Annotated in this window: 106 protein-coding genes, 1 tRNA gene and 2 pseudogenes (2 of these 109 only partly in view); 65 read left to right on the forward strand and 44 right to left on the reverse strand. The window is 71.4% G+C overall.

Going from position 1 to position 112963, the window contains the following annotated elements:
* On the forward strand, window positions 1–592 hold the 3' portion of the coding sequence (locus tag QRX60_RS47190) for a hypothetical protein (RefSeq protein ID WP_285997975.1). The gene continues 62 nt to the left of window position 1, outside the view; only the last 592 of its 654 coding nucleotides appear in the window; its start codon lies off the left edge, out of view; it ends in the stop codon at window positions 590–592.
* A 4-nt stretch (window positions 593–596) separates the two neighbouring features.
* Here the strand turns inward: QRX60_RS47190 and QRX60_RS47195 are convergent, their stop codons facing one another.
* Window positions 597–1265 carry a response regulator gene (locus QRX60_RS47195; protein ID WP_285997976.1) on the reverse strand — a complete coding sequence of 223 codons (669 nt, stop codon included), beginning with the start codon at window positions 1263–1265 and terminating at the stop codon, window positions 597–599.
* The gene (locus QRX60_RS47200; protein WP_285997977.1) at window positions 1262–2836 is read right to left on the reverse strand and encodes a sensor histidine kinase; all 1575 of its coding nucleotides are present in this window, start codon (window positions 2834–2836) and stop codon (window positions 1262–1264) included. Before QRX60_RS47200 ends, QRX60_RS47195 begins: the two co-directional genes overlap by 4 nt.
* A gap of 158 nt (window positions 2837–2994) precedes the next feature.
* Here QRX60_RS47200 and QRX60_RS47205 point away from each other — a divergent pair, with 158 nt between their 5' ends.
* A complete protein-coding gene (locus QRX60_RS47205) occupies window positions 2995–4353 on the forward strand; it encodes a cation:dicarboxylate symporter family transporter (protein WP_285997978.1) in 1359 nt (452 codons plus the stop codon).
* A gap of 110 nt (window positions 4354–4463) precedes the next feature.
* On the opposite strand, the gene QRX60_RS47210 is transcribed toward QRX60_RS47205, so the two are convergent.
* Window positions 4464–4865: a winged helix-turn-helix transcriptional regulator gene (locus QRX60_RS47210; RefSeq protein WP_285997979.1), complete on the reverse strand. Its 402-nt coding sequence runs from the start codon at window positions 4863–4865 to the stop codon at window positions 4464–4466.
* 105 nt (window positions 4866–4970) lie between these two features.
* On the opposite strand from QRX60_RS47210, the gene QRX60_RS47215 reads away from it, so the two are divergent.
* On the forward strand, window positions 4971–6395 hold the full coding sequence (locus QRX60_RS47215) for an MFS transporter (RefSeq protein ID WP_285997980.1): 1425 nt from the start codon (window positions 4971–4973) through the stop codon (window positions 6393–6395).
* 106 nt (window positions 6396–6501) lie between these two features.
* Here the strand turns inward: QRX60_RS47215 and QRX60_RS47220 are convergent, their stop codons facing one another.
* The 4 genes from QRX60_RS47220 to QRX60_RS47235 form a co-directional block, all read right to left on the reverse strand.
* The gene (locus tag QRX60_RS47220; RefSeq protein WP_285997981.1) at window positions 6502–6945 is read right to left on the reverse strand and encodes an SRPBCC family protein; all 444 of its coding nucleotides are present in this window, start codon (window positions 6943–6945) and stop codon (window positions 6502–6504) included.
* 1 nt (window position 6946) lies between these two features.
* The gene (locus QRX60_RS47225) at window positions 6947–7666 is read right to left on the reverse strand and encodes an anti-sigma factor family protein (protein ID WP_285997982.1); all 720 of its coding nucleotides are present in this window, start codon (window positions 7664–7666) and stop codon (window positions 6947–6949) included.
* A complete protein-coding gene (locus tag QRX60_RS47230; RefSeq protein ID WP_286003842.1) occupies window positions 7663–8214 on the reverse strand; it encodes a sigma-70 family RNA polymerase sigma factor in 552 nt (183 codons plus the stop codon). Before QRX60_RS47230 ends, QRX60_RS47225 begins: the two co-directional genes overlap by 4 nt.
* A gap of 145 nt (window positions 8215–8359) precedes the next feature.
* Window positions 8360–8800, reverse strand: coding sequence for a COG4315 family predicted lipoprotein (locus tag QRX60_RS47235; RefSeq protein WP_285997983.1), 441 nt, complete (start codon window positions 8798–8800; stop codon window positions 8360–8362).
* A gap of 298 nt (window positions 8801–9098) precedes the next feature.
* Between QRX60_RS47235 and QRX60_RS47240 the strand changes: the two genes are divergently transcribed.
* On the forward strand, window positions 9099–9683 hold the full coding sequence (locus QRX60_RS47240) for a fibronectin type III domain-containing protein (RefSeq protein WP_285997984.1): 585 nt from the start codon (window positions 9099–9101) through the stop codon (window positions 9681–9683).
* 7 nt (window positions 9684–9690) lie between these two features.
* Here QRX60_RS47240 and uvrA read toward each other — a convergent pair whose 3' ends face one another.
* Window positions 9691–12552, reverse strand: coding sequence for an excinuclease ABC subunit UvrA (gene uvrA / locus QRX60_RS47245; RefSeq protein ID WP_285997985.1), 2862 nt, complete (start codon window positions 12550–12552; stop codon window positions 9691–9693).
* Window positions 12553–12629: 77 nt separating this feature from the next.
* On the reverse strand, window positions 12630–13835 hold the full coding sequence (locus QRX60_RS47250) for an acyltransferase family protein (protein ID WP_285997986.1): 1206 nt from the start codon (window positions 13833–13835) through the stop codon (window positions 12630–12632).
* 108 nt (window positions 13836–13943) lie between these two features.
* Between QRX60_RS47250 and QRX60_RS47255 the strand changes: the two genes are divergently transcribed.
* A complete protein-coding gene (locus tag QRX60_RS47255) occupies window positions 13944–14621 on the forward strand; it encodes an MBL fold metallo-hydrolase (protein WP_285997987.1) in 678 nt (225 codons plus the stop codon).
* Between the two features lie 93 nt (window positions 14622–14714).
* On the opposite strand, the gene QRX60_RS47260 is transcribed toward QRX60_RS47255, so the two are convergent.
* The 5 genes from QRX60_RS47260 to QRX60_RS47280 all read right to left on the reverse strand — a co-directional run bounded on the left by QRX60_RS47260 (window position 14715) and on the right by QRX60_RS47280 (window position 18285).
* Window positions 14715–15497 carry a DUF1684 domain-containing protein gene (locus tag QRX60_RS47260; RefSeq protein WP_285997988.1) on the reverse strand — a complete coding sequence of 261 codons (783 nt, stop codon included), beginning with the start codon at window positions 15495–15497 and terminating at the stop codon, window positions 14715–14717.
* A 20-nt stretch (window positions 15498–15517) separates the two neighbouring features.
* Window positions 15518–16123 (reverse strand): hypothetical protein, encoded by a 606-nt coding sequence (locus QRX60_RS47265; protein WP_285997989.1) that lies wholly within the window; start codon window positions 16121–16123, stop codon window positions 15518–15520.
* A gap of 4 nt (window positions 16124–16127) precedes the next feature.
* A complete protein-coding gene (locus QRX60_RS47270) occupies window positions 16128–17093 on the reverse strand; it encodes a hypothetical protein (RefSeq protein WP_285997990.1) in 966 nt (321 codons plus the stop codon).
* A gap of 204 nt (window positions 17094–17297) precedes the next feature.
* Window positions 17298–17465 (reverse strand): hypothetical protein, encoded by a 168-nt coding sequence (locus tag QRX60_RS47275; protein ID WP_285997991.1) that lies wholly within the window; start codon window positions 17463–17465, stop codon window positions 17298–17300.
* A 112-nt stretch (window positions 17466–17577) separates the two neighbouring features.
* Window positions 17578–18285 carry a Crp/Fnr family transcriptional regulator gene (locus QRX60_RS47280; protein ID WP_285997992.1) on the reverse strand — a complete coding sequence of 236 codons (708 nt, stop codon included), beginning with the start codon at window positions 18283–18285 and terminating at the stop codon, window positions 17578–17580.
* A 74-nt stretch (window positions 18286–18359) separates the two neighbouring features.
* Between QRX60_RS47280 and rnhA the strand changes: the two genes are divergently transcribed.
* The 6 genes from rnhA (at window position 18360) to QRX60_RS47310 (ending at window position 24915) form a co-directional block, all read left to right on the forward strand.
* Entirely contained in the window at window positions 18360–18821 is a 462-nt protein-coding gene (gene rnhA, locus QRX60_RS47285; protein WP_285997993.1) for a ribonuclease HI, read from the forward strand.
* 107 nt (window positions 18822–18928) lie between these two features.
* A complete protein-coding gene (locus QRX60_RS47290; protein ID WP_285997994.1) occupies window positions 18929–19576 on the forward strand; it encodes a hypothetical protein in 648 nt (215 codons plus the stop codon).
* 75 nt (window positions 19577–19651) lie between these two features.
* The gene (locus tag QRX60_RS47295; RefSeq protein WP_285997995.1) at window positions 19652–20032 is read left to right on the forward strand and encodes a YchJ family protein; all 381 of its coding nucleotides are present in this window, start codon (window positions 19652–19654) and stop codon (window positions 20030–20032) included.
* Window positions 20032–20427, forward strand: a complete 396-nt coding sequence (locus tag QRX60_RS47300; protein WP_285997996.1) for a hypothetical protein — start codon at window positions 20032–20034, stop codon at window positions 20425–20427. Before QRX60_RS47295 ends, QRX60_RS47300 begins: the two co-directional genes overlap by 1 nt.
* Window positions 20428–20476: 49 nt before the next feature.
* Window positions 20477–21787, forward strand: a complete 1311-nt coding sequence (locus tag QRX60_RS47305) for a hypothetical protein (protein WP_285997997.1) — start codon at window positions 20477–20479, stop codon at window positions 21785–21787.
* 50 nt (window positions 21788–21837) lie between these two features.
* Complete coding sequence (locus QRX60_RS47310) at window positions 21838–24915, forward strand: glycosyl hydrolase 2 galactose-binding domain-containing protein (protein ID WP_285997998.1); 3078 nt, start codon at window positions 21838–21840, stop codon at window positions 24913–24915.
* 61 nt (window positions 24916–24976) lie between these two features.
* On the opposite strand, the gene QRX60_RS47315 is transcribed toward QRX60_RS47310, so the two are convergent.
* Window positions 24977–26368 (reverse strand): carboxylesterase/lipase family protein, encoded by a 1392-nt coding sequence (locus QRX60_RS47315; RefSeq protein ID WP_285997999.1) that lies wholly within the window; start codon window positions 26366–26368, stop codon window positions 24977–24979.
* 79 nt (window positions 26369–26447) lie between these two features.
* Between QRX60_RS47315 and QRX60_RS47320 the strand changes: the two genes are divergently transcribed.
* The 3 genes from QRX60_RS47320 to QRX60_RS47330 are packed head-to-tail and all read left to right on the forward strand — an operon-like array spanning window position 26448 to window position 29469.
* The gene (locus tag QRX60_RS47320) at window positions 26448–26855 is read left to right on the forward strand and encodes a nuclear transport factor 2 family protein (protein WP_285998000.1); all 408 of its coding nucleotides are present in this window, start codon (window positions 26448–26450) and stop codon (window positions 26853–26855) included.
* A 33-nt stretch (window positions 26856–26888) separates the two neighbouring features.
* Window positions 26889–28772 carry a Na+/H+ antiporter gene (locus QRX60_RS47325; protein ID WP_285998001.1) on the forward strand — a complete coding sequence of 628 codons (1884 nt, stop codon included), beginning with the start codon at window positions 26889–26891 and terminating at the stop codon, window positions 28770–28772.
* Between the two features lie 10 nt (window positions 28773–28782).
* Window positions 28783–29469 (forward strand): histidine phosphatase family protein, encoded by a 687-nt coding sequence (locus QRX60_RS47330; RefSeq protein WP_285998002.1) that lies wholly within the window; start codon window positions 28783–28785, stop codon window positions 29467–29469.
* Here the strand turns inward: QRX60_RS47330 and QRX60_RS47335 are convergent.
* From QRX60_RS47335 to QRX60_RS47345, 3 genes are all read right to left on the reverse strand, one after another.
* Window positions 29453–30199, reverse strand: coding sequence for an ABC transporter permease (locus tag QRX60_RS47335; RefSeq protein ID WP_285998003.1), 747 nt, complete (start codon window positions 30197–30199; stop codon window positions 29453–29455). The two genes, QRX60_RS47330 and QRX60_RS47335, sit on opposite strands and share 17 nt — an antisense overlap.
* Before the next feature lie 22 nt (window positions 30200–30221).
* Window positions 30222–30695: an MmpS family transport accessory protein gene (locus QRX60_RS47340; RefSeq protein ID WP_285998004.1), complete on the reverse strand. Its 474-nt coding sequence runs from the start codon at window positions 30693–30695 to the stop codon at window positions 30222–30224.
* Window positions 30696–30816: 121 nt separating this feature from the next.
* Complete coding sequence (locus tag QRX60_RS47345; protein ID WP_285998005.1) at window positions 30817–31230, reverse strand: NUDIX hydrolase; 414 nt, start codon at window positions 31228–31230, stop codon at window positions 30817–30819.
* Window positions 31231–31240: 10 nt separating this feature from the next.
* Here QRX60_RS47345 and QRX60_RS47350 point away from each other — a divergent pair, with 10 nt between their 5' ends.
* From QRX60_RS47350 to QRX60_RS47365, 4 genes are all read left to right on the forward strand, one after another.
* On the forward strand, window positions 31241–32140 hold the full coding sequence (locus QRX60_RS47350) for a helix-turn-helix domain-containing protein (RefSeq protein WP_285998006.1): 900 nt from the start codon (window positions 31241–31243) through the stop codon (window positions 32138–32140).
* Between the two features lie 105 nt (window positions 32141–32245).
* Window positions 32246–33223, forward strand: coding sequence for a LacI family DNA-binding transcriptional regulator (locus QRX60_RS47355; protein WP_285998007.1), 978 nt, complete (start codon window positions 32246–32248; stop codon window positions 33221–33223).
* A 398-nt stretch (window positions 33224–33621) separates the two neighbouring features.
* Complete coding sequence (locus QRX60_RS47360) at window positions 33622–34203, forward strand: MerR family transcriptional regulator (RefSeq protein WP_285998008.1); 582 nt, start codon at window positions 33622–33624, stop codon at window positions 34201–34203.
* A gap of 51 nt (window positions 34204–34254) precedes the next feature.
* Complete coding sequence (locus QRX60_RS47365; protein ID WP_285998009.1) at window positions 34255–34911, forward strand: RES family NAD+ phosphorylase; 657 nt, start codon at window positions 34255–34257, stop codon at window positions 34909–34911.
* On the opposite strand, the gene QRX60_RS47370 is transcribed toward QRX60_RS47365, so the two are convergent.
* From QRX60_RS47370 to QRX60_RS47385, 4 genes are read right to left on the reverse strand one after another with little or no spacing between them, the layout of a single operon-like run.
* Window positions 34893–35072: a hypothetical protein gene (locus tag QRX60_RS47370; protein ID WP_285998010.1), complete on the reverse strand. Its 180-nt coding sequence runs from the start codon at window positions 35070–35072 to the stop codon at window positions 34893–34895. The genes QRX60_RS47365 and QRX60_RS47370 overlap by 19 nt on opposite strands.
* Before the next feature lie 57 nt (window positions 35073–35129).
* The gene (locus tag QRX60_RS47375) at window positions 35130–35474 is read right to left on the reverse strand and encodes a hypothetical protein (RefSeq protein ID WP_285998011.1); all 345 of its coding nucleotides are present in this window, start codon (window positions 35472–35474) and stop codon (window positions 35130–35132) included.
* A gap of 30 nt (window positions 35475–35504) precedes the next feature.
* Window positions 35505–37448, reverse strand: coding sequence for a S9 family peptidase (locus tag QRX60_RS47380; protein WP_285998012.1), 1944 nt, complete (start codon window positions 37446–37448; stop codon window positions 35505–35507).
* A gap of 52 nt (window positions 37449–37500) precedes the next feature.
* On the reverse strand, window positions 37501–38463 hold the full coding sequence (locus QRX60_RS47385; RefSeq protein WP_285998013.1) for a TerC family protein: 963 nt from the start codon (window positions 38461–38463) through the stop codon (window positions 37501–37503).
* 304 nt (window positions 38464–38767) lie between these two features.
* Between QRX60_RS47385 and QRX60_RS47390 the strand changes: the two genes are divergently transcribed.
* The 3 genes from QRX60_RS47390 (at window position 38768) to QRX60_RS47400 (ending at window position 43356) form a co-directional block, all read left to right on the forward strand.
* Window positions 38768–41632 (forward strand): alpha/beta fold hydrolase, encoded by a 2865-nt coding sequence (locus QRX60_RS47390; protein WP_285998014.1) that lies wholly within the window; start codon window positions 38768–38770, stop codon window positions 41630–41632.
* Window positions 41629–42558: an ABC transporter permease gene (locus tag QRX60_RS47395; protein WP_408630185.1), complete on the forward strand. Its 930-nt coding sequence runs from the start codon at window positions 41629–41631 to the stop codon at window positions 42556–42558. Before QRX60_RS47390 ends, QRX60_RS47395 begins: the two co-directional genes overlap by 4 nt.
* A 63-nt stretch (window positions 42559–42621) precedes the next feature.
* Window positions 42622–43356, forward strand: a complete 735-nt coding sequence (locus tag QRX60_RS47400) for an enoyl-CoA hydratase/isomerase family protein (protein ID WP_285998015.1) — start codon at window positions 42622–42624, stop codon at window positions 43354–43356.
* Between the two features lie 241 nt (window positions 43357–43597).
* On the opposite strand, the gene QRX60_RS47405 is transcribed toward QRX60_RS47400, so the two are convergent.
* Window positions 43598–44101: an SRPBCC family protein gene (locus QRX60_RS47405; protein WP_285998016.1), complete on the reverse strand. Its 504-nt coding sequence runs from the start codon at window positions 44099–44101 to the stop codon at window positions 43598–43600.
* Between the two features lie 223 nt (window positions 44102–44324).
* On the opposite strand from QRX60_RS47405, the gene QRX60_RS47410 reads away from it, so the two are divergent.
* Together QRX60_RS47410 and QRX60_RS47415 are read left to right on the forward strand one after the other, a co-directional pair.
* Window positions 44325–45719, forward strand: coding sequence for a S28 family serine protease (locus tag QRX60_RS47410; RefSeq protein WP_285998017.1), 1395 nt, complete (start codon window positions 44325–44327; stop codon window positions 45717–45719).
* Window positions 45720–45779: 60 nt separating this feature from the next.
* Entirely contained in the window at window positions 45780–46169 is a 390-nt protein-coding gene (locus QRX60_RS47415; RefSeq protein WP_285998018.1) for a VOC family protein, read from the forward strand.
* Here the strand turns inward: QRX60_RS47415 and QRX60_RS47420 are convergent.
* From QRX60_RS47420 to QRX60_RS47435, 4 genes are all read right to left on the reverse strand, one after another.
* Complete coding sequence (locus QRX60_RS47420; RefSeq protein WP_285998019.1) at window positions 46166–46513, reverse strand: MmcQ/YjbR family DNA-binding protein; 348 nt, start codon at window positions 46511–46513, stop codon at window positions 46166–46168. The genes QRX60_RS47415 and QRX60_RS47420 overlap by 4 nt on opposite strands.
* Before the next feature lie 179 nt (window positions 46514–46692).
* Window positions 46693–48849, reverse strand: a complete 2157-nt coding sequence (gene uvrB / locus QRX60_RS47425) for an excinuclease ABC subunit UvrB (RefSeq protein ID WP_285998020.1) — start codon at window positions 48847–48849, stop codon at window positions 46693–46695.
* Window positions 48850–48895: 46 nt separating this feature from the next.
* The gene (locus QRX60_RS47430) at window positions 48896–49507 is read right to left on the reverse strand and encodes a carboxymuconolactone decarboxylase family protein (RefSeq protein ID WP_285998021.1); all 612 of its coding nucleotides are present in this window, start codon (window positions 49505–49507) and stop codon (window positions 48896–48898) included.
* A gap of 12 nt (window positions 49508–49519) precedes the next feature.
* A complete protein-coding gene (locus tag QRX60_RS47435) occupies window positions 49520–50932 on the reverse strand; it encodes a DUF5685 family protein (RefSeq protein WP_285998022.1) in 1413 nt (470 codons plus the stop codon).
* 106 nt (window positions 50933–51038) lie between these two features.
* Here QRX60_RS47435 and QRX60_RS47440 point away from each other — a divergent pair, with 106 nt between their 5' ends.
* The 7 genes from QRX60_RS47440 (at window position 51039) to QRX60_RS47470 (ending at window position 58320) form a co-directional block, all read left to right on the forward strand.
* Window positions 51039–51557, forward strand: a complete 519-nt coding sequence (locus QRX60_RS47440) for a DUF402 domain-containing protein (RefSeq protein WP_285998023.1) — start codon at window positions 51039–51041, stop codon at window positions 51555–51557.
* Between the two features lie 117 nt (window positions 51558–51674).
* The gene (locus tag QRX60_RS47445; RefSeq protein ID WP_285998024.1) at window positions 51675–52580 is read left to right on the forward strand and encodes an ABC transporter ATP-binding protein; all 906 of its coding nucleotides are present in this window, start codon (window positions 51675–51677) and stop codon (window positions 52578–52580) included.
* Between the two features lie 10 nt (window positions 52581–52590).
* Window positions 52591–53334, forward strand: coding sequence for an ABC transporter permease (locus tag QRX60_RS47450; RefSeq protein ID WP_285998025.1), 744 nt, complete (start codon window positions 52591–52593; stop codon window positions 53332–53334).
* Window positions 53325–54830 (forward strand): glycosyltransferase family 39 protein, encoded by a 1506-nt coding sequence (locus tag QRX60_RS47455; protein WP_285998026.1) that lies wholly within the window; start codon window positions 53325–53327, stop codon window positions 54828–54830. The genes QRX60_RS47450 and QRX60_RS47455 overlap by 10 nt, the downstream gene beginning before the upstream one ends.
* A gap of 93 nt (window positions 54831–54923) precedes the next feature.
* Window positions 54924–56432, forward strand: a complete 1509-nt coding sequence (locus QRX60_RS47460; protein WP_285998027.1) for a glycosyltransferase family 39 protein — start codon at window positions 54924–54926, stop codon at window positions 56430–56432.
* Window positions 56429–57700, forward strand: a complete 1272-nt coding sequence (locus QRX60_RS47465; protein ID WP_285998028.1) for a sensor histidine kinase — start codon at window positions 56429–56431, stop codon at window positions 57698–57700. The genes QRX60_RS47460 and QRX60_RS47465 overlap by 4 nt, the downstream gene beginning before the upstream one ends.
* The gene (locus QRX60_RS47470; RefSeq protein ID WP_285998029.1) at window positions 57697–58320 is read left to right on the forward strand and encodes a response regulator; all 624 of its coding nucleotides are present in this window, start codon (window positions 57697–57699) and stop codon (window positions 58318–58320) included. The genes QRX60_RS47465 and QRX60_RS47470 overlap by 4 nt, the downstream gene beginning before the upstream one ends.
* Here QRX60_RS47470 and coaE read toward each other — a convergent pair.
* Window positions 58317–59501 carry a dephospho-CoA kinase gene (gene coaE, locus QRX60_RS47475; protein WP_285998030.1) on the reverse strand — a complete coding sequence of 395 codons (1185 nt, stop codon included), beginning with the start codon at window positions 59499–59501 and terminating at the stop codon, window positions 58317–58319. The two genes, QRX60_RS47470 and coaE, sit on opposite strands and share 4 nt — an antisense overlap.
* A 143-nt stretch (window positions 59502–59644) precedes the next feature.
* Between coaE and QRX60_RS47480 the strand changes: the two genes are divergently transcribed.
* Entirely contained in the window at window positions 59645–59878 is a 234-nt protein-coding gene (locus tag QRX60_RS47480; protein WP_285998031.1) for a hypothetical protein, read from the forward strand.
* A 149-nt stretch (window positions 59879–60027) separates the two neighbouring features.
* Entirely contained in the window at window positions 60028–60276 is a 249-nt protein-coding gene (locus QRX60_RS47485) for a hypothetical protein (RefSeq protein WP_285998032.1), read from the forward strand.
* 57 nt (window positions 60277–60333) lie between these two features.
* Here QRX60_RS47485 and QRX60_RS47490 read toward each other — a convergent pair whose 3' ends face one another.
* Together QRX60_RS47490 and QRX60_RS47495 are read right to left on the reverse strand one after the other, a co-directional pair.
* Window positions 60334–60780: an OsmC family protein gene (locus QRX60_RS47490; protein ID WP_285998033.1), complete on the reverse strand. Its 447-nt coding sequence runs from the start codon at window positions 60778–60780 to the stop codon at window positions 60334–60336.
* 5 nt (window positions 60781–60785) lie between these two features.
* The gene (locus QRX60_RS47495; protein ID WP_285998034.1) at window positions 60786–61406 is read right to left on the reverse strand and encodes an HD domain-containing protein; all 621 of its coding nucleotides are present in this window, start codon (window positions 61404–61406) and stop codon (window positions 60786–60788) included.
* A 180-nt stretch (window positions 61407–61586) separates the two neighbouring features.
* On the opposite strand from QRX60_RS47495, the gene QRX60_RS47500 reads away from it, so the two are divergent.
* Entirely contained in the window at window positions 61587–62201 is a 615-nt protein-coding gene (locus QRX60_RS47500; RefSeq protein WP_286003844.1) for a TetR/AcrR family transcriptional regulator, read from the forward strand.
* Window positions 62202–62618: 417 nt separating this feature from the next.
* On the opposite strand, the gene rpsA is transcribed toward QRX60_RS47500, so the two are convergent.
* On the reverse strand, window positions 62619–64118 hold the full coding sequence (rpsA, locus tag QRX60_RS47505; RefSeq protein ID WP_285998035.1) for a 30S ribosomal protein S1: 1500 nt from the start codon (window positions 64116–64118) through the stop codon (window positions 62619–62621).
* Window positions 64119–64420: 302 nt separating this feature from the next.
* Here rpsA and QRX60_RS47510 point away from each other — a divergent pair, with 302 nt between their 5' ends.
* The 6 genes from QRX60_RS47510 (at window position 64421) to QRX60_RS47535 (ending at window position 70398) form a co-directional block, all read left to right on the forward strand.
* On the forward strand, window positions 64421–65272 hold the full coding sequence (locus tag QRX60_RS47510; protein ID WP_285998036.1) for a class I SAM-dependent methyltransferase: 852 nt from the start codon (window positions 64421–64423) through the stop codon (window positions 65270–65272).
* On the forward strand, window positions 65269–66180 hold the full coding sequence (locus QRX60_RS47515; protein ID WP_285998037.1) for a GNAT family N-acetyltransferase: 912 nt from the start codon (window positions 65269–65271) through the stop codon (window positions 66178–66180). Before QRX60_RS47510 ends, QRX60_RS47515 begins: the two co-directional genes overlap by 4 nt.
* Window positions 66181–66200: 20 nt before the next feature.
* Entirely contained in the window at window positions 66201–67121 is a 921-nt protein-coding gene (locus tag QRX60_RS47520) for a GNAT family N-acetyltransferase (protein WP_285998038.1), read from the forward strand.
* Window positions 67122–67247: 126 nt separating this feature from the next.
* The gene (locus tag QRX60_RS47525) at window positions 67248–67937 is read left to right on the forward strand and encodes an ABC transporter ATP-binding protein (protein WP_285998039.1); all 690 of its coding nucleotides are present in this window, start codon (window positions 67248–67250) and stop codon (window positions 67935–67937) included.
* Window positions 67934–69829 (forward strand): YhgE/Pip domain-containing protein, encoded by a 1896-nt coding sequence (locus QRX60_RS47530; protein WP_285998040.1) that lies wholly within the window; start codon window positions 67934–67936, stop codon window positions 69827–69829. Before QRX60_RS47525 ends, QRX60_RS47530 begins: the two co-directional genes overlap by 4 nt.
* Window positions 69826–70398 carry a TetR/AcrR family transcriptional regulator gene (locus QRX60_RS47535; protein ID WP_285998041.1) on the forward strand — a complete coding sequence of 191 codons (573 nt, stop codon included), beginning with the start codon at window positions 69826–69828 and terminating at the stop codon, window positions 70396–70398. Before QRX60_RS47530 ends, QRX60_RS47535 begins: the two co-directional genes overlap by 4 nt.
* 111 nt (window positions 70399–70509) lie before the next feature.
* On the opposite strand, the gene QRX60_RS47540 is transcribed toward QRX60_RS47535, so the two are convergent.
* From QRX60_RS47540 to polA, 3 genes are all read right to left on the reverse strand, one after another.
* The gene (locus tag QRX60_RS47540; protein WP_285998042.1) at window positions 70510–72120 is read right to left on the reverse strand and encodes a trypsin-like peptidase domain-containing protein; all 1611 of its coding nucleotides are present in this window, start codon (window positions 72118–72120) and stop codon (window positions 70510–70512) included.
* Window positions 72121–72334: 214 nt separating this feature from the next.
* Window positions 72335–72868, reverse strand: a complete 534-nt coding sequence (locus QRX60_RS47545) for an EF-hand domain-containing protein (protein ID WP_285998043.1) — start codon at window positions 72866–72868, stop codon at window positions 72335–72337.
* 102 nt (window positions 72869–72970) lie between these two features.
* The gene (gene polA / locus QRX60_RS47550) at window positions 72971–75712 is read right to left on the reverse strand and encodes a DNA polymerase I (RefSeq protein ID WP_285998044.1); all 2742 of its coding nucleotides are present in this window, start codon (window positions 75710–75712) and stop codon (window positions 72971–72973) included.
* A gap of 62 nt (window positions 75713–75774) precedes the next feature.
* Between polA and QRX60_RS47555 the strand changes: the two genes are divergently transcribed.
* Complete coding sequence (locus QRX60_RS47555) at window positions 75775–76215, forward strand: PaaI family thioesterase (RefSeq protein ID WP_285998045.1); 441 nt, start codon at window positions 75775–75777, stop codon at window positions 76213–76215.
* A gap of 4 nt (window positions 76216–76219) precedes the next feature.
* Window positions 76220–77191, forward strand: a complete 972-nt coding sequence (locus QRX60_RS47560; protein WP_285998046.1) for a LysR family transcriptional regulator — start codon at window positions 76220–76222, stop codon at window positions 77189–77191.
* On the opposite strand, the gene QRX60_RS47565 is transcribed toward QRX60_RS47560, so the two are convergent.
* On the reverse strand, window positions 77157–77939 hold the full coding sequence (locus QRX60_RS47565; protein ID WP_285998047.1) for an alpha/beta hydrolase family protein: 783 nt from the start codon (window positions 77937–77939) through the stop codon (window positions 77157–77159). The two genes, QRX60_RS47560 and QRX60_RS47565, sit on opposite strands and share 35 nt — an antisense overlap.
* Before the next feature lie 561 nt (window positions 77940–78500).
* Here QRX60_RS47565 and QRX60_RS47570 point away from each other — a divergent pair.
* The 5 genes and pseudogenes from QRX60_RS47570 to QRX60_RS47590 all read left to right on the forward strand — a co-directional run bounded on the left by QRX60_RS47570 (window position 78501) and on the right by QRX60_RS47590 (window position 83324).
* Entirely contained in the window at window positions 78501–79655 is a 1155-nt protein-coding gene (locus QRX60_RS47570) for a branched-chain amino acid ABC transporter substrate-binding protein (RefSeq protein WP_285998048.1), read from the forward strand.
* A 110-nt stretch (window positions 79656–79765) separates the two neighbouring features.
* Entirely contained in the window at window positions 79766–80728 is a 963-nt protein-coding gene (locus QRX60_RS47575) for a branched-chain amino acid ABC transporter permease (RefSeq protein ID WP_285998049.1), read from the forward strand.
* The gene (locus QRX60_RS47580) at window positions 80725–81852 is read left to right on the forward strand and encodes a branched-chain amino acid ABC transporter permease (RefSeq protein WP_332845810.1); all 1128 of its coding nucleotides are present in this window, start codon (window positions 80725–80727) and stop codon (window positions 81850–81852) included. The genes QRX60_RS47575 and QRX60_RS47580 overlap by 4 nt, the downstream gene beginning before the upstream one ends.
* A complete protein-coding gene (locus tag QRX60_RS47585) occupies window positions 81849–82622 on the forward strand; it encodes an ABC transporter ATP-binding protein (RefSeq protein ID WP_285998051.1) in 774 nt (257 codons plus the stop codon). The genes QRX60_RS47580 and QRX60_RS47585 overlap by 4 nt, the downstream gene beginning before the upstream one ends.
* A pseudogene (locus tag QRX60_RS47590) lies at window positions 82612–83324 on the forward strand (ABC transporter ATP-binding protein). The gene QRX60_RS47585 and the pseudogene QRX60_RS47590 overlap by 11 nt, the downstream one beginning before the upstream one ends.
* A gap of 48 nt (window positions 83325–83372) precedes the next feature.
* Here QRX60_RS47590 and QRX60_RS47595 read toward each other — a convergent pair.
* Window positions 83373–83900, reverse strand: a complete 528-nt coding sequence (locus tag QRX60_RS47595) for a DUF4352 domain-containing protein (protein ID WP_285998052.1) — start codon at window positions 83898–83900, stop codon at window positions 83373–83375.
* A gap of 33 nt (window positions 83901–83933) precedes the next feature.
* On the reverse strand, window positions 83934–84548 hold the full coding sequence (locus QRX60_RS47600; RefSeq protein ID WP_285998053.1) for an ANTAR domain-containing response regulator: 615 nt from the start codon (window positions 84546–84548) through the stop codon (window positions 83934–83936).
* Between the two features lie 172 nt (window positions 84549–84720).
* Here QRX60_RS47600 and QRX60_RS47605 point away from each other — a divergent pair.
* Window positions 84721–84794 (forward strand) — tRNA-Leu (locus tag QRX60_RS47605).
* A gap of 225 nt (window positions 84795–85019) precedes the next feature.
* Here the strand turns inward: QRX60_RS47605 and QRX60_RS47610 are convergent.
* Window positions 85020–85562, reverse strand: coding sequence for a hypothetical protein (locus QRX60_RS47610; protein WP_285998054.1), 543 nt, complete (start codon window positions 85560–85562; stop codon window positions 85020–85022).
* A gap of 246 nt (window positions 85563–85808) precedes the next feature.
* Between QRX60_RS47610 and QRX60_RS47615 the strand changes: the two genes are divergently transcribed.
* Both QRX60_RS47615 and QRX60_RS47620 read left to right on the forward strand, forming a co-directional pair.
* On the forward strand, window positions 85809–87002 hold the full coding sequence (locus tag QRX60_RS47615) for a sensor histidine kinase (RefSeq protein WP_285998055.1): 1194 nt from the start codon (window positions 85809–85811) through the stop codon (window positions 87000–87002).
* On the forward strand, window positions 86999–87673 hold the full coding sequence (locus QRX60_RS47620; RefSeq protein ID WP_285998056.1) for a response regulator transcription factor: 675 nt from the start codon (window positions 86999–87001) through the stop codon (window positions 87671–87673). The genes QRX60_RS47615 and QRX60_RS47620 overlap by 4 nt, the downstream gene beginning before the upstream one ends.
* A gap of 220 nt (window positions 87674–87893) precedes the next feature.
* On the opposite strand, the gene QRX60_RS47625 is transcribed toward QRX60_RS47620, so the two are convergent.
* Window positions 87894–88718 (reverse strand): SDR family NAD(P)-dependent oxidoreductase, encoded by an 825-nt coding sequence (locus QRX60_RS47625; protein WP_285998057.1) that lies wholly within the window; start codon window positions 88716–88718, stop codon window positions 87894–87896.
* A 138-nt stretch (window positions 88719–88856) separates the two neighbouring features.
* Complete coding sequence (locus QRX60_RS47630; protein WP_285998058.1) at window positions 88857–90356, reverse strand: long-chain-fatty-acid--CoA ligase; 1500 nt, start codon at window positions 90354–90356, stop codon at window positions 88857–88859.
* 108 nt (window positions 90357–90464) lie between these two features.
* Here QRX60_RS47630 and QRX60_RS47635 point away from each other — a divergent pair, with 108 nt between their 5' ends.
* From QRX60_RS47635 to QRX60_RS47645, 3 genes are all read left to right on the forward strand, one after another.
* The gene (locus QRX60_RS47635) at window positions 90465–91157 is read left to right on the forward strand and encodes a TetR/AcrR family transcriptional regulator (protein WP_285998059.1); all 693 of its coding nucleotides are present in this window, start codon (window positions 90465–90467) and stop codon (window positions 91155–91157) included.
* Window positions 91158–91289: 132 nt separating this feature from the next.
* The gene (locus QRX60_RS47640; protein WP_285998060.1) at window positions 91290–92336 is read left to right on the forward strand and encodes a zinc-binding dehydrogenase; all 1047 of its coding nucleotides are present in this window, start codon (window positions 91290–91292) and stop codon (window positions 92334–92336) included.
* Window positions 92337–92384: 48 nt separating this feature from the next.
* Window positions 92385–93638, forward strand: coding sequence for a metal-dependent hydrolase family protein (locus QRX60_RS47645; protein WP_285998061.1), 1254 nt, complete (start codon window positions 92385–92387; stop codon window positions 93636–93638).
* Between the two features lie 278 nt (window positions 93639–93916).
* On the opposite strand, the gene QRX60_RS47650 is transcribed toward QRX60_RS47645, so the two are convergent.
* Window positions 93917–95095 carry an alpha-hydroxy-acid oxidizing protein gene (locus QRX60_RS47650; protein WP_285998062.1) on the reverse strand — a complete coding sequence of 393 codons (1179 nt, stop codon included), beginning with the start codon at window positions 95093–95095 and terminating at the stop codon, window positions 93917–93919.
* Between the two features lie 150 nt (window positions 95096–95245).
* On the opposite strand from QRX60_RS47650, the gene QRX60_RS47655 reads away from it, so the two are divergent.
* The 4 genes from QRX60_RS47655 to QRX60_RS47670 all read left to right on the forward strand — a co-directional run bounded on the left by QRX60_RS47655 (window position 95246) and on the right by QRX60_RS47670 (window position 98867).
* Window positions 95246–95656: a hypothetical protein gene (locus QRX60_RS47655; protein WP_285998063.1), complete on the forward strand. Its 411-nt coding sequence runs from the start codon at window positions 95246–95248 to the stop codon at window positions 95654–95656.
* Window positions 95657–95678: 22 nt separating this feature from the next.
* Window positions 95679–96329, forward strand: coding sequence for a chorismate mutase (locus tag QRX60_RS47660; RefSeq protein ID WP_285998064.1), 651 nt, complete (start codon window positions 95679–95681; stop codon window positions 96327–96329).
* An 83-nt stretch (window positions 96330–96412) separates the two neighbouring features.
* Window positions 96413–97609: a CaiB/BaiF CoA transferase family protein gene (locus tag QRX60_RS47665; RefSeq protein WP_285998065.1), complete on the forward strand. Its 1197-nt coding sequence runs from the start codon at window positions 96413–96415 to the stop codon at window positions 97607–97609.
* Window positions 97610–97697: 88 nt separating this feature from the next.
* Window positions 97698–98867 carry an acyl-CoA dehydrogenase family protein gene (locus QRX60_RS47670; RefSeq protein WP_286003845.1) on the forward strand — a complete coding sequence of 390 codons (1170 nt, stop codon included), beginning with the start codon at window positions 97698–97700 and terminating at the stop codon, window positions 98865–98867.
* A 265-nt stretch (window positions 98868–99132) separates the two neighbouring features.
* Here the strand turns inward: QRX60_RS47670 and QRX60_RS47675 are convergent, their stop codons facing one another.
* Together QRX60_RS47675 and QRX60_RS47680 are read right to left on the reverse strand one after the other, a co-directional pair.
* Complete coding sequence (locus tag QRX60_RS47675; protein WP_285998066.1) at window positions 99133–101496, reverse strand: penicillin acylase family protein; 2364 nt, start codon at window positions 101494–101496, stop codon at window positions 99133–99135.
* Between the two features lie 123 nt (window positions 101497–101619).
* Complete coding sequence (locus QRX60_RS47680; protein ID WP_285998067.1) at window positions 101620–102414, reverse strand: GntR family transcriptional regulator; 795 nt, start codon at window positions 102412–102414, stop codon at window positions 101620–101622.
* Window positions 102415–102538: 124 nt separating this feature from the next.
* Here QRX60_RS47680 and iolC point away from each other — a divergent pair, with 124 nt between their 5' ends.
* From iolC to QRX60_RS47710, 6 genes and pseudogenes are all read left to right on the forward strand, one after another.
* On the forward strand, window positions 102539–103486 hold the full coding sequence (gene iolC, locus QRX60_RS47685) for a 5-dehydro-2-deoxygluconokinase (protein ID WP_285998068.1): 948 nt from the start codon (window positions 102539–102541) through the stop codon (window positions 103484–103486).
* Window positions 103483–104352, forward strand: coding sequence for a Cgl0159 family (beta/alpha)8-fold protein (locus QRX60_RS47690; RefSeq protein ID WP_285998069.1), 870 nt, complete (start codon window positions 103483–103485; stop codon window positions 104350–104352). Before iolC ends, QRX60_RS47690 begins: the two co-directional genes overlap by 4 nt.
* Window positions 104349–105126 (forward strand): annotated as a pseudogene (gene iolB, locus QRX60_RS47695) (5-deoxy-glucuronate isomerase). The gene QRX60_RS47690 and the pseudogene iolB overlap by 4 nt, the downstream one beginning before the upstream one ends.
* Window positions 105123–106991 (forward strand): 3D-(3,5/4)-trihydroxycyclohexane-1,2-dione acylhydrolase (decyclizing), encoded by a 1869-nt coding sequence (iolD, locus tag QRX60_RS47700; RefSeq protein WP_285998070.1) that lies wholly within the window; start codon window positions 105123–105125, stop codon window positions 106989–106991. The pseudogene iolB and the gene iolD overlap by 4 nt, the downstream one beginning before the upstream one ends.
* A gap of 7 nt (window positions 106992–106998) precedes the next feature.
* Window positions 106999–108492 (forward strand): CoA-acylating methylmalonate-semialdehyde dehydrogenase, encoded by a 1494-nt coding sequence (locus QRX60_RS47705; protein ID WP_285998071.1) that lies wholly within the window; start codon window positions 106999–107001, stop codon window positions 108490–108492.
* A gap of 139 nt (window positions 108493–108631) precedes the next feature.
* Window positions 108632–108991, forward strand: coding sequence for a hypothetical protein (locus QRX60_RS47710; RefSeq protein ID WP_285998072.1), 360 nt, complete (start codon window positions 108632–108634; stop codon window positions 108989–108991).
* Here the strand turns inward: QRX60_RS47710 and QRX60_RS47715 are convergent.
* Window positions 108988–109554, reverse strand: a complete 567-nt coding sequence (locus tag QRX60_RS47715; RefSeq protein WP_285998073.1) for a TetR/AcrR family transcriptional regulator — start codon at window positions 109552–109554, stop codon at window positions 108988–108990. The genes QRX60_RS47710 and QRX60_RS47715 overlap by 4 nt on opposite strands.
* Window positions 109555–109747: 193 nt before the next feature.
* On the opposite strand from QRX60_RS47715, the gene QRX60_RS47720 reads away from it, so the two are divergent.
* The 3 genes in view from QRX60_RS47720 to QRX60_RS47730 are tightly spaced (each overlapping or abutting the next) and all read left to right on the forward strand, a layout consistent with a single transcriptional unit that may run on beyond the window.
* Window positions 109748–110200: a (2Fe-2S)-binding protein gene (locus tag QRX60_RS47720; protein WP_285998074.1), complete on the forward strand. Its 453-nt coding sequence runs from the start codon at window positions 109748–109750 to the stop codon at window positions 110198–110200.
* On the forward strand, window positions 110187–111149 hold the full coding sequence (locus QRX60_RS47725) for an FAD binding domain-containing protein (protein WP_285998075.1): 963 nt from the start codon (window positions 110187–110189) through the stop codon (window positions 111147–111149). The genes QRX60_RS47720 and QRX60_RS47725 overlap by 14 nt, the downstream gene beginning before the upstream one ends.
* A protein-coding gene (locus QRX60_RS47730) for a xanthine dehydrogenase family protein molybdopterin-binding subunit (RefSeq protein WP_285998076.1) crosses the window boundary here: on the forward strand, window positions 111146–112963 show its 5' portion. 357 nt of this gene lie beyond the right edge of the window; only the first 1818 of its 2175 coding nucleotides appear in the window; the start codon lies at window positions 111146–111148; its stop codon lies beyond the right edge, outside the window. Before QRX60_RS47725 ends, QRX60_RS47730 begins: the two co-directional genes overlap by 4 nt.

A 112963-nucleotide genomic window follows, 5' to 3' on the forward strand; every position in this document is an offset into this window, starting at 1 on the left:
GGCTCCGGCGCCCGCGCCGGTCGCGCAGACCACGACTCCGGCTTCGGCTTCGGCCAAGCCGCCGACGACCGGGCCGTCATCGGACGCGCCCGCACTGGGCCCGGGGCCGGGCTCGCAGCCGCCGACGACACCGCAGCCACCGCCGCCGAACTCGCCGGCCGAGGTGACGTCGGCCTGCCCGTTCCTGGGCGTCACCGAATCGAGCGCCACGATGGGCGTCGTCCTGGACGCCTACGCGGTCGAGGAGGCGAAGACCACGCAGCAGGACGCGACGACCTACCACTGCACCTACGCCAGCCGGACCGGCGGCCGGCAACTGCTCGACCTGTTCGTCACCGTGGTCCCGGGCACCGGGCAGATCCCATCCCTGGTCACCGCGTGGACCAAGGACTGCAAGGGCCCGGCCAAACCGATCGGCGGAGTGGCCGGCACCACCCGCACCTGCTCGCTGGACGGCGCCGACTCGGGCGACGTCATGGTGCTGGTGGTGAAGAAGTCCCACGGCCAGACCCGGCTGGCCGAGCTCTACGTCCGCCCGTTCACCGACGAGGTCTACGCCAAGCTCGCCCAGCTCCTGACCGACCGGCTGTAAGCCGTTATACGCGGGTGAGCCGGTACCAGACCTCGGGCCGGCCCACCTGGCCGTAGTGCGGCTCCCGGTGCGCCATTCCGTTGTCCGCCAGGTACTCCAGGTACCGGCGCGCCGTCACGCGGGAGGCGCCGATCGCGTTCGCCGCCGCGCCCGCGGACAAGCCCTCCGCCGCGCCGGACAGCGCGTCCGTGATCGCCTCCAGGGTCTGGACGCTCATTCCCTTCGGCAGCGGGGGTTGCTCCGTCGTGCGCAGCGCCCCCAGCGCGCGGTCGATCTCGGCCTGGCCGGTCACCTCGCCCGACGCGTCGCGGAACTCCGCGTAGCGCTCCAGCTTCTCGCGCAACGTGGCGAACGTGAACGGCTTCAGCAGGTACTGCACCACCCCCACCGACACCGCGGCCTTCACCAGGCCGAGGTCGCGCGCCGACGTCACGGCGATGACGTCGATCGGCAGGCCGGCCGCGCGCAGGGAGCGGCACACCGCCAGGCCGTGCGTGTCGGGCAGGTAGAAGTCAAGCAGCACCAGGTCGACCGGCTCGCGTTCGCAGAACCGCAGCGCCTCGCCGCCGGAATGGACGACGCCGGCCACGGAGAACCCGGGCAGCCGCTCGACGTAGACGCGGTGCGCCTCGGCGGCCACCGGCTCGTCCTCCACCACCAGCACGCGGATCACCGGTCCGCCTCCTGCCGCGGCAGCCGCACGGTGAACACCGCGCCGCCGTCCCGTCCGAGGTCGACTGTGCCGCCGTAGCGGCGCACCGCCTGCCCGACGAGCGCGAGGCCGAGCCCGTGGCCGTCCTCCGCCTTCGTCGACCAGCCGCGGCGGAAGATGTCGGCGTCTTCGGGGACGCCGGGCCCGCTGTCGGTGACGCGCAGCAGCAGCCCGCCGTCCTCGGACCGGGCGGTGACGACGACCGCCGGCTTGCCACCGCCGCGCACAGCCGCGTCGATGCCGTTGTCGATGAGGTTGCCGAGGATGGTCACCAGGTCGCGGGCGGCGATCCCGAGCGAGGCGTCGTCGATCACCGTGTCCGGGGTGACGGTGAGCTCGACCCCGCGTTCGCTCGCCTCGGCGGCCTTTCCCAGCAGCAGCGCGGCGAGCACCGGCTCGGCGACGGCGCCGACGACGCGGTCGGTCAGCTCCTGGGCGAGCGCGAGCTCGGCAGTCGCGAACTCGACGGCCTGCTCGGGTTTGCCGATCTCCACCAGGGAAACGACGGTGTGCAGCCGGTTCGCCGCCTCGTGCGCCTGCGACCGCAGCGCCTCCGCCAGCCCGCGGGCGGTGGTCAGCTCCCCGGTCAGCGTCTGCAGTTCCGTGTGGTCGCGCAGGACGACGACGGTGCCCTGGGAGCGGCCGCCCGAGCGGACGGCGGTCGTGCTGACCAGCAGCACGCGCGCGTCGGTCAGGTGCAGTTCCTCGGCCCGGTTCTCGGCCGACGCGAACGCTTGCGCCAGCTCGTCCGGCAGGCCCAGCGACGCCAGCTCGCGCCCGACCGGGTCGGCGTCGAGACCGAGGAGCGTGCGCGCGCCGTCATTGCAGAGCCGGATCCGCCCGTCCCGGCCGACGAGCAGCACGCCTTCGCGCACCGAGTGCAGCACGGCTTCGTGGTACTCGAACAGGTTGCTCAGCTCGTCGGGCGCGACCCCGCGGGTCTGGCGCCGCAGCCGGGCGCTGATCAGCCAGCCGCCCAGCGCCCCGACCAGCAGCACCGCGCCGGCGACGCCGAACAGCGGCCAGAGCCGTTCGCGCAGCTCGGCCGAGATCGCCGCGACGGTGATCCCGACCGCGACCAGCGCGACCACCCGCTGCCCCGGCCCGAACACCGGCACGACCGTCCGGACCGACGGGCCGAGCGAGCCGGTGTAGGTCTCGGTGTAGTCCAGCCCGCGCTGTGCCTGTTCGATCGTCCCGATGTAGTGCTGGCCGATCAGCGCCGGGGTCGGGTGGGTGTAGCGGATCCCGGCCGGGCTCATGATCGTGATGAAGTCGACGTGGGTGTGGGCCTGCACCCGCAACGCGAACGGCTGCAGCGTGGCGCTCGGGTTCGCCGTCGCCGCCGCGGCGGCGACGGTCGGCGCGTCCGCCACCGCCAGGGCGATCGCCCGGACCTGGTCGCGCGCGTTCTCGTTCACCGCCCGCGACGCGTCCAGGTACGCGAACGTGATCCCGGCGCCGGCGAGCACGCAGAGCACCACCAGCTGCAGCACGAGCAGCTGACGGGCCAGGCTCCAGCGGGACCGCATCGTCGGGGGCACCTCCTCATACCAGCACACGCGCTCCTCCGATGTCCGAAGGGGACGGTCCGGCCGCCGCGCGAACTCAATGAACACAAGTGAGCCGGATCACCGGAGTGCGCCTACAGTGTGCCGCAACCTGGAACACCCCTGAGCTGGAGGCAACGGTGCCGACCCCACCGACCACCGAGGACACCCCGCGCAAGCGGGACAAGACCCACTACCTGTACCTGGCCGTGATCGTGGCGGTCGCGCTCGGGATCCTGGTGGGCTTCCTCTTCCCCGGCTTCGCCAAGGGCCTCAAGCCCCTCGGCGACGGCTTCGTCAACCTGATCAAGATGATGATCACGCCGATCATCTTCTGCACCATCGTCATCGGCGTCGGCTCGGTCGCGAAGGCGGCCAAGGTCGGCAAAGTCGGTCTGATGGCGTTGTTCTACTTCATCATCATGTCGACCTTCGCCTTGGCGATCGGCCTGGTCGTCGGCAACATCCTGCACCCGGGCACCGGCCTGCACCTCAACCCGGCCGACGTGAAGAGCGTCCAGAAGTCCGCCGGCGGCGCCGAAGGCCCGGTCGACTTCCTGCTCGGCATCATCCCCAAGACCCTCGTGTCCGCCTTCACCGAGGGCGAAGTCCTGCAGACGCTGCTGGTCGCGCTGCTCGTCGGGTTCGCGCTGCAGAAGCTCGGCCCGAAGGGCACCCCGATCCTGCGCGGCATCGAGCACATCCAGCGGCTGGTCTTCCGGATCCTGGCGATGATCATGTGGGCCGCCCCGGTCGGCGCGTTCGGCGCCATCGCCGCGGTGGTCGGCGCGACCGGCTGGGCCGCGCTGAAGAGCCTCGCGGTGATCATGATCGGGTTCTACGCGACCTGCCTGGTGTTCGTGTTCGTGATCCTCGGGATCGTGCTGTGGCTCGGCGCCCGCGTCTACATCTGGCACCTGCTGCGCTACCTCGGCCGCGAGTTCCTGCTGATCCTCTCGACGTCGTCGTCGGAGTCGGCGCTGCCGCGGCTGATCGCGAAGATGGAGCACGTCGGCGTGAGCAAGTCCGTCGTCGGCATCACGGTGCCGACCGGCTACTCGTTCAACCTGGACGGCACCGCGATCTACCTCACCATGGCGACGCTGTTCATCGCCGCCGCGCAGGACGCACCCCTGTCGATCGGAGCGCAGATCGGCCTGCTCGCGTTCATGATCATCGCGTCGAAGGGCGCCGCTGGCGTCAGCGGCTCGGGCATCGCGACCCTGGCGAGCGGCCTGCAGTCGCACCGGCCGGAGCTGGTCAACGGCGTCGGCTTCATCCTCGGCATCGACCGGTTCATGTCGGAGGCCCGCGCGCTGACGAACTTCGCCGGCAACGCCGTGGCGACCGTCCTCATCGGAAACTGGACGAAGGAGTTCGACCGGGAGAAGGCTCAGCGGGTCTTCGCCGGGCACGATCCGTTCGACGAGGCCACCATGCTCGACGACGACGCCCACGGCGCGAAAACCGAGCCGGAAGCCGAAAAAATTCCGGTCTGACCCACGACGTTCGTGCTCACGCCCCCGCTGAGCACGAGCCACGCGGGCCGCGGTGCGAGTTCCCCGACTTCGCACCGCGGCCCGTTTCCATGTCCGCTTCCGTGTCCGCTTCAGGAGGCGGCTTTGCCGTCGTAGACGACGCGCGCGGCGGCGATCGACTCCCGATGCCGCTCCGCCCAGCCGAGCAGGCCGTTCAACGACTGGTACAGCTCCTTCGCCATCGGCGTGGCTTCGTACTCCACGCGCGGCGGGACCGTCGGGTAGATCGTGCGGACCAGGAGGCCGTCGCGCTCGAGGTTGCGCAGGGTCAGCGTCAGCATCCGGCGGCTGATCCCTTCGACCGAGCGCTCCAGCTCGGTGAACCGCACCGGGCCGCGCGTCGCCTCCAGGAGGATGCCGATCGCCCACTTGCCGCTGATCCGGTTGATGACCTCGAGCACCGTGCAGACGTCGAGTTTTTCCGGGTCGATCTCGGTGACCTGGACGGGTACATCGATGTTCCCCTGGGACATGAAAGTGCCTCCTTCCCGGCGCACCCATGGTCACACATGATGGGCACTGTTACAAGAAGTGCCCTGGCAACGACCAGGTGGAACACTCGACTGGAGGGGCCTGACATGGCCGAGAACCACCCCACCCGCTCCCGCGGCCTCGCACTGGCGGTGCTGTGCGCCGCGTCGCTGATGGTCGTGCTCGACAGCAGCATCGTCGCGGTGGCGCTGCCCGCCATCCAGGCCGACCTCGGCTTCAAGCCCGCCGGGCTCGCCTGGGTCGTCACGGCGTACCTGGTCGCCTTCGGTGGCCTGCTCCTGATCTCCGGACGGCTCGGCGACCTGTTCGGCCGCCGCCGCGTCTTCCTCGGCGGGCTCGGCCTGTTCACGACGGCGTCGCTCGTGGCCGGGCTGGCCACCGACGCCGGCGTGCTCGTCGTCTCGCGGTTCGCGCAGGGCGTCGGCGGCGCGCTCGCGTCGGCCGTCGTGCTCGGCATGATCGTCACGATGTACCCCGAGCCGCGGGCCCGCGCGAAGGCGATCGGGGTGTACAGCTTCACGCAGGCCGCGGGCGCGTCGATCGGGCTCATCGCGGGCGGCGCGCTGACGCAGGCGCTGAGCTGGCACTGGACGTTCTTCGTCAACCTGCCGATCGGCGTGGTCGCGCTGGTGCTGGCGGTCCGCGTGGTCGAGGCCGACCGCGGCCCGGGCCTGCGGGCCGGCCTGGACGTGCTCGGCGCGGTGCTGGTCACCGCCGCGGTGATGCTCGGCGTGTACGGGATTTCGTCCTACGCCTGGGGTGCGCTGGTCGCGGCCGCCGTGCTGCTGGCCGCGTTCGTGGTGCGGCAGGCGAAGGCGCGCACGCCGCTGCTGCCGTTGCGGCTGTTCCGGATCCGCGCGGTGACCGGCGCGAACCTGGTGATGGTGCTGATGGTCGCCGGGATGCTGGGCTTCCAGTTCGTCACCGCGTTGTACCTGCAGCAGGTGCTGGGCCTCGACGCGCTGCGGACCGGCGTCGCGTTCCTGCCGGTGCCGCTGGTGATCGCGGTGGCGTCGCTCGGGTTCGCGGACAAGCTGGCGGCGCGGTTGGGGCCGCGGACGGTGCTGCTGTCCGGACTGGGCCTGGTCATCGTAGGCCTGCTGCTGCTCACGCGAGTCTCGGTCGCGGGTTCCTACTTCGCCGACGTCCTGCCGCCGCTGCTGGTGATGGGCCTCGGCGCGGGCGCGGCCATCCCGGCGCTGATGGGGCTGGCGATGTCGGACGTCGCCGCGGCCGACGCGGGCGTGGCGTCCGGCCTGATCAACACGACCCAGCAGGTGGGCGCGGCGCTGGGCACGGCGGTGCTGGCTTCCCTCGCCGCCTCCCGGACCGCGAGCCTCGGCTCGGCGGACCACCGCGAGGCACTGGCGGCGGGGTTCCGGCTGGCGTACGGGGTCAGCGCGGGCTTCCTGATCGCAGCGGTCGCCCTGGGAGCGGGGGTACTGGCCCGCCGCCCCCGCCCGACCGCACTTCCCGCGGAACCCGAGGTCTGCGTCGCCGGTCAGGCGTGATCCAGAAGCCGACACGCGTGATCAGAGGGTCGACACACGTGATTGAAGGGTCGACACGGCTTCCTCGGCCGTGTCGACCCTTCAATCACGCGAGTTGGCGTTCTGATCACGCCAGGTAGGCCGACAGGCCACGGTGGCCCCGCCGCATCATCAGCGCGTGGTTCGCGCGGAAGAGCGGCCGGGCCACCGCGTCGAGCCGCCGCAGCAGCTCCTTGCGAGCCTGGACGTCCTGGGTGATCTCCAGGAGCGTGCCCGCGCCCGCCGCGCGGACCGCTCCGGCCAGCACCCCGTCCAGGTCGCCGCTCAACCGGACCCGCATCAGACCCGCTCGCTCGTCCTGGTGGTCCCGGTGCATCCGGACCACCAGGCGGAACGGGAGCCGGGACCGGCAGATCAGCTCGGCGGTGTCGTCGTCCACCCGGCGCACCGTGCGGACGTCCGACCACCACCGCGGGTAGCCGGCGAGGTCGGTGACCACGCCGAACACCCGCTCGGGCGCGGTACCGGGCAGCAGCCACGTGCTGCTGAACCGGTAGCGTGCGCCCGTCACGTCACACCTGGGCCGAGACCAGCTTCCGGCCGTCCACCGTGACGATGTCGACCGACTTGACGTCGTCGGGTGCCACCAGCGCGGACCCGTCGAGCGAGAAGCCCTGGCTCTCCCATTTCTCCGACACTTTCCAGCTGCCGGCGGTGACCGCCTGGCCTTCCTTCGTGACGACCTGCAGCAGGCACTGTTCCCCGGCCTTGACGCCCTTCACGGCGACATTCACCCGGACCCAGCCCTGGAACGGCGCCACCGACGCGGCCAGTTGCACGCCCGTGGTCGGATCACGGCCTTCGACGCTCTTCGTGCCCGGAGGCGAGTCCGGCGGAGCAACCGGAGCGGCGATGCCGGTGTCCGGCGCCGTCTGCCGGCCCACCAGGATCCCGCCGCCGAGCGCGGCCACCACCAGCACCGCCGCCGCGACCAGGGCCAGGCCCCGGCGTGACGAACGGCCCGAGCGGACCGGCGCCGCCGTCTCCTCTTCGCGCACCCGCCGCAGGGTCTTCTGCAGCAGCAGGTCCCCGCCTTCGGGCGGCCCGTCGAGGAACGCCTCGGGCGGTACCTCGTCGAGCGACTCGCGCAGGGCGACGAGCTCGTTCAGGTCGAACCGGCACTGCGCGCAGGTCTGCAGGTGCCGCCGCTCGAAGTCGGCCGCCTCCCCGGGATCGAGCGCGCCGAGGGCGTACGCGCCGAGCTGCGTGTGACTCTCGTCGACCGAGTTCATCGCGCCACCTCCGTTCCGCTCGAAATCATCGCTGCTCTCAGTGCTCTCAGTGCGTAATACGACCTTGATTTCACGGTACCCGGTGCGACGCCCAGTGTTCTCGCCGCTTCGGCCACCGTCCGTCCCCGGTAGTAGATCTCCACCAGGACCTCTCGGTGCTCGTTAGAAAGGCCGTCCATCGCGCCGAGCACCGTCATCGAGTCGACCACGCTCTGGGCGTGATCGCGCTCGACGGCCGGTGTCGGCACTCCTTCGGCCGGTTCGGCCACCTCCTGTGGCCGGGCCGCCCGGGCACGTGCCCGGTCGGTGACCAGGTTGCGCGCGACGGTCAGCAACCAGCCGCGCACCGAGCCCTTCCCGTCGTTTTGCAGGTCGTCGGCGTGTTTCCACGCGCGGACCAACGTCTCCTGGACCACGTCCTCGGCTGCCGCCCGATCACCGGTCAGCCTCGTCGCGTAGGCCAGCAGGCTCCGGCCGTGTTCGGCGTACAACTGCCGAATCAGGTCTTCGCCTTTGGCCTTCTTAGGCCGCCTGCCTCCGATCGCCACCCTCGTCCTCCCGACGGTGTTCTGAGTCGGCGAGGACAGTACTGCAACCCGCAGCGCCACCGGCGGTGCGTGGGTCGAGCGCAGCGCGACCATGGTGTTCATCGGCTGCCCGTCCTTCCTCGTTCTGCCCGGAAACCGTCGGTGTTCAGTAGCCGGAGCCACCGGCCGCGGGCTGGGCCTGACCGCCCGCGGTGACCTTGCTGCCGTCCGGCGCGATGGCGAACCAGGTGCCGTTGGCGCCCTGGCCGTTCATCTGCCCCGGTGCCTTGTCGCCCGAGAACTCGTACAGCGCCCAGCCGTTGAGCGTGAGCTGCTTGCTGCCGTCCGGGCGCGCCAGCGTGCCGACCTGGCTCTGCTGGATGCCCTGGAGCATCGGCGGGGCCTCCCCGGCCAGCGCCGGCGGCCACGTCGTCGCGCACTGGGCGTCGCAGTTGGACGTCGGCGGCGTCGACATGTCCTTGTCGAACCGGTAGAGCGTCTTGCCCGCCGCGTCGGTGACGACCGCCCCGACCCCCGCGACCGCGGTGGCGGCCAGCATCACGTGCCCGGGCTGCCCGTGCTCGGGACCCTGGGTTCCGGAAGCCATGTCACCGCAGGCCGACAGTGGGGCGACGACAGCGACCGCGGCGGCGCACAAGCCTGCCGTCCGGATACGGTTCATGACGTTCTCTCCTCGGTGAGGGCGGCACCGCCGTCCGGCGGACCTCGACACCTCAGACACGGACGGTTGCCCGAAACGGTTCAGCGGGGTTTCGCACGGTTCGGTGCCGGTTCGAGGCCGGATTGGTGTGTTCCGGTGATCGGCACGATCTTGTCGCCGTGCGGGACGGGTTCCTAAGCTGACGACGTTCGCACCGCCGCCCCCGATCGCCGCGGGAGCCGCCGTGTCCGTGAAACCCCTCGTCTTCGTGGCGCTGCTGGCCGTGGGCTGCTCCACCCCGGCTCCCCTGCCGCCGCCGTTCACGGCTTCGCTGACGTCGCCCACCGACGTCGTGCTGCACTGGCCGGACGACGCCGACGGGCACCGCGTCGAGTACGCGAACGACCCCGCCGGGCCGTGGACGACGCTGCGGTTCCTGCCCCCGCACACGACGAGTTACCACCACCCGGACCTGATCCCGGAGACGCCGTTCTACTACCGGGAGCAGCCGTTCACCGGCCCGGTGTCGGCGGAGACGACCGCGGGCGCGCCGGCGGCCGCGGACGCGACGGGGCTGCACGCGGTGGCGTCGGGCGACTCGGTGACGTTCACGTGGGCCGACCGCTCGGCGGACGAAGCCGGCTTCCTGCTGGAGATCCGGCGGCCGGGCGCGACGGCGTTCGACCCGGTCGAGGTGACCGACCCGGACGCGACGACGTGCGCGCTGTCACTGCTGCCCGGCGAGGCGGGGGCCACCTACCGCCTCCGGGCGCTGCACTACGGCCCGCTCTCCCCGGTGGTCCACCAGACCACCGGGAAGGAGCGGTGAGCCGCTGTTACTCGGGCGTGAGGACGGTGCGCAGGAACTGACCCGTGTAGCTCGCCTCGACACCGGCCACGTGCTCGGGCGTGCCCTCCGCGATCACCGTGCCACCGCCGGACCCGCCCTCCGGGCCCATGTCGATGATCCAGTCGGAGGTCTTGATCACGTCGAGGTTGTGCTCGATCACGATCACCGAGTTGCCCTTGTCGACCAGCCCGTTGATCACGCCGATCAGCTTGTTGATGTCCTCGAAGTGCAGGCCGGTGGTCGGCTCGTCGAGGATGTAGACCGTCTTGCCGGTGGACCGCTTCTGCAGCTCGCTGGCCAGCTTGACGCGCTGCGCCTCACCGCCCGACAGCGTCGGCGCGGGCTGGCCGAGCCGGACGTAGCCGAGGCCGACGTCCACCAGCGTCTGCAGGTGGCGGTGGATGGCCTTGATCGGCTCGAAGAACTCCGCCGCCTCCTCGATGGGCATGTCGAGCACGTCCGAGACGGTCTTGCCCTTGTAGTGCACCTCGAGGGTTTCCCGGTTGTACCGCGCGCCCTTGCAGACCTCGCAGGGGACGTAGACGTCCGGCAGGAAGTTCATCTCGATCTTGATCGTGCCGTCGCCGGCGCACGCCTCGCAGCGGCCGCCCTTGACGTTGAACGAGAACCGGCCCTGCTGGTAGCCGCGGACCTTCGCCTCGGTCGTCGCGGCGAACAGCTTCCGCACGTGGTCCCAGACGCCGGTGTAGGTGGCCGGGTTGGAGCGCGGGGTCCGCCCGATCGGCGACTGGTCGACGCGCACCAGCTTGTCGACGTTGTTCAGGCCGTTGACCCGGGTGTGGCGGCCCGGCACCTGGCGGGCGCCGTTGAGCTTGTTCGCCAGCACCGTCGCCAGGATGTCGTTCACCAGCGTGGACTTGCCCGAGCCGGAGACGCCGGTGACCGACACCAGGGCGCCGAGCGGGAACGAGACGTCCAGGCCGCGCAGGTTGTGCTCGCGCGCGCCGACCACGGTCAGCTGCCGCTTCTTGTCGATCGGCCGCCGGATCGCCGGAACCTCGATCTTCCGCCGCCCGGACAGGTACTGGCCGGTCAGGGACTCCTTGCTCTTCAACAGCTTCTTGTACGGTCCACTGTGGACGATGTGGCCGCCGTGCTCGCCCGCGCCCGGGCCGATGTCGACCACCCAGTCGCTCGAGCGGATCGTGTCTTCGTCGTGCTCGACGACGATCAGCGTGTTGCCCAGGTTCCGCAGCCGGGTCAGCGTCTCGATCAGGCGGTGGTTGTCGCGCTGGTGCAGGCCGATCGACGGCTCGTCGAGCACGTACAGCACGCCGACCAGACCGGAGCCGATCTGCGTCGCGAGCCGGATGCGTTGGGCCTCGCCACCCGACAGCGTCGCCGACGCGCGGTCGAGCGAGAGGTACGTCAGGCCGACGTCGAGCAGGAAGCGCAGCCGCGCCTGGATCTCCTTGAGCACCGCGCCGGCGATCATCGACTCGCGCTGCCCGAGCTCCAGCTCGTCGAGGAACTGCGAAGCCTCCGCGATGGACAGCGCGCAGACCTCGGCGATCGACATGTCACCACGGGTCTTGTGCGCCAGCGTGACGGCGAGGATCTCCGGCTTGAGCCGGGTGCCCTGGCAGGCCGGGCACGGCACCTCGCGCATGTAGCCCTCGTACCGCTCGCGCATGTACTCGGACTCGGTCTGCTCCTGCCGCCGCTCGAGGAACGGGATGACGCCCTCGAAGCTCGCGTAGTACGAGCGCTGGCGGCCGTAGCGGTTCTTGTAGCGGACGTGCACCTGGTCGTCGACGCCGTGCAGGACGGCCTTCTGGGCGCGCGCGGGCAGCCGGCGCCACGGCGTGTCCATCCGGAAGCCGATGGTCTCCGACAGCGACTCCAGCAGCCGGATGAAGTAGTCCGCGCTCTGCCCGCCCGACCACGGCGCGATCGCGCCCTCGGCCAGCGACAGCTCGTCGTCCGGGACCACCAGCTCCGGGTCGACCTCCTTGCGGATGCCGATGCCGGTGCACTCGGGGCAGGCGCCGTAGGGCGAGTTGAAGGAGAACGAGCGGGGCTCGAGGTCCTCGATGGCGAGGGGGTGGCCGTTGGGGCAGGCCAGGTTCTCGGAGAAGCCGCGGATCCGGTGCGGGTCGTTCTCGGGCAGGTCGACGAACTCGAGCTCGATCAGCCCGTCGGCCAGCCGCAGCGCCGTCTCGACCGAGTCGGTGAGCCGCTGGCGCGAGCTCGACTTCACGCTCAGCCGGTCGATGACCACGCCGATCTGGTGCTTTTCCTGCTTCTTCAGCTTCGGCGGGTCGGTGAGCGCGTGGACCGTGCCGTCGACGACCACGCGCGCGTAGCCCTGTTGCTGCAGGTTCTCGAACAGGTCGACGTACTCGCCCTTGCGCCCGCGCACCACCGGCGCGAGCACCTGGAAGCGGACGCCTTCGTCCATTTCCAGCACCTGGTCGACGATCTGCTGCGGGGTCTGCTTGCTGATCGGCTCGCCGCACTTGGGGCAGTGCGCCTTGCCGGCGCGCGCGTAGAGCAGGCGCAGGTAGTCGTAGACCTCGGTGATCGTGCCCACGGTCGAGCGCGGGTTGCGCGAGGTGGACTTCTGGTCGATCGACACCGCGGGCGAGAGGCCCTCGATGAAGTCGACGTCCGGCTTGTCCATCTGCCCCAGGAACTGGCGGGCGTACGCCGAGAGCGACTCGACGTAGCGGCGCTGCCCTTCGGCGAAGATGGTGTCGAAGGCGAGGCTCGACTTCCCGGACCCGGACAGACCGGTGAACACGATCAGGCTGTCGCGGGGCAGGTCGAGATCCACGCCGCGGAGGTTGTGCTCGCGGGCACCGCGAACAACGAGGCGATCAGCCACGCCAGGGTCCCTTCAGTGTCATTCTCAGCTGCGGTTGCCGGCCCGGTGTCAGGCTGCACGGGCGGCCGCGATCCATGCTACGAGCCACCACCGACAGAAACTGGCTCCGCGTCCTTGACCTGCGGTTCTTCCGGCTTGCGGCGGGTGGTGAGCCACCGGTGGACCGGCCGTTCGACCCCCGCGGTGACCGCCCAGCCGCCCAGTACGGCGGCGCCGACGACCACGGGGAGCCGCAGCCAGCCGGGCAGGCCGGCGTCGAGCAGAGCGCGGGCCAGGATGTAGCCCAGTTCCTGGTGCACCAGATAAAGACCATACGAGATGCCCGCGAGCCAGGTGACGGCCGGGGCGATCCTCGCCAGTCCGGGGAACCGCCAGTCCGGGCCGCGGGCGGCCAGGCAGACCAGCAGCAGGAGCACGGCGAACCCGATCGTGGACGGCCAGCGCGCGGCGTCCTGCGGCAGCGCCCGGTGCAGCGGGAACACCTGCAGGTCCTGCGCGGCGACGGCGGCGAGGACGAACAGCGCGGCGTGCCAGTGCGCGAGCCGCTTCTTCGACCACAGCCAGAGCGCGATGCCGATGGCGAACACGTGCAGGCGGTGCAGCCCCAGCCCGTAGTAGACGCTGTCGACGACCGGGCGCGCCGTCTCCGGGTCGAAGACGGCGAAGCGGAGCAGGAGCGGGACGAGGATCAGCGCCCAGAGCAGGGCGACGGTCAGCCGGTGGGTGCGCCACGACCGCGGCCACAGCAGAGCCGCGCCGGTGAAGGCCATCAGCTGCACCGGCAGCGTCCAGTAGGAGCCGTCCAGGTAGTAGAACGTCTCCGAGCGCACCCCCCACTCCTGCACCATGCCGAGGTTGGCGACCAGGTCGAGCCCGGTCGGGATGTACCAGGGCGCGGGGTTCGCCGGCGGTCCCTGCGGCACGCCGAAGAGGAACCCGGTGACGCCGGGCGGGTAGGGCAGGCCGCTGAAGGAGATGGCGGCGTACCGCGTGACGACGTAGGTCACCACGACGGCGACGAAGTAGGCGGGCACGAGGCGCGCTACGCGGTTCCACAGCCACCGGCGCGGATTGCCCTTGCGCAGGCTCGCGCAAACGAAGAAGGCGGAGATCACCAGCAGGATCGCGGCCCCGAACTGCGCTGTCACCCGGAAGGGGTACCCCGTGAGCTCGGGGTGCAGCAGCGCGCCCTGGTGGGTGACGTGCCCCAGGATGACCGCGAAGACGGCGACGACGCGGAGCAGGTCCCAACTGATCCGGCGCGGCGTCGGGGAGGTGGGCACGGTCGTCCTGAGGTCGGCTGGCGGGGGCTGCCGTGAGCGTACGGGGGACGGCGGGCGCGCGCTTGTGCGGGTGGAACCGCTTGGAGCGAAACGACTACCGTGTGCACGGTGAACATCGTGGAGACCTACACCGGGCACGTCGACCCGGGCGGCGACGCCACCCGGCGGACCCTGGACGCGCTGACCATCACCAAGCTGTCCGTCGGCCCGATGGACAACAACACGTACCTGCTGGTGTGCCGGGAGTCGAACGAGGCGCTGCTGATCGACGCGGCGAACGACCCCGAGCGCATTTCGGACCTGATCGGCCACGGCCCGGACCGCCCGGCGCTGCGCACGGTGGTGACCACCCACCAGCACCAGGACCACTGGCAGGCGCTCGGCGCGGTCGCGGGGGCGAACGGGGCCAACACGGCGGCCCACCCCCTGGACGCCTCGCCGTTGCCGGTGCCGCCGGACTTCCTCGTCGAGGACGGGGACACGCTGTCGGTGGGGCAGGTCACGCTGTCGGTGATCCACCTGAGGGGGCACACGCCCGGGTCGATCGCACTCCTGTACCGCGACCCGTCGGGGCATCCGCACCTGTTCACCGGGGATTCGCTGTTCCCGGGCGGAGTGGGGCGGACCACGTCGCCCGAGGACTTCGCGCAGCTCCTGGACGACGTCGAGGCGCGGATCTTCGACGAGCTGCCGGACGACACGTGGTTCTACCCGGGCCACGGGGACGACTCCACGCTGGGCGCGGAGCGGCCGAAGCTGAAGGAGTGGCGCGAGCGCGGCTGGTGAATTTCCTCCGAGCGGGGCGGCCAATGGTTTTCGGGCGGCCCCGCTTTGTATTTCCCGCGCCGCCGCTCGACGCCGACGAGCCCGCTGGAAGGGTCACCCGCGCTCGTACGGGATCTTCTCCCCCGCCTCGACCGGGAACGGCAGGTGGTTGCCCGCCGGCGGCAGCGGGCACGTCGCGAAGTCGGTGAACGCGCACGGCAGGTTGACCGCCCGGTTGAAGTCCAGCGTCACCGAACCGTCGGACGCAGGCGCACCGACCGGCAGCGAGCGGTTCGCCGCGTACGTCGTCACCCCGCTCGTCTCATCCGTGAACAGGATGCTCAACCCGCCGTCCTTGCCGTTGAACGCGGTCAGCGTGTGCGACTCTCCGCCGAAGGAGAAGTGCACCAGACCCGGCGCCGTGTAGACGTGGCTGAGGCCCTCCACGACGGCACCGACCGTCGTGGGCCGCGGTGAGTCGAACGGCTCGAAGCGGCCCGGCACCACCCAGGACGGCGACGGCTCGTACGCCGGGACGCCGTGGAACTCGCGCAGCACCTCGGCCTTCGGGTCGTGCACGCGGATCAGGTACCCCGAACGGCGGGCGACCTCGATCTCGACGTCGCCGGCCAGCACGCGCGTGCCCGCGCCGCTGTTGACCAGCTCGAACCGGCGGGTCTCGGTGATCGGGGCGCCCTCGTGCACGAGTGTCGCGCCCGCCGGGTCGACGTACGCCGCGTCGGCGTCCTGCCACCAGCGGCCGGGGATGCCCGGGTACTCCCGCGGGGTGTCCGTCAGCCAGTCGAGCGACACCAGCGCCAGCCAGCCGTGGGGTGCCGCGAGGTCCTCCTCACGGCGCGTCTTCCAGTCCTGCCACTCGCTCGTGAACGTGCTCATCGCGGGCCCCTTCTCCTCGGCTACGACGGTGCCAACCCGTCGCCGGAGCCGGTATTCCGCGTCCCAGTATCCGGACCGGTCCGCAGCCACGCGATTTCACGCTCGCCCCCGGCGTGAACCACCACCCGCCGGAACTCCGGCGCGTCGCCGATCGCCGCGTGGAACCGGTCGGAGACGATCAGCAGCTGATCGCGCTCCGGCTCCGCGGCCATCGCCGCCTTCAGCACCTCCGCCTCGCACAGCCAGACCGCCAGCGCGATCGCGGCGCCGCCGAAGTTCGGCCGGCGCAGCACCACGTCGCCGTGGTCGGCGGCGAGCCTCAGGCGCAGCCTGCCGAACTCGTTGAGGTGACGGTTGCGGCGCCGCAGCGCCCCGGCCAGCTCGTCGGCGAAGTCCGTCGCGACCCACCGCCGCGGCACGGACGGCGGGATGACCAGCGTCGTGTTGTCCCCCTCCGGCCGGCGGTACCAGGTCGGTGTCCGGTACGGCACCGGGACGTGGTCGAACACCTCGTCCAGCACCCCGTCGAGGATGGTGCCGAGGTGCACCGCGCGGGCGGTGCCGCCGCGGCTCGGGGCGACGATCCCGATCCGGACGACGGTCGCAGCCACCGGCACGGTGCGCATGGCCTCAGTCCCCCCGGGGCTCGAAGGACCACTGCAAGCCGTAGCTCAGCCCCTGGTGCAGCTCGTGGAACTCGAACCCCACCTCGCCGACCCGGTTGACCGACAGCGCGTCGCCCGAGTCGACGCCGTCGTCGACCACCCGGCCCGGCACGCCGTTGAGCCGCCACACGCGCGGCGGCGGGTTCGCGCGGTCGAACCGGACTCGCACCGAGAGCCGCTCGCAGCGGCGCAACGGCGTCATGACGTAGTACGGCCGCAGCGACGTGCGCCGCGGCGCGAAGCGGACCCCGTATTCGTGCCGCTGGCCGAGCCGCAACGGGCTGGGGAGCCGCATGACGAACTGCGCGTGGCTCACCGAAACCTGGCGCGCTTCGACGATCTCGCCGCCGAACAGGGCGTCGGCGGTGATGTCCGGCACCGGGTCGCTGCCCGGCTCGGCCGGCACGCTGAAGGAGAGCACGAGCTCGTCGAGCTCGTCGACCTCCGCGACGATCCGGCGTTCCTCCTCCAGGTCCGGCGGATCGCGGTCGAGGTGCAGCGTCGCCTTCATCGACTCGACGTACCAGCCGGCCAGCGGGTGCAGGTCGCGCTCCGGCGGGGGCGTCACGAGCAGCTCGTCGAGCCGGCGGAACGCCAGGTCGATCCGGCGGCGCGCGGTGCGCGGGTCCCGGTCCAGGACGCTGGCCAGCCACGAGATCCGCCGGTCGAGGAACTCCCCCGCGGCCTCTTCGTGCAGGCCGAACGCCGCGAGCGCGGCCAGCCGGAGGTCGTCCGGCAGCCGTCCGCACAGCTCGGTGAGCCGCAGCACGAGCTTCCGCCGGGCCTCGGCCGGCCGGTCGGCGTCGGTGATGTCGCACACCTCGCGCAGGAACGGGCCGATCCGCTGGTGCAGGTCGGCCGCGTCGAGCCCGCGGCCGCGGCGCAGTTCGTTCAGCTCGCGCACGAACGGGAAGGAGTTCTCCGGCCGCATCCCACCCCTTCCCGGTGCCGCGGTGAAATGACAGCCCACATTACCAAGAAAGGTTCCGTGCCGGGCGTGACAGATCGCGGACACTCGCATTCACGGAAATACCCGGCCGGCCGGCCCCCCACGAGCCGGCCGGCCGGGCTGCTGCGGATCAGTTCGCGCCGAGGATCAGCGCCCAGATCAAGTGGCTCTCCATCGCACACCTCCTCATCGCTGCACCCAGGCCGGGTCGGAGAAAGTGGCGGAGCCGTGCAACGCCGGCGCGGCCGGTTCCGCTGCGTTTCCGGTGGCCGCCAGGAATCCCGCGACGGTACCGACCACGAACGCGACGAAGACCGATTTCACCAGGGTCAAGATCTTGCAGTAGACGTTCACGGCAAAGCACTCCCCGACCTCGCTCGAAATGGAATCCGGCCGGTTGGCATCTGATTTCTTTTCCGGCCGGAACCAGGATCGCGCCGGGGCGGCTCCGCTCAGAGGCCCGCTGTCACGGGCGTTGTGTGCCGTTTGGCTCAGAGCGGGCGAAGGCGCGCAGGACCCGCGGCTCGCGGATGAGGATCCGGCGGCGGCCGGTCTCGACGATCCCCCGCTCCCGCAGGACGTGCAACGCCCGGGCGACGGTACGCCGGGCCGCTCCGATCTGCGACGCGATGTCCTCCTGCGACATCGCGCCCTCGATGAGCACGCCTTCCGGAACGCGCCGGCCGTGCTCCTCCGCCAGCCGGACCAGGACCACCGCGACCCGGCGGCTGACGTCGAAGGCCGCGGAGTCGACCCGGGCCGACTCCGCGTTGCGGAGCCGGGCCGCGACCGTCTTGATCGTCGCGATGGCGATCTCGGGCCGGGTGTGCAGGACGTCGACGAACTCCGCGCCGGTCAGCTGGTAGACGGTGCAGGGTTCGATCGCGCGCACCGACGCCGACCGCGGCCGCCCGGTCACGGCGGCGAGATCGCCGAGCACCTCGCCGGGGCCGCGCAGGCCGAAGAGCACCTCGCGGCCGTCCTCGACGATCGTGGAGACGCGCACCCAGCCGGCGACCAGCACGTGGACGTGGTCGGACGGGTCGCCCTCCATGAGCACGACGTCGTTCGCGCGAAACCGCCGGCGGGTGCCGCGGGCGAGCAGGTACTCGCGATCGGTGTCGGCGAGATAGGCCAGGAGCGCGCCCTCGCCCGTGTCGTCGTGCCCGCTCATGGCTCCCCTCCGGATCTCCACCGTAACCCGGCGTGGCGGGCCGGGGCGAGCGCCGGGACCGGTAGGGTCGCCGCGTGGACGTGGAGATCTACACCGACGGCGCGTGCAGCGGGAACCCGGGACCGGGCGGCTGGGGCGCGGTCCTCCGGTACGGGCGGCACGAGCGCGAGCTCTACGGCGGCGAAGCCACCCCGACGACGAACAACCGGATGGAGCTGACGGCGCCGATCCGGGCGCTGGAGAGCCTGACCCGGCCGTCGCAGGTCCGCGTATACACCGACAGCACGTACGTGCGCAACGGGATCACGCAGTGGCTGCCGCGCTGGAAGAGCAACGGCTGGCTGACGGCGGCGCGCGAACCGGTGAAGAACGCGGACCTGTGGCAGCGCCTGGACGCCGCGGTCGGCGAGCACGAGGTCGAGTGGCTGTGGGTCAAGGGCCACGCGGGGCACCCGGAGAACGAGCGCGCGGACCGGCTCGCGGTGCGCGGGGCCCAGGAGGCGCGGGAGATCGGGAAGCCGGTCAACGCGGGTTAGTCCGAAGTGGACGGACGCTGCGCCGTTCGGGCGATCGGCGTTCCCGCCGCCGGGTTTCCGGTGCAGGATCGGACCCTTCCGGACCGGGGAGGGAACGGGATCTCGCCATGGTGCGCACGGTCGACGGCAAGCCGAAGCCGTTCGGGGAGGACAAACCGCCGAAGGGGCGGGCAGCTCTGCTGGCGGCAGCCGTGGTCGGCGCCGCCGCCGCGGGCGGCACCGCGCTGAGCGGCGGCGCGGCTTCGATCGAGTCCGGCGGGGGATCGAGTCTGCAGGCGCGGAACGCCGGCAAGGAGTCGGCGCGCAAGGGCAAGCACGAAGACGCGATGAAGCGCCTCGGCCTCAAGACGCTGAAGAAGATCGCGAAACGCGAACTGAAGTGCGCCCCGTATGCGTTCGGGCAGGTCCGGCAGTTCTTCTTGCGCCATCCGTGCAAGGCGCTCTCGCGGATGCTGCTGGCCGTCGGAGACGGTGCCGGAAACACTGTCGTCGTCACGATCGCGTGGGTCCGGATGCCGAAAGCCGCCGAGGCTCGCGACCTGCGGGACCTGGCCGACCGGGATGGGAGCGGGAACATCTACGCCCTGCCTGACGCGCTGCTGAAGCGGGCGGGCGTGCGGTTCACCGGCGAGCACTACGAGTCGCGCCTCGACGGCTCCCTCCTGGTGATCGCCGAGGCGGCCGGCGGCGGCCACCCGGATCCGGCGGTCCTCGACGCCGCGGCCGACGTCGCGGCGGCGTTTCCCGCGCCCTGAAATCCCGTGCTCCCCCAGCAGCGAAACGCACTACAGCGCTCCGGTGGCCCGGACGCGCCGTGGCACAATTCGCCGGTGCCTCCCGCTTCGTGCCCGTGCGGCCTCGCCGAGTCCTACACCGCCTGCTGCGGCCGGTTCCACGAAGGCGGCCTCGCGGCACCGACCGCCGAACTGCTGATGCGCTCGCGGTACAGCGCCTTCGCCGTCGGGGACACCCCCTACCTGCTGCGCACCTGGCACCCGGACACCCGGCCACGCCGGCTGAGCCTGGACCCGCGTCAGGAATGGACGCGGCTGGAGATCCTCGCCCGCACCGGCGGCGGCCTGCTGCACACCGAGGGCACGGTCGAGTTCCGCGCGCACTACCGCCACCACGGCCGCGACGGCTTCCTCGAGGAGAACAGCCGCTTCCGCCGTGACGGCGGCCACTGGGTCTACCTCGACGCGGAAGCCTGATGGGCACCGCCGTCGTCGGCGTGGCCGGCGCTCTCCTCCAGCACCGGCTGGCCGCGCGCAGCCGCCGGTGGCAGCGGGAAGACGCGCTCGGCAAGCTGAAGCAGACCGTCTACGCCGAGTACCTGCGCTCGATCAGCGCGAGCCACGGCCAGGCGATGGCCGGCGAACGGACCCGTGCCGAGGACGCCCGCCTGCACGCCGCCACGGCCGAGATCGAAGTCCTCGCCGGAGCGGCGGTTTCCGGACCGGCCCGGGAGCTCACGACCACCGTGATCGACACCCACGCGAGGATCGCCGCCGGTGACGGCGTCGAGGAAACGACCGTGGCCGCGGTCAACCGCCGGCGGCTCGAAGTGATCGCGCTCTTCAAGGCCGATCTCGAGATCGAGCCGTAGCCCGAAACCCGCCACGAACACCGCCACCGCCGTGCTAAACAGTGCGGCGATGGGAAAACTGACGCGCCGCGCCCGGGCCAGAGCCGACTACCTCGGTTTCATGGGCGCCCGGGAGTGGCCGCTCGCCGCTTCCGGGCTCGGGGTCGTGCTCGGGGTCGTAACCGTCCTGCCGAGCGCCGTCGGGGTCGTGCTCTCCGTCGTCGCCCTCGGGCTCGGCCTCGCCACCTTCACCCGGGACGTCCGGCTGCTGCGCCGCCGCTGGGCCGGGTTCGCCTTCACCGCCATCGCCGCGCCCTTCCCGACCGCGGAGCTGCCGCCGCCGTCGGCCTACCCGCCCTCGGAGTACCTCGCCGTGCCCGCCCGCGGGACCGCGCTGGTCAGCGCCGCGATCGACCGGGACCTCTGGACGGAACGGCACACGATCACCGTCGCCGAAGAGCCCTACCGGCTGCCGCCCGCCCTCAAAGCGACCGCGCCGCACGTGCTGCCGCTGCGGGCGCGCGGGCGGCTGCTGTTCAACGGCCCGATCGTCGGCCTGCGTGGCGACCCGCTGCCGGCCACCGGTGCGCGGCCCGCGCCGATCCGGCTGCACCGCGCCCGGTTCTTCGACGCCGTCTGCTCGAACGAACTCGGCACGCTCCGCATCACCCGCGCCGACACCGGCGAGGAGTACGACCTGCGCAAGGCCGAGCTGACCGACACCGACGGCGCCCTCCGTGAGCTGAGCAGCAGCACGCTGGCGGACCTCGTCGGCGTCTCCACCGTCGCGTTCACCACCGACGGCAAGCTCGTCACCGTCCGGCAGTCGTCGCTCAACGCCGTGAGCGGGCTGCTGCTCGCGCCGTCGGGCAGCGGCTCGCTCGAACCCCGGGACCTGCGCACCCTGGGCGGCGGTCCGCGCCGGTTCCTCCACACCACCGTCTGCGCCGGGATGGAACGCGAACTGTGCGAGGAGAGCGGCCTCCGGCCCCAGGACGTCCGCGAGACGAAGCTCGTCGGGTTCGCGCGCTGGATGGAACGCGGCGCCAAGCCGGAGTTCTTCGGCGTGACCGAGCTGGCGGTCGACAGCGCCGAGGTCGCGGGCCGGTGCCCGGTCAGCGGTGAGCGCCTCTACAGCGCCGGGCTGACGCTCTTCGACGTCGACCTCCCGGCCATCGGGGCCGCACTGGGCGACGGTGTCCCGCTCAGCGAGGCACTTCCGCGGCGGATCTGGGAGGACGGTTCGCTGCCGCTCCTGCTGGCGCCGCCCGCCAGGCCGCCGCGGCGGCCTGGCGGGCGGCGCGGATCTGACCGGTTCGCCCCTGTTCTCCGGGTGACCGGACCGCTACGATCGTCCGCAATTGTTAGGAAAGTTCCCTAACGATGGTCCCGTTGTTCCCCACGCCGCCGTGGTGCCTAGGAGGCGCGCTAGTGAGCTATCGGCAGAAAAGAACCCGGACCCTCGTGGCGGCGGCGGTGCTCGCCGTCGCCGTGAGCGGGGCGACCGTCCCGGCGGCCACCGGCCAGGAGCAGGCGAGAGCGACGGTCGCGGCCGCGGGCCCGGCCACCGCCGTCCCCGGCTTCCTGATCCAGACGTCGGCGCAGGTCAGCGACGACGCGGCGGTCTCGAAGCCCGGCTTCGACACCGCCGGCTGGTACCCCGTCGGTCCGCGCTCGACCGTCTACGCGGGCCTGCTGGCCAACGGCAAGTACGCCGACCCGTTCTACTCGACGAACATGAAGAACGTGCCGACCGCGGACTTCAAGGTCCCGTGGTGGTACCGCACCGACCTCACCGTCACCGACACCACGCAGCGCACCTACCTCGACTTCAGCGGCGTGCTGTCGAAGGCCGACGTCTGGGTCAACGGGACGCGGATCGCGGACAAGACCCAGGTCACCGGCGCCTACACCCGCCACGACCTGGACATCACCGCGCAGGTGAAGGCCGGCACCAACAGCATCGCGTTCAAGGTCTACCCGAACGACCCGAACAAGGACCTGTCGATGGGCTGGATCGACTGGGCGCAGACCCCGCCGGACCAGAACATGGGCATCGTGCGGGACGTCCTCGTCCGGCGCAGCGGCCCGGTGGCGTTGCGCGGCGGCCACGTCGTCACGAAGCTGACCGGGACGGCCCACGCCGACCTCACGGCGAAGGCCGACGTCCGCAACGACTCGGCGGCCGCGGTCTCCACGACGGTGTCCGGCACGGTCGCCGGCAAACCGGTCAGCCAGACCGTGTCGCTGGCGGCCAAGGAGAAGAAGACCGTCACCTTCCCGGTGATCGGGATCGACAACCCGCAGGTCTGGTGGCCGGCCGGGATGGGCGGGCAGCCGCTCTACGACCTCGACCTGACCGCGAGCGTCGGCGGCACGGCGTCGGACTCCTCCCACTCGAGCTTCGGCGTCCGCCAGGTGACGGCGAACAAGAACGCCGGCGGCGGCCGATCCTACACGATCAACGGGCGCCCGCTGCTGATCAAGGGCGGCGGCTACTCGCCGGACCTGTTCCTGCGCTGGAACGAGCAGTACGCGGCGGACAAGCTCGCCTACGTCAAGGACCTCGGGCTCAACACCGTGCGCCTGGAGGGGCACATCGAGCCGGACGAGTTCTTCGACCTCGCCGACCGGATGGGCGTGCTGACGCTGCCCGGCTGGGAGTGCTGCGACAAGTGGGAGGGCCAGGTCAACGGCGACGAGAAGGGTGACCCCTGGACCGCCGCGGACTACCCCGTCGCGAAGGCGTCGATGACCGCGGAGGCCGAGCGCCTGCGCGACCACCCGAGCGTCATCTCGTTCCTGATCGGCAGTGACTTCGCGCCCGACGCGACGATCGAGAAGAACTACCTCGACGCGCTGAGCGCCGCGGACTGGCCCACTCCGGTGGTCCCGGCCGCGTCGGCGAAGTCGTCGCCGCAGCTCGGGTCGTCCGGCATGAAGATGAACGGCCCGTACGACTACGTCCCGCCGAACTACTGGTACGACAAGGCGCACAGCGACCTCGGTGGCGCGTGGAGCTTCAACTCGGAGACCAGCGCCGGGCCGGACATCCCGACGATGGACACGCTCAAGCGGATGATGTCCTCGAGCGAGCTCGACACGATGTGGAAGAGCCCGTCGACCGCGCAGTACCACCGGTCGTCGTCCTCGACGTTCGCCAACCTGAAGCTCTTCGGCGACGCGCTGACCGGCCGCTACGGCAAGCCGGCGAGCCTGGACGACTTCGTCCGCAAGGCGCAGCTGGCGCAGTACGAGAACGTCCGCGCCGAGTTCGAGTCGCACTCGCGCAACTTCAGCGACAGCTCGAACCCGGCCACCGGGATCATCTACTGGATGCTCAACAGCGGCTGGACGTCGCTGCACTGGCAGCTGTTCGACGCCTACCTCGACCAGAACGGCTCCTACTTCGGGGCCAAGAAGGCGAACGAGCCGCTGCACATCCAGTACTCGTACGACACCAAGTCGGTCGTCGTGGTCAACCACAACCACGACGCGGCGGCGAACCTCACCGCGTCCGTCAAGCTCTACAACCTCGACGGGACGGAGAAGTTCAACCAGTCGAAGACCGTGTCGGTGGGCGGTGACGGCGCGAAGACCACCGCGCTGACCATCGGTTCGGTCAGCGGCCTGTCGACGACGTACCTGGCGAAGCTGGTCCTGACCGACGGGTCGGGCAAGGAGGTCAGCCGCAACGTCTACTGGCTGTCCACCAAGGCCGACACGCTCGACTGGGCCAACAGCGACTGGTACTACACGCCGACGACGTCGTACGCCGACCTGTCCGGGCTGAACGGCCTGGCCCAGGTGACGCTCGGGTCGACCGCGACCTCGACGGCCAACGCCGACGGCACCACGACGACCAAGGTGACGCTGACGAACGGCTCGGCGAACAAGGTGCCGGCGTTCTTCGTCGACGCGCACGTCGTCGGCGCGGCGGGCGCGCCGGTGCTGCCGGTGCGGTGGACCGACAACCAGGTCAGCCTCTGGCCGGGCGAGTCGACCACGCTGACGGCGACGTACCGGACCGCGGACCTCAAGGGCGCCAAGCCGTCCGTGCGGGTCGCGGGCTGGAACACCGGGACGAAGACGATCCCGGCGGACGGCACGGTCGATCCCGGCCCGGGCAACCCCGTCGACTACCAGGCCGAGAACGCCACGATCACCGGCGGCGTCGCGGAGTCGAACCACGCCGGCTTCACCGGCACCGGGTTCGTCAACTACGACAACGCGACCGGCAGCGCGGTGGAGTTCTCCGTCGACGCGGCCGCCGCGGGACCCGCGAACGTCGTCCTGCGGTTCGCCAACGGCACCACGGTGAACCGGCCGATGGACATCACGGTCAACGGCACGGAGGTGGCGTCCGCGGTGGCCTTCGGCGGCACGGGGAACTGGGACACCTGGCAGACGGTCACCGTGCCCGTCACGCTGACCGCCGGGACGAACAAGATCAAGGCGACCGCGACGACCGCCAACGGCGGCCCGAACGTCGACAAGATCACCGTCTAGCGCAAGTCCGTGAATGTCGCATTGAGGGACTTGAAGTCTCTCAATGCGACATTCACAGCTTTCAGAGGGAGTCCCAGAGCAGGCGCTGGTCGCGGTCCGGGTCGGACACCGTCGTGGAGACGTCGTCGAAGAGGCGCGTGACGCGGTCGGCCGTGGCGTAGCGGGGCCAGCCCGGGTCGCCCGTCGCGATGAACCGGACCCACGCGTCGAACATCTCCGTCGCCATCGCCTGCATCCGCTCGGCCGGGAACGGCCGGCCGGCGAAGAGGAACCGCCAGTTCCTGTTGCGGATGTCGTCGAACGTCAACGGCAGGTCGAGCCCGTGCGGCGCGCCGAGACCGCGACCGCGCGGGGCGATCCGCCAGTCCAACCGGTACATCCAGGCGTCCTGCTGCTTCTCGGCGAAGCGGATCGCCGGGATCCACCAGTCCCCCGCGGTCAGCGCGCGGTTGCGGATCTGCTCCTCGGGCCAGTCGAGTAGGTCGTTATACACCTCGACGGCCTTCTCGACGGCGGAAACGTCCAGCATCGTCGAGCCCACGCCCAGGAGCTTCGCGCCGCCCGACTGCAGCCAGCTGAACAGGTCCTCCTCGTCGGCCGTCGTCCCGATCAGCAGCGGAACCTGGCGGACGCCGTCCAGCGGCCGTTCCGGCAGCAGCTCGTCGCCGACGACCACGCGGTAGGTCACCTTGGTCCCGGAGACCGCGGAAACCCGTTGCTGCGCTTCGAGAATCCGCTTCACGGGCAGCGTCGCCAGGTCCTCCGGCGCGGCGTCCAGTTCGGAAAGGACCGCGGAAGCGATCGCCGTGCCTTCGGCCGGGGTGTGCACGACCGAGCCGACGCCGGTGCCGCTCTGCACGATCGCCTGGTGGACGAGCCCGCGCGTGGCGGGCACCGCGAGCAGCGTCCCGACCGTGCGGCCGCCGTTGGACTGCCCGGCGAGCGTCACCCGGCCCGGGTCGCCCCCGAACGCGGAGATGTTGTCGCGCACCCACTCCAACGCGGCGACCTGGTCGCGCAGGGACAGGTTGGAGCCGGCGACGCCGGGCAGGTGCAGCAGGCCGAGCACGCCGAGCCGGTAGGCGACGGTCACCACGACGACGCCGCGCCGCGCATAGGCGGACGCGTCGAACTGGTGCGGAGCGCCCATCACGCCGCCCCCGCCGTGGATCCAGACGAGCACGGGGTACGAGCCGGGCGGCTCCGGGGCGTAGACGTTCAGGTAGAGGCAGTCCTCGTCGCCGGTGAAGCCGCGTCCGGTCAGCTCCGGCTGCGGGGCCCGGGCCGCCCACCGCGTGGCGTCGCGCTCGCCGGACCACGGCGGCACCGGCCGGGGCGCGCGGAACCGCAGCTCCCCCACCGGCGGTGCGGCGTAGGGCACGCCGAGGAACGTCCTGACTCCGTCCTGTCCGGACCCGCGCAGGGCACCGGCCGCGATCTCCACCGTCCTCACGCGATCCAGCCTAGGCGCGGGACTTGCCCTGGAGTGCGCTCCAGCGTGTTGACTGGGGCACACACACTGGGAGGGAATCGTGACCGCAGCAGAGAACAAGCAGCTCCTGAGAACCGCCTTCGACGCCTGGGGCACCGGCGACATCCGGCCGCTGCTCGCCGCCATGGCCGACGACGTCGTGTGGACCGTCAGCGGGCACAACAGCTGGTCGGGCAGCTTCCACGGCAAGGACTCGGTCCGCCGCGACCTGCTCGGGCCGCTCGGCGAGCAGTTCGACGGCACCTACACCAGCACCGCGAGCCGGTTCGTCGCCGAGGACGACGTCGTCGTGGTCGAGACGCGAGGCAGCGTCGCCACGAAGGCCGGGCCGCGCTACGACAACCAGTACTGCTTCGTGTTCCGCGTGACCGACGGCCGGATCCGCGAGATCACCGAGTACCTGGACACGCAGCTGGTCGCCGAGGTGCTCACCGAGCTGGCCAGGTGACACCCGCCGCGGCGGACGGGTAATGATTACCCCGTGCACATAGCGGCAGAGATAGTGGCGCTGGTCGTGACGGTCCTCTTCGTCAGCGCGGTGGCGCGGCGGCTGGACTGGTCCGCCCCGCTGTGCCTGATCGTCGTCGGGGTCGGCGCGTCCTACGTGCCGGGCGTGCCCGAGTACCACCTCGACCCCGAGGTCGTCCTGCTCGGCCTGCTGCCGCCGCTGCTCTACTCGGCGGCCATCCAGACGTCGCTGGTCGACTTCCGGAAGAACCGCGCGGCGATCGGGCTCATGTCGGTCGGGCTCGTCGTGTTCACCGCCTTCGGCGTCGGGCTCGTCGCCTGGGCGGTGATCCCCGACCTCCCGCTGGCCGGCGGGATCGCACTCGGCGCCATCGTCGCCCCGCCGGACGCAGTCGCCGCCAGCGTCGTCGCCCGCCGCGTCGGCATGCCCCGCAAGCTGATCCGGCTGCTGGAGGGCGAGAGCCTCTTCAACGACGCGGCCGCGCTGGTCGCCCTGCGCACGGCCATCGCCGCGCTGGCCGGCTCGGTCAGCCTCTGGCAGGTCGGGGCCGACTTCCTGCGTGCGGCCATCGGCGGGATCGTGGTCGGGCTGGTCGTCGGGTTCGTGGCCGCGTTCATCCGCGCCCGGCTGAACGAGCCGGTGCTGGACACCGCGCTGTCGTTCGCCGTGCCGTTCATCGCCTACATCCCGGCCGAGGCGATCCACGGCTCCGGCGTGCTCGCCGTCGTCGTCGCCGGGCTCATCCTGGGGCACAAGGCACCGAAGATCCTCTCCGGCTCGGCCCGGCTGGCCAGCAGGCTGAACTGGCAGACCATCGCGTTCCTGCTGGAGAACATGGTCTTCCTGCTGATCGGCCTGCAGCTGCGGCGGATCCTGTCCGAAGTCGGCGAATCCGGGCTGTCGCTGTTGCTGCTGACCTGGATCTGCGTCGCGGTGCTCGGCGCGACCATCGTCACGCGGGTGCTGTACCTGATCGGCATCGGCACGGTGAAGCGGCTGGAGCGACGGCTGCTGCCCGGCAAGCCCCGGGCGAAGATCTGGCCGTGGCGCTACTCGGCCGTGATCGCCTGGGCGGGGATGCGCGGCGTGGTCACGCTCGCCGCGGCGTTCGTGCTGCCCGCGGACACCCCGCAGCGGGCCGTGCTGGTGCTCGCCGCGTTCGTCGTCGTGGCCGGCACCCTGGCCGTGCAGGGCATGACGCTGCCGCCGCTGATCCGGCGGCTGCGCCTGCCGCGGCCGGACCCGGCGGAGGACGCGCTGCAGGAAGCGTCCGTGCTGCACGACATGACCACCGCGGCGCTGGCGAAGCTCGAAGAGATCCAGCAGCCGGACGACCCGCCGGAGATCATCCAGCGCATCCGCGACCGGCTGCAGAACCGCTCCGACTCCGCGTGGGAGCAGCTCGGCAGGCAGAGTGTCCTCGCCGAGACGCCGAGCGACGCCTACCGCCGCCTGCGGATCCAGCTCCTCGAAGTGGAACGCGAGCAGTTCCTGAAGGCCCGTGACGCCGGCAGCGCCGACGACGACGTCCTGCGGAAGGTCCTGGAGCGGCTCGACATCGAAGAGTCCATGCTCGACCGGGACGAAGAGGAACCCGACGTCGAAGGCCGCGAGCTGCGCACCCCGGCCGCGACGGCCGGGTCGTGCAAGCACCTGGCCCACGAGTGGGCCGACAAGGAGCCCAGTTCGAAGGACACCTGCGCCGCCTGCATCGAGGAAGGCACGACCTGGGTGCACCTGCGGATGTGCCTGAAGTGCGGCAACGTCGCCTGCTGCGACTCGTCGCCTCGGCGCCACGCCACCCGGCACTTCCACGAATCCCGCCATCCGGTCATGCGCAGCTTCGAGCCGGGCGAGACGTGGCGATGGTGTTTCGTGGACAAGCAACTCGGTTAGGGTCGAGGCCATGAGCACGCCCGAGCAGGAGATCGAATACCGCCAGCACCGCTTCAGCCCGCCGCCGGGCGCGACGGAGATCTTCCTGGTGCGCCACGGCGAGTCGGCTCCCGCCCGCGGCGAAAACCCCTTTCCGCTGGTCGACGGCCAGGCCGACCCGGAGCTCGCGCCCGACGGCCGCGACCACGCCCGGCGCGTCGGCGACCGGCTGGCCGGCGAGCGGATCGACGCGATCTACGTGACGACCCTGCGCCGCACGGCGGAGACCGCGGCGCCGCTGGCGGAGAAGCTCGGGATCACGCCGGTCGTCGAGCCGGACCTGCGCGAGATCCACCTCGGCGACTGGGAGAACGGCCTCTTCCGGAAGTACACGACCGACGGCCATCCGATCGTCGAGCGGCTGTGGGCCGAGCAGCGCTGGGACGTCATCCCGGGCGCGGAGTCCGACGAGCGGTTCGGCGCCCGGCTGCGCGGCGCGCTGACGCGGATCGCCGCCGCGCACCCGGACCGGCGCGTCGCCGTGTTCACCCACGGCGGCGTGATCGGCGAGGTGTTCGCGCAGGCCAGCCGCTCGGTCGAGCGGTTCGCGTTCCTCGGCGCCGACAACGGGTCGATCTCGCACCTGGTGCTGCACGGCGACAGCTGGATCATCCGGCGCTTCAACGACACGGGCCACCTGGCTACCCCGCTCGGTTGAGCTTCCCCGCCGCGACGAACTGCACGGTCACCAGGATCGAGACGGCCTCCGCGGCGAGCAGCCCGATCAGCACCAGCACCTGCGTCATGCCCGCCTGCACCGGGCCCGCGCCGCCCAGCAGCACGCCGACGTAGGCGCCCGGCAGCGTCACCAGGCCGACCGTGCGGGTCTGGTCCAGCGCCGGGATCAGCGCGTGCCCGGCCGACGGGCGGCAGATCTCCAGCGCGGCGGGCCGCGGCAGGAACCCCAGGGCGAGCGCCGCTTCGTACTCGCCGTGGCGGGCCTTCAGCTCGTCGAGCGCCCGGCGCGCGGCCTGCGACGTCGCGGTCATCGCGCCGCCGATGACGATGCCGGCGATCGGCACCACCGCGATCGGCTCGAGCGGGACCACCCCGGCGCCCAGCACGAGGGCGAGCACCGGCGCGACGCCCGCCGCGATCGCCAGCGCCGTCCACGGCAGGTTCGCCCAGGTGCCGGCGCGCCGGGCCGACGTCACCGCGGCGATGCCGAACATCAGCAGCACGAACACGCCGGTGAGCGGGGGCGACCGCAGGACGGCGGTGATCACCAGCGACACGAGAGCCAGCTGCGCCACCGCCCGGACGGCGGCGATCAGCACGTCGCGTCCCCGCCCGAGCCCGCCGGCCCGGACGACCGCGGTGGCGGTGGCGGCGAGCAGGACCAGGACCGCCACCAGGGCGGGTCCGAAGGTGATCGCGGCGTTGCTCACGCCGCCGATCCTGCCCCAGAACTCAGACGGCGCAGCTGAACTGGCGGCCCGGCTCGGCGACGGTCTTCTCGGCGACGACGACGCCGTCGACCACGATCCGGCAGCGCAGCTCGCCGGGCCCGGGGTTGCGGGCGGCGATGCTGTAGAACTCGGTGCGGCCGGCCGGGCCGACGCGGGTGAACTCCGCCGACCACGGCGTCGTCACCTCGGCGCGCTGGGTCAGCGCCGAACCCGCGGCGGCGTACGTGACGTCCTGGGCGCGGTGCGCGCCGAGCAGCTCGTAGACGACGGAATGGCTGACGGTGGCGACCGCGGCCGGCACGACCGGCGCGGCCACCGGCTCTTCCCTGGCCGGTCCGCGCGCGGTCCGGGGCACGACGAACGTCGTCACCGCGACGGCGGCGGCGAGCACGCCCAGGACGACCACGACGCTGCCGGCCGACCTGGCACGGCGCGGACAGTCGTGGCCGAGCCGGATCGCGGTGGGAACACCCATGGAGAGGTCTTCTCTCGTCGCGCGCACTTCCGCCGAGTGCGTCGACCTATATCTCGCCGTGACCTCACTGCGCGTTAGCCGTGCTTCGCGAGATGTGCAACTTTCACCCAAATGGGTGCCCTCAGTCCACGAGCCCCGCTTCGGCGAGCATCCGCAGGACCCGCTGACCGGCGGGCGGGCAGGCCGGCGCTTCGGCGGAGGTGAGCCAGGCGGCCTCGGCGATCTCCCGCGACGGCGTGGGCTCGCCCCGGTGGTCGGCGGTGTAGCAGGTCATCCGGACCAGCCGGCCGTCGGCGAACCCGTCGGCCTGCTCTTCGAGGGCGGCGAAGAAGCGGAAGGTGAGCGGGTCGAGCTCGACGCCGAGCTCTTCGCGGATCTCCCGGCACAACCCGGCGACGTCGCCCTCGCCCGGCTCGCGCTTGCCGCCGGGGAGGTAGAACTTCGTCTTCCCGGTGGTGCGGACGGACAGCAGGCGGCGGTCGCGGACGTGGATCCAGGCCAGTGCGTCGATGGTTTTGTCGGACCCCGGGTGCATGATCTGGAGTATGTACGAAGAGGCGGCGCCTCCCGGGGCGCTGGCGGGCGTGGCGCGCTGCGTGTGGCGGTCGGCTTCGGCGGGACCGAAGCGGATCGTCCCCGACGGCTGCCTGGACCTGGTCGTCGGCGACGGCGCGGTGTTCATCGCGGGCCCGGACACGGCGGCGTGGTCGTCGGTGACCCGGCCTCGCGCGGAGCTTCGAGGAGTGAGGTTCACACCCGGGCGGGCACCAGCGGTCCTCGGCGTGGCGGCCGACGAGCTGCGCGACCGCCGGGTGCCGTTGGGTGAGGTGTGGGGGCGTGCCGGGGAGGAGCTGGCGGAGCGGTTGCTGTCGGGTGAGCTGACGCCGGCGCAAGCGGTTGCGTCGCGGTTGCCGGAGGTGCCGCCGGCGGACCCGGCGGTGGCGGCGCTGATCGCGAGGCTGGACGCGGGAGCGGCACGGGTCGCGGAGGCGGCGGCGATGGTGACGGGAGCAGCCCGCACCGCGGCGGCGCTCGACCGAAGCGGCGCGGATCCGGCCTCACTCACCACCCAAAGCGCCGGCCCAGCCCGAGCCGCCGCCCTCCTCGCCCGGCCGGGCGCACCCCGGGCCGCGCCGGAGCTCACCGCCGCGCGGCTCGAAGACCCCGGGCCCTTCGCGGTGAGCGAGCGGCGGCTGCGGCGGCGGTTCGTCCAGGCCGTCGGGTACGGGCCGGCCACCTACCTCCGGGTCAGCCGCTTCCAGCGCGCCGTCGCCCTGGCTCCGCGCACCCCCGGGCTGGCCGCGCTGGCCGCCGCCGCGGGGTATGCCGACCAAGCGCACCTCAGCCGGGACTGCCGGGCCCTCACCGGGCTGACACCCCGCGCCTACTTCCGCCCACCCTCCACTGTGGACGAGGCGGTGCGTGACCGGCTCCGTTCGGCGTAACCCGTGCGGGCAACCGGAAGTGGACTCTCACCCGGGAGGGTAAGCGGACGGTAAACGACTACCAGGAGCGCTATCCTCCCTTCGACCAGTGATCAGGGAGGGCGTGTGGCCACCATCAGCGACGTCGCGGCGAGGGCCGGCGTCTCCACGGCGACCGTGTCGCGCGCGCTCAACGGCAAGTCCACTGTGGACCCGATGCTCGCCGCGCGCGTCCAGGAGGCGGCCGCCGAGCTCGGCTATCACCCGAACGGGCTGGCGCGGAACCTCCGCCGCCAGGAGACCGCGGTCCTCGCGCTGATCATCTCCGACGTCGAAAACCCGTTCTTCACGGCCATCGCGCGCGGGGTCGAGGACCTCGCGCAGCGGTCGGGCTACTCCGTCGTGCTCTGCAACTCCGACGAGAACGAGGACAAGGAACGGCGCTACATCGAGGTCGCGCTGCAGGAGCGGGTCGCCGGCGTGGTGCTGTCGCCCACCGGCCGGTCGACGAACGTCGAGGGCCTGCGCCGTCAGGGCACGCCGCTGGTGGCGGTGGACCGCCCGCTGCCCGCCGACACGGGCGACCAGGTCCTGGTCGACACGCGCCACGCCGCCGCCGAAGCCACGCGGCACCTGCTGGCGGGCGGCTACCGCCGCGTCGGCTGCCTGACCGGGCCCGCCGGCGTCCGCACGGCCGACGACCGCCTGGCCGGGTACGCCGACGTCGTCGGCGAAGCGAACGTCGTGTCCCGGCGGGCGGAATACCGGGCCGAGGGCGCCCGGCTGGCCGCGCTGGAGCTGCTCGACGAGCCGTCGCCGCCGGACGCACTCCTGGTCGCGAACAGCACGATGGCGATCGGCGTGCTCGAAGCGCTCTCGTCGCGCGGCCTGCGTTCGGGCCGTGACGTCGGCATCGTCTCGTTCGACGACGCCCCGTGGACGACGCTCATCGACCCGCCGCTGACGGTGGTCGCCCAGCCGGCGTACGAGGTCGGCCGCGTGGCGGCGCAGCTCCTGCTGGCCCGGATCGCGGACAGCAGCCGCGAAGCGACGACCACGACGCTCGAAGCCCGGCTGATCGAGCGGAAGAGCTCACGCCGCTGAGGCAGACCGAGCAGGGCAGGTCCCCCGAAGGTCGACTCGCGCACGCAGACAGCCGGTTCGAAGCAGGGGCATCCGCGGACAGACGTGCCTGGGGGGCCGGCTCGTGCCAGGCCCCCCAGGCACGCCCCACCCCCTGTGTCCCCCATGGCCGGCGCCAACCCGCCGGATCCTGTGAGCACGGAGCGGAAATCGTTTACTCACACGGAACGTAAGACCGGGGACGCACACTGTCAAGCCTGGACAACGTCGTCCGATGCGGGCAGACTATCCGGAAGTTGCTTACTCAACGTGTTGAGTGATGTGCGGTAAGTGTCGATCTCTGGTGAATTCACCCACAGTCCGGGCAAGAAACCGCACGAACCCGCACACGCGCGCTGTTTCGGGTTAACCTGAGCCACATGTCTGTAGCGCTGGAGAACATCCTCGCCAAGGCGGGCCTGAAGGTCGACGCGAACGAGTTCCTCACGCTCGTCGAAGACGCGGCGCGCAGACTGTCCCCACCGAACCCGGATCCCTCGCACTACTTCTCCGCCGACCAGCGTGCCGCGCTGACCGACGTCGGCCTCGACCTTTCGCCGCGCCGCGAGAGCGAACCGGACTTCCGGGCGCGCACCGTCGCCGCCCACGCCGTCCTCGCCGAGAGCGCGCTCAGCGTCAACGAGGCGGCGAAGGCCCTCGGCGTCGACGACAGCCGGATCCGCCACCGCCTCAAGGAAGGCAGGCTGACCGGCTGGAAGGACGGCGGCTGGCGGCTCCCGGCGTGGCAGTTCGCCGGCTCGGGCGTGCTGCCCGGCCTCGAGGTCGTGCTCAAAGCCCTCCCCGAGGACCAGCCCGCGCTCGTCGTCGCCGCGTTCATGAGCACCCCGCAGCCCGACCTGGTCATCAACGAGCACCCGGCGACCCCTCGCCAGTGGCTCCTCTCCGGGGGTGACCCGGACCACGTCGCCCGCCTCATCGCCATGCTCGGCTCGCCGTTCTAGGCTGGGCCTCCCCGAGCAAGATCACCGACAAGGACGGACCACCCCCGACCCATGGCCCGGCTCCCGCTGCCGCCCGCCCGATCCGTCCTGGTCCGGCAGTTGAACCGCGCCGACGACGTGGTGACGGTCCAGCCCGCGACCAGGCTCGTCCGGATCTTCACCGCGCACGGCAACCACCCCCAGCAGTGGAACTCGTTCCGCTACACCGGCCCGCTCCCGCACGGCCGGTTCGACCAGCAGTCGCCCGGCCGTGGCGGCGCACCGGTCGCCGACCCCGCGAACGGGGTCCTCTACTTCGGCCTCACGGTGCGCACCTCGGTCGCGGAGGTCTTCCAGACGAGTTCGGCGGTCGACCGCCGCACGCGCGGCCCCCGGCTGGTCGTCGTCCGCCCGACCCGCACGCTGCGCCTGCTCGACCTGACCGGCCTGTGGCCGACGCGGGTGGGCGCGTCGCAGGAGATCTCCAGCGGGCCGAAGAAGCTGACGCAGGCGTGGGCTCGCGCGATCCGCGGCGCGTTCAGCGACCTCGACGGCCTCTGGTACCGCTCCTCGATGGACTCCGGCGACCCGGCGCTCTGCCTGTGGGACCCGCCGGCGGGCGCGGCGCTGCCGATCGCGCCGGACGTGCTGCTGCCGCTGGACCACCCGGGCCTGGACGTGCCGCTGGGCCGGGTCTGCGAAGAGCTGAACTACACGCTGCTGAACTGAGCTTCGAGCAGCGGGACGATCGCGGTCAGGTCACCGGAGTCGACGACGTGGGTGGCGACCGCGCGAGCCTGCGGCGCGGGGTTGAAGCCGATGCTCGTCCCGACGGCGGCGAAGAGCGACAGGTCGGACCGGCCTCGTGCCCCAGCACCGCGGCCACCCACGCGCACGAGCTCGTGCCGGGGACCAGCGTGCCGTCGACGTCGAAGCAGACCAGCCCGTCAGCCAAGCGTGCCCCGCGGGCAGACGAAGCCCACGATCTCCGACGCGATCAGCCCGGCCTGCTCCGCCGGATCGGCGTCCAGGATCGCGCGGGTCTCCGCCTCCGACGTCCGGAAGAACGCCACCCCGGTCACCGGCAACGAAGACGACGGCTCCGGCACCGCGCCCGCGAACAGCAGCGCCCCTGCAGCCTGTTGCCGGCGCGCCGACGAAAGATGCCGGGCACGCAGCTCGCGAGCCATCTCCTCGGAGATCTCGCCGGCGCGCGGACCCGCCCGGAACAGCACCATCCGCCAGGTCTCGAGCTCGAAATCCACCTCGGGCACCGTCATGACCACGGACATTCGCAGGCTCCGGCGGCCCGCGCAACAGGCCTAGAGGTGACGCCCCCACCAGTCGAGGATCGCCTCGAAGCGCTGCACCCGGTGGCGGGGGCGCCCGGACCGGGACAGCTCGTGCCCCTCACCCGGGAACAGCAGGAACTCCGCCGGCGCGCCCGCGCGCCGCAGGGCCACGAACATCCGCTGCGCCTGCTCCAGCGGACACCGCCAGTCCTCCTCCGAATGGACCACCGCGAACGGGATCTTGATCTGCGCCGCGTACGAAAGCGGCGAACGCTCGCGCTGCACTTCCGGCGACGCGCCGACGTACGCGTCGACGAACGTGTAGCCGATGTCGGAGCTGCCGACCATCGAGTCCCACGCGTTGACCGCGCGCTCGCTCCACGCCGCCTTGAACCGCTCGCCGTGGTGGGCCGCCAGCCAGCTCGTCATGAACCCGCCGTACGAACCGCCCATGATGCCCACGCGGGAGGCGTCCAGGTCCGGGCGCTCCAGCGCCTTGTCCAGCAGCGCCAGGACGTCGTCGACGTCGACCGTGCCGAAGCCGTGCGAGATCGAGTGGCCGTGGGCCTGCCCGTAGCCCGCCGAGCCGCGCGGGTTGCCGAGCACCACCGCGTACCCCGCGGCCGCGTACACCTGCGCCTCGTCGAACACCGCCCAGTCCTGCTGGGTGAACGGGCCGCCGTGCACCACGCGCAGCACCGGGTGCGGGCCGTCGCCTTCGGGCAGCACCAGCCAGCCGTGCACCGGGTAGCCGTCCGGCGCCGTGGTCTCCAGCTCGAGCATCGGCCGGATGCCCTTGTCGCGCAACGGCTTCGAGTAGCCGGTCAGCACCTGCGGGACGCCGTCCCGGAGCAGCACGACCTCGCCCGAGGTGTCCGGCGTGGCGATCACCGCCGCCAGCACCGGGCCGTCCAGGGTGAACGACCGGAGCGCGGTGCGGTCCGCGTAGACCACCGGCAGATCGGCCAAGGGAGCGTCCGCGGCGTCGAAGGGGACCGCGCGCAGCTCCACCGCACCGCGGTTGCGGACGGCCACGAGCACGTCGCCCTCGCGCGGCGCCGGCGGGCCCGCCGAGGCCTCGCAGTCGACGGTTTCGATGTCGGTGAGCCGGCGCGCCTTCACCGGGCCTGCGCCGAACTCCGGCGTCGCCGCGTAGAGCCCGGTCATCGCGGCTTCGTGGTGCTCCTCGAACGACTGTCCGAAGTAGAACAGCGTGCCGTCGGCGGCGAACGCCGGACGCTCCGAGTACCCCACGCCGCGCACGACCAGCTCGGGCTCGCCGCCCTCGGCGGAGATCGCGCAGACGTCGCGGTGGTCGCTCTCGGCCGCACCCCAGTCCGGCGGTGCCGTGAAGACGACGCGGGTGCCGTCCGGGGTCCACACCGGGGTGGTGACGTCGTACCCGTCGCCGGTCAGCGGTTCGAGGTCCGCCGGGACTTCCTCGAACGTGTCGACGACGAACAGCCGCTGCGTGCGGTCGCGCAGGAAGCCGACGTCGTCGATCCGGTAGTCCATGCGCGTGATCCGGCGCGGGGCCTCGGCGGCCGGCTCCGGCGTCTCGCCGTCGGCGTCCGCCGTCCCGTACCGGCCGGCTTCGGGCACCCGGGCGGTGAAGGCGATCCGCCTCGAGTCCGGCGCCCACACCGGCTCGCCGGCGCCGAGGTGCAGCGACGTCAGCCGGCGCGCGTCACCGCCGTCGGCCGGCATGACGTGCAGCTGCGGGCTGCCGTCGGCGCCCTTGCCCTCCCCCGCGCGGAGGAACGCCACCCAGCGCCCGTCCGGGGAGATCGCGGGCGCCGAGTCGCGCGGACCGTGCGTCCACGCGGACTCGCCGCCCTCGAGCGAGACGCGCCGCACTGAGCTGTGCGCGGCGTTCGTCTTCAGGTCGGGCTTCTTAACCGCGGTGAGCAGCAGGTTCCCGCGCAGCGCGGGACGGCCGGGAACGACGAGGGCTTCGATGTCGGCAGGACGCACGTCCTCGACCGTACCCGAAATCCTTAGCGCTGCGAACGACCTTCGTCGGGACTTACGCCGCGACCTGCTTGCGCTCGTCGCGGCGGGCCTTCGCCAGGCTCGCCACCGTGGTCACGGTGAGCACGACGATGATGACGCCGAGGGAGATCCAGTTGTTGATGTCCAGCCAGTCCGGCACGACGTGGTACTCGTGCAGCGCGTGCAGGAACAGCTTCGCGCCGATGAACGCGAGGATCACCGCGAGGCCGTAGGTCAGGTAGACCAGCTTCGTCACCAGCCCGCCGAGCAGGAAGTACAGCTGCCGCAGGCCCATCAGCGCGAACGCGTTGGCGGTGAAGACGAGGAACGCCTCCTGCGTGATGCCGAAGATCGCCGGGATCGAGTCGACCGCGAAGAGCAGGTCCGCCGAGCCGATGGCCACGATCACCAGCAGCATCGGCGTGATCATCCGCTTGCCGTTCAGCTTCACCGTGTAGTGGTGGCCGTGGTAGTCGTCGGTCACCGGGGCGAACTTGCGGACCTGCCGGGTGACGGCGTTCTCGTGGTACTCCTCGTCCTCGCCCTTGCCGCGCAGCATGCTGACCGCGGTCCAGACGAGGATCGCGCCGAAGAGGAAGAACACCCAGACGAACTGCGCGATCAGCGCGGCCCCGATGGCGATGAAGACGCTGCGGAAGGCCAGCGCGAGCAGGATGCCGACCAGCAGCACGCGGTGCTGGTGGATGGCGGGCACCTTGAACGACGCCATGATGATCATGAAGATGAACAGGTTGTCGACACTCAGCGAGTACTCGGTGATGTACCCGGTGAAGAACTCGACGCCCGGCTCGTGCCCGGCGAAGAACCACACGCCCGCACCGAAGAGCACCGCGCAGGAGACGTAGAAGATCACCCAGCGAGCAGCTTCCCCCGTGGTCACTTCGTGCGGCTTGCGATCGACGATGACCAGGTCCAGCGCGATGAGCGCGAGCAGGCCACCGATCGTGGCGATCCACAGCCACAGGGGGACAGTCATGGAACACGAACCTCCGGATAGTGCGCATGAGCAACTAACCGGAGGTCTCTCCCGCCGGTGAAAACACCGGCCGACGGTGCCGGGGGCGCTGGGCCACCGTGCTGACGACACCGCCGCGAAGGAATACTCCCCTCACAGCGCGTCCAGTTTGCCGGTTCTCCCCGGCCGAGCGCCAGCCGGAATCGCGCACGTCACCAGGTTGGTCCTGTAATTTCGGTCACCCCGGTCCACCAGGTGGTCCCGGGCGTGTGATCGATGTGAGCCGGTGAGGACACTCTCAGGAAAGTTCACATACGGTCACCTCGTGCCCCGACTCCCGCTCCCGCGCACCCGCGGAGCCCGCCTCACCGCGCTCGCCGTCGTCGTCGTGGTCCTGGCCGCCGGCGCGGTCTTCTGGATCACGCGCCCCGCCCCGCCGGCCGCGGTGCCCACGCAGGACGCGCTGATCGACATGCCCGCCGCGCCCGGCTCGGCGGAGCAGGTCAAGATCGACACGACCACCTACCTGCCCGCCACCGTGCCCGCGCCCGCGGTGCTGCTCGCGCACGGGTTCGGCGGGGACAAGAACAGCGTCGCCGACGACGCGCGCGAACTCGCGCGGAAGGGCTTCGTCGTCATGACGTGGTCCGCGCGCGGGTTCGGCAAGAGCACCGGCAAGATCGGCCTCAACGACCCCGACGGCGAGGTCGCCGACGCGAGCCGCCTGATCGACCGGCTCGTCGCGCAGCACCAGGTGACCACCGACGCGAAGGGCGACCCGAAGGTCGCCGTCACCGGGGCCTCCTACGGCGGCGCGCTCTCGCTGCTGCTGGCCGGCACGGACAAGCGCGTCGACGCGGTCGCCCCGGTGATCACCTACAACGACCTCGCGCAGGGCCTGGTCCCGAACGCGGCCACCCCCGGGCTCACGGCCTCGGGCACCCCGGCCGCCGGGGCCTTCGCCACCGACGGCGTCTTCAAGAAGAGCTGGGCCGGCATCTTCTTCTCGGCCGGCTCCGGCGCCGCGTCCAGCGGCTCGCCGTCGGCCGAGGCGCCGGAAGCCGGGCAGGCGACCGACACGGGATCCACCGGTGCTACCGGCAACGCCGCCGCGGCCACCCCCGCCGTGCCCTCGGGCGCGGGCGGAGGTCGCCAGAGCGGGCCGGCCGACCCGTGCGGCCGGTTCACCGCCGCCGTCTGCCGCGCCTACACCGAACTCGGCACCACCGGGCAGGCGAGCCAGGCCAGCGTCGACCTGCTGCGCCGCGTCTCCCCCGTCTCGGTGACGAGCAAGATCACCGTCCCGACCCTGCTGGTCCAGGGCGAGAGCGACACGCTGTTCGGCCTCGACCAGTCCGACGCCACCGCGCGGCAGATCACCGCGGCGGGCGGCAAGGTGCGGACGATCTGGTACACGGGCGGCCACGACGGTGGCAAGCCCGGACCGCAGCTGCGCGGGAAGATCGCCGACTTCCTCCGGACGGCCGTCGACGGCGGCGACCCGGGCACCGGGTTCAGCTACGACGTCCAGGGCACCTTGCGCGCCAACGGAACGCCGTCGGTGCGCACGGTCACCGCGGCCGGCTACCCCGGCCTCACCGGCCCGGCCACCGAGCGGCGACTGCTGGCGATGACCGGTCCCGCGCAGGCGATCGTGCGCCCCGCCGGGGCGAACCCCTCGGCGGTGAGCGGGATCCCCGGCCTCAACGGCGTCGCGAGCAGCACGTCCCGGCTGGGCGCGTTGTTCAGCAGCGACCCGCCCGGCCAGGCCGCGCAGTTCACGACCGCGCCGCTGGACGGGCAGCTCGTCGTCAGCGGCTCCTCGACCGTGCGGCTGCAGGTCGCCGCGGACCCCGCGCACCCGCAGCCGGACGCGGTGCTGTTCGCGAAGCTCTACGACGTCGGACAGGACGGCTCCCGGGTGCTGCCGGCCAACGCGATCGCGCCGTTCCGGGTGAGCGGGCTGCCCGCCGACGGCACGCCGGTCGAGGTCACGGTGACGCTGCCCGGCATCGTCCGGCCGATCGAGGGCGGGCACTCGCTGCGCCTGGTCGTCGGCACGACCGACCAGGCGTTCGCGACGCCGGCCGCGCCCGCGGTGTTCCGGGTCGCCCTCGCCGGCGGCACCGCGCTGGCCGTCCCGGTCGTGCCCGGCACGTCGGTCGGCTCGCCGGCCCCCGTCGGGCAGCTGGTGGGCATCGGCGTGACGCTGGCCATCGGTATGGCCGTGGTGCTCTTCGCGGCGCTGCGCCGCCGCCGGGCCACCGACGTCGATCCGGAGCTCGCCACGACACCGCTGGTCATCGAGGGGCTGCGCAAGGAGTACCCGGGCGGGTTCGTCGCGGTGAACGACCTGTCCTTCCGCGTCGAGCCGGGCCAGGTGCTCGGCCTGCTCGGGCCGAACGGCGCGGGCAAGACGACCACGCTGCGGATGCTGATGGGCCTGATCACGCCGACGAAGGGCCAGATCCGGGTCTTCGGGCACAAGATCACCGGCGGCGCGCCGGTGCTCTCGCGCATCGGCTCGTTCGTCGAGGGGTCCGGGTTCCTGCCGCACCTGTCCGGCCGGGCGAACCTCGAGCTGTACTGGGCGGCCACCGGACGGCCGGCGGACAAGGCGCACTTCGGCGAGGCGCTGGAGATCGCCGGGCTCGGCACGGCCGTCGACCGGCGCGTGCGGACCTACAGCCAGGGCATGCGGCAGCGGCTGGCGATCGCGCAGGCGATGCTCGGGCTGCCGGAGCTCATGGTGCTCGACGAGCCGACCAACGGGCTCGACCCGCCCCAGATCCACCAGATGCGCGAGGTGCTGCAGCGCTACGCCGCGACCGGCCGCACCGTGGTGGTCTCCAGCCACCTGCTGGCCGAGGTCGAGCAGACCTGCACGCACGTCGTGGTCATGCACCGCGGCGCGCTGGTCGCCGCGGGCGAGGTCGGCGAGCTGGCCGCGGCCGGCGGCGAGGCGACGTTCCGGGTCGGCGACCCGGCCGCGGCCGCGGCGGCGCTGAAGGCGGTCGGCGGGGTCACCGCGGTCGACGTCGACGGCGACCTCGTGCACGCGAACCTCGACGGGCTGCCGCGCGCCGAGGCGGTGGCGGCACTGGTCCGCGCCGGCGTCGCGGTGGAGCAGGCCGGGCCCCGGCGCCGGCTGGAAGACGCGTTCCTGCAACTGGTCGGAGACGAATCGTGAACACCGAATCGGGCGTGCACACCGACCCGCACGCGCTGGACGAACTGAGCGACGCCGCGTCGCACGAGCACGCCGGGTCCGGGCCGGACGGCGCCGTCGAGGGCTACTCCGCCCGGCGGACGCTGCGGCTCGGCGTCGAGCTGCGGCGCCAGCTCAAGCGGCGGCGCACGCAGTTCCTGCTCGGGTTCGTCGCGATCCTGCCGTTCATCCTGGTGATCGCGTTCGAGCTCGGGCAGTCGAACCCGAACCGGCGCAGCGGCGGGTTCGTCGACCTGGCCACGGCGTCCGCGCCGAACTTCGTCGTGCTGGCGCTGTTCGTCTCGGGCACGTTCCTGCTGCCGATGATCGTCGCGTTGTTCTTCGGCGACACGATCGCGAGCGAAGCGTCGTGGTCGAGCCTGAAGTACCTGCTGGCGGTGCCGGTGCCACGGCAGCGGGTGCTGCGGCAGAAGGCGATCGTCTCCGGGCTCCTGTCGGCGGCGGCGCTGGTGCTGCTGCCCCTGGTGTCGCTCGGCGTCGGCGTGCTCTGGTACGGCGCGGGCGACGCGATCAGCCCGACCGGGGACGCGGTCTCCTTCGGCGACAGCCTGCTGGCCATCGCCCTGTCCACCGTCTACATCATCCTGCAGCTGGCCTGGGTGGCCGGGCTGGCGCTGGCGCTGAGCGTGTCGACGGACGCCCCGCTCGGCGCGGTCGGCGGCGCGGTGCTGGTGGCGATCCTGTCGCAGATCCTGGACCAGATCACGGCGCTGGAGGGGCTGCGCAACTACCTGCCGACGCACTACGCGTTCTCGTGGATGGACCTGATCTCGACCGAAGTCGACTGGACGAACCTGGCCAGCGGCATGCTTTCGGCGGTCATCTACGGGACGGTGTTCTTCCTCTACGCCGGGCGGCGGTTCGCCCGGAAGGACATCACGAGCTGAAGCGGGTCGTCCGGTCGAGCGAGAAAACCTGAGCGGGCCGCCCCGCCGGGGTACGGTCTGGCCGTGCCGATCACCCTGGACAGCCACCACGACGTCGCCGTGCTGCGGATCGACCACGGCAAGGCCAACACCCTCGACACCGACTCCTGCCGCGAGCTCGTGCTCCGGCTGGAGGAGGCCTCGCAAGCCCGCGCGATGGTGCTCACCGGCACCGGCCGCATCTTCTCCGCGGGCGTCGACCTCAAGCGGATCCACGAGGGCGGCGCGGCGTACGTGTCGGAGTTCCTGCCGCTGCTGTCCGACGCGCTGCTTGCGGTGTTCGGCTTCCCGCGTCCGGTGGTCGCCGCGCTGAACGGACCCGCCATCGCCGGCGGCGCCGTGCTCGCGGCCGCGTGCGACCACCGCGTGCTCGGGTCCGGCACCATCGGCGTGACCGAGCTGCTGGTCGGGGTGCCGTTCCCGCTCTCCGCGCTGGAGATCCTGCGCTGCGCCTACGGCACCGCGCCGCTGCCCGGGCTCACCTACTCGGGCGCCGTCCACCGCGGCGAGGACGCCCTCGCGCGCGGGCTGGTCGACGAACTGGCGGACGAGGTGCTCGAGCGGGCGCTGGCCGTCGCGAGCCGCCTCGGTGAGCTGCCCGCCGAGGCGTTCGCGCACACCAAGGCCCAGATCCGCCAGCCCTTCCACGAGCGGATCGCCGAGTACCGCCACACCGACGACCCGGTGGTGGAGCGGCTGTGGCGCTCACCCGCGGCACTCGCCGCCGTGAAGTCCTATGTGGACAAGGTGCTCCGCTAGTGTCGCGCGTCCGAGGCCCGTTGACAGCGGCCCGGCCCTGCGCGCCAAGATGGCATCGGGTGCAGCGGACCGGGATCTGCCGAGGGTCGCGGCGGCAGGTCCGGCGACATGAATGAGTCATTCATGTCGCCGGACGAGGTGAATGAGTCATTCACTGCGTCGCGGGAGGGGCTGCACGGGCCGGGCTCCCATGACGCAGGTTCCCGCCGCACCGAACGTCAAACTCCTGCAACACGCGACGCTAGACGGCGTGGACGCCGCTCTCGACGAGGGCCTTGATGCCCTCGACCGTCTTCTGCATGTTGCCCTGCAGCTCCCCCAGCCGCATCGCGACGATCTCCTCCTCGTGCTCGGGCATCGAGCCGATGATCGCCGTCAGGTTGGACGGGCCCGGGCCGATCTGGGCCCACTGGCGCAGGATCGTGCCGTCCCCGTCGGGGACGAGCTCGAAGCGCCACGACGCGGCCGGGTTCGTCACGTCCATCACGGCCCACGCGAACAGCCGCTCGGGCTCGTAGCCGGTCACCGTCGAGACGGTCTCCCACTCCCCGGCGACCGGGTGGGAGTTGCGGCCGCGGAACTGCGCGCCCAGGCCGGGCTCGGCGCCCTCGACCCAGCCGCCGCCCTGGAACTCGCTGGAGAACCGGGCCGGCAGGTCGACGTCCAGCAGCCAGGACCAGACCTCGGCCGGCCGCGCGGCGATGCGGACTTCGACCTGCGTCGTAGGGCAGTCGGAAACCTTCATGGCGGACCCCTCGCTCGATGCCGGTGCCTACGGCTTCGGACCGTACGGGGCGCTGATCACCCGGACAACTCACACGGTGCCCGCGGTTGCGCACGGGAGAGGACGCGCGCCACCCGACGAAAGTCGGAACCTGACCGATTCTGCGCCCGGACAGCCGATTGCCGACCGCGGCCGGTTCTGTGAGGGTCCCACGGTGGGATCCGAAGCCGGGGAGGGTGCGTCCATGCGCAGACTGTTCACCGCCGTCGCGGCGGTCGTGCTGGCCGTGGTGGGGCTCGCGCCCACCGCGGGCGCGGCGACCGACATCGAGGCCGCCCTGCGGAAGATCCCCGGCCTGACGATCGTCAAGGAGGACCCGGCGCCGGCCGGGTTCCGGTTCTTCCAGCTGACCTTCACCCAGCCCGCCGACCACCGCCACCCCGGCGCGGGCACGTTCCAGCAGCGGTTCACCCTGCTGCACCGCGACTTCGCGGCGCCGACGGTCGCCTTCACCAGCGGCTACAACGTCAACACCGCGCCGAACCGGTCGGAGCCGACGCAGATCGTCGACGGCAACCAGCTTTCGATGGAGTACCGGTACTTCACGCCGTCGCGGCCCCAGCCGGAGAACTGGGCGCAGCAGCTGACGATCTGGCAGGCCGCCGCGGACGAGCACCGCGCGGTCCAGGCGTTCAAGGCGATCTACCCGGGCAAGTGGCTGGCCACCGGCGGCAGCAAGGGCGGCATGACCGCGACGTACTTCCGGCGCTTCTTCCCCGACGACGTCGACGCGACGATCCCGTACGTCGCGCCCAACGACGTCATCGACCCGCTCGACGTCTACAACCGGTTCCTCTCCCGCGTGGGCGACGACCCGGGCTGCCGCGACGCGTTGAAGGCGATCCAGCGTGACGCGCTGAAACGGCGTGACGAGCTGGGCGCGATCGCCGCGGCGGACGCGGCGAAACGGGGCCTGACGTTCTCGATCGTCGGCTCGGCCGACAAGTCCCTCGAGATCTCGGTGATCGACTCGTACTTCGCCTTCTGGCAGTACCAGAAGCAGGCGGACTGCGCGACGGTGCCCGCGCCGGGAGCGCCCGCGGCCGTCGTCTACGCCTGGTACGAAAAGGTGGAGAGCCTCAACACCTATTCGGACCAGGACCTGGCGCCGTTCATCCCGTACTACTACCAGGCGGCCGCGCAGCTGGGTTCGCCCGAGGCGTACGACGGCTACCTGCGCGACCTGCTCCGCTACCCCGGCGCCGACCAGCCGAAGACGTTCGTGCCCTCGTCGGTCAAGATCCCGCGGTTCGACTACCTGGCCATGCCGGACATCGACTTCTGGGTCAAGTCGCGCGGGACCCGGCTGCTGTTCGTGTACGGCTCGAACGACCCGTGGGGCGCCGAGCCGTTCGAGCTGGGCTTCGGCAGCCGCGACTCTTACCGCTACTACGTGCCGGGCGGCAACCACGGGTCGAAGATCGCGCAGCTGCCCGCGGCCGACGCCGCCGCGGCGACCGCGACGGTCCGGCGCTGGGCGGGGTTGCCCCCTGCCTCGGGTCTGACGGCCCGCAGCGCGCCGGCCGGGTTCCCCGGCTTCGACGCCGACCTCACCCTTTCGGCGCGGCCACCGCTGTGACTTTCCTCAGGCCGGGCGTAGTCTCACGGCACCTTGACGGCCCGGCTTGAGGAGGCACGCATGCCTCGTCCCGTCCACTTCGAGATCCACGCGAGCGACCCCGAACGCGCGGCGGCCTTCTACACAGCGGTGTTCGGCTGGAAGTTCGAACGCTGGGGCGACGTCCCGTACTGGGCGATCACGACCGGCGAAGGCCACGGCATCGACGGCGGGCTCGTCCCCCGCGTCGGCCCGGCGCCCGAGGAGTCGGCGCCGGTGCACGGTTTCGTCAACACGATCGACGTCGCCGACCTCGACCAGGCGCTCGCCGCAGTGACCGAAGCGGGCGGCTCGCCGGCAGTGCCGAAGAACCCGGTGCCGGGTGTCGGGTGGCTGGCGTACGCCAAGGACACCGAAGGCAACATCTTCGGCATGCTGCAGCCGGACTCGACGGCTTCGGCGCCCGCCTAGGGGCGTTTCGCCCTCGGCAGCCGCCGGACGACCTCGTCGTAGGAGGCGTCGATGAGCTCTTCGAGTTCGGCGTCGGGAACATCGGCACCGAGTCCGACACGGTTCCAGCCGTAGCGGCCGAGGTAGTCCATGACGGTGACGGAGTCCGGGTACCGTTCCCGGATCTCGGCGGCTTCGTCTCGGGTGGCCCCGCACTTGACGGCGACGCTGCCGGGCTCGTCCTGCCCGATGAAGGCGAAGCCCTTGCCTCCGACCTTCGCGACGAGCACGTGATCACCGAAGGGATAGGTCTCCTCGGCCCCCGGCTTGCCGAGACAGTACGCGACGACGGCTTCGACGTTCACTGATCGAGTCTCCCCTCCGCACGGTCAAGCCATGCCGACGCGAGCCGACCGCAACGGCCGAGCCGCGCCCCGCAGACCGCCGCAGCACTGTGCCGGCCGACCACCGCACCACCCGGCGAGCGGCCGCACCGCCGAGCACCACGGGCACCGGCGCATCCCCTCGGCCGCCCTGCTCCCGGTTACTTGATGCCGGCCGCGTCCATGCCCCTCAGCTCCTTCTTCAGGTCCGAGATCTCGTCGCGCAGCCGGGCGGCCAGCTCGAACTGCAGGTCGCGCGCCGCCTGCATCATCTGGTCCGTCATCTGCTGGATCAGGTCCGCCAGCTGGGCGCGCGGCATCGCCGACACGTTCTTGTCCACCAGCATCCCCGAGCTGCGCACCCGGTCGCCCTGCTCCGGCTTCTTGCCGCGGGAGGAGTTGCGGCCCGAGCCGCCCACCGAGACCTGCTCGGTGTCCTCCGCCTCGCTGTACACGCGGTCGAGGATGTCCGCGATCTTCTTCCGCAGCGGCTGCGGGTCGACGCCGCGTTCTTCGTTGTAGGCCACCTGCTTCGCGCGGCGGCGGTCGGTCTCCTCGATCGCGTGCTGCATCGAGTCGGTGATCTTGTCCGCGTACATGTGGACCTCGCCCGACACGTTTCGCGCCGCACGGCCGATCGTCTGGATCAGCGACGTCCCGCTCCGGAGGAAGCCCTCCTTGTCCGCGTCGAGGATCGCCACCAGCGACACCTCCGGCAGGTCGAGACCCTCGCGCAGCAGGTTGATGCCGACCAGCACGTCGAAGTCGCCCGCCCGCAGCTGCCGCAGCAGCTCCACCCGGCGCAGCGTGTCGACCTCCGAGTGCAGGTAGCGCACCCGGATGCCCAGCTCCAGCAGGTAGTCCGTCAGGTCCTCGGACATCTTCTTCGTCAGCGTGGTGACCAGGACGCGTTCGTCCTTGTCCGCGCGCTCGCGGATCTCGTGCACCAGGTCGTCGATCTGGCCCTCGGTCGGCTTGACGACCACCTTGGGGTCGACCAGGCCCGTCGGCCGGATGACCTGCTCGACGAACTCGCCGCCCGCCTGGCCCATCTCGTACGGTCCCGGCGTCGCCGACAGGTACACCGTCTGCCCGATCCGGTCGGAGAACTCCTCCCAGGTCAGCGGCCGGTTGTCGACCGCGCTCGGCAGCCGGAAGCCGTACTCCACCAGGTTCCGCTTCCGGGACATGTCACCCTCGTACATGCCGCCGATCTGCGGGACGGTCTGGTGCGACTCGTCGATCACCAGCAGGAAGTCGTCCGGGAAGTAGTCGATCAGCGTCGCCGGCGCGGTGCCCGGCCCGCGGCCGTCGATGTGCCGCGAGTAGTTCTCGATGCCGGAGCAGAACCCGACCTGCCGCATCATCTCGATGTCGTAGGCCGTGCGCATCCGCAGCCGCTGCGCTTCCAGCAGCTTGCCCTGCTTCTCCAGCTCGGCCAGCCGGTCCTCGAGCTCCTTCTCGATGCCCTGGATCGCCTTTTCCATCCGCTCCGGGCCCGCGACGTAGTGCGTCGCCGGGAAGATCCGGACCTCGTCGACCTCCTTGACGATGTCCCCGGTCAGCGGGTGCAGGTAGTAGAGCTTCTCGACCTCGTCGCCGAAGAACTCGACGCGGATCGCCAGCTCCTCGTACGCCGGGATGATCTCGACCGTGTCCCCGCGCGCCCGGAACGTGCCGCGCGCGAAGGCGATGTCGTTGCGCGTGTACTGCACGTCCACCAGCGCCCGCAGGAACACGTCCCGGTCGAGCTGCATGCCGACCGACAGCTTCGACGACCGGTCGAGGTAGGACTGCGGGGTGCCCAGGCCGTAGATGCAGGACACGCTCGCGACCACGATGACGTCCCGCCGCGACAGCAGGTTCATCGTCGCCGAGTGCCGCAGCCGCTCGACGTCGTCGTTGATCGACGAGTCCTTCTCGATGTAGGTGTCCGTCTGCGCGATGTACGCCTCGGGCTGGTAGTAGTCGTAGTAGCTGACGAAGTACTCGACCGCGTTGTGCGGGAACAGCTCGCGCAGCTCGTTCGCCAGCTGCGCGGCCAGGGTCTTGTTCGGCGCCATCACCAGCGTCGGCCGCTGGACGCGCTCGATCAGCCACGCCGTCGTCGCCGACTTGCCGGTCCCGGTGGCACCCAGCAGCACGACGTCCTTCTCGCCCGCCCTGATCCGGCGTTCGAGGTCGTCGATGGCCGCCGGCTGGTCGCCGGCGGGCTGGTAGTCACTGACCACCTCGAAGCGGCCGCCGGTCCGGGGGATCTCCGAGACCGGACGGAAGTCGGACTGGGCGAGCACGGGGTGTTCGGTTGCGAAAGCCACGTCCACCAGAGTAGGCCGACCCACCGACAATTTCCGTCGGGCCTGGTCAGCGGGGCCGGAACACCGTGACGGAGGTGACTTCGCCACCGGTCACGGCGCAGTGCAGGACGGCGCCCGGCACGGGGTCGTCCCCGAAGCACGAGACCAGCACCCGGTCGGGTCCGGTCGCCTGGACCTCGGTGCGCGGGAACTCCGCCAGCACCTCGCCGGCCTCGGCTCCGGGTTCGGCGAGGTGAGCCAGCACCACCTCGCGCGCCGACGGCGGGGGCGGGATGGGGAGGCCGTGCCCTTCGAAGAGGCGGTTCAGCTGGTCGGCCGCCGAAACCGCGCGGGGGAACCCCGCGAACGCCGACGTCTGGACGACGACTTCGCAGATCTCGGCCGGCGACAGTCCCGAGGCGAGGCCCGTGCGGAGGTGGACGCTCAGCGGCGGGCCGACCATCCCCGCCGCGACGATCGCCGCCAGGGTGGCCGCCTCCCGCGTCCGGCTGTCCAGCGCCGGGCGTTCGTGCAGGTGGCCGTAGACGGTGCCGACCGCCAGCTCGCCCAGCGCCGGCACGGTGGCGAACAACGCGTCGAGCCGCTGCGCACCGTCCTCGACCAGCCCGGCGAAGTTCTCGCGGCCCCGGTCGTGCAGGTCCGCTATCGGCTCGGTCATCGCGATCCCCTCTCAGCAGTTGCAGTCACAACAGGAGCAGCAGTCGCAACAGCCGTCACAGCCACCGCAGTCGCAGCCCCCGCAGTCGCCGCCCCCGCCCGAGTGCGGTTTCCCGCTCCACGGCCCAGGATAGGGATCGCGGCAGCAGAACTGGCAGGTGCAGCACATGTAGGGCGTGAGCGCGCAGCCGAGGAGGAAGTTGCGCTTCTTCGGCGGGACGGCGAACTTGGGGTACCAGAGCCCGCCACCCTTGCCGTCGAGCGGCTCCGGACCACCGGAATCACCCGGCCCACCCGGACCACCGGGCCCGCCCGGACCTCCAGGTCCACGCGGACCCCGGCCGCCGGGGCCGCCCGGGCCGGGCGCGCCCGGCGGCGGAACCGGCCCCGGCGGCGGAAAGCCCTGCGGCGCACCGGAACCCGGAGGCACCTGGGGCGGGTACTGCTGCGGAGCCGGTCCGCGGCCGATCCAGCCCGGCGGCGGCTGCTGAGGGTGCTGCGGCGGCGTGGGTCCCGGCCCGATCCACCCGGGCGGCGGCTGCTGCCCGGCGTCCGGGCCGTGGGCGTGTGCCGAGCCGTGCCCGAAGGCGCGTCGCACCGCCTGGCGCAGTTCGTGGACCAGCAACGCGTGCACGAGAGCCGGCTTCGCGAACTCGGCTTCCCGCAACGCCAGTTCCACCCCGAGCACCGCGTCGTCGCACAACCGCCGCGCCTCGCCGAGTGAGGTTCCGGTGGCCCGCAACGGGTTCCAGGCGCCCACGGCGGCGTCGGCCGCGTGGTCCTCGACCGCGTCCAGCAGGTGGGCCACCCGCCCGAACAGCCGGCCCGCCTCCGCCAGCGGGGCCATGTTCCCGGGGCGGGCGGCCAGCTCCGCGGTCCGCGCGAAGGCCGCGGAGGTGGCCAGCTCGGCGGGCTCGGTCGCGAGGAGCGCCGAGTCACCGAAGCGCACCGAGTGCTCCAACGAACCCTGCCGGGAGACCGCCTCCACCAGCACCGAAGTGTCGAAGCCGACCCGGCCGCCGGTGCTGCTGCCCTGCGAAGCCCACCGGGCCGCGACCCGCCGCGCGGCCACGGCCACCGGACGCCGGCCGAAGGCGCCGTCGCGGTCCTCGACGTGGTCGCCCACCTTCGCCGCGGCCAGCACCAGCGACACCGCGGCGGCGAGCTGGGCACCTTCCCCCCGCGCCACCGTCGCCGGGCGCATACCCCGCAGCGGGCACGGCCCCGCGTCCCGGCGCAGGTCGGCGCGCGGTGCCTGTGCCTCGACCAGCGCGGAGATGATCAGCCCGTCGTAGTTGGTGACGACGCGGGCCAGCTGGCCGTGTTCGTCGCGCAGCGTGAGACACAGCCCGCACAGGTGCGCGAGCCAGTCCGCGTGCAGGCTTTCGGACAGCCGGTGCCGGCACGGCCTGATGATCCCGAACATCCCCAGTTCCCCTCGACTCCCCGGACGGTCGGCGCACCTTAGCCCGAACGTGTGGCGCGCGCGTCGCGTGTGCGCGATTCGTGACCCGCCCGGCAGGATGAGCGCCATGGCCGCACTGCACCCGCCGAAGGTCGAGGTCTTCGACCCCGCCGCGCGCGCGAACATCGACCCGAAGGGGATCGTCCGGGACGTCGAGGAGTACCGCGAGGAGCCGTTCGGCCTGTATCTCGCCCGCCCGGCACCCGGGCGCGCCCAGTTCCACTACCTCGAGTCGTGGCTGGTGCCCGGGCTCGGCCTGCGGCTCACCGACTTCTGGTTCTCCCCCGGCCACGAACGCGACCAGGACTTCTACCTCGACGTCGTCCGCGTCCGCCGCGACGGCCCCCGCTGGGTCGCCACCGACCTCTACGTCGACCTGGTGCTCAAGGACAAGCTGTCGCTGCGGGTGATCGACACCGACGAGCTCCTCGAGGCCCACGCCGCCGGTCTCGTGACCGCCGAAGACGCGCAGTACGCGCTCGAGACCACCTACGCGGCGGTGGAGGGGCTGGCCGCGCACGGGTACGACCTCGCCGCCTGGCTGTCCACGAAGGACATCGCGCTGACCTGGCGGCGCCACCCCTAGGGGCCGCCGCATCCTCCGAACGATGGATGCGATGCGGACCGTTCCGATGACGCGCCGCCCCGGGCTGCCGCGGGATTCTCGTTCCGTCGGAAACGGATCGAGAAGGGGGACGGCGCCGTGCCGGTCATCGAGGTCGAGCACCTCCACAAGCGGTACGGGGACAAGGTCGCGGTCGACGACGTGTCGTTCACCGTCGAGCGCGGCGAGATCTTCGGCATCCTCGGGCCGAACGGCGCGGGCAAGACCACGACCGTCGAGTGCCTGGAGGGCCTCCGGACGCCCGACGGCGGCCGGCTTTCGGTGCTGGGCCTCGACCCGCGCCGCGACCGGGCCGAGCTGCGCCAGCGCGTCGGCGTCCAGCTCCAGGAGGGCCGGCTGCAGGACAAGCTGCGGGTCGGCGAGCTGCTCGACCTCTACGCCGCCTTCTACCGCACCCCGGCGGACCCGGAGAAGTTGCTCGCCACCCTCGGGCTCACCGACCACCGCGACACCGCGTACAGGAAGCTCTCCGGCGGCCAGCAGCAGCGGCTGTCCATCGCGCTCGCGCTGGTCGGGCGCCCGGAGCTGGCGGTGCTCGACGAGCTCACCACCGGCCTCGACCCGCAGGCCCGCCGCGACGCCTGGGACCTCATCGAGGCCGTGCGCGCCCAGGGCGTGACGATCCTGCTGGTCACGCACTTCATGGCCGAGGCGGAACGCCTCTGCGACCGGGTCGCGGTGATCGACGCCGGCCGCGTCGTCGCACTCGACTCGCCCGCCGGCCTGGTCGCCCGGGTGTCCGACGAGCAGGTCGTGCGGTTCCGGCCGTCGGCCCCGCTCGACCCCGGCGTGTTCGAGGCGCTGCCGGAGGTCCGGAAGGCCGAACGGCACGGCGACCGCCTCGTGGTCAGCGGCGGCGGGAACGTGCTCCACGCGGTGACGTCGCTGCTCGCCCGCCTCGGTGTGCTCGCCGGGGACCTGCGCGTCGAGCAGGCCGGCCTCGACGACGCGTTCGTCGCGCTCACCGGCCACCGGCCGGAGTGAAGGGGGAACCATGTCCGTCCTGACCAAGCTGACCACCGCCGAAGCCAAAGTGTTCCTGCGCGACCCGGGCGCCCCGGCCGTCGTCGTCGGTATCCCGCTCGCGCTGCTGCTCGTGTTCGGGCTGATGCCCGGCGCGAACCAGCCGGACCCGAAGTACGGCGGCCACAGCCCACTGGCCACGGTGATCGCGCCGATGGCCGTCACGATCCTGCTGGCCATGCTGGCGCTGACGCTGTTCCCGAACGCGATGGCCACCTACCGGGAAAAGGGCCTGCTGAAGCGGCTTTCCGCGAGCCCGGTGCCGCCGAGCCGGCTGCTGGCGGCGCAGTTGCTGGTCAACCTGGCCGCGGCCGTCGTCGTGGTCCTGCTCATCGCGGGCGTCGGCGGGCTCGTGCTCGGCATTCCCCTGCCGGGCAACCCGGCCGGCTTCCTGCTCTCGATCGTCCTCGGCGCGCTGGCGCTGTTCTCGGTCGGGCTGCTGGTGGCGGCCCTGGCGCCGACCGGCCGCGCGGCGAGCGGCATCGGCAGCGCGCTGTTCTTCCCGATGCTGGCGCTCGGCGGGGTCTGGGTGCCGAAGGAGCAGCTGCCGGTCTTCCTGCAGCACGTCGCCGACGTCCTGCCACTCGGGGCAACGCTCAACGCGCTGCGCGCCACCTGGGCCGGCAATGCCCCGGAGCTGCTGCAGCTCGGCGCGATGGCGGCTTTCGCCGTCGTCTGCACCACGATCGCGGTGCGGGTGTTCCGATGGGCGTGACGACCGCACCCGCCCCGGCCCGGGTCCGGCCGGTCGCGTCGGCCGCCGTCGTCCCGGTCGCGATCGTGACCGCGCTGATGGCGATCCCATTGCTGCTGACGGCGAACCGCTACGGCTACTTCGGCGACGAGCTCTACTTCCTGGCCGCGGGCCGGCACCTGGCGTGGGGCTACGTCGACCAGCCGCCGCTGCTGCCGCTGCTGGCCCGGACCATGGACGCGCTCGGGCACTCGCCGTTCGTGCTCCGGATCCCGGCGATGCTGGCGATGCTCGCCGGGGCCGTGCTGACCGCGCTGATCGCCCGCGAACTCGGCGGCGGCGCCAAGGCGCAGACGCTGGCCGCCGCCACCTTCGCCGTGTCGACGAACTTCCTGGCCGGCGGGCACTACCTCGCGACGTCCACAGTGGACCCGTTCCTGTGGACACTGCTGCTGTGGCTGCTCGTCCGCTGGCTGCGCACCCGGGCCGACGGCCTGCTCGTCTGGGCCGGCGTCGTGACGGCGCTCGCGCTCCACACGAAGTTCCTCATCGGCGGGTTCTGGCTCGCCGCCGGGATCGCGCTCCTCGGGTGCGGCCCACGGGACCTGCTGCGCCGGCCCGCGTTGTGGGCCGGCGCGGGGATCGCCGCGGTCGCGCTGGTGCCGACGCTCCTCTGGCAGGCCACGCACGGCTGGCCGCAGCTGGGCATGGGTGCGGCGATCTCGCGGGAGGTCGACGGGACGTGGGGCGGCCGGCTGACGTTCCTGCCGACGGCCCTGCTCACGGCCGGGCTCCCGGTGGGTGCCGTCCTGCTGGGTTACGGCCTGTGGCGGTTGCTGCGCAGCCGCGAGCTGCGCTTCCTCGGCTGGACGACGCTGCTGCTGACCGTCGTGTTCCTGGTGGTGAACGGCCGGTTCTACTACGTCGCCGGGATGTACCCGCTGTGCTGGGCGGTGGCCGCGGTCGCGCTCGAACGCCGGGAGCCGGCGCGCTGGTGGCGGTGGATCACGACCTGGCCGGCTTACGTGCTCGCGGCGGTGCTCGTGCTGCCCGTCGCGCTGCCGATCTGGCCGCGGGTGTGGCTGACCGAGCACCCGGCGCTGCCGTCGCCGGTGTTCGCCTTCGCCGAGATCGGCTGGCCCGAGGCCGCCCGGTCGGTCGCCGGCACGTTCGCCCGGCTGCCCGGCCGGGACCACACGGCGGTGGTGACCGAGACGTACTGGGAAGCGAGTGCGCTCGACCGCTTCGGCCGCGACCTCGGCCTGCCCGAGCCGGCCAGCGGGAACCGGGGCTACGCGACGCTCGTCGTCCCGTCCGAAGCGGCAACGGACGTCCTGTTCGTCGGCGCCGACCCGCGGCCGCTGCTCGGGCACTTCGCCGACGTGCGGCCGATCGGCACCGTGGACACCGGTGCCGCGAAGCCGAGCTACTTCGACGGCGTGCCGCTGTGGCTGGCGACCGGCCGGGCCGAGCCGTGGTCCGCGCTGTGGCCGAAGCTGGTCAACACCCACACGTGAGCCACGTGCCCGGCGTCACCATCCGCACGGTGGCGCCGGGTGGGCCCACGTAGGGTGCGGGAAGGACCGGCGCCGACGAACGACAGGAGCGTGATGGACGCCGTAGCCACGGCCCCCGACCAGGCGAAAGCCGAGCCGGCGCGGTTCGCCGGGCTGCCGGTGGCCCTGCTCGCCGCGGGCGTCGCGGCCGCTTTGCTGCTCACCGCCGGCCGCTACGGCTACTTCGGCGACGAGCTGTACTTCCTCGCCGCCGGGAAGCACCTGGCGTGGGGCTACGCCGACCAGCCGCCGCTCGTCCCGTTCCTGGCGTGGGCGATGAACACCCTCGCCCCGGGCTCGCTGGTCGTCTTCCGGCTGCCGGCGATCGCCGCGACCGCCGCCGGAGTGGTCGTCACCGCGCTGATCGCCCGGGAGCTGGGCGGGCAGCGCAAGGCGCAGGCGCGCGCCGCGGCGGCGTACGCGATCTGCGGGCAGTTCGTCGGCAGCGGCCACTACCTGGCGACGTCGACGATCGACCCGCTGCTGTGGACGCTCGTGCTGTGGCTGCTGGTCCGCTGGGTCCGCACCCGGAACGACTCGCTCTTGGTCTGGCTCGGCGTCGTGACGGCGGTGGCGCTCAACGACAAGCTGCTCATCGGCGCGTTCTGGGTGGTCGCCGGGTTCGCGGTGCTCGTGTTCGGGCCGCGAGAGCTGCTTCGCCGTCCGAAGCTCTGGCTGGGCGCGCTGATCGCCGCCGCCTCGCTGGTGCCCACGCTGCTGTGGCAGCGCGCGAACGGCTGGCCGCAGCTCGGCATGGGCGACGCGGTCGGCGCCGAGGTCGACGCGGCGGGCGGCCGCGAGAGCTTCGTCCCGAACCTCCTGGCCGGCGCCGGCTGGGTGATCGGCGCGCTCGGCGTCCTCTACGGCGTCGCCGTGCTGCTCGGGAGCCCGCAGCTGCGGTCGTACCGGTTCCTCGGCTGGACGGCGCTCGGCGTCGTCGCGGTCTTCCTGGTCGCCAACGGGCGGTACTACTACGCCGCCGGGATGTTCGGGGTGCTGTGGGCCGCGGCCGCGGTGCACCTCGAAGCGCGAGAGCCATCCCGCTGGTGGAGGTGGGTGCCGACCTGGCCGGTGTTCGTGCTGTCGGCCCTGTTCAGCCTGCCCTTCACGCTGCCGGTCTGGCCCGCGCACTGGCTGGTCGACCACCCGGCCGCGCCGCGGCCCGCCTACGCGGCCGAAGAGATCGGCTGGCCGGACCTCGCCGGCGACGTCGCCGCGCTGTACCGGACCGCCCCGCCCGGCACGGCCGTCGTCACCGGCGGCTACTGGCAGGCGGGCGCGCTCGAGCGCTACGGGCCCGAGCGCGGCCTGCCCGAGGCGTACAGCCCGAGCCGCGGCTTCTGGTACTTCGGCCGGCCCGCCGACGACGTCGACACCGTGCTCTTCGTCGGCTACGACCCGTCGAAGCTCGCGAAGTACTTCGGGTCCGCGCACATCGCCGGGCAGGTCGGCAACCGGCTCGGCGTCGTCAACGCGAGCGAGCACATGCCGGTCTGGCAGCTCACCGGCCGGACCGCGAGCTGGGCGGCGATCTGGCCGCAGCTCAAGGACATGAGAGCGTGAGCCTCGAGGTCGACTGGACCCGGCCGATGTGGCCGCCGGAGTCGGCGCGGACCCCGAGTGACTGGCAGCCGTGGCTGTACCGGGCCGAGCGCATCCTGCCCGGCGTGCTGCTGGCCGTCGCGACCGTGGTCAGCCTCGGCGTCGGCGGGCACGACGGCCGCTGGTGGGTGATCACCGGCATCCTGGTCGCCGCCACCGCGCTCTGGGTGCTCGGCACGGTGGTCCTCGCGCCGCCGCGGCTGCGCGAACGGCCGGCGTTCGCCCTGCTCGCGTTCCTCGGCATCGTCGGGCTGGGCAGCGTCCTCGAAGTCCGGGACATCACGTTCCTGATCTTCATGATCTTCGCGTTCCTGGCCGCCATGCGGCTGCGGCCCACCTGGCTCGCGTTCGCCGCGCTGGCCGTGACGTCGCTGCTGATCAACACCCTCGGCAACGGCGGGCCCGTGCACGCGCTGCGGGAACGGCCGGCCGTCTGGATCACGATCATCGTCGTGCAGACCGCGGCCATCGGGGGCGGCGGGCTGCTCTCGACGGCCGTCGCCCGGCAGAACGAAGAACGCCGGCGCATGCTCGACGACCTCGCGGCGGCGCACGCGGAAAACGAGGGCCTGCAACGGCAGTTGCTCAGCCAGGCCCGCGAAGCGGGGATGCTCGACGAGCGGCAACGACTGGCCCAGGAGATCCACGACACGCTCGCGCAGGGCTTCACCGGCATCATCACCCAGCTCGAGGCCGCCGCGCTGGCCAAGGACGAGCCCGCCGAGTGGGAGCGGCACCTGGACTCCGCGACCGCGCTCGCGCGGGAAAACCTCACCGCCGCCCGGCGTTCGGTGCGCGCGCTGCACCCCGAGCCCCTGGACGCCGCGACGCTGCCCGACGCGCTCGCCGACGTCGCGACGCGGTGGAGCGGGCGGACCGGCGTGCCCGCCGCGTTCACCGCCACCGGCGAACCTCGGCCGCTGCACCCCGAAATCGAGTCGACCATCCTGCGGGTCACCCAGGAAGCGCTGTCCAATGTGGACAAGCATGCTGCGGCGCGCCGGGTCGGCCTCACCCTGTCCTACATGGACGACGAGGTGACCCTGGACGTCCGGGACGACGGCGCCGGGTTCACCCCCGGCCCCGGCCCCGGCTTCGGGCTGCCCGGGATGCGCCGCCGCGTCGAGCGGCTCGCCGGTACCCTCCACGTCGAGTCCGAACCCGGCGGCGGCACCGCGATCTCGGCCGTCCTGCCCGCCGTCCCGTCCCCGCCGGAGGCTTCCGCATGACGATCACCGTGCTCATCGCCGACGACCACCCGATCGTCCGCGACGGCCTGCGCGGCATCTTCACCGGCCACGGCTTCGACGTCGTCGGCGAGGCCGTGAACGGTGCCGAAGCCGTCACGCTGGCCGAGCGGCTGCGCCCCGACGTCGTGCTGATGGACCTGCGGATGCCGGGCACCGACGGCGTCGCGGCGATCACCGAGCTGGCGAGGCTGGGCAACCCGGCGCGGGTCCTGGTGCTCACGACCTACGACACCGACTCCGACGTCCTGCCCGCCATCGAAGCCGGCGCGACCGGCTACCTGCTCAAGGACGCCCCGCGCGAAGACCTCTTCCGCGCCGTCGAGGCCGCCGCGCGCGGGGAGGCGGTGCTCTCCCCCGCGGTCGCCAGCCGGCTGCTGGGCCGGATGCGCGCGCCGGCGCGGGAGGCGTTGTCCCAGCGCGAGCTCGAGGTGCTCACGCTAGTCGCCCGCGGCTCGACGAACAAAGAAGCGGCGAAGAAGCTCTTCATCAGCGAGGCGACGGTCAAGACGCACCTGATCCACGTCTACGCGAAGCTCGGCGTGAAGGACCGCGCGGCGGCCGTCGCGGTCGCGTTCGAACGCGGGCTGCTGGGTTCCTAGGGCGCCCAGCCGGTGGTCGCCGCCCACTTCTCCGCGCGGGCGAACACGCCGTTGACGAACTCCTGCTTCTCGTCCGCGTAGGCCTCGACCGTGCCGTCCTCGGCGTGCGCGCCGGCCAGCCGCAGCTTCACGTCGCGATAGTCGTCGCGCTCGTCCGGGTTCGCGCGCAGGTAGTCGCGGAACAGCAGCGCGAGCCGCCACGCCGGCGTCTCGACCGACCGGACGTGCAGGTTCACCGGGCGCTTCGGGTCGGCGCCGACGTGCAGGCGCTTGGGCCACGTCCCGGTGCCGTCCTGAGCGTCGTCGCACCAGTCGCCCTCCAGCCGCGGGAACCCGGCGTCGGACAGCAGCTCGCGCAGGGTGTCGGCGTCGTCCAGGGTGGCCACCGTGAGCTGGAGGTCGACGACGTCCTTGGCGGGCAGGCCCGGGACGGCGGTGGAGCCGATGTGGTCGGCGCGGCGGGCCAGTTCCCCCGCCGCGGCGCGAACGCGGGCGAGCACCCGCTCGGCCTGCGCCGGCCAGGTGAGGTCGTATTCGGCGATCTTCGGGGACACCGGCGGCCGCGGCTTCCGCAGCCGGACGTTCGCCTCGAACGGCACGAGCCGGTCGGCCCACAGCGCGTCGACGTCGGCGAGCACGGCGTCTTCGGCGCCGCCGTTGTCCAGCCAGACGTCCGCGACGGCGCGGCGCTGCTCGTCGCTCGCCTGCGCCCGGATCCGCGCCCGCGCGTCCTCCTCGGCCATGCCCCGCGCCGTCACCAGCCGCCGGACCCGCACCTCGACCGGCGCGTCGACCACGACGACCAGGTGGTACACGGTCGCGAGGCCGTTCTCGACCAGCAGCGGGATGTCGTGGACGATGACGGCGTCCGGCGCGGCGGCGGCCATCAGCTCGCCGGTGCGGGCGCCGACCAGCGGGTGCACGATCGCGTTCAGCCGGCGGCGCGACTCGTCGTCGGCGAACGCCTTCGCGGCGAGCACGGGCCGGTCGAGCGAACCGTCCGCGGCCAGGATCTCCTCGCCGAACTCCTCGACGAGCCGGGCGAGCCCCTCGGTGCCGGGCTCGACCACCTCGCGGGCGATCCGGTCGGAGTCGATCAGTACGGCGCCGTGCTCGGCGAGCCGGTTCGCCACGGTCGACTTGCCGGCCCCGATCCCACCCGTCAACCCCACACGCAACATGCCGATCACCCTAGTCAGGCCGCCCGGGCCGCCGGGTGCTGCGCCCGATCGTGTGACACGTCCGCTCATCCCGTAACGCGGGTAATCGTTTTCCGATGCGACCGGCAGCGGGTCATCGGCCCGCCTGGTCAAGGGGAGGGACCATGAGGATGACGAAGCTCGGCAGAGCGGCGATCGTGGTGCTGGGGGCGGGCGGGCTCACCATGGGGGCACCCGGCGTCACGACGGCGACACCGGCGGAGCCTGCCGCTCGCTGCCTGTCCGGCGTCTACCGGGTCCAGGTCCAGCCGCTCCGGTCGCTGTACACGGTGAAGAGCGCGTGGATCCCGTTCACCGTGACGTGCCCGAAGGGCCAGGTCACGACCCCGCCCGCGTGACGGCGTAGCGAGTGCATACGAACGGGTGACCCGCAAGGCGATAGTGACGCGTGACTCAACCGATATCCGGACACGCCGCGTTCCTTCCTCACCTTCACCGCCCCGGCTGCGTACCGTGCGCGCGACAGGGTCGCCCACACGGAGGAACGATGGCGGACAGCAAGCACGTCGGGAGGCACCGGCTCGGCACGCCGGGGCTGGTGCACTGCGTTCTTCACCGCACCGTGGCCGACGCGCTGGCGGACTACCGCCGGACCTGGCTCAGCGCCCTGCTCGTGCCGGCCAAGCACAGCTTCGCGGGACTCCGCCGCAAGGCCCGCGCGGCGGCGCTCGAGCGCATCTGGGTGCCGGCGGTGGGCACCGCGACGGTGCGGCCGGTGACCGCCCAGGCCGCCTGACGGCGAGGGCTCGGCGCGGGCCGAGCCCGGCCCGCGCCGCCCGGAGATCCGGTTACCTCAGCGGCCGGTCTCCCGCGTCTCGATCGCGATCTCCGAGGACAGCGTCCGGTGGACCGGGCACTTGTCGGCCATCAGCATGAGCTTCGCGCGCTGGTCGTCGTCCAGCTCGCCTTCCAGCTCGATTTCGCGCGTGATCCGGCTCAGCATGCCGCGCTCGGTCTCGCACCTGGCGCAGTCCTCGGCGTGGATGCGATCGTGCCGGAGCCGGATCGTCGCCCGGGTCAGCGGGATGCCCTTGCGGTTGGCGTACATCCGCAGCGTGATCGCCGTGCACGAACCCAGCGAAGCGAGCAGCAGCTCGTACGGGTTCGGGCCGGCGTCGGCGCCCCCGACCTCGACCGGTTCGTCGACGAGCAGCTCGTGGGTCGCCGTCGTGACCTGCTGCGTGTAGGTGCCGTCGCCGCTCGCGGTGACGACGACCGTGCCCGGCTCGGGGTGCTCCATCCGCGTCAGTCCTCCCAGGGTGAGTCCAAGATCGTGGTGACGAAGTCCGTCCGCTCGAAGCCTGGCACGAACCGGGCCAGGACATCGGCTTTGACGTTCCCGAACGTCGTGTCGGGCCGGTCACGGATGCCGTCGGTGAAGGCCTCGAGGATGCGCCGCTTGAAGTCCGGCCGCGGGTGCGCCGCCACGACCGCGGCCCGGGCGTCGGCGGGGAGGTCGTGGTAGCCGATGCCCAGGACGTCGTACTCGACACCGGCCGTCACCAGCGCGACCTCGGGTTCCATGTGTTCGGGGATGCCTGGGGTGGTGTGCAGCGCGATGGCCGTCCAGGCGATCCGGGCGCGCTCGGCGGCGACGCCGTGCCCGAGCAGGAAACGGCGGGCCTCGTCCGCGCCGTCGAGCTCGAAGCGCCGGTCGGTGCGGTGGCCCGCGACGAGCCCGAGGTCGTGGAACAGCGCCGCCACGTAGAGCAGCTCGGCGTCGAAGTCGAGGCCGCGGCGCCGTCCCTGGAGCGCGCCGAAGAGGTAGACGCGGGCGGAGTGGTCGTAGAGGAGCGGGCCCGCGGTGTCGCGGACGTATGCGGTGGCTTCGCGGGCGAGCGCGGTGTCAGGGACGTCGATGGTCATGCCGACGACGATGCCCGCCCGCGCGGTGCTCGGACATGCGTCCAGCGGACGGGAACCCCGCACATCCGGACATCCGGCGCATTCCCAAGACGCGCCGGATATCGTATCTTCTGCTGCGGGTGGTTCACCCGGACGTGTTGTGCGCGAAGGGGGTGCGCCGTGGCCACCAGGCACCTGTCGATGCGCCCCGCCGAGCAGGGCAACCGCGAGCGCTTCCTGGACGCGGCGCTGGCGGTGCTGTTCGACCGCGGTGTCACCGGGCTGACGGTCCGCGGCGTGGCCGAGGAGGCCGGCGCGTCGACGATCTCGGTGTACGCCCGCTTCGGCGGCCGCGAGGGCCTGCTCGACGCGCTGTACGAGCGCACGTTCGAGTCGCTGCGGCAGGTGCTGGAGGATCTGCCGCCGGCGAGCCCGGACGGCGTCGCGGACCTGCTGCACCTGGCGCTCGAGTACCGGCTGTTCGCCCGCGAGAGCCCGGTCCGCTACGCGCTGATGTTCGAGCGCCCGGTGCCGAGGTTCGACCCCGACCCGGCGCTGCGGTCGACGGTCCTGCGGACGACGTTCACCCTGTTCATCGCCCGGGTCCAGCGGGTGTGCCCGCCGGAGGCGGACGCCCGCGAGGCGGCGTACCAGCTGTGGACGGCGATGCACGGCCTGGTCGGCGCGGAGCTGATGCTGGCTTCGCGGACGCCGCTGCCGGACTGGTTCATCCCGCCGACCGAAGAGGCGAACGAAGGGATGTACCGCCGAGGAGTCAGCGCGATGATGACCGGCCTGGGCCTGCGCAACCCCTGAGCCAGGCGGAGGCACCGCAGGCCGGCGACGCACCCGATGTGGCGTTCGGCGCGTCCCAACGCCGCGCTCGCTGCCGCCCGCGCACCCCAATGCGGGACTCGCCGCCGCTCGCGCACCCCAACGCGGGGCTCGCCGCCCGTGCACCCAATGTGGCGTTGGGTGCGTCCCACGCACCCAATGTGGCGTTCGGTGCGTCCCACGCACCCAACGCCACATTGGGGCGCTCGGGCCGGTACCTACTCCGGCGCCCGCGAACCGAGCCGGGCCGGGGCGGGGCGGGGCGGGCGGTGCGGGCCTGGCCGAACCGAGCCGGGCCGGGCCGGGGCCGGGCCGGGTCGGGTCGGGCGGGGCGTCAACGCAGCGAACCCCCGGTCCGCTGGGGACCGGGGGTTCGCAGTCAGCTCAGAGCGCTAGTGCTCACGCGCCGCCGGAGAGCTTCTCGCGGAGCGCCGCGAGCTGCTCGTCGGAGGCGAGGGTGCCGCCGGTGCTCTTCGTGTCGGCCGGGGCCGAGCCCGAGGTGTAGCTCTGCTCGCCACCCTCGATGCCGGTCGCCGCGTCCGCCGCGGCTTCCGCGTCGGCCTCGACGGCCTTCTGGACCTGCTTCATGTGGGCCTCGTAACGAGTGTGCGCCTCGGCGTACTGGCGCTCCCACTCCTCACGCTGCTTGTCGAAGCCTTCCTGCCACTCCTGGGTGTCCGGGTCGAAGCCCTCGGGGTAGATGTAGTTCCCCTCGGTGTCGTACTCGGCGGCCATGCCGTACTGGGCCGGGTCGAACTCGGTGTCCGGCGTGACACCCTCGTTCGCCTGCTTCAGCGACAGCGAGATGCGACGGCGCTCGAGGTCGATGTCGATGACCTTGACCATGACGTCACCGTTGACCTGGACGACCTGCTCCGGGATCTCGACGTGGCGCTCGGCCAGCTCCGAGATGTGGACCAGACCCTCGATGCCCTCTTCGACGCGCACGAACGCACCGAACGGAACCAGCTTCGTGACCTTGCCCGGCACGATCTGGCCGATCGCGTGGGTGCGGGCGAACTGGCGCCACGGGTCTTCCTGGGTCGCCTTCAGCGACAGCGAGACGCGCTCGCGGTCCATGTCGACGTCCAGGACCTCGACCGTGACCTCCTGGCCGACCTCGACGACCTCGGACGGGTGGTCGATGTGCTTCCAGGACAGCTCGGAAACGTGCACCAGGCCGTCGACGCCACCCAGGTCCACGAAGGCACCGAAGTTGACGATGGACGACACGACGCCCTTGCGGACCTGACCCTTGGCGAGCGCGTTGAGGAACTCGCTGCGCACCTCGGACTGGGTCTGCTCCAGGTAGGCACGGCGGGACAGGACCACGTTGTTGCGGTTCTTGTCCAGCTCGATGATCTTCGCCTCGAGCTCGCGGCCGACGTACGGCTGCAGGTCGCGGACGCGGCGCATCTCGACCAGGGACGCGGGGAGGAAGCCGCGCAGGCCGATGTCCAGGATGAGGCCGCCCTTGACGACCTCGATGACGGTGCCCTTGACGGGCTCGTCCTTCTCCTTGAGCTCCTCGATCGTGCCCCAGGCGCGCTCGTACTGCGCGCGCTTCTTGGACAGGATCAGACGGCCTTCCTTGTCCTCCTTCTGGAGAACGAGGGCTTCGACCTCATCGCCGACGGTGACAACCTCAGCCGGGTCGACATCGTGCTTGATGGACAGCTCACGCGAGGGGATGACACCCTCGGTCTTGTAGCCGATGTCGAGCAGGACCTCGTCGCGGTCGACCTTGACGATCGTGCCTTCGACGATGTCACCATCGTTGAAGTACTTGATCGTCTTGTCGATAGCCGCGAGGAAATCTTCCTCCGACCCGATGTCGTTGATGGCGACCTGCGGGGCCCCGGTGGGGGCGGTCGGGGCGGTGGCGGTGTCGGTGGTCATTAGGCGGGTTGCTCCGGTGGATGGGATCGAGGGTTGGCAGTTGTCGGCGCGATGGGCACTACGAGATGCGACGACCCTGCGAGCAAACGTCCACCAGTGAACGACCGCGGCATGACCCGCATAACGGTGCGCGACCCGAGCCCGACCAAGAAAGCTGAGCGGAAGGCAGCGCGAACCCACTGCGCTAACACTTATCCTACGCGGCGGCCGCTAGGCGGCACAATCAGGGTCCCCCTCGGTCGCTAAGGTCCTCGCGGAAGCAAACCGCACGCACCAGGACGCAGGGACCGGAGACCACCATCATGCCACCGGAGGAGCCGCCCGCGCCGGGGCGCCACGACGCGGCCGAGCACCGGCTGGGCACCGCGGCCGTCGCCTACCGCGAGGTCGGGGGCCCCGAAGCCGCCGCCGCGAACCTCGCGTGGTGGGACGCCGACGCCGACGACTACCAGGCCGAACACGGCGGGTTCCTCGGTGACGCCGACTTCGTCTGGTGCCCGGAGGGCGTGCGGGAGGCGGACGCGCGGCTGCTCGGCGACGTCCGCGGCAAGCGCGTGCTGGAGATCGGCTGCGGGCAGGCCGCGTGCTCGCGCTGGCTGGCGGCGCAGGGCGCCCGCGCCGTGGCGACCGACCTGTCGGCGGGCATGCTGCGCCACGCGCGCGAAGGCAACGAGCGCACCGGCGCCGACGTCCCGCTGGTGCAGGCGAACGCCGAGTACCTGCCGCTGGCGTCGGGGAGCTTCGACGCGGCCTGCTCGGCCTTCGGCGCGATCCCGTTCGTGGCCTCGGTGGACGCCGTCTTCGCCGAGGTGCACCGGGTGCTGCGACCGGGCGCGCCGTGGGTGTTCTCGGTGACTCACCCGATGCGGTGGATCTTCCCGGACGACCCCGGCCCGCAGGGGCTCACCGTCACCCAGCCGTACTTCGACCGCACGCCGTACGTGGAGGTCGACGACGAGGGCACCGCGACCTACGTCGAGTACCACCACACCCTCGGCGACTACGTGCGCGCGCTGGCCGCGGCCGGGTTCACCCTCACCGACCTGGTCGAGCCCGAATGGCCGGAGGGGCACACGCGGGTCTGGGGCCAGTGGAGCCCGCTGCGGGGCCGGCTCTTCCCGGGCACCGCGATCTTCCGCACGCGCCGCTCGTGAACCCCCTGGAAAGGGAGCAGAACGCCCGGTTCGCCACGCTCGACCCCCTGCTGCCGCCGATCGCCGCCCCGCCCGCGGCGAGCGAGCCGCTGGTGGTGACCACCGGCGGGCGCCGGGCGGGCGGCCTGCTGACGCACGTCGTGCACGCGCCGGGGGCGTGGCCCGCGCTGTGGGGCCCGCTGGAGATCTGGGACCTGACCGCGGTGCCGGGCGACAGCGGCGCGGCGGGCCTGACCGCGCTGCTGGCGGCCTGGCGCGACCGGATGCGCGGGACGCGCCCCGATCCGGACTCGGGCTGCTCACTGGCCTGGCCGAGCCGCGACGCCGAGGCGTCGGCGGTCCTGCTGGCCCACGGCTTCGCGCCGATGACGTGCCTGGCGGTGCGGACCCCCGCGCCGCCCGCGGACGAGGGACCGTCCCGGGTGACCGTCCGCCTCGCCGGCGAGGGCGACGTCGAGGCGCTCACCGACCTGCGCGTGGCGGAATGGCGCTACACGTCGCTGGTGGGCACCGCGGTGCCGCGGGCCGGTGCGCGGGCGCTGCTGCGCGCGGAGGTCGTCCGGGCGCTGCGCTTCAGCGGCCTGGTCTGGCTCGCGGAGGACGACGGCGTCCCGGTGGGCATGGCCGCGTGCGTCCCGACCTCGCCCGCGCCGGGCGACGGCATCCACGGCCGGCTGCAGCCGGGCCGCTGGGGGTACGTCGACACGCTGTCGGTCGCGCCCGGCGCGCGCGGCGGCGGCGTGGGCCGGGCGCTGATGGCGGTGGCCCATCGCGAGCTGCTGCGGCCGGGGGTGCGCGGTACGTTCCTCTTCTACCACCCGGCGAACCCGCTCTCGCCGGTGTTCTGGCACCGGCAGGGCTATCGTCCACTGTGGACCATGTGGATCCGGCGACCCGCCTGGTCCTGACCGACGCACCAGGGGGGTCCATGGAGATCGCCGAGCCGCTGCTCGCCGCCCACCGCGCGCGCTTCGCGGCGGTCGACGCGCTGCTGCCGCCCGCCGCACCCCCGGCCGAGGGCCGGCGGCTCGACGCCGCGACCGCGGACGGCACCCGGGTCGCCGGGGTGGTGCAGCGGCAGCGCGCGGCGCCGGGCGACGTCACGACGCTGTGGGTGGCCGCCGACGTCTGGCAGCTCTTCCCGTACTTCGGCGCCACCGGCACCGAAGGCGTGGATCTCCTGCTTCGCGCGCTCAAGGGCCTGCTGGAGACGGAGGAGATCGGCGACGACTCGTCGTGCGTCGTTCTCTGGCCCAGCCGGGACGCCGAGGCGATCCGCGCCTTCCTCGACCACGGTCTCGTCCCGCTCTCCGCCGTCGGCGTGCGCACGGCACCCCCGGTCGAGGCGGACCCGGCGGTCGCCGTCCGCCGCGCGGGGCCCGGCGACTTCGCCACGGCGCTGGAGCTGGCCACCGCGACGTTCGACTACACCGGCCTCGTGGCCGCGGCCCGCCGGGCGGACACGGCCGAGCTGCTCGCCCCCGCGCTGCGGGCGGCACTGGCCGAGGACGAGCCGGCCGTCTGGCTGGCGGAGGACGGCGGCGAGGTCCGCGCCCTCGCCCACTGCGCGTGGATCGACGCGACCCCGGGGAGCGCGGCGGCCGAGCTGCTGCCGCCGGGACGCTGGGGGTACGTGAACAACGTGGTGACGGCGCCCGGTGAGCGCGGCAGCGGCTTCGGCCGGGCGCTGATGGCCCACGTGCACCGGGAGCTGCACCGGGGCGGCGCGACCCGCACCTACCTCTACTACAACCCGACCAACCCGCTGGCCTCGGTGTTCTGGCACCGGCAGGGCTACCGTCCACTGTGGACCAGCTGGGAGGTGCGGCCGGCGTCGGCGCTGCGGTGAGCTCGAGCAGCCCGGTACGTCACCCGCAAGTGTGACGTGCGTCCGGTGATCTTGCCGCACCCCCTCCGCGAGGACTAGCTTTTGAACTGACCGGTCAGTTCAAAAGTTCCCGACGCTGGAGTAACCGTGCAGGTCCGAGCCGATCGGGTGTCCCTCGAAGGACACCACGGCCCCTTGTTACCGCCCACCTCGCTGACCGTCGGCGAGGGCGACCTGGCGATCGTGCACGGCGAGCCCGGCGTCGGCGTCACCGCGTTCGGCCTGGCGCTGGCCGGGCGGCTGAAGCCGACCACCGGCACGGTGCACGCCGAAGGAACCGACGCCGGGCTGCCCGAGCTCGTCGCGGTCGTCGACGCCCCCGGCGTCAGCGAGCCCGACCACGCCCTCGCGCTGCGCGTGGTCGTCGGCGAGGAGCTGGCGCTCGCCCACCGGCCGGCCGGCAAGGAAGACGTCGCCCGCTGGCTCGCCGAGCACGACGCCGCGCCGTTCGCGGGCACGCGGTTCGAGAACCTCGCCCCGGCCCTGCGCACGCGGTTGCTGACCGAGCTGGCCGCCGGGCGCAAGGGCGTCCGGCTGCTCGTCCTCGACACCCCCGACCGGCACACCAGCGACGTCGAAAGCTGGGCCGGCCTGGCGCGCGAGCAGGCCGAGCGCGGGCTCGCCGTCGTGGTGCTGACCGCGACGACGCCGCTGTCCGCGCTCCCCTTCCCGCCCGCGCTCCTCGGCTCGGCCGAGCAGCCCGAGCCGCAGCACCACTCCCCCGAACCCGCCCCCACCGAAGAGCTCCCCGAGAGCACCGACGGAGTCTCCGCATGAACGCCTTCCGGATCGCGCGCAACGAACTGCGCCGCCTCTCGACCGGCACGATGCCCAAGCTCGCGCTGGTCGCGCTCGTGCTGGTGCCGCTGCTCTACGCGTCCTTCTACCTCTACGCGAACTACGACCCGTACGGCCGGCTCGACAAGCTGCCCGCCGCGGTCTTCACCAGCGACACCGGCGCGAAGGACTCCGCCGGCCAGCAGCGCAACGTCGGCCGCGAGGTGACCGACGAGCTGGTCAAGTCCGGCACCTTCCAGTGGCACGAGGTGTCCGAGCAGGAGGCCCGCGACGGCGTCCGCGACGACAAGTACTCCTTCGCGATCGGCATCCCCAGCGGCTTCTCCGCCGCACTGCTCGGGGTGGGCACCTTCCAGCCGCAGCAGGCGACGATCACGCTGACCACCAACGACGCCAACAACTATCTCTCCGGCACCATCGCCAAGCAGGTGGCCGAGCAGGTGCGCAAGACGATCGCCGAGAAGGTCGGCAGCGAGGCCGCGGACCGGTTCCTGGTCGGCTTCTCCACGATCTACGCCAAGATCCAGGAGGCCTCGACCGGCGCGTCCCAGCTCGCGGACGGCGCCAACCAGCTGAAGTCGGGGCAGCAGCAGCTGGCCGACGGCGCCGCGAAGCTCGCGGACGGCTCGTCGACGCTGGCGACCGGCCTGGGCACGCTCAAGAGCAGCACCGCGGACCTGCCTTCGCAGACGCAGAAGCTGGCCGACGGCGCCTCACAGGTCGCGGCCGGGGACCAGAAGGTCGCCGACGCGGCGTCGCTGGCCGCCACGGCGTCGTCCGGCATCCAGGGCAAGCTCGACTCCTACCGCACCCAGCTCGTGACGGACCTGCGCGACGCCGGGGTGCCGGAGGCCCAGGTCCAGGCGATCGTCGCCAAGGCCGACCAGCTCCGCGCCCCCGTCGACCAGGCGAACGGCAAGATCCAGCAGGCCAACGGCGACCTCGCGAAGCTGGCCGACGGCGCCCGGCAGGTCTCCGACGGCGCGGCCAAGCTCGCCGCCGCGTCCCCGCAGCTGACGAACGGCATCGCGCAGGCGTCCGACGGGGCGAACCAGCTGCGCGACGGCGCCGCCCAGCTCAACGACGGCGAAAAGACCGCCGTCACCGGCACGAACCAGCTGGCCGACGGCGCGGTGAAGCTGCGTGACGGGCTTTCCGCCGGGCTCAAGGAGATCCCGAACCCGGACGACCCGACCCGCTCGGCGACGGCCAACACCATCGCCGACCCGGTGGCGGTGAACGCCAACGGCGAGGCGTCGGCGGGGACGTACGGCGCCGGACTCGCGCCGTTCTTCATCTCGCTGGCCACCTGGATCGGCGCGTTCGTGCTCTTCCTGCTGCTGCGCCCGCTCTCGACGCGCGCGCTGACCGCGGGTGCGTCGCCGTTCCGGGTCGCGGTCGGCGGCTGGCTGTCGTCGGCGCTGCTCGGCGCCGCGCAGGTGATCGTCCTCTTCGGGGCGGTGACCTGGCTGGTGGGCATCCACATCGCGCACCCGCTGGGCGCGATAGGGTTCGCCGTGCTCGTGTCCCTGACGTTCACCTCGGTGGTGCACGCGCTGAACGCGTTCTTCGGCGCCGTCGGCAAGTTCCTCGGCCTCGTGCTGCTGGTGCTGCAGCTGGTCAGCGCCGGCGGGACGTTCCCGTGGCAGACCATCCCGGACGCGCTGTACCCGCTGCACGTCGTGCTGCCGATGGGCTACGCGATCGACGGCTTCCGCCACCTCTTCTACAGCGGGGCGACGGTGCAGATCCTCGGCGACATCGGGGTGCTGCTCGCCTACCTCGTCGGCGGGATCCTGGTGTCCACCCTGGCCGCGCGCAAACGTCGCGTTTGGACGGTGTCCGCGCTCAAGCCCGAGCTGAGCCTGTGAGCGGCGGGACGAAGCAGAAGCTCTTCGAGGCCACCCTGCGGCTCTCGAAGAGCCGGGGCCTGGTCGGGCTGACGGTCGACGACATCGCGGCCGAAGCCGGCGTCGCGAAGGGCACGGTCTACTACAACTTCGGCTCGAAGGACGGCCTGGTCGACGGGCTCCTGCGGTACGGGGTGGACATGCTCGCCGGCCGGCTGCGGGACGCGGTGTCCGACGCCGACCCGCTGGACGTGATCGAGGCACAGGTCGACGCCACGCTGGAGTTCATCGCGAGCTACCCCGGCTTCTCGCAGATCCTGGTGAGCGAGCTGTGGCGGACGCCGGGCCAGTGGCACGGCACGCTTTCCCTGCTGCGCGAAGAGATCATCTCGATCGTGAAGCACCAGCTCTCGCGGCTGGAGGAGGCCGGGCGGCTGCCGGACGGGGTGGAGATCCCGACGGCGGCGGCCGGGCTGTTCGGCACGATGCTGGTGGTGGCGCTGGACTGGCAGGTGTTCGGGCCGCAGCGAACGCGGGCCGAGGTGCGGGAAGCGGTGATGGTGCTGATCCGGGGTCTCGGCCGCCGCTAGCCCCGAGTCGCCGAGCGCCCCAAGGTGGCCTTCGGTGCGTTCAACGCACCGAAGGCCGCCTTGGGTGCGTTGAACGCAACCAAGGCCACATTGGGGTGTTGGGAACCCGGGTCAGACCCGGTCTTCGATGCGGGCCCGGACCGCGGCCGCGTACGTGTCGACCGCCGTGGCCGCCGCCGTCAGCTCGCAGGGGCCGTCGATCAGCAGTCTCTTCGCCGGCCCGTAGGCCTGCTCCAGCTCCGGATCGCCCGCCAGGCCGTGCTCGCCCGCGAGCTCGTTGTCGGCGGCCAGGCGCGCCCGCAGCTCCTCGCGGCGGGCGACCAGCCCGTCGAGCACCGCGCGCTGGCGGCGGCCGTCCTCGACCGCCGGGGCGACCGCGTGCTCGTGACCGCCGATGTGCTTCTCGACCCACTCCGCGTCACCGTCGACCTCGGCCGACCGCAGCTGCTTCAGCGCGCCGCGCAGCCGCTGGGCCCGGGCCGGCAGCATCGCGACGCCGGTGAACCGGGTCGCCACGCGCAGCTGGTACGCCTCGATCTCGGCGAGCTCCTCCACGGCCTGGGTCAGGACGTCGAGCCGGCCCGCGAGGTCGTCCGGCGCGGGGCGGGTCCCGAGGGTGCTCGCCCGCACCGCCGCGACGCCGGGCGAGGACTCCTCGCGGAACCCGAGCAGCAGGCGGATGCCGAGCTCGGCCGCGCGGCCGGCGAGCGGGGCCAGCACCTCACCGACGAGCCGGTCGGGTTCGGCGGAGTCGTCGATCGCGTCGACGACGAGCGTGCGCCCCGCGACCCCGGTCGTGAGCCGGTCTTCGATGCGGTGGCGGATGGCGTCGGCCGTGCGGCCGGTGGCGTCGACGGCGAGGTCGACGCTGCCCGTCGGCGGCATGTCGCCGAGCGCGGGCGGCAGGCCGGGCACGCCGAGGGAGCGTTCGCGGTCGGCGAGGACGATCCCGAACCGCAGGGCCGCGGCAACGGGCGAACCGGCCTCGCCGGTGTCGACGACCCAGACGGTGCCGGGCTCGGCCTTGGCGAACCAGTCGGCGACGCGCTGCACGAAGGAGACGTCGACGGCTTCGCCGACGGGCCGCGAAAAGCTGGCGTCGACCGCCGGGCTGCCCGAGGTCCAGATGCTCAGCTGGGGCAGGTGCCCGAGCATGGTCTCGACCGGGATCATCCAGGTGCCGGAGTCCTTGCCGACGACCACGCCGACGACGTGGCCGGTCGCCTCGTCGAGCACCGCCGTGCCGCCGAAGCCGGGGCCGAGCGGTTCGGCTTCGGCGGTGCGGAACAGCCGGACCCATTCGCCGCCCGGGCCGCCGGGCTGTTCGGGGCCGCCGAGCCGCGCGTGCGTCCAGCGGCCGACCGAACCCGGCGGGAAGCCGAAGGCACGGACGAGCTGGTGCTCGCCGAGCGGCATGCGGTGCAGCGGCGCGCGGAAGACGCGGGATTCGGGCCGGTCGAGCCGCAGCACGGCGAGATCGCCACGACCACCACCGTCGGAGGGCACCCAGCAGCCTTCGACGACGGCCGCCGTGCCGGGCATCGCCTCGGCCAGCCCGACGAAGTCGACGCTCAGCGCGGAGCGTGGCCCCCCGGCGGTCTCGACGACGTGCGCGCTCGTGAGGACGTGGTATTCGTCCAGCACCGTGCCCGCACCGCACACCCGGCCGAGTTCGTCGTGCAGCCGGACCCGCCAGCGTCGTCGCTCACGCTCGAACCCCATTCGGCGGACCCTACGCCGTGATCGCCGTACGTCCGGCGCCGACCTCCCTACCCAGCGGTAATGGCTCACCCGAACGGAGTCCGCCGTTCGTCGCAATGCCAACGGTTTTCGTGCGCGGATGAGTGTGCGGGCCCCTCGGGAGACCGCTCAGCGGGACCGGGGGCCCGTCCGGCGGTCTGCCCGAAAGATCACCCGGCACTGCACCACCTGACCGTCAGACCCGGCCGAAAACCGCGCTGCCCGGGGCCGCGGGGTCGTCGCCCGCCCAGAACTCGTACCAGTGGCCGGTGAACTCGTCGTGGGACAGGCGGCCGTCGCCGTCGGTGTCCAGCAGGGCGAACACCTCGGCCGCCGGGGTGCCGACGCCGCTCCACGCCTCGATCATCCGGCGGTACTCCGCCGCCGAGATCGTGCCGTCGCCGTTTTCGTCCACCGCTTCGAACATCGCCGCCGCGGTGCCGGTGACCGCGCCCGGCATCTTCGGGAGCTCGTCGACGACGGCGAGGACCTCGTCGAGGGTGACCTTGCCGTCACGGTCGCGGTCGGACGCGTCGCGCAGCGTCGCCCACCAGCCCATCATGATGGCGGCGAGCTTCTCCCCCTCGGGGGTGCTGCCGTCGGTGCCGCGGAGGTCGAGCCATCGCGCCGTGAGCGCCCGGAAGTCGGACTCGGTCAGGTAGCCGTCGTCGTCGGCGTCCATGGCGCCGAAGACGCCGGAGATCTTGCGCCGCTGGAAGTCACTGGCCATGGACGACAGCGTGGTCCCGATGACCGGCACCCGACGACGTCCGCCCGAGTACACCCGCGCCACGACCCGGTGATCCGGGTCGCGACGCAGAGTGAACCGGGGTCAGTGCGCGGCTTCGTTCCAGGACCGGCCGTAGCCGACCGAGACCTCCAGCGGCACGGCCAGCTCGTAGGCCGACCCCATGCCGTCGCGGACGAGCTTCTCCAGCTCGTCGCGCTCGCCTTCGGCGACCTCGAGCACCAGTTCGTCGTGCACCTGCAGCAGCATCCGGCTCTTCAGCTTCGCCTCGACCAGCGCACGGTGGACGTTGAGCATCGCGACCTTGATGATGTCGGCCGCGCTGCCCTGGATCGGGGCGTTCAGCGCCATCCGCTCGGCCATCTCGCGGCGCTGGCGGTTGTCGCTGTTGAGGTCGGGCAGGTAGCGGCGGCGGCCGAAGAGCGTCTCGGTGTACCCGTTCTTCGCCGCGATGCCGACCACGGAGTGGAGGTAGTCGCGCACGCCGCCGAAGCGGTCGAAGTACGCCTCCATCTGGGACTTGGCGTCCTCGGTGGAAATCCGCAGCTGCTGCGAAAGCCCGTACGCCGACAGCCCGTACGCGAGGCCGTACGACATCGCCTTGACGCGGTAGCGCAGCTCCGGCGTGATCTCCTCCGGCGGCAGCGAGAACGCCCGTGACGCCACGAAGGTGTGCAGGTCCTCGCCGCTGTTGAACGCCTCGATGAGGCCCTCGTCCTGGGAGAGGTGCGCCATGATCCGCATCTCGATCTGGCTGTAGTCCGCGGTCATCAGCTCGGTGTAGCCCTCGCCGACGACGAACGCGTCGCGGATGCGGCGGCCCTCTTCGGTGCGGACCGGGATGTTCTGCAGGTTCGGCTCGGTCGAGGACAGCCGCCCGGTGGCCGCGATCGTCTGCAGCAGCGTCGTGTGGATGCGCCCGTCGTCGGCGACGGACTTGATCAGGCCCTCGACGGTCGTGCGCAGCTTCGTCGCGTCCCGGTGCTCCAGCATGTGCTGCAGGAACGGGTGCTCGGTCTTCTCGAACAGGCCCTGCAGCGCCTCGGCGTCGGTGGTGTAGCCGGTCTTGGTGCGCTTGGTCTTCGGCATGCCGAGCTCGTCGAACAGCACGACCTGCAGCTGCTTCGGCGAGCCGAGGTTGATCTGCTTGCCGATCACCGCGTACGCCTCTTCCGCCGCCTGGGTGACGCGCGAGAGGTAGTGCGCTTCGAGCGTGGTCAGCTGCTCCAGGTCGACGGCGACGCCGGCGATCTCCAGCTCGGTGATGACCTCCAGCAGGGGCAGCTCCAGCTCGGCGAGCAGCCGCGCGCCGCCGATCTGCTCGAGTTCCTTGTCGAGCGCGCCGGCCAGCTCGAAGATCGCGCGGGCCTTGACCAGCTCCTCCTGGATCTCCTTCTGCTCCAGGCCTTCCGCGCCGCCGTCGAGCAGCGACAGCTGCCCGTCGCCGCCGTCGGTCTCCGAGCGCAGCTCGCGGTGCAGGTAGCGCAGCGCGAGGTCGTCCAGCTCGAAGGTGCGCTGCCCGGGCCGCACGAGGTACGCGGCCAGCGCGGTGTCCATGGCGAGCCCGGCCAGCGCCCAGCCGCGGGAGCGGATCGCGTGCAGCGGGACCTTGAGGTCGTGACCGGTCTTGCGGCTCTTCGGGTCGGCGAACCACGCGGCGAGCGCCGCGTCGTCGGCCTGGTCCATCGCCGTCACGTCGACGTACGCGCCTTCGCCGTCCGCCGACGCGAAAGCGACCGCGCGCAGGTCGGACCGCACCGACGTGCCCACGGTACGGAAGGCCAGCGCCACCGGCTCGCCCTCGCCCGCGTGCGCCGCGAGCCACGCCGGGAGCGCGCCCGGCGCGAGCGCGGAACCGGACACCTCGAAGCCTTCGTCGGCCTCCGGCTCGGCACTCTGCAGCGTCGCGAACAGCCTGTCCCGCAGGACGCGGAACTCCAGCTCGTCGAACAGCGCGTGCACGGCCTCGCGGTCCCACGGGCGCAGCTCCAGCGCGGACGGGCCGATCTCCAGCTCGACGTCGCGGATCAGCTCGGTGAGCTGGCGGTTGAGCTGGACCGAGCTGAGGTGCGCGCGCAGCGCCTCCCCGGCCTTGCCCTTGACCTCGTCGACGCGGTCGATCAGGTCGTCGAGCGAGCCGAACTGCTTGATCCACTTGGCGGCGGTCTTCTCGCCGACGCCGGGGATGTTCGGCAGGTTGTCCGAGGGGTCGCCGCGCAGCGCGGCGAAGTCCGGGTACTGCCGCGGGGTGAGCCCGTACTTCTCCTCGACGGCCTCCGGCGTGAACCGGGTCATCTCCGAGACGCCGCGTTTCGGGTACAGCACGGTGACCCGGTCGGTGACCAGCTGGAGCGCGTCGCGGTCGCCGGTACAGATGAGGACGTCGAAGTCTTCGGCGGCCGCCTGCGTCGTGAGCGTGGCGATGATGTCGTCGGCCTCGAAGTTCTCCTTCGTCAGCGACGGGATGCCGAGGACGTCGAGGACCTCCCGCACCAGGTCGACCTGGCCGCGGAACTCGTCCGGCGTCGTGCTGCGGTTCGCCTTGTAGTCCGCGAAGGTCTCCGAGCGGAACGTCTTGCGCGAGAGGTCGAACGCCACCGCGAGGTGGGTCGGCGCTTCGTCGCGCAGCAGGTTGATGAGCATCGAGGTGAACCCGAAGACCGCGTTCGTGACCTGCCCGGTCTTGGTCTTGAAGTTCTCCGCGGGCAGCGCGAAAAAGGCGCGGTAGGCCATCGAATGGCCGTCGATCAGCAGCAGCTTCGGCCGCGCGGCGACGCTGGTCGTTCCTGTGGCGTTGGCAACGGTCGTCTTCTCACTCGGGCTCACGGGCCCGAGTCTAGGCTGAGGGTCCGACACTCTTACGTGTCGCATAGGAACAGGAGCTTTGCGTGACCGAAAGTGCCGCCCCCATCGAAGTGGACCGGTTGTCGGGCATCGACCCGGCCGCCGCGGACCAGCAGCTGAACGACAAGGTCGGCATGAAGCTCCTGGAAGCGACCGCCGAACGCGTGATCGGCACGATCCCGGTCGAGGGCAACCTCCAGCCGTACGGCCTGCTGCACGGCGGCGCCAACGCCGTGCTCGCCGAAGCGCTGGGCTCGACGGTCGCGGCGCTGAACGCGGGCCCGGACCGCGCGGCGATGGGGCTGGAGCTGTCCTGCACGCACCACCGGGCCGTCCGCTCGGGCACCGTCACCGGCGTCGCGACGCCGCTGCACGTCGGCCGCGGCACCATCACCGCCGAGATCGTGCTGACCGACGACGAGGGCCGGCGCACCTGCACTGCCCGGCTCACCTGCGTCGTCCGGGACCGCCCGCCGGGCGCCTGAGCCGGTGGACCTCGACCTCGCCCAGGTCCGGGCGTTCGTCGTGACCGCCCAGGAACGCCACTTCGGGCGGGCCGCCCAGGCGCTGTTCCTCACCCAGCAGGCGCTGTCGAAGCGGATCCGGAAGCTCGAGGACACGCTCGCGACGCCGTTGTTCCTGCGCACCAACCGGTCGGTGGAGCTCACCGCCGACGGCGAGCGCTTCCTCCCGCACGCCCGCGAGCTGGTCCGGGTGGCCGACGCGGCGGTCGCCGCGATGGGCGCCGACGACCGGCCGCTGCGCCTCGACGTCGTCGACTTCCGGCTCTCGCCGATGTACCTGCTGCGCCGGCTCGCCGCGCGGGAGCCGGCGCTGCGGATCGACCGGGTCGCCGGCAGCGGGTTCGCGAACGCCGTCGAACCGCTGCTGTCCGGGGAGCTCGACGCCGCCGTCGGGCGGGTCACCGGCTTCGGCCGGCCGCTGCCCGACGAGCTGGAGCACCGCCCGATCCGGCTGGAACCGCTGGTCGCGCTGCTCGCCCCGGAGCACCCGCTGGCCCAGCAGGACGTGCTGCCGCTCGCCGACCTGCGCGCCGACGGGATCTGGCTGCCCGGGTCCGGCGGGGCCGCCGAATGGCTGTCCTACCTGCAGGAGCTGTGCGGCCGCTTCGGCGTGCCGATCGACGACTCCGGCGTCAGCTACGACCTGCGGCACACCCTCGAGCAGACGCGGTACGGCAAGCGGCACGTCACCCTCGCGGGCGCCGACATGGAGCTCGCGCCGGACCTGAACCTCAAGGTGCTGCCGTTCGAGCCGTCCCCGCTGTTCCCGTGGTCGCTGGTCTGGCGGCGCGGGAAGGCGCATCCGGCGCTGCGGCGGTTCCTCGCCCTGGCCGGGCGCACCAGCCGCGAAGAGGACTGGTGCGCCTACGACCCGGCGCACGCCTGGTTGCCGGAGGACGACCTCAGGCTCGCAGCCGCCGCGCGAACCAGTCGCTGAACGCCGCGTCGACGCGGGCCGCTGCCGGCGTCCCCGGCGCGAACTCGTGCGCCATCCCCTCGACCGTCACCAGCTCGGTCCCCAGCTTCTCGCGCAGCGCCTCGGCCGGCTCGCGGACGGCGGCGTCGTCGGCTTCGCCGGTCACGATCAGCAGCGGCGCACCCAGTTCCCCGGCCCGGCGCACGAAGTCGTAGCGGTCGGCGACGGCCCGGGAGCGCGGGCTCCACGGATACGTGACGTCGAAGAGCCGCTCGTTGCGGCCGATCACCGGTGCCAGCCGGGCGACGGGGCTGACCACCGCGGCGGCCTCGACCGCGACGTCCCCGCGGGCGAGCACCTCCAGCGCGACCAGCGAGCCCGCCGAGCCACCGAAGACGCCGAGCGGACCGGCCGCGCCCGGGAGCCGGCTCCGCAGCTCGGCCAGCGCCGCGGGGAACTCCGCCACCGCCTGCTCGGTGACCGGCTCGAAGACATTGAGCACCGCGTCCTCGCTCGCCCGCCGGAACAGCTCCGCCGGGCCGCCTTCGGGCAGCCTGGCCCCGGTCAGCGGCAGGCCGAGGTACACCCGCCAGGCCTGCAGGCCGGTCATCGGCACCGCTTCGGCGAACGCCTGCTCGCTCGCGGGCACCTCCATCAGGTGCCAGCCCGCCACCAGCGCGGCCGGGGCCGCCCGGTCCGGCGGCGGCAGGGCCACGAACGGCACCCCGGCCACGACCCCTTCGACGGTTTCCTGCTCGGCGATCCGCATCCCGCTTCTCCCTGTCTCTCGGCTGTCTCCAGCCAACCGCCGGACCGCGGGGCGGGTCCAACAGCCGTTGCGGCTCCCACGACAACCGGTGGTTGTGGCCGCGGGTGCCCGGAGAGGCGGCCGTTCGGGCAGACCTGCCGGCTCCGGTGAGCGGGGGTGGTCCGTTCGGGCGCCCGAACCGGACGTAAGGTGCATCCCTACGGCGGTGCCCGCCCCACGGAGCCCCCGCCAGGGTGAACAGCGGATCGCCGGGAAACCGGCCACGCACCGCCCGCCGAAATGGGCCATGACATACCGGGGAAACACAGCTGTCACCCATTCGCCAAACGAGCGCCGATACTTAGCATCGCTGCGTGACCAGCAGCGGCCCACGGCGAAACGTCATTCGCCTTTTCGTGCAATTCGTGTCGGTTGCGATCGTCACGATGTGGACACAGAGTAGTGAGGCCGCCTGTGCACATGACGGGCGAGAGGGATATCTTCCTGCCCTAACCTAGCCCCTGTGTCGGGGGCAACGCCTACCGGCGGCTGGTTGGTCATGGGAGGTAGTCGGTGTCAGGAGTGCGTTTTGGACGGGTTCTCGCCCTCGCGGCGGCGACGTCGCTTGCGCTGGCGGGCTGCGCCGGCGGCAGCAGCTCGTCGGGCAGCGGTGACAGCAGCACGCTGAAGATCGGGTTCATGGGCGACCTGACCGGGGAGAACTCCGGGATCGTGATCCCGCCCAACAACGGCGCCAAGCTCGCCATCGACGAGTACAACGCCACGAACCCCAAGGTGAAGCTCGAGCTGAAGAACTACGACAGCCAGGGCAAGCCGGAGCAGGCCACCTCGCTGGTGCAGACGGCGATCGGGACGGACAAGATCACGGCCCTGATCGGCCCCGCGTTCTCGGGTGAGTCGAAGGCCGTCGGCGGCGTCCTCGAGCAGGGCAAGGTCCCGAGCGTGTCGCCGTCGGCGACGAACCCGGGCCTGGCCGCGAACGGCTGGAAGTACTGGCACCGCGTCGTCGCGAACGACAACGACCAGGGCCCCGCGATCGCGAACTTCCTCATCACGGCGAAGTCGCCGAAGAACGCCTACGTCATCTCGGACGACCAGGAGTACAGCGTCGGCCTCGCGGACGCGTTCGAGAAGACCTTCAAGGAGAAGGGCATCACGACCGAGCGCGACAAGTTCGCCAAGGACGCGTCGGACTACTCCTCGACCGTGCAGAAGGTCAAGGCCGCCAACCCGGACGTCATCACCTTCGGTGGTTACTACGCCCAGGGCGGCCGGCTGCTCAAGCAGCTCCGCGACGGCGGCGTGAAGGCCATCTTCGCCACCGGTGACGGCTCGCTCGACCCGCAGCTGGTCTCGGGCGCGGGTGCCGCGGCCGCCGAGGGTGCCGTCGTCGGCTGCCCGTGCAACATCCCGGACGCCGGCGCCAGCAACGAGTTCGCCACGAAGTACAAGGCCAAGTTCAACGTCGACCCGGCGATCTACGCCACCGAGGGCTACGACGCGGCGACCGCCATCATCAACGCGGTCAAGGCGGGCAACACCACCGGTGAGAAGATCAACGACTTCCTGAAGACGGAAGACTTCAAGGGCGCGTCGAAGCAGATCAAGTTCAAGGACAACGGCGAGCCGCAGACCAACGCGATCTACGTCTACCAGGTCGTCGGCGGGGTCATCAAGAACCTCGGCGCCTCGACCGAAGCCAAGATCACCGGCTGACGGAGCTAGACACACCTAACGGGAGCGGGGGCGCTGTGCTCGGACACAGCACCCCCGCTCCCCGCCAATGTGGCGACCATCCTCGCCCCGTCAGGTAAGGCAACTACGTCATGTTCCAAGATCTGCAGAGCCAGTTTCTGGGCAGCACCATCGGCGGCCTGGTAGCCGGCTCCATCTACGCCCTCATCGCCCTCGGCTACACGATGGTCTACGGCGTGCTGAGGCTCATCAACTTCGCGCACTCCGAGATCTTCATGATCGGGACGATGACGTCCCTGTTCATCCTCGTCACCATCGCGCCGACGGCGCCGTTCACCATCTTCTCGATGATCGGCATCCTGCTCCTGCTGATCGTCGCTTCCGCGCTGGTCTCCGGCGGGTCCGCGATCGTGCTGGAGCAGCTCGCGTACCGGCCGCTGCGCAAGAAGGGCGCGACCCGGCTCGCCGCCCTGATCTCGGCGATCGGTGCGTCGCTGTTCCTGCAGGAGGCCTTCGGCCTGAAGATCATCCCCTGGCTCTTCGACAAGCCGGGCCGAGTCCAGCAGCCCGCCCCGCGGTTCGTCCCGCACGAGGAGCTGTTCCGCATCGGCAACGGCGTCGTGCGCACCGACCACGTCTTCGTGATCATCGGCGCGGTCATCGTGATGGTGGTCCTGGACCAGCTGGTCAGCCGGACCCGGATCGGCCGCGGCATCCGCGCCACGGCCCAGGACCCCGAGGCCGCCGTCCTGATGGGCGTCAGCATCGACCGCATCGTGCGGATCACGTTCCTGCTCGGCGGCGCGATGGCGGGCGTCGCCGCCGCCCTGTTCGTCATGGAATACGAGAACACCGACTACCGCATCGGGTTCCTGCTCGGCATCAAGGCGTTCACCGCCGCGGTGCTCGGCGGTATCGGCAACCTGCGTGGCGCCCTGCTCGGCGGGATCGTGCTGGGCCTCGTCGAGAACTGGAGCTCCATCTTCCTCGGCTCCGCCTGGAAGGACGTCACCGCCTTCGTCGTCCTGGTGCTGGTCCTGATGTTCCGGCCCACCGGCATTCTCGGTGAATCGCTGCAACGGGCACGCGCATGAAGGGTGAAGAAGTGGCTCCGAGCAACGGAAACCCCGCGCGCGGCGGTTTTCACCCCATCGACGGGATGCGGGACTGGTGGGCGGACGCCCCCCACTGGCAGCGTTACGGCGTCTACCTCGCGCTGATCGTGCTCGCGCTGATCCTGCCCGCTCCCTGGGTCGGATCGTTCATGTCCCCGGACTCCGACTGGACGACGGTGCTGATCTTCCCGGTCGGCACGTACATCCTGCTGGCCGTCGGCCTCAACATCGTCGTCGGCCACGCGGGCATGCTCGACCTCGGTTACGTGGCGTTCTTCGCGATCGGCGCCTACACGTGGGCCTCGATCGGCACGAGCTACGGCTGGTCGTTCTGGCCGACCGTGCTGCTGGGCATCTTCCTGGCCTCGGTGTCCGGGGTCATCCTCGGCGCACCGACGCTCCGGCTGCGAGGTGACTACCTCGCGATCGTGACCCTCGGGTTCGGGGAGATCGTCCGGATCACCGCGAACAACACCGACTCGATCGGCGGCGCGCGCGGTATCACGAACGTCCCGCACCCGGAACCGATCTTCGGCGTCGAGTTCTTCCTCGACCCCGCGCCGTACTACTACCTGATGCTCTTCGCGATCGTGCTCGTGATCGTGTTCTCGGTGCGGCTGAACAAGAGCCGCGTCGGGCGGGCGTGGGCGGCGATCCGCGAGGACGAGGACGCGGCCGAGCTGATGGGCGTGCCGACGTTCAAGTTCAAGCTGCTCGCCTTCGCCATCGGCGCCATGATCGGCGGGTTCGCCGGCACGATCTACGCGAGCAAGGCCGTGTTCATCGAGCCGAACAACTTCCCGTTCATCCTGTCCGCGACCATCCTGGCCGCGGTCGTGCTGGGCGGCTCCGGCAACCTGCCCGGTGTCATCATCGGCGCGTTCGTCATCGCGTGGCTGCCCGAGCGGTTCCGGTTCCTGTCCGAGTACCGCATCCTCATCTTCGGCTTCGTGCTGGTGCTGATGATGGCCCTGCGGCCGGAGGGCATCCTGCCGTCCCGCCAGCGCAAGGCCGAACTAAGGGAAGGAACCGGCGGCATGGGCGCGATGGGCGCGGAAGTCGCCGGCCCGGACTCCGAGGCTTCGGCGGAGGTGACCAAGTGAGCCCCTTGCTCGAGTTCGACAACGTGACCATGCGCTTCGGCGGCGTCACGGCGTTGCGCGAGGTCAACCTCAGCATCAACGAAGGCGAGATCTTCGCGCTCATCGGGCCGAACGGCGCCGGCAAGACCACGGTGTTCAACGTGGTCACCGGCGTCTACCGGCCGACCGAGGGCGAGGTCCGGTTCGGCGGCGACCGGGTCGACGGCATGAAGCGGTTCCGCGTCACCAAGCGCGGCATCGCCCGGACCTTCCAGAACATCCGGCTGTTCCACAACATGACGGCGCTGGAGAACGTCATGGTGGGCGCGGACGCGCACCACAAGACCGGTGCGATCAGCGCGGTGCTCGGCCTGCCGGGCCACCGCAAGGAGGAGAAGCAGGGCCGGGAACGAGCGCGGGAGCTGCTCGACTTCGTCGGCATCGGCCGGGTCGAGCACAACGTCGCGAAGAACCTCTCCTACGGCGACCAGCGCCGGCTGGAGATCGCGCGGGCGCTCGCGACCGACCCGAAGCTGCTGCTGCTCGACGAGCCGGCCGCGGGCATGAACCCGGCGGAGAAGAACGCCCTGCAGGCGCTGATCCGCAAGATCCGGGACGACGGCCGCACCGTGCTGCTGATCGAGCACGACATGGGCCTGGTCATGCACATCAGCGACCGGCTCGCGGTGCTCGACTTCGGGCAGAAGATCGCAGAAGGGCTGCCGCAGGAAGTGCAGAACAACCAGAAGGTGATCGAGGCGTACCTGGGGGTGTCCGAAGATGCTTCTTGAGGTCGAGGACATCAACGTCCACTACGGCAAGATCGCCGCCCTCAAGGGCATGAGCATCCAGGTCGGCGAGGGTGAGATCGTCTCCCTAATCGGGGCCAACGGCGCCGGCAAGACCACGACGCTCAAGACGATCTCCGGGCTGCGGCCGCTGACCAGCGGCCGGATCCTGTTCAACGGCCAGGACATCTCGAAGACCCCGGGGCACAAGCGCGTGCTGCTCGGGATCGGCCAGTCGCCGGAGGGCCGGGGCGTGTTCCCCGGCATGACGGTGCAGGAGAACCTCCTGATGGGTGCCTACACCCGCAAGGACGACCTCAAGGCCGACCTCGAGGAGGTCTACGAGCTGTTCCCCGGCTCGCGGAGCGGAAGTCCCAGTTCGGCGGCACCATGTCCGGTGGCGAGCAGCAGATGATCGCCATCGGCCGGGCGCTGATGACGAAGCCGAAGGTGCTGCTGCTCGACGAGCCGTCGATGGGCCTGGCGCCCATGCTGATCGCGCAGATCTTCGACATCATCCGGGAGATCAACAAGCGCGGCACGACGGTGCTGCTGGTGGAGCAGAACGCCCAGCAGGCGCTGAAGCTGTCGGACCGGGCGTACGTGCTCGAAACGGGCCGCGTGGTCCAGAGCGCCCGCGGGTCCGAGCTGCTGAACGACCCGAAGGTGCGGGCCGCCTACCTCGGTGGCGACCTCGGCGTCTGATCGTTTTTCACGGAGAAGGGGCCCGGCGTGTTTCGCCGGGCCCCTTCTTCACAGCTTGATGTCGGTGCCGTTGAGGTTCTTCATGTCGGTGATGGTGGGACCGCCGAAGGCCCGCAGCGTCACCGGCTTCCGGTCCTTGGGGATGTCCCAGTACAGGTCGAACTCGACGCGCACGCCGTGCCCGAGGTCGAACTGGCCCGGCTGGCGCTTGATCAGCATGGCCTGCTCTTCCGGCGGGCGGGCGGCGCCCTGGTCGTCGACCAGCAGCTGCCGTTTCGTGTCGAACAGCACGCTCGAGGTCCCGGTGTTGGTGATGACGAGCCGCAGCCGGACGAACTGGCCCTTGGCGGGGAACTCGGTGTGGCTCCCGGTGATGCTGGGCAGCCCGGCGGCCAGGCCGATCAGGGTGAACTCGGTGTCGCCGTTCTTCGCCGGCGGCAGCTTGAGGGCGGTCTCGTCGGGCCGGACCTGGCGCGGCGGCAGCTCGTAGGTCGTCGGCGCGGGCGTGCTGGGCTCGTTCGCCGCACAACCGGCCGCCAGTGCCAGGACGACGACGGCCAGCAGGCGGAGTTTCACGCTCGTGATTCTGCCCGCCGGCCGTCGGTCCGGCTAGCTCCCGATGCTTTCGACGACGGCCTCGGCGACGGCCTTCATCGTGGTCCGGCGGTCCATGGCGGTGCGCTGGATCCAGCGGAAGGCGTCGGGCTCGGTGAGCCCCTGGCGGCTCATGAGCAGGCCCTTGGCGCGATCGATGACCTTGCGCGTCTCGAGCCGGTCGGTGAGCCCGGCGACCTCGGCCTCGAGGGCCTGCAGCTCGGAGAACCGGCTGACGGCGAGCTCGATGGCGGGCACGAGGTCCCGCTTGGCGAACGGCTTGACGAGGTAGGCCATGGTGCCGGCATCCCGCGCGCGTTCGACGAGGTCGCGCTGGCTGAAGGCGGTGAGGATGACGACGGGCGCGATCCGGTCACCGGTGATCTTGGCCGCGGCCTCGATCCCGTCGAGCTTGGGCATCTTGACGTCGAGGATCACGAGGTCGGGCTTGAGATCGGTGGCCAGCGCGATGGCCTGCTCGCCATCCCCGGCCTCCCCGACCACTTCATAGCCCTCTTCACGCAGCATTTCGACGAGGTCCAGCCGGATGAGCGCCTCGTCTTCCGCGACGAGCACCCGACGCTGCGGCACGGTGGCGACACCGTTGGCCTCGGTAGCCTGATCGGTCACCGGGGTCCTCCTGAAGACTCGGCGGGACGGTCGGTTTCGCGGCTTCCCGCGAACCTGAAGCCTACCGGGAACGATCCAGAAGAAGAGATGGCGTTCACCACGTAGTGGCGGGCGCGACACTCCGCCCCGGTAACGGCCGGGGTCCGGTGATCCCGTAGAGTCGCTGCGTCACGCCCCCGTAGCCCAACTGGCAGAGGCAACGGATTCAAAACCCGTCCAGTGTGAGTTCGAATCTCACCGGGGGCACCCGGTTTCGCGGGCTAGCGGCCTGCAGCCCGACGAACAGCAGGACAATCGCCAGGGTGGTTTCTGGCCGAGTTCTTTGTGGTGCGCCTGCCTGCTACTGATCCAGGCCGGCACCAGGGCCCCAATCAGGTGGTTGGCGAGGTTGACCGGCCGTGCCTGAGGACGTCGTTCACCGTCTGCCTTTCGGTCGTGGTCGTGCAGTCGGCGCGGGCAACGCACCGGCAGTCAGATGCGGGACACCTCGGCGTCGACGGCCTCGCGCTGCGCGGCGGCGAGTGCACGGGACCGGATGGCCAATCCGATGGTGCGGGTGAGCAGCATCGCCACGGCCATGAAGATCAGGGCATCCGTGATGGCGGCCGCCGGGATGGCGTTGTCGATCAGCCAGCGGCCGAGCCGGATGGGGAACCAGTGCATCGCACCGTAGGAGAACGCCGCCCGGGCCCCGATGACCACCACCCACAGCGCCGCGTAGCCCCACCCCGCCGCGGTGGCGTTCTTGCCGGTGTCCGGGTTGTGGTTGACCCGGATCAGGGCCAGGGCGATCAGTCCGCCGACGACACCGGCCGCGACACCGGCGATTTCCAGGGTGAGCCCGTTGCCCTGCGTGGTGACGCTCTGCATGAACAGAGGGACGATCAGGGCGGCGAGCAGGATCGGCCGCACGAGCCGACTCGCCGTGAGCTTGCGGCTACGGCCGAGGTCGGCCTGCAGGACCGCGGCCAGCACGGCCGCGTTGACGATCTCGGCTTGGACGAGAGGGGACATCGCGCACTCCAACCGGTCGGAATTGTTGTCCTTTCCAGACTGACGCGCGGACGCGAACCGGACATCGGACTCCGGTACGGTTCGTCTCCGGCTCCGGTATGGCCCCGGCATGAGGGCGGCGGCCGAAGTTCATACCGCTCGGACCAACGTTCCCTCTTTCGGTTCGACGTTCCCCCACCCGAAAGTTTCTAACGTGGACGGTGCGTGGTACACGAGCACGCGCAATTCGCCGGAAAGGGACCAGGCGTGGACATCCACTCGGCCACCGTCCGAAGCTCCGGTCGCGGCACGGCCGCGACCGGGGATACTGAGCAGATGATGCGGTGGGTCACCTGGGCCGTCCGAGCTGCGGCTCTGGTCGGTGTCGGGGTGTCCGTGTTCACCGCGCACACCGTTTCGGTGGCGGTGATTATCGCCTTCGTCGTCGCCGGTTCGATGATGGTCCTGTGGGCCGTCATCGAGAACCCCGCCACCGAGCGAGCACAGTTCGGCCGGCTGCTGCCGTACGCCCTGGCCGCGGTCACCGTCGTCTGTGGCGTTGCCGCCGTGTCGCCCACCGGCGGGGCGCTGGTCTTCCTCGGCTTCATCGCCACCATCTCGGCCGGCAGCGACACCAGCCTGACGGCCGGCTGGACCATCACCGGACTGGGGGTGCTGGCGGTCGAGATCACCAGCCTCGTCACGCAGACCAGCGGCTGGATCACCATCGGATACCCGGCGATCCTGTTACCCGGCCTGCTGATCGGCTACAACCGCCGGTCCTACCGGGTCCAGGCCGAGCAATCCGCCGTACTGCTGGCCAAGGCCGAACAACTCCGCGACGAACGCGCACGCGTGGCCACGCTGGAAGAGCGCAGCCGCATCGCCCGGGAGATACACGACGTCCTGGCCCACTCGCTCGGTGCCCTGGGCGTGCAGCTGCGGGCCGCCGGCGCGGTGCTCACCGACCAACGCGACATCGACCGCGCCGTGGACCTGCTGGATCAGGCACAACGGCTGACCAAGGACGGCCTCGCCGAGACCCGGCGCGCCGTGCACGCACTCCGCACCGACACGCCACCTCTGCCCGACGGGCTGGCCGATCTCGGTGCGTGCCACGAACGCCGCCACCACACCCCGGTTACCGTGCGTGTCGACGGCAGCGAACGGTCGCTCACCGCGGACGCCGGCCTCGCGTTCGTACGCACCGCACAGGAAGCACTGGTCAACGCGGCCAAGTATGCTCCACGACAGCCGATCGCCATTCACCTCGACTACGGTGACGGCGACACGACGATGACAGTTTCGAACACAATGTGTGACGGGGTCGGCGATATGGACAGCGTCAACGCAGGATACGGGCTGGCCGGCATGCGCGAACGCCTCATGCTCGTCCGCGGGAGCCTGACGGTCGGACCGCACGCGGGCACGTGGATCGTCAACGCCCGGGTCCCGCAATGAGCGCCCAGCCGCACCCGCTGCGCATCATCATCGCCGACGATCAGGCCAGCGTCCGCGAAGGGCTCGTCCTTCTCCTGGGGCTGCTCCCCGACTTCGAGGTGGTCGACTCGGCCGCCAACGGTCGCGAAGCCCTGGACCAGGTCACCGCGCACCAGCCCGACGCCGTCCTGCTCGACCTGCACATGCCCGAACTCGACGGCGTGGACACCACCCGGCGGCTCGTCCAGCACCATCCCGGGGTCGCCATCGTCATCCTCACCACCTACCGTGACGACGCTTCCGTCCTCGCCGCCCTGCGGGCCGGGGCCCGCGGCTATCTCACCAAGGACGCCAGCCGCGAAGAAATCGCCCACGCACTGCGCAGCGCGGCCGCGGGCCTGGCCGTGCTCGATCCGGACGTGCAGCTGACCCTGCTCAACGCGGCCGACCATGGCGGTCCGGCCGACGTCCCCATCCCCGAACCGCTCCGAACCCTGCCCGACGGGCTCACCGCCCGCGAAGGGGAAATCCTCGCGATGATCGCCCGCGGCAAAACCAACCCGGACATCGCCCGCGAACTCGTGCTCAGCAGCCACACGATCAAGAGCCACATCAACCGGATCTTCGCCAAGACCAGGTCGGGCGACCGCGCCGCCGCGATCCGCTACGCGCGGGAGCATCACCTGGCGTAGCTCACGGACGGTGGTCCGCCGCGCGCGCCACCCGGAGATCCGAACCGGAGCACTCGGAGCGGGCACGCTGTGGGCGGCCTTCTCTGAAGAGAGTCAACAAACACGTGCAGATCCGAGTGAGCCGGGCAGCAACCCGGAAGGGTTGCCTGCGCGTCCCCGCCCCGTCGGTCGTCCCGCAACGATGTACCCGGTCGGACGGACTGGACGGTCGAGCGATCATTCAGTGGAGGGTGTGGTGGAGTTCCGGCGGACCACCCATCTCGTACCGGAGCGAAGCCGGCGCGCTGCCATCGATGTCGGTGACGCCGAGATGTGCACCGAGCTCGGCTCCGATGAGTGCCCGGCCGGAGAAGGACATCAGGTTCTCTTGCCGGTACAACGCCGCGATGACGCGTCCGGTGAACCGGGCCGACTCCCGTTTGGTCTTCGGTCGCTTGTCCGCGGGCAAGGACTCGAGATAGGCGCTGGCCCGTTCGGTGTCGAGGCCGCCCATCCAGATCGACACAGCAGCCACGCCGTGTGGTCGCAACTCCTTCGCCATGTCGGCTGCCATCTTGTCCGCACCGGCCTTCTGCGCCCCATAAGCGGGGCCCTGGTGGTACGAGACCGCACCGTAGTGCCCCGTGTTCACGATGAGTCCGCGCTTGTTGGCGATCAGCAGCGGCGCCGCGTAGTACGCGGCAACGTAGTGCGATCGGAGCCCGACCGAGATCAAGTCGGCCGCCTCGAGCGGCTTCTCCCAAAAGCCGCCAGGGCCGGTGATGCCGACGAGCTTCGCGGCGTTGTCGACCAAGACGTCGAGCCGGACGTGCTCGGCGTGGACACGGGCGAAGAGCTCACGCACCGCCTCGTCGTCTTCGTGGTCGACCGCCACGGCGACCCCACTGCCCCCGGCCTCACTGACCAGTTGCGCTGTTCCGAAAATCGAACCACCGTAGGGCGAATCCTTACCCGACGTGCTTCGTCCGGTCACGTACACGGTCGCGCCGGCCTCGCCCAACGCCGTCGCGATTTCTTTTCCAGCGCCCCGGGTTGCGCCGGTCACCACGGCAATCGGCTTGCTGATGACACACCTCCTGGTGTTCGTCCTGGGTCTCACCGAGCGGCCTCACGCACCCGGACCCGCTGGACGTCACACTCCGGCAAACCGTCAGTGCCATCTCCGATCCGGTGAGGCGGTCGATCAGGACAGGGCGCGCTTGTGAACCTTGCCCGTGGCGGTCAGGGGCAGCTCGCTCTGCACGATGATGTGGCGCGGGTACTTGTACTCCGCGAGGCGTTCCCGCGCGAACGCCGAAAGTTCGCCGACGTCGATCCGGTGCCCGATCCGGGGAACCACGTAGGCGACGACCTCTTGACCGAGCCGCTCGTGCGGCTGACCGACCACCGCGGTCATCGCCACCGCCGGGTGGTGCAGCAGCACCTGTTCCACCTCCGCCGGGTACACGTTGTAGCCACCGCGCAGGATCAGGTCCTTGACCCGGTCCACGACGTAGAGCCACCCGTCCTCGTCGAAGCGGCCCAGGTCCCCGGTGTGGAACCAGCCGTCCCGGATCGCCTCCGCCGTCGCTTCCGGACGGTTGAAGTAGCCCAGCATCACGCAGTGGCCACGGACGACGATCTCGCCCACCGTCCCCGCCGGCACCCGCGTGCCCGCACGATCCACGACCTGGATGTCGACGCCCCACACCGGCTTGCCCACCGACGCCGGGCGCAACGGCTCGTCCCACGGACAGAATGTGACCGTCGGACTCGTTTCCGACAAACCGTATCCCTGCTGGATCTGCAGTCCGCTCAGTTCCTTCACCCGCTCGAACACCGCCACCGGCAACGGGGCGCCGCCGGAGGTGATCAACCGGATCGTCTCGGCCGCCTTGCGCAGCCGCACCCCCTTCGGGTCGGCCTGCAGGAACGCCTGGAACATCGAGGGCACCCCCGCGAACAACGTGACCCGGTGCTCCACCAGCAGGTCCAGCGCAGTGCCCGGCTCGAACCGCGGAAGCAGCACGAGCGTCCCTCCGGTGTGGACGTTGCCGTTCAGCACCGAGGTTTGCCCGAAGATGTGGTACAGCGGCAACGCCACCAGCGCCACATCGTGCTCGTGCCGCGGGATCAGCAGATCCTTCATCCGCGCGTTGAGCAACAGGCTCACGTGCGACAGCGCGGCACCCTTCGGGGTTCCGGTGGTTCCGCTGGTGTAGATGATCACCGCCGGATCCTCCGCCCCCGTCGGTTCGCTGTCCGCTTCCCCTGGACGCGGCGCCAGCAGCTCCGCCAGCCCACTCAGCGCGACCACCTCTCGCACACCCGCGGCCACCGCCGCCCGCCGCGCGTTCTCCAGCACCGGCAAGTGCTCGGTGCCCTCCCAGGCGAACACCATCACCGCACCGCTGTCGCCGAAGACGAACTCCAGTTCACGCTCCTTCAGCAACGGATTGAGCGGAACCACCACGACCCCGGCCTTGAGCAATCCGTAATACACCACAGGGAACTCCGGGAGGTTCGGGCAGATCAGCACCACCCGGTCACCAGGACGCACCCCCCGCGCCCGGACCAGCTCCGCGACCTGCCGGGCCCGGCGATTCAGCTCCGCGTAGCTGTACACCTGCTCGCCGCAGACCACGGCGGCCCGGTCCGGATGCAGCCGGGCGGCCGAATCCAGCACTACCGACAGATTCAGCATGAACTATCTCCTGTCTCAGCACACCCAGTACCGATAGTGGTTACTATCGCAACAGTAGATGCAATCTCCAATTGCCATAGTGTCCACTATCCGAGTAGTCTCCTGGACATGACCACGGAAGAACCGCGACGACAGAGACTCACCCGGGCGGAGGCGAAGGCGCGGACCCGGAAGCTGCTGCTCGAAGCCGCCGCACAGACCTTCGCCAGGAAGGGGTACGCGGGCTCGTCCGTCGAAGAGATCGCCGAGGCGGCCGGGTTCTCGATCGGCGCGCTGTACTCGAACTTCGGCAACAAGGAGGAGCTGTTCCTCGAGTTGTCGACCACGTACAACGCCGACCGCATCGCCGAAGCGTCCGAGGTGCTGCTCGATCAGGACGCGGATCCGGTGCAAGCCGTCAACGAGGTGAGCCGGCTGCTGGTCGACGCCGCCGACAAGGACACCGACTTCTCACTGCTGCAGGCCGAGTTCTGGCTGTATGCGGTCCGGAACCCGCAGGTGCTCGACCAGATGGCCACGCGGATGCGGACCCCGAGGGCGGCGTTGGAGCAGCTGGTCGGGAAGTCGCTGGAGACCATGCCGGCCCCGGCCGAGGCCACCCCGAAAGCGGTGGCGACCATCGTGGCCGCGTTGTTCGAGGGGCTCGTCCGGCAGCGGCGGATCGACCCGGACCAGGTACCGGAGGAGCTGTTCGGCGCGGCACTGCGCTGGCTGTTCAGCGGAATCGAGGTGTCCGGCCGGGAGAAGAAGGTCGCCGCACCGGCGAAGCGCAAGCCGGCGAAACGACCCCGCCAGGGCTGACGCCCGTCCCGAGCCCACCGAGCGGGCTTTGCCCTGCCCGCTCGCAATCCACTGCCGCGGTTTTCCCGCCGGGGCACCTTCCTCGCCTTTCGTGCGCCCTTTTCCCGTGGGCCGCGCCCAACTTGGAGAGCCATGACCGAGACGATGCTGGCCGGCCGCCTGGACCGGAAAACCCGGCGATTCCAGGTCGAAGAAGTACCGGTGCCCACGCCGGAGCCGGACGAGGTACGGATCGCCGTCGCCGCCGCAGGGGTGTGCCTGTCGGACCTGCACCTCATCGACGGCACGTTGAACCCACGGGGCACGGCGTCCGCCGTCACCCTCGGCCACGAGGTCGCCGGCCGGGTGGAGGCGCTCGGCGAGGCCGTCCCCCCGGGTGTCCACATCGGACAGCGGGTGACCCTGCAGGCCGGCCAGTCGTGCGGCCGGTGCGACGATTGCATCCGGCGGCAAACCTGCCCGCGCAGTCTGACGCGGGGCGTGCACTACGACGGCGGCTGGGCGGAGTACGCCCTGGCCCGGGTCGACACCCTGGTTCCCATTCCCGAGCACCTACCCTTCGACCAGGCCGCGATCATCCCCGACGCCGTCTCGACGCCCTATGCCGCCATCACGGCGACCGCGCAGGTACGGCCGGCTCAGTCGGCGGCCGTATGGGGTGCGGGCGGACTGGGCGCACACGCGATCCAGGTGCTCAAGCTCGTCGGCGCGGCACCGATCATCGCGATCGACCCCCTGCCCGCGGCACGGCGGAGAGCACTCGCGTTCGGCGCCGACGTCGCGCTGGACCCCGGCGCGGAGGACCTCGTCACCCAGGTGCGCGACGCCACCGCCGGCCGCGGCGTCGACTACGCCTTCGACTTCGCGGGCGTGGCCGCAGCCCGCGACCAAGCCGTCGCCGCGCTGGCCCCAGCAGGCGCCCTGGTGCTGGTCGGGCTCACCCCCGAACCGCTCTCGATCAGCGACAGCACGACGTTCTGCGCGCGGAAGAACCGGCTGCTCGGCCACTACGGCTCGGCTCCGCAGCACGTGGAAGAGCTCGTCGCGATGACCGCGACCCGCCGCCTGGGCTTCTCCGACTCCATCAGCGGGCACATCAAGCTCGCCGACGCCGAGGATGCGGTGCACCGCCTCGCCCACAAGAGCGGGGACCCCGTTCGCCTGGTCCTGGTCCCCTGACCGCATCCCACCGGCACCAGTCATCCGAACCGACGAAACGGATCGCACATGCCCGATCAACCACTCCTGGTGTCGGCCCTCCAGCTCGTCGACGGGCTCGGGGGTCCGCCTGTTCAGGACGCCGGCGTCCTGGCCGGCACGGACGGCACCATCACCTGGGCCGGCCCGCTGACCGAGGTACCGGCTCTTCCGGAGAACTGCCGCCACATCACCATGCCCGGCACCCTGCTGCCGGGGTTCATCGACACCCACGTCCACTTGGGGCTTCCGGGTGGCGGCCTCAACGCCGCGATGCTGTTGATCGAACCGCCACCGGTCCGCGTGCTGAAGATCGCCGCGGCGATGCGAGCCACCCTCGAAGCAGGCGTCACCACCGTTCGAGACCTCGGCTTCCTCGGGCCGAGCCTGGCGAAGATGGCCACCACCGGCGCCACTCCCGCACCACGCCTGCTCAACGCGATCGCGATGCTGAGCGGGACCGGCGGGCACGGCGACTTCCCCCTCCCGCACGCCATCGACCAGGCCGAGCTGTTCCGCGTGCTCGACCTGCGGCTGGCCGTGGCCGACGGTCCCACCGAAGTCACCAAGGCAGTGCGCGAGCTGATCCGGGACGGCGCTCAGGTGATCAAGGTCGCCGCCAGCGGCGGAATCAGCACTCCTGCCGACACTCCCGACGACATCGGGCTCACGCTCGAAGAGCTGCGTGCCGCGGTCGAAGCCGCGCAGGGCCGGGGCCGGACCGTCGCCGCCCACGCGATCGGGACGGAAGGGATCGCCCTCGCCGTCGAGGCGGGTGTGCACAGCATCGAGCACGGCAACGGGCTCACACCCGGGCTGGCCGATCGGATGGCCCGCCAGGGCACCTTCCTGGTGCCCACTCTGGCGGTGATGGAGCAGACCGGTGACCCTGCCGTCATGGGTCATCACGCCCACGCGAAGGCGGGCCGGTGGCGCGAGGCCACCGAAAAGGCCCTTCCGACGGCCATCGGCGCGGGCGTGCGGATCGCGACCGGCACCGACGCCGGGCTGGGGATCCGCCACGGCCAGAACCTGAGCGAACTGTCACTGCTCGTCCAGGCAGGTCTGTCCGCCATGGACGCGATCGTCGCCGGGACCAGGACCGCGGCCGAGGTGTGCAGCCTGGGAGACCGCATCGGCACGGTCGAACCCGGCAAGCTGGCCGACCTGGTCGTCGTCGCGGGAGATCCCCTGGCGGACATCACCCTTCTCCGGGACCCGGCCAACATCACACTCGTCGTGCAGGAGGGGCGCGTGGTCAAGCATCCGGAATCCGCGCACTGACGCCACAGATCCGGCCGGCGAGATGTAAGGAATGAGTCATTCACCTCGTCCGACGACATGAATGAGTCATTCATGTCGTCGGGCCGACCGCCCGCCACCTCCCGTCCCGTGATGGTGACTTCGCGGTGCACGATGTCACTACCGGCGAACGCCTCCTCGAACGGCACGGCACGCTTGGCGCGGAGACTGCGCACTAACGGGAGGTCCTGCAGCGTGATGCGTTCGGGAAGCACCGCGAGGATCTCGGCGATGTAGCCACGGAGGAGCCTTTCGGGTGCTCAGCGCAGGCGGCGGAGGGTCTCGCGGGTGAGGTCGGCGATCGTGGGGTAGCCGTCGACGGCCATGACGAGGTCCGCCTCGGCCAGGAGGGCGCGCAGGACGTGGACCACGCCGTCGGCGCCGCCCAGAGCCAGTCCCCACGTGTACGGCCGCCCGACGCCGACCGCGGACGCGCCGAGAGCCAGTGCCTTGACGATGTCGGCGCCGGAGCGGATTCCCGAATCGAAGAAGACCGGGACAGGACCGGCGGCGTCGACGACTTCGGCGAGACAGTCAAGGGCCGGCAGGCCCCCGTTGGCCTGCCGGCCGCCGTGGTTGGAGCAATAGATGCCGTCGACCCCACCGTCGATCGCGCGGCGGGCGTCGTCGGGATGCTGGATGCCCTTCACCAGCAGCGGCAGCTTCGTCAGCGAGCGCAGCCACGGGAGGTCGTTCCAGGTGAGGGGGTTGCCGAACACCTGCGCCCACAGGCCGATCGCCGCCATCGGGTCCTCTTCCGGCGCCTTGCCCAGCCGGGCGCGGAAGACCGGGTCGGAGAAGTAGTTCGCGAGGCAATGACCGCGCAGCTGAGGGAAGTTGGCCGTGGACAGGTCACGGGGCCGCCAGCCGGTGATCCACGTGTCGAGCGTGACGACGATCCCGTGGAAGCCCGCCGCTTCGGCGCGCCCGACCAGCGAAGCGGCCAGGTCGCGGTCAGTGGGGGTGTAGAGCTGGAAGAAGCCGGGCGTGTCACCCAGCTCGGGCACGACCCGTTCGAGAGGGTCGGCCATCAGCGTCGAGGCGACCATGGGGACACCGGTCCGCGCGGCCGCGCGTGCGGCGGCGACGTCGCCGTGGCCGTCCTGGGTGCAGATGCCGGCCACGCCCACCGGTGCCATGAACAACGGAGAGGGCCATCGCGTCCCGAACAACTCCACCGACAGATCACGCTGCTTCGCACCGACGAACATCCGCGACATCAGGCCCCACTTGCCGAACGCCTCGACGTTGGCCCGCTGCGTGGTCTCGTCACCGGCCCCGCCGGCCACATAGGACACCACCGACGGCGGCAGCGCTTCCGCCGCGCGACGTTCGAGCTCGGCGTACGCCATCGGCATCGGGGGCAGCCGCCCGGCCAGGCCGCCGAAGTAGATCTCGTTCTGGAAGTCACCGAAGGCCGGTGGTCGCGGAGCGTTCACGGCGGACCCCTTTTCTGATCACTCAACGAAACCCTAATCAGATAGCGGTTGATATGCAACCAGTGTATCCAATTGACATAGTACTTGCTATCTGAGTAGCGTCGGTCCTGCCGTACTGCGACCGGCAAACGACGAGAAGGCGGAGAAGCGATGACCAACCCCGGCAGGACCACCGCGCGACCCGATACTTCCGACACGACCACGAAGACGCGTTCGCGCTTCCTGGCACTCGGCTTGCTCCTCGGCGTTCTTTGGTACGTCAACGGCAGCCGGCCACTGTGGGAACACGCGCTGCGCATGCTCGTGCTCATGATCGTGGTACTGGTCGCGCTGGAATTGCTGGCTCGTCGGCGCTACCACGGCAACGAACGGCCGCACATCCGCCACGGCTGGATCATCGGCGCCAAGCTCGCCCTGCTCGCCGTGGCCGTCGGCGCCGACTGGCTGCTCGCCCAGTGGACTTCTCGCGCAAACCTGATCGTCGCCATCGGTCTCGCCGTGGTCGTGGCCGTCGCAGGCCCTCGATTGGCACACCGCGCCGTCCGCGGACCGGGTAAGTGACCGCACGGGAAAGAGGAACCGCATGCATGTCGAAGTCATCACCAAGGGACTGCCGCTCGTCTTGGCGGCAGTCGCGTTCTCCAGCATGGCGGGCAGCGGCGTGACCACCGCTGCCGCTTCCGCGGCGGAACCGCCCTCCCGTCCCGGCTCCGCCGCGGGCAGCGGCAGTAGTCTCCCGACCGCCCCCGGGCCACCGGGCCCCCTCGTGGACCTCGCCGTCCGGCGGTTGCTGGTCAGCGACCAGGTGGCGACCGCGAAGTTCGGCACCCCGCAGCCGATCGACGACCCGGCTCGTGAACAGCAGGAGCTGACGCAGGTCCGGCAGCAGGCGGTCGCGCTGGGCATCGATCCCGACGCGACCGTGGCGTTGTTCCAGGACCAGATCACGGCGAGCAAGGTCGTGCAGCGAGGGCTGTTCACGCGGTGGACGGCACACCCCGGTCTTGCGCCCACCACGAAACCCGACCTCGGCCGGATCCGCACCCGGCTCGACCAGCTCACGGCCGAGATCCTGAACCAGCTGGCCGACACCGAAACGGTCCGGCGAGCCGACGGCACCTGCCGAGCCGACCTGGCCGTCGCACGAGTCACCGCGGGGGCACTCGACCACCTCGACGGCCTGCACCGGCACGCCCTGTCGATCGCCCTGCAATCGGTCTGTCGAAGCGCCTGAGTGCCGTCGCGCGGGTCTCGTCCGCGCCGCACTGGTCACGATCGCCGGAGCCCCGTACACGACTTCCACCCGAAGGGAATGCCATGACGAACGAAGTGAAGACCGCCAACGGACCGTTGGCCGGGGTGCGGGTGATCGACTTCTCGACCGTGGTGATGGGCCCGTACGCCGCACAGATCCTCGGCGACCTCGGTGCCGACGTGATCAAGATCGAGTCCCTCGCCGACACCGCGCGGGTGGGCCAGTACCGCACCACGCCGGGCATGAGCCCGCTCAATCTGAACGTCAACCGCAACAAGCGCAGCGTCGCCCTGAACCTGAAGGACGCCGGCCAAAATGAACAGGCACTGACGTTGATCGACACAGCCGATGTGCTGATCACCAACGTGCGCCCTGACGCGCTCGCGCGGCTCGGAATGGACCACGCGGCCATCGCGCGACGCAACCCGCGCCTGGTCTACGCCCACGCGCAAGGCTGGCGCAGCGACTCCGACCGCGCCGGCAAGCCCGCCTATGACGAGACGGTCCAGGCTGCGTCCGGGCTGGTCGACCTCGCGCACCGCGCGATCGGCACGCCGGTGTACCTGCCCACGATCCTGGGCGACAAGGTGTCGTCGCTGACCATCGCCTACAGCGTGCTCGCCGCACTGCTGTACCGGGACAAGACCGGCGAAGGCCAGCTGGTCGAGATCCCGATGGTGGACACGCTGATCGCGTTCAACCTCGTGGAGCACCTCGAGGGTCACGTGTTCGAGCCGCCGACCGGCCGGACCGGTCTGCCGGTGTCCATGGGCGCGAACCACCGGCCCGCGCGAACGAAGGACGGCTTCGCCTGTGTGATCCCGTACAGCCCGCGGAACTTCCGGGACTTCTTCACCGCGGCCGGCCGCCCGGACCTGGCGCGGGATCCCCGGGTGAACGGGGACATGCTGGACACCGCCGACCTTCCGTACCTGAGCGAGTGCCTGCACACCTGCGCCCCCGCGCTGACTACCGGCGATTGGGCCGAGGTGTGCGCGAAGCACAGCATCCCGATGGCCCCAGTGCTCGAACTGGACCACGCCCACGAGGACGCCTACATCCGCGAGGGGCACCTGCTCGACACCGTCGAACATCCCACCGAAGGCACCATCCGCACCGTCGGCATCCCCGTGCGCTTCTCCGCCACACCCGCGTCGATCCGCCGGCTCGCCCCACGGCCTGGCGCCGACACCCGGTCGGTTCTCGCCGAGCTAGCGGACCACCTGAGTCACGGGCCCACCGACGAGCAGCGGCAATAGCTGATCGCGGCCATCGAGTCGGCGACGTGAAGAACGTCCACTACGAGGAGAACAGATCGTGAACCAACCAATCGTCACAGAAGACGCACTGGCCGCCGACTTCTACGGCTACGAAGCGCTGCTGCCGGAGAAGGAGCACAAGATCCTGCTGAAGGCGCGCGCCTTCCTGCGTGACGAGGTCGAGCCGCTGGTGAACGAGAACTGGGCTGCCGGCACCTTCCCCCAAGAGCTGCTGCCGAAGTTCCGGAACATCGGCCTCGGCGGGCTGCCCTACGAGGGTTACGGCGAACACCGCCCCCGAACCAGCAGCCTGCTCACCGGCATGCTGGCCATGGAGATGACACGCATCGACGCGTCGGTGGCCACTTTCTTCGGTGTCCACAACGGACTCGCGATGTACTCGATCTACGCCGGAGGCAGTCAGGAGCAGCGTGACCGCTGGCTGCCGGAGATGGCCACGATGGACAAGATCGGCGCGTTCGCCATGACCGAGCCCCTCGGCGGCTCCGACGTGGCCGCAGGCATGCGCACCACCGCGAAGCGCGACGGCGAGAGCTGGGTTCTCAACGGCGCCAAGCGCTGGATCGGCAATGCCACCTTCGCCGACTACGTCGTCGTGTGGGCTCGCGACGTCGAGGACAACAATGTCCGGGGTTTTGTCGTCGAGAAAGGCACCCCTGGCTTCTCGCCGGTGAAGATCGAGAACAAGATCGCGTTCCGCATCGTCGAGAACGCCGAGATCACCCTCGCCGGCGTGCGCGTGCCGGAGGCGAACCGCCTGCAGGGCGTCAACTCCTTCCGTGATGTCGCGAACATCCTGCGCGCCACCCGCTCCGGCGTCGCGTGGCAAGCATTGGGGCTGATGATCGGTGCCTACGAACTGGCACTCGGCTACGCGAAGGAACGCAAGCAGTTCGGCCGCCCGATCGCCCGCTTCCAGCTGGTGCAGGACCTGCTCGTGAAGAGCCTCGGCAACATCACCGCATCCTGGGGGATGCTCGTGCAGCTCGCCCGCCGGCAGGACGCCGGGATCTTCAAAGAAGAACACTCCGCACTCGCCAAGGCATTCGTCACCTCCCGGATGCGGGAGGTCGTCGCCTGGAGCCGCGAGATCTTCGGCGGCAACGGAATCGTGCTCGACTACGACATCGCCCGCTTCTTCGCCGACGCCGAGGCGATCTACTCCTTCGAAGGAACCCGCGAGATGAACACTCTCATCGTCGGTAAGGCCATCACCGGCCAAAGCGCCTTCGTGTAAGTCCTCGGGACCGAGGTCGGCGACGGCGCGAGCCATTGCCGACCCGGCCCGGGACCGGCTGAGTGGCGCCCTGCCGAAGACTCGAACCTGCGCACCCCGCTCACCGCCCGCTCCGCCGCGTCCGGCGCTCCCTCGCCAGCAGCGCGTCGGCTCGGATCAGGAGTCCCTCGGGCAAGGCGATTGGCGTGATAGCTGCCGGAATCTCACCGGGGGCACCCGCAGAACCTCACCGCCAATCCCCTCAGGCGCCCCCAGCAGAACCTCGTCACCCAGCCGGCACCAGCCGGATCCGGACGTCCAGGTTCCGTTCCACCTCGCTGCGGCTGTACAGCAGAGGGAACGACCCGCCCGAGGCCCAGAGCGTGTTCAGGTCGCTGTAGTGCGGGCTGCGCGGGTCTCCCGACTGCCCGGGCGCGTTGATCGCCGCCGAGCCGTTCCAGTTGCCTACGTCCAGGGCCATCTTGAACGTCGCCCCGATGATCTGCTGGTAGGTCAGCGGATGGAAGAACGACGGGTGGATCGTGTGGTACGAACCGCCGACCGGGGTCGGGCCGACGTTCGGGCCGCCCAGCGGGTGCACGAAATCCTGGTGGTGCAGCGATCCCCAGTGCCACGTCGACGTGTCGGTGCCGAGCTTGCCGGCGACGTCGCGGAACGCCACGGGCAGCGTGTCCAGGATCAGCTTGTCGCGCACCGCCGCGCCGTCCGGGCCGAGCCATCCCGTGGGATCCGTGAAGGAGGCGATGACCAGGCTGAAGTCGGGATTGATGGTGCGCACCAGCGCGTCCGCCGCGGCCTGCGGCAGCACCGCGTGCGCCCATGCGTAGTGGAGGTACTTCATGATCCACGTCTCGAACAGCGCGGCCCCCGGCGAATCCACCGACGCGACGCCGTCGTAGCCGCGAAGCAGCTCCAGCGCCTTCGCGGTGTCCGGGTCCGTTGAGGACAGGCCTCGCACGAACTCGAGGAACTGGGTGGCCACCAGCGACTTCTCGTCCTTCTGCAGCGCGAGCGAATCGGCGACGGTCGCGCCCGGGTGGGACTCGATCAGCTCGTCGATGCGCTGCTTGCGGTAGGGCAGCTGCCATTCGTAGTTGGACACCACCGGATAGCCCGGCGGGATGTTGAAGTCGTTGGCCGAGGCGAAGAACCCCGACGCCGGGTTGTACTGCCCCGGCAGCTCGCTGTTCGCGTGGAAGCCGTTCCAGTCGTAGCGCCCGTCACCGGGGACGGGCAGCAGGCCGTCGTAGCCGGCGCCGGTGCGGCGCGGCGTCAGCCCCGCCGGGACGTAGCCGATGTTTCCCCGCACGTCGGCGTAGGCCAGGTTCGAACCGGGCGTGCCCCAATTCCGCATGCCCGCGGTGAACTCTCCGAAGTTCGTGGCCCGCTGATAGTTCAGGCTGCCCAGGTACGCCGAGGCGCCCGGCTGCGTCCACGCCGTGCGGACCGCGAACGCCCGGTGCGCCGCCTCGTCGACCTTGACGACCGGGCCGTGCCGGGTGAAGGACAGGTCCCGGGTGACCGGCGTGCCGCCGCGCACCGGAATGGACTCCGTGACCGTGGTCATCCGCTCCCAGCCGGCGCCGTGGCGGTAGCGGGTGTGGTCGTTCGGGTCGAGTTCGTAGACGTAGAGGTCGGTCTGGTCGATCGGCAGGTTGGTCAGGCCGAACGCGATGTTCTCGTTGTGCCCGATGGCGATCCCCGGGTTCCACGGCTCGCCCGCGCCGGCGAGGTTCAGCCCGGGAGCCGACAACTGCGCGACGTACCGGCCCGACGGCAGGGCGTCCGCGCCGCGGTGCGGGTCGTTGGCCAGGATCGGGCGGCCCGACGCGGTCCGGTCCGGCCCGATCGCCCAGGCGTTGCTGCCGGAGGTCGCGTCGGCGATGTCCTTGGTCTGGAAACCGCTGCCGGTGAAGTTCACCGCAGCGGTCGCGAGGTCGTACACCTTGAGCACGTCGTCCGGCACCGAGCACGGGTCGAGCCCGGCGGGCACCGCCGCTTCGTGGTCCGGGTGGAGGGAGCGCAGGTAGCGACTCGCGTCGGGACCGGCCAGGCAGAACAGCTTCGCGCGGGCGACCTCCCACATCAGGTTTTCCCCGATGGCGTGCGTGCGGATCCGCACCACGTCCTGCGGGCGCCAGCGGGCGGGCTGGTAGCCGAGCTTGGCGAACTCCGGCGGGAGCGCGGAGGGGTTGCGGCCCAGCCAGTCGACGTAGGAGTTGATGCCCTCGGCGAACCGGGTGGCGGCCAGCCTGCCCTCCGGACCGTAGGACGCCCACTCGGCGTCCATGTCGCCGCGGTAGAGGAACAGCCGGGCGGCCCGATCCTGCTCCACATAGGACGGACCGAGCACCTCGCTGAGCGTGCCGAGGCCGCGGCGGCGCCAGGTGTCGATCTGGAACAGCCGGTCACGGGCGATGTTGAAGCCCTGGGCGAAGAAGAGATCGCTCGTGTCGGCCGCGTAGATGTGCGGCACTCCCCACTTGTCGACCAGCAGCTCGGCCGGCCGGTGCAGGCCGGCCACCGCGTACCTCGGGCCGGTCGCCGCCTGCACGCCCGGAACCGGCGCCAGGAGGAGCACGACCAAGGCGACGAGCAGGGCACGGATGGCCGGCCGACGTGTGGCCATGGTGATCTCCTCGTCCGGGGCGGGGGAACGGGTTTACCGTTCGATTACTACCCGCCGCCGGCACGAGTCCACGAGCCCTTTAGGGGTTCGGGAAGTGGGCTGTCGAAGCCCTCTGGACAAGACCTACTGGGGACCGTTGGTCAGTGAGAGGTTGAACGCGTAGCGGGACGCTCGGTAGACGTGCCAGCCGTACTCGACCACGCGGCCCGTGTCGTCGTACGTCGTGCGCTGCATGGTCAGCAGGGCCGCTCCCGGCTTCTCGTGCAGCAGCTCCGCGTCCTCTTCGGTCGCCAGCCGGGCGCCGATGTTCTGCTCCGCCGCGTGCAGGCGGATGCCCGCCGAGCGCAGCAGCTGGTAGAGGCCCTTGTCGCGCAGTTCTTCGTCCGTCGGGTCGATGACGCCGTCGGGCAGGTAGTTGTTCATCAGCGCGAGCGGCTCGCCGTCGGTCGAGCGGATGCGCTTCAGCCGCCGCACGTGCGTCAGGCCCGGGGCCTCCAGCAGCTCGGCCACCTCGGCGTCGGCCGGCTCCACGCTGTTGGCCAGCACCACCGACTCCGGCTTGCCGCCGAGGCCGGTGAGGTCGTCGAACAGGCTGCTCAGCCGCAGCGGCCGCGCCACCTTGGTCCGGACCACCTGCGTGCCGACGCCGCGCCGCCGCACGAGCAGCCCCTGGTTGACCAGCGTCTGGATCGCCTGGCGGACGGTGGGGCGCGACAGCCGCAGGCTCGCCGCCAGGTCGACCTCGTTGCCCAGCCGGGCACCCGCCGGCAGGCGGCCGTCCTCGATCGCGGCGTGGAGCTGCTGCGAGACCTGGTGGTACAGCGGCTCCGGGCTGCCGGGGTCCAGCACGATCTCCCGGCCGGGGTCCCAGGCCGGGTGCGTGACGTCCACGCGGGACGACGGCGGAGGGGTGCTCATCACCGGAAGCCTACCGCCATCCGGAGCGCAGTAGGGATGACCTGATGTCCATATGTCTTGACAAAGTCTCCAGCCGCTGGCAATCTCGGTTCCGGACCAGCCGAAGCTCTCCGGGAGGACACCGATGGCCCCACGGTTCGACCTCGTGACGATGGGCCGGGTCGGGGTGGACATCTACCCTCTGCAGACCGGCGTCGGGCTCGAGGACGTCACCTCGTTCGGCAAGTACCTCGGCGGCAGCGCGACGAACGTGGCCGTCGCGGCGGCCCGGTACGGCCGGCGCAGCGCGGTCGTCACCAAGACCGGAGCCGACCCGTTCGGGCGGTTCATCCACCGTGCGCTCACCGGTTACGGCGTAGACGACCGCTACGTCGGCACGTCGGAACACCTGCCGACGCCGGTGACGTTCTGCGAGATCTTCCCGCCGGACGACTTCCCGCTCTACTTCTACCGCTTCCCGAAGGCACCCGACCTGGACCTCGCCCCCGAAGACCTGGACTTCGACGCGATCCGCGCGGCGGAGATCTTCTGGGTCACCGTCACCGGCCTCTCCCAGGAGCCAAGCCGCTCGGCCACCCTCGCGGCGCTGGAAGCCCGCGGACACACCGGGATCACCGTGCTCGACCTCGACTACCGGCCGATGTTCTGGGACTCCCGCGAACAGGCGCGCGCATGGGTGGGCAAGGCGCTCGACCACGTGACCGTCGCCGTCGGCAACCTCGACGAGTGCGACACCGCGGTGGCCACCCGCGAGCCCCGTGGGGCCGCGAAAGCCCTGCGGGACAGGGGAGTTTCGCTCGCCGTCGTCAAGCAGGGGCCGAAGGGTGTGCTGGCGGTCGACGACTCCGGTGCGGTCGAGGTGCCCCCTGTCCCGGTCGAGGTCGTCAACGGCCTCGGCGCCGGCGACGCGTTCGGCGGCGCGCTGTGCCACGGACTACTGGCCGGCTGGGACACGGAACGGATCATGCGGTTCGCGAACGCCGCCGGGGCCCACGTCGCCGGCGAGCTCGCGTGCTCGGACGCCATGCCGACCGAAGACCAAGTCCTGCGCAGGCTGGGAGAGCAACGGTGACCGACATGCTGCGGCGTCTCGTCGCGAAACGGGTGCACGACCCGGAAGCGATCGCCGAGGCGGCCGCGAACCGGGTGCGGGCCAAGTCGCCGTTCAACGACAAGGGCCGGACGATGATCATCGCCGCCGACCACCCCGCCCGTGGCGCCAACGCGGTCGGTGGCAACCCCTCGGCGATGGCCGACCGGGGCCGGTTGCTGGAGCGGCTGTGCCTCGCGCTGGAGCGGCCGGGGGTCACCGGGGTGCTGGCGACCGCGGACGTGATCGACGACCTGCTGCTGCTCGGCGTGCTGGACGGCAAGACCGTGCTCGGATCCATGAACCGGACCGGGCTGGCTGGGTCGAGCTTCGAGATCGACGATCGCTTCGCCTGCTACGACGCCGAAGCGATCGAACGGATGCGGTTCGACGGCGGCAAGACGCTCACCCGGATCTGCCTCGGCGACCCGGCCACGCCGAGCGTCCTGGAGAACACCGCGAAGGCGGTCAACGAGCTGGCCGACCGCAAGCTGATCGCGATGGTCGAGCCGTTCCTGTCGGTCTGGGCCGACGGCCGGATCAAGAACGACCTCTCCCCCGACGCCGTCATCAAGTCGATCACGATCGCCGCCGGGCTCGGCCGGTCGTCGGCCTACACCTGGCTCAAGCTCCCCGTGGTGGACGACATGGAGCGCGTGCTCGCCTCCTCGACCCTGCCGGCCGTCCTGCTCGGCGGCGAGGTCAAGGACCCGGACGCGGCCTTCGCCGCTTGGCAGCGGGCGCTCACCCAGCCGACGGTGCAGGGCCTGGTCGTCGGGCGTTCGCTGCTGTACCCGCACGACGGGGACGTCGCCAAGGCCGTCGACACCGCGGTGGGGCTGCTGTGAAACTCCACCGTGAGGCGGGCAGCACCGCCGAAGGACCGTTCGACCTGGTCGTCACGCCGGAGTCCGCGGGCTGGGGCTGCTCCGGCCTGCGCGTCCTCGAGCTGGACGGCACGCAGACCGTCACGACCGGCGACGCCGAAACGCTCGTGCTGCCGCTGTCGGGCGGCTGCACCGTAGCGGTCGACGGCGAGACGTTCGAGCTCGCCGGGCGCACCGGCGTGTTCGACGCCGTCACGGATTTCGCCTACCTGCCCAGGGATGCCGAAGCGACGATCACCGGTGCCGGGCGGTTCGCGCTGCCGTCGGCCAAGACGGCGAAGCGCCTGCCCGCGCGGTACGGACCGGCGAAGGACGTTCCCGTCGAGCTGCGCGGCGCGGGGCACCTGCAGTCGGCAGGTGAACAACTACTGCCTGCCGCACACGTTCGACGCCGACCAGCTGCTGGTCTGCAAAGTGCTGACGCCGGGCGGGAACTGGTCGTCCTACCCGCCGCACAAGCACGACGAGGCCCGCGAAGGCGAGAGCGAACTCGAAGAGATCTACTACTTCGAGGTCGCGCGCGGCGGCATGGGTTACCAGCGGGTCTACGGCACCGACGAGCAGCCGATCGACGTGCTCGCCGAGGTGCGCTCGAGGGACGTCGTGCTGATCCCGCACGGCCCCGGCCCGGAGCGGGCCTGGCTGATCTGCGACGACCCCGCGCACGGCTGGGTGCGCCAGACCTGGGCGTCCCAGGACGTCGACCCCCGCCTGCCGTTCGGAGAACGGAAATGAGACTGACCACCGCGCAGGCCCTGGTGCGGTTCCTCGCGAACCAGTACTCGGAGCGGGACGGCGTCGAGCAACGGCTGATCCCCGGCGTGTGGGGGATCTTCGGGCACGGCAACGTCGCCGGGATCGGGCAGGCGCTGCTGCAGGCCGCCCGAACCGGCGAAGCGGATCTGCCGTACTACCTGGCGCGCAACGAACAGGGCCAGGTGCACGCGGCCACGGCGTTCGCGAAGATGCGCAATCGCCTGCAGGCCTTCGCCTGCACCGCCTCGACCGGCCGCGGCTCGACGAACATGATCACCGGCGCCGCGCTGGCGACCACGAACCGGCTGCTCGTGCTGCTGCTGCCGAGCGACATGTTCGCGACCCGCTCGCCGGACCCGGTGCTCCAGCAGCTCGAAGACACCCGCGGCGGCGACGTCACGGTCAACGACGCGTTCCGCCCGGTCTCGAAGTACTTCGACCGCGTCACCCGGCCCGAGCAGCTGATCCCGGCCGCCCTCGCCGCGATGCGCGTGCTCACCGACCCGGTCGAGACCGGCGCGGTGACCCTGTGCCTGCCGCAGGACGTCCAGGCCGAGGCCCACGACTGGCCGGAGGAGTTCTTCCGGCGCCGCGTCTGGCACGTCGGCCGTCCCGTGCCCGAGCCCGACGCGCTGGCGCGGGCGGTCGACGCGCTGCGGTCCGCGAAGGCGCCGCTGATCGTCGCCGGCGGCGGGGTCGTCTACTCCGAGGCCGAACAGGAGCTGCGGGCCTTCGCCGAGGCGACCGGGATCCCGGTCGCCGACACCCACGCCGGCAAGGGCGCGGTGCCGTGGGACCACCCGTGCGCGGTGGGCGGCCTCGGTTCCACCGGCACGTCGGCGGCCAACGCCCTGGCCGCCGAAGCGGACGTCGTCCTCGGCATCGGGACCCGCTACAGCGACTTCACCACGGCCTCGCACACCGTCTTCGGCAACCCGGCGGTGCGGTTCGTGAACCTCAACGTCGCGCGCCTCGACGCCGCGAAGCACTCCGCGGACATCGTCCTCGCGGACGCGAAACGCGGCATCGAAGCCCTGCACGGCACGCTGGCCGGCTGGCAGGTCGACGAGGCCTACCGTGCGCGGACCCGCGTGCTGGCCGACGACTGGAACCGCAAGGCCGACGCCTGCTTCAGCCTCGGCCACGGCCCGCTGCCCGCCCAGAGCGAGATCCTCGGCGCGCTGAACCGGGCGCTCGGCGACCGGGACGTCGTGATCAACGCGGCCGGGTCGATGCCCGGGGACCTGCAGATGCTGTGGCGGGCCCGGGATCCGAAGGCTTACCACGTCGAGTACGCCTACTCGTGCATGGGCTACGAGGTCGCCGCCGGGGTGGGCGCGAAGATGGCCGCACCGGACCGCGAGGTCGTCGTGCTCGTCGGCGACGGCTCGTATCTCGTGATGGCCCAGGAAATCGTCACCATGGTCCCCGAAGGCCTCAAGGTGATCATAGTGCTCGTGCAGAACCACGGGTTCACCTCGATCGGCGCGTTGTCGGAATCACTGGGCTCGCAACGCTTCGGCACGTCGTACCGGTACCGCAGCGACGACTCGGGCCTGCTCGAGGGCGGCGTCCTGCCGGTCGACCTCGCGGCGAACGCGGCCAGCCTCGGCGCGACCGTCCTGCGCGCGTCCACAGTGGACGAGTTCACGGACGCGATCGCACGGGCCAAGGCGAACCCCACGACGACCGTCGTGCACGTCGAGACCGACCTGCACGGCCCCAACCCGCCGGGATCCGCGTGGTGGGACGTGCCGGTCAGCGAGGTCTCCGAACTCGAATCCACGCGGAAGGCCCACGAGACCTACGCCGCGACCAAGCAGGCCCAGCGCCACTACCTGTAGGAGCACCGTGAACACCATCGAACACTGGATCAACGGCACCGCCACGTCCGCGGGCTCGACCCGCACCGCGCCGGTCTTCGACCCCGCCACCGGGAAACAGCAGGCCTCGGTCCTGCTGGCCGAGGCATCCGATGTGGACACCGCGGTCGCGGCCGCGAGCAAGGCCTTCGAGTCGTGGGGCGACTCCTCGCTGTCCCAGCGGACCCGGGTGATGTTCGCTTTCCGCGAGCTGCTGGTGAAGCACGAGGACGAGCTCGCCCGGATCATCTCCCGCGAACACGGCAAGGTCGTCGACGACGCCCGCGGCGAGATCGTGCGCGGCCGCGAAGTCGTCGAATACGCCTGCGGCATCGCCGACGCGCTCAAGGGCAGCTTCTCCGACCAGGTCTCCCGCGACGTCGACGTCCACGACTTCCACCAGCCCCTCGGCGTGGTCGCCGGGATCACGCCGTTCAACTTCCCCATCATGGTCCCGCTGTGGATGCACCCGGTCGCCATCGCCACCGGCAACACCTTCATCCTCAAGCCGAGCGAGCGCGACCCGTCGGCGTCGAACTTCGTCGCGCAGCTCTACGCCGAGGCCGGGCTGCCCGAGGGTGTGTTCACCGTCGTGCACGGCGACAAGGTCGCGGTCGACGCGATCCTCGACCACCCGGACATCGCCGCGGTCTCCTTCGTCGGGTCCACCCCGATCGCCAAGTACGTCCACGAGCGCGCGACCGCCACCGGCAAACGCGTCCAGGCCCTCGGCGGGGCGAAGAACCACGCGGTCGTCCTGCCGGATGCCGACCTGGAGTACGCCGCGAACCACCTGACCGCCGCCGCGTTCGGGTCGGCCGGGCAACGCTGCATGGCCATCTCCGTCGGTGTGGCCGTCGGGGCGGCCGGAGACAAGCTGGTCGGGATCCTCGAACGCAAGGCTCGCGAGGTCAAGGTCGGCCCCGGCGGCGACCCGGCCAGCGACATGGGGCCGGTCGTCACCGAGGCCGCCCGCGAGCGCGTGGTGAACGCCGTCGCGCAGGGCGCGGAGCAGGGCGCCACGGTGGTGGTCGACGGCCGCGGACTGACGGTCGACGGCCACGAGGAAGGCTTCTTCGTCGGGCCGTCCCTGCTCGACCACGTCACCACGGACATGACTGCCTACCGGGAAGAGATCTTCGGGCCGGTACTGGCGGTGGTCCGCGCGGAGACGGTGGACGAGGCGATCGCGATCATCAACGCCAACCCCTACGGCAACGGCACCGCGATCTTCACCGGCAGCGGCGAGGCGGCGCGGAAGTTCCAGCGCGAGGTGAAGGTCGGCATGATCGGGGTCAACGTGCCGATCCCGGTCCCGATGGCCTACTACTCCTTCGGCGGCTGGAAGGACTCGCTGATCGGCGACAGTCCCATCCACGGGCCCGCCGGCGTCCGCTTCTACACCCGAGCCAAGGTGGTCACGACGCGCTGGCCGCACACGAGCACCTCGGCCGCGGCGTTCACCTTCCCCACCTCCAGCTGAACCGGCGGCGCGCGGAGCGTTCGAAGCGGACGCTCCGCGCACGGCGGCTCGTCCCCCGGCGGACGCCCGGCGCGGTAACCGGAACACCCATCTCCGGTTTCCGGTACGGTGGGTGGCGGCACCGACGAAGGAGGCCGCCGTGGGGTATCGAGGCCCGCTCCCGAAGAACGCCGTCGACCGCTTCAACACGTGCGTCGGCACGCTGCGGACGTCACCGCGCTGGGGACCGCTGGTCCGCCGTCACCTCACCCAGGTCACCTACACGGGCCGGCGGTCGGGCCGCACGTTCAGCACCCCCGTCGGCTACCGGCGGGCGGGTGACGTCGTCACCATCGGCGTCCGGCTGCCCGACGCGAAGTCGTGGTGGCGCAACTTCACCGGCGACGGCGGCCCGCTCACCCTCGAGCTCGACGACGCCGCCCACACCGGCCACGCGGTGGCGCGCCGCGACGAGAAGGGCCGCGTCACGGTGACCGTCCGGCTCGACGACCACGCCTAGCGGGCCATCCCGTGCCAGAGCAGTTCGGCAAGGGCCTCCGCGTCACGGCGCCACTCGCCGTTCGGGTCGAGCAGCAGCAGCCCGGCCAGGCCGCGCAGCACCACCAGCGGGTCGAGGTCCGGCCGCACGGTCCCGGCTGCCTCGTTGGCCTTCAGCAACGTCGACACCGCGCCGACCATCGCCTCGTACGCGTTCGCCGGCAGCTCGCCGCGGGAGGCCGTCGCGCGGCGCAGGGCGTCGGCCAGCCCCTTCTTGGTCATCATGTAGTGGGCCAGGTGGTCGGTCACCCACACCCGGAACGCCTCGTCGGCGGGGTGCCTGTCCAGCAGCACCGGCACGATGTCGACGATCTGCCGGACCTCGCGCTGGTACACCGCCAGGATCAGCGCCTCCGGCGTCGGGAAGTGCCGGTACACCGTGCCGACGCCGACCTCGGCCTGCTTCGCGATCGCGTTGAACGAGACTTCGCCCGTCCTGGCCAGCGACTCAGCGGCGACGACGAGGATGCGCTCGTGGTTGCGCCGGGTGTCCGCGCGCCGGGGGCTGACCGATCCCGTCGTCATCGTCCTCCCGCTCCTCGTGCTGTCCCGCCGAATCTAACCCAGACCTGGAGCAACTCCAGCATGACCGGTTCGTTGCGAACCGGATTGTAATCCGCTAGCCTCGCGACCAGGTGAAGCGGATGAGTATCCGCTCCCCGTTCGCCGCCACCACCACCGTCAGGTACCCACCCGGACGAGCTGCGGAAAGAGACCAGTGGACATCTCACTCGAAGTCAACGGCAGTACCGAACACCTGGAAGTCGATCCCGGTGTGACCCTCCTCGACGCGCTGCGCGAGCGCCTCGGCGTCACCGGCCCGAAGAAGGGTTGCGACCGCGGGCAGTGCGGCGCCTGCACCGTGCACGTCGGCGGCCGGCCCGTGCTCTCGTGCCTCACCCTGGCCGCCACCGTCAAGCAGCCGGTGACCACCGTCGAAGGACTGTCCACGGAGGACCGGCTGCACCCGGTGCAGCAGGCGTTCGTCGACCAGGACGCCCTGCAGTGCGGGTTCTGCACCGCCGGGCAGATCATGTCGGCGGTCGCCGCCGTCGAGCAGGACGTCGAGGACGTGCGGGAGTTCATGTCCGGCAACCTCTGCCGGTGCGCGGCCTACCCGAACATCGTCAAGGCGGTCGACCAGGCGAGGCGGGCCGATGCGTCCCTTTGAGCTGACCGCCCCCACCACCGTCGACGACGCGCTCGCAACGCCCGGCACCTTCCTGGCCGGCGGGACGACCCTGGTCGACCTCATGAAGCTGGACGTCCTCACGCCGCAGCACGTCCTGGACATCAACCAGGTCCCGCTGCGCGGCATCGACACGAGCGACGGCCTGCGCTTCGGCGCGCTGGAGCGGATGAGCGCCATCGCCGCGCACCCGCAGGTGTACCCGGCGATCTCGCGCGCCCTGCTGCTGAGCGCGTCCCAGCAGATCCGGAACATGGCCAGCATCGGCGGGAACCTGCTGCAGCGCACGCGCTGCTCGTACTTCCGCGACGTCGCGATGCCGTGCAACAAGCGCGAGCCCGGCAGCGGCTGCTCCGCGCTCGAAGGCGCCAACCGGATGCACGCGATCCTCGGCACCAGCGACTCCTGTGTGGCGACGCACGCCAGTGACGTCGCCGTCGCCCTCATCGCGCTCGATGCCCGGGTGAAGCTGGCCGACGCAAACGGCACGCGGGAGGTGGCGCTGCGCGACTTCTACCAGCTGCCCGGCGACACCCCCGCGCTGGAGAACGACCTGCGTCCCGGCGAGCTGATCACCGAGGTGCTCGTCCCGCGGCTGGACTGGGCGGCCAACTCCACCTACGTCAAGGTGCGCGACCGGCAGTCCTACGAGTTCGCGCTGTGCTCGGCCGCCGTCGCGCTGGACGTCCGCGACGGCGTCATCGCCGACGCGCGGGTCGCGGCCGGTGGCGTCGGCACGGTCCCGTGGCACCTGCCCGCCGTCGAGGACGCCCTGCGCGGTGCCCCGGCGACGCAGGCCTCGTTCGAGGCCGCCGCGGCCGTCGCCGCCGACGGTGCCCGGCCGTTGGCGGACAACGGCTTCAAGGTGCCGCTGCTCAAGCGGACCCTCGTCCGCGCGCTGCTCGAACTGACCGAGGGGAGCTCCCGATGATCACCCGGCTCGACGCGCCGCTGAAGGTCACCGGCGGCGCCAAGTACGGCGCCGACCACACCTTCCCCGGCATGGTCTACGGCTACGTCGTGCTCAGCACGATCGCCCACGGCGAGCTCGAAGCCATGGACTTCTCCGCGGCGAGGGAGGCGCCGGGCGTGCTCGGCGTGTACTCGCCGTTCGACCCGCTGGAGATGCGCACCGCCACCTCGCCGCTGTTCGGCGAGACGTGGGTTCCCCTGCAGGACAAGGAAGTCACCTACTACGGGCAGCCGATCGGCTTCGTGGTCGCGGAGACGTTCGAGCAGGCCCGCGACGCGGCGATGCTCGTGAACGTCGCCTACCGCCCGTTGCCGGCCCGGACGTCGCTGACCGAAGGCCTCGCCACGGCCGAAGACGCGCCGCCGGCCCGGGACGGCGCCCCGCCGACCCTGGAGGTCCTCGAAGACGGCGTCGAGTCCATCGAGGAAGCGTTCGCCGCGAGCCCGGTGGTCGTCGAGGCGACCTACACCACCGCGACCCAGAACCACGCCGCGATGGAGCCGCACTCCGCGGTCGCGGTGTGGGACGACGGCGAGCTGACCGTCTACAGCGGCAACCAGGCCTCGAACCTGCAGGCGATGGAGCTGGCCAGCGCACTCGAGCTGGACCTGGAAGCCGTGCACGCCGTGAACCCCTTCGTGGGCGGCGCGTTCGGCGGCAAGGGCCGGACGTCGGCGCCGGCGTTCCTCGCCGCGGCGGCCGCCCGTGACCTCGGCCGGCCGGTGAAGGCCGCGCTGACCCGGGAGCAGGTCTTCACCGCGACCGCCGGGCGGGCCGCGACCGTCCAGAAGATGCGGCTCGGCGCCGACCGGGACGGCACGCTGGTCGCCCTGAGCCACGACTCGTGGTGCAGCACGGACACCGCGCGCTCGTTCGTCGAACCGACGTCGCACGGCACGTCGCGCGAGTGGTACGCGACGAAGAGCCTGGCCATCAGCCAGAAGGTCGTGCCGCTGAACATCCCGCCGACCACGTTCATGCGGGCCCCCGGCGAAGCGCCCGGTTCGTTCGCGCTGGAGAGCGCGATCGACGAGCTCGCCGAGGCGCTCGGCATGGACCCGATCGAGCTGCGGATCAAGAACAGCTCGACCGCCCCGCCCGGCAAGGACCTGCAGTGGTCGAGCAAGCACCTCGACGAGTGCTTCCGCGTCGGCGCGGCCCGGTTCGGCTGGGCGCACCGCCCGCCGGGCACGCGCACCGACGGCGACTGGCTGGTCGGCATGGGCGTCGCCACGGCGATGTTCCCCGCCCTGCGGTTCCCGGCCACGGTCGGCATCACACTGCGGGCGGACGACACCGCCGACGTCGCGACGAGCGGCGCCGACCCCGGCACCGGCCTGCTGACCGTGCTCTCCCTCATCGGCGCGGAGTCGCTGGACATCCCGGCCGACCGGATCACGCCGCGGCTCGGCGACTCGTCCCTGCCGCCGGGTGGCCTCTCCGGCGGCTCGACGGCGACGGCGAGCGCGGGCACGGCCATCATGATCGCGGCGACCAAGGCGATCGACGAGCTGGTGGCGCTGGCGTCCGACCCCGGCGGGCCGTTCGAAGGCGCCGAAGTCACCTACGCCGACGGCCGCGTCTTCGCCGGCGGCCGGACCATGACGTTCGGCGAGCTGCTGCGGACGCTGGGCCGCGAAACGCTCGAGGTGACCGGCTCGTCGGCCCCCGGCGAGGAGGTCACCAAGCACTCGTTCAGCTCGTGGGGCGCCCAGTTCTGCGAGGTCCGGGTGCACAAGTGGACGCGCGAAGCCCGCGTGTCCCGGATGCTC

It is taken from the genome of Amycolatopsis mongoliensis (genome assembly GCF_030285665.1).
Taxonomy (GTDB): Bacteria; Actinomycetota; Actinomycetes; order Mycobacteriales; family Pseudonocardiaceae; genus Amycolatopsis; species Amycolatopsis mongoliensis.

Excerpts from the sequence above, each read along its gene's own strand:
- QRX60_RS47270 (WP_285997990.1), bottom strand. The coding sequence starts at position 17,093 with ATGCGGCCGGAGAACTCCTTCCCGTTCGTGCGCGAGCTGAACGAACTG.
- QRX60_RS47340 (WP_285998004.1), bottom strand. The coding sequence starts at position 30,695 with ATGGGTGTTCCCACCGCGATCCGGCTCGGCCACGACTGTCCGCGCCGT.
- QRX60_RS47655 (WP_285998063.1), top strand. The coding sequence starts at position 95,246 with ATGACCAACCCCGGCAGGACCACCGCGCGACCCGATACTTCCGACACG.
- QRX60_RS47500 (WP_286003844.1), top strand. The coding sequence starts at position 61,587 with ATGCGCCCCGCCGAGCAGGGCAACCGCGAGCGCTTCCTGGACGCGGCG.
- QRX60_RS47725 (WP_285998075.1), top strand. The coding sequence starts at position 110,187 with ATGCGTCCCTTTGAGCTGACCGCCCCCACCACCGTCGACGACGCGCTC.
- QRX60_RS47640 (WP_285998060.1), top strand. The coding sequence starts at position 91,290 with ATGACCGAGACGATGCTGGCCGGCCGCCTGGACCGGAAAACCCGGCGA.
- QRX60_RS47660 (WP_285998064.1), top strand. The coding sequence starts at position 95,679 with ATGCATGTCGAAGTCATCACCAAGGGACTGCCGCTCGTCTTGGCGGCA.
- QRX60_RS47580 (WP_332845810.1), top strand. The coding sequence starts at position 80,725 with ATGAAGGGTGAAGAAGTGGCTCCGAGCAACGGAAACCCCGCGCGCGGC.
- QRX60_RS47520 (WP_285998038.1), top strand. The coding sequence starts at position 66,201 with ATGGAGATCGCCGAGCCGCTGCTCGCCGCCCACCGCGCGCGCTTCGCG.
- QRX60_RS47300 (WP_285997996.1), top strand. The coding sequence starts at position 20,032 with ATGGGCACCGCCGTCGTCGGCGTGGCCGGCGCTCTCCTCCAGCACCGG.
- QRX60_RS47490 (WP_285998033.1), bottom strand. The coding sequence starts at position 60,780 with ATGGAGCACCCCGAGCCGGGCACGGTCGTCGTCACCGCGAGCGGCGAC.
- QRX60_RS47620 (WP_285998056.1), top strand. The coding sequence starts at position 86,999 with ATGAGCGCCCAGCCGCACCCGCTGCGCATCATCATCGCCGACGATCAG.
- QRX60_RS47330 (WP_285998002.1), top strand. The coding sequence starts at position 28,783 with ATGAGCACGCCCGAGCAGGAGATCGAATACCGCCAGCACCGCTTCAGC.
- QRX60_RS47360 (WP_285998008.1), top strand. The coding sequence starts at position 33,622 with ATGTCTGTAGCGCTGGAGAACATCCTCGCCAAGGCGGGCCTGAAGGTC.
- QRX60_RS47455 (WP_285998026.1), top strand. The coding sequence starts at position 53,325 with ATGGGCGTGACGACCGCACCCGCCCCGGCCCGGGTCCGGCCGGTCGCG.
- QRX60_RS47460 (WP_285998027.1), top strand. The coding sequence starts at position 54,924 with ATGGACGCCGTAGCCACGGCCCCCGACCAGGCGAAAGCCGAGCCGGCG.
- QRX60_RS47675 (WP_285998066.1), bottom strand. The coding sequence starts at position 101,496 with ATGGCCACACGTCGGCCGGCCATCCGTGCCCTGCTCGTCGCCTTGGTC.
- QRX60_RS47365 (WP_285998009.1), top strand. The coding sequence starts at position 34,255 with ATGGCCCGGCTCCCGCTGCCGCCCGCCCGATCCGTCCTGGTCCGGCAG.
- QRX60_RS47305 (WP_285997997.1), top strand. The coding sequence starts at position 20,477 with ATGGGAAAACTGACGCGCCGCGCCCGGGCCAGAGCCGACTACCTCGGT.
- QRX60_RS47540 (WP_285998042.1), bottom strand. The coding sequence starts at position 72,120 with ATGGGGTTCGAGCGTGAGCGACGACGCTGGCGGGTCCGGCTGCACGAC.
- QRX60_RS47480 (WP_285998031.1), top strand. The coding sequence starts at position 59,645 with ATGAGGATGACGAAGCTCGGCAGAGCGGCGATCGTGGTGCTGGGGGCG.
- QRX60_RS47630 (WP_285998058.1), bottom strand. The coding sequence starts at position 90,356 with ATGCTGAATCTGTCGGTAGTGCTGGATTCGGCCGCCCGGCTGCATCCG.
- QRX60_RS47385 (WP_285998013.1), bottom strand. The coding sequence starts at position 38,463 with ATGACTGTCCCCCTGTGGCTGTGGATCGCCACGATCGGTGGCCTGCTC.
- QRX60_RS47415 (WP_285998018.1), top strand. The coding sequence starts at position 45,780 with ATGCCTCGTCCCGTCCACTTCGAGATCCACGCGAGCGACCCCGAACGC.
- QRX60_RS47430 (WP_285998021.1), bottom strand. The coding sequence starts at position 49,507 with ATGACCGAGCCGATAGCGGACCTGCACGACCGGGGCCGCGAGAACTTC.
- QRX60_RS47610 (WP_285998054.1), bottom strand. The coding sequence starts at position 85,562 with ATGTCCCCTCTCGTCCAAGCCGAGATCGTCAACGCGGCCGTGCTGGCC.
- coaE (WP_285998030.1), bottom strand. The coding sequence starts at position 59,501 with ATGTTGCGTGTGGGGTTGACGGGTGGGATCGGGGCCGGCAAGTCGACC.
- QRX60_RS47715 (WP_285998073.1), bottom strand. The coding sequence starts at position 109,554 with ATGACGACGGGATCGGTCAGCCCCCGGCGCGCGGACACCCGGCGCAAC.
- QRX60_RS47545 (WP_285998043.1), bottom strand. The coding sequence starts at position 72,868 with ATGGCCAGTGACTTCCAGCGGCGCAAGATCTCCGGCGTCTTCGGCGCC.
- QRX60_RS47440 (WP_285998023.1), top strand. The coding sequence starts at position 51,039 with ATGGCCGCACTGCACCCGCCGAAGGTCGAGGTCTTCGACCCCGCCGCG.
- QRX60_RS47200 (WP_285997977.1), bottom strand. The coding sequence starts at position 2,836 with ATGCGGTCCCGCTGGAGCCTGGCCCGTCAGCTGCTCGTGCTGCAGCTG.
- QRX60_RS47470 (WP_285998029.1), top strand. The coding sequence starts at position 57,697 with ATGACGATCACCGTGCTCATCGCCGACGACCACCCGATCGTCCGCGAC.
- QRX60_RS47510 (WP_285998036.1), top strand. The coding sequence starts at position 64,421 with ATGCCACCGGAGGAGCCGCCCGCGCCGGGGCGCCACGACGCGGCCGAG.
- QRX60_RS47565 (WP_285998047.1), bottom strand. The coding sequence starts at position 77,939 with ATGCGGATCGCCGAGCAGGAAACCGTCGAAGGGGTCGTGGCCGGGGTG.
- rpsA (WP_285998035.1), bottom strand. The coding sequence starts at position 64,118 with ATGACCACCGACACCGCCACCGCCCCGACCGCCCCCACCGGGGCCCCG.
- QRX60_RS47215 (WP_285997980.1), top strand. The coding sequence starts at position 4,971 with ATGGCCGAGAACCACCCCACCCGCTCCCGCGGCCTCGCACTGGCGGTG.
- QRX60_RS47635 (WP_285998059.1), top strand. The coding sequence starts at position 90,465 with ATGACCACGGAAGAACCGCGACGACAGAGACTCACCCGGGCGGAGGCG.
- QRX60_RS47405 (WP_285998016.1), bottom strand. The coding sequence starts at position 44,101 with ATGAAGGTTTCCGACTGCCCTACGACGCAGGTCGAAGTCCGCATCGCC.
- QRX60_RS47210 (WP_285997979.1), bottom strand. The coding sequence starts at position 4,865 with ATGTCCCAGGGGAACATCGATGTACCCGTCCAGGTCACCGAGATCGAC.
- QRX60_RS47665 (WP_285998065.1), top strand. The coding sequence starts at position 96,413 with ATGACGAACGAAGTGAAGACCGCCAACGGACCGTTGGCCGGGGTGCGG.
- QRX60_RS47350 (WP_285998006.1), top strand. The coding sequence starts at position 31,241 with ATGTACGAAGAGGCGGCGCCTCCCGGGGCGCTGGCGGGCGTGGCGCGC.
- QRX60_RS47375 (WP_285998011.1), bottom strand. The coding sequence starts at position 35,474 with ATGTCCGTGGTCATGACGGTGCCCGAGGTGGATTTCGAGCTCGAGACC.
- QRX60_RS47450 (WP_285998025.1), top strand. The coding sequence starts at position 52,591 with ATGTCCGTCCTGACCAAGCTGACCACCGCCGAAGCCAAAGTGTTCCTG.
- QRX60_RS47225 (WP_285997982.1), bottom strand. The coding sequence starts at position 7,666 with ATGAACTCGGTCGACGAGAGTCACACGCAGCTCGGCGCGTACGCCCTC.
- QRX60_RS47435 (WP_285998022.1), bottom strand. The coding sequence starts at position 50,932 with ATGTTCGGGATCATCAGGCCGTGCCGGCACCGGCTGTCCGAAAGCCTG.
- QRX60_RS47280 (WP_285997992.1), bottom strand. The coding sequence starts at position 18,285 with ATGAGCGGGCACGACGACACGGGCGAGGGCGCGCTCCTGGCCTATCTC.
- iolD (WP_285998070.1), top strand. The coding sequence starts at position 105,123 with ATGAGACTGACCACCGCGCAGGCCCTGGTGCGGTTCCTCGCGAACCAG.
- iolC (WP_285998068.1), top strand. The coding sequence starts at position 102,539 with ATGGCCCCACGGTTCGACCTCGTGACGATGGGCCGGGTCGGGGTGGAC.
- QRX60_RS47495 (WP_285998034.1), bottom strand. The coding sequence starts at position 61,406 with ATGACCATCGACGTCCCTGACACCGCGCTCGCCCGCGAAGCCACCGCA.
- QRX60_RS47260 (WP_285997988.1), bottom strand. The coding sequence starts at position 15,497 with ATGAGCACGTTCACGAGCGAGTGGCAGGACTGGAAGACGCGCCGTGAG.
- QRX60_RS47345 (WP_285998005.1), bottom strand. The coding sequence starts at position 31,230 with ATGCACCCGGGGTCCGACAAAACCATCGACGCACTGGCCTGGATCCAC.
- QRX60_RS47410 (WP_285998017.1), top strand. The coding sequence starts at position 44,325 with ATGCGCAGACTGTTCACCGCCGTCGCGGCGGTCGTGCTGGCCGTGGTG.
- QRX60_RS47290 (WP_285997994.1), top strand. The coding sequence starts at position 18,929 with ATGGTGCGCACGGTCGACGGCAAGCCGAAGCCGTTCGGGGAGGACAAA.
- QRX60_RS47235 (WP_285997983.1), bottom strand. The coding sequence starts at position 8,800 with ATGGCTTCCGGAACCCAGGGTCCCGAGCACGGGCAGCCCGGGCACGTG.
- QRX60_RS47645 (WP_285998061.1), top strand. The coding sequence starts at position 92,385 with ATGCCCGATCAACCACTCCTGGTGTCGGCCCTCCAGCTCGTCGACGGG.
- QRX60_RS47575 (WP_285998049.1), top strand. The coding sequence starts at position 79,766 with ATGTTCCAAGATCTGCAGAGCCAGTTTCTGGGCAGCACCATCGGCGGC.
- QRX60_RS47265 (WP_285997989.1), bottom strand. The coding sequence starts at position 16,123 with ATGCGCACCGTGCCGGTGGCTGCGACCGTCGTCCGGATCGGGATCGTC.
- QRX60_RS47530 (WP_285998040.1), top strand. The coding sequence starts at position 67,934 with ATGAACGCCTTCCGGATCGCGCGCAACGAACTGCGCCGCCTCTCGACC.
- QRX60_RS47485 (WP_285998032.1), top strand. The coding sequence starts at position 60,028 with ATGGCGGACAGCAAGCACGTCGGGAGGCACCGGCTCGGCACGCCGGGG.
- QRX60_RS47680 (WP_285998067.1), bottom strand. The coding sequence starts at position 102,414 with ATGAGCACCCCTCCGCCGTCGTCCCGCGTGGACGTCACGCACCCGGCC.